The sequence below is a fragment of the Pedobacter africanus genome (genome assembly GCF_040548825.1).
GTDB classification, from domain to species: Bacteria; Bacteroidota; Bacteroidia; order Sphingobacteriales; family Sphingobacteriaceae; genus Pedobacter; species Pedobacter africanus_A.
This window is the reverse complement of the sequence record NZ_JBEPSL010000001.1, coordinates 2,248,388-2,363,730: the sequence shown is the minus strand read 5'-3', so window position 1 is coordinate 2,363,730 and position 115,343 is coordinate 2,248,388. Positions and strand designations below refer to the sequence as shown.

General features: G+C 45.2%; 82 protein-coding genes and 1 tRNA gene (2 of these 83 running past the window's edge). 63 read left to right on the top strand and 20 right to left on the bottom strand.

Features of this window, described 5'->3' with window-relative positions; all coding sequences use genetic code 11:
* The 21 genes from ABIE26_RS09645 to ABIE26_RS09545 all read left to right on the top strand — a co-directional run.
* Positions 1-1,447, top strand: partial view of a TonB-dependent receptor gene (locus ABIE26_RS09645; RefSeq protein WP_310137370.1) — the end only. Its footprint begins 1,928 nt before the window's first position; the window shows 1,447 of its 3,375 coding nt (coding positions 1,929-3,375); the start codon falls outside the window, past its left edge; its stop codon occupies positions 1,445-1,447.
* Positions 1,448-1,458: 11 nt separating this feature from the next.
* Positions 1,459-3,018, top strand: a complete 1,560-nt coding sequence (locus tag ABIE26_RS09640; protein ID WP_310137372.1) for a RagB/SusD family nutrient uptake outer membrane protein — start codon at positions 1,459-1,461, stop codon at positions 3,016-3,018.
* A 4-nt stretch (positions 3,019-3,022) separates the two neighbouring features.
* Positions 3,023-5,050 carry a DUF5696 domain-containing protein gene (locus ABIE26_RS09635; protein WP_310137374.1) on the top strand — a complete coding sequence of 676 codons (2,028 nt, stop codon included), beginning with the start codon at positions 3,023-3,025 and terminating at the stop codon, positions 5,048-5,050.
* Positions 5,047-7,590 carry a glycosyl hydrolase family 95 catalytic domain-containing protein gene (locus ABIE26_RS09630; protein WP_310137377.1) on the top strand — a complete coding sequence of 848 codons (2,544 nt, stop codon included), beginning with the start codon at positions 5,047-5,049 and terminating at the stop codon, positions 7,588-7,590. The genes ABIE26_RS09635 and ABIE26_RS09630 overlap by 4 nt, the downstream gene beginning before the upstream one ends.
* A gap of 9 nt (positions 7,591-7,599) precedes the next feature.
* Complete coding sequence (locus ABIE26_RS09625; protein WP_310137379.1) at positions 7,600-9,900, top strand: glycosyl hydrolase family 95 catalytic domain-containing protein; 2,301 nt, start codon at positions 7,600-7,602, stop codon at positions 9,898-9,900.
* 97 nt (positions 9,901-9,997) lie between these two features.
* The gene (locus tag ABIE26_RS09620; RefSeq protein WP_310137384.1) at positions 9,998-11,533 is read left to right on the top strand and encodes a hypothetical protein; all 1,536 of its coding nucleotides are present in this window, start codon (positions 9,998-10,000) and stop codon (positions 11,531-11,533) included.
* 51 nt (positions 11,534-11,584) lie between these two features.
* Entirely contained in the window at positions 11,585-13,384 is a 1,800-nt protein-coding gene (locus ABIE26_RS09615; RefSeq protein WP_310137387.1) for an alpha-L-fucosidase, read from the top strand.
* Positions 13,385-13,624: 240 nt separating this feature from the next.
* Positions 13,625-14,503, top strand: coding sequence for an AraC family transcriptional regulator (locus ABIE26_RS09610; RefSeq protein WP_310137389.1), 879 nt, complete (start codon positions 13,625-13,627; stop codon positions 14,501-14,503).
* Between the two features lie 176 nt (positions 14,504-14,679).
* Entirely contained in the window at positions 14,680-17,142 is a 2,463-nt protein-coding gene (locus ABIE26_RS09605) for a glycoside hydrolase family 2 TIM barrel-domain containing protein (RefSeq protein ID WP_310137391.1), read from the top strand.
* Between the two features lie 4 nt (positions 17,143-17,146).
* A complete protein-coding gene (locus ABIE26_RS09600; RefSeq protein ID WP_310137392.1) occupies positions 17,147-19,621 on the top strand; it encodes a glycoside hydrolase family 95 protein in 2,475 nt (824 codons plus the stop codon).
* A 1-nt stretch (position 19,622) separates the two neighbouring features.
* Positions 19,623-22,229 carry a glycoside hydrolase family 95 protein gene (locus ABIE26_RS09595; RefSeq protein ID WP_310137394.1) on the top strand — a complete coding sequence of 869 codons (2,607 nt, stop codon included), beginning with the start codon at positions 19,623-19,625 and terminating at the stop codon, positions 22,227-22,229.
* Positions 22,230-22,244: 15 nt separating this feature from the next.
* On the top strand, positions 22,245-24,392 hold the full coding sequence (locus ABIE26_RS09590) for a glycoside hydrolase family 31 protein (RefSeq protein ID WP_310137395.1): 2,148 nt from the start codon (positions 22,245-22,247) through the stop codon (positions 24,390-24,392).
* A gap of 8 nt (positions 24,393-24,400) precedes the next feature.
* The gene (locus tag ABIE26_RS09585) at positions 24,401-25,582 is read left to right on the top strand and encodes an alginate lyase family protein (protein ID WP_310137397.1); all 1,182 of its coding nucleotides are present in this window, start codon (positions 24,401-24,403) and stop codon (positions 25,580-25,582) included.
* Complete coding sequence (locus tag ABIE26_RS09580; protein ID WP_310137398.1) at positions 25,570-27,438, top strand: alpha-L-fucosidase; 1,869 nt, start codon at positions 25,570-25,572, stop codon at positions 27,436-27,438. Before ABIE26_RS09585 ends, ABIE26_RS09580 begins: the two co-directional genes overlap by 13 nt.
* A gap of 13 nt (positions 27,439-27,451) precedes the next feature.
* On the top strand, positions 27,452-28,636 hold the full coding sequence (locus ABIE26_RS09575; RefSeq protein WP_310137399.1) for a glycoside hydrolase family 88 protein: 1,185 nt from the start codon (positions 27,452-27,454) through the stop codon (positions 28,634-28,636).
* A gap of 99 nt (positions 28,637-28,735) precedes the next feature.
* Complete coding sequence (locus ABIE26_RS09570) at positions 28,736-30,175, top strand: alpha-L-fucosidase (protein WP_310137400.1); 1,440 nt, start codon at positions 28,736-28,738, stop codon at positions 30,173-30,175.
* Between the two features lie 229 nt (positions 30,176-30,404).
* Complete coding sequence (locus tag ABIE26_RS09565; RefSeq protein WP_310137403.1) at positions 30,405-31,937, top strand: DUF4955 domain-containing protein; 1,533 nt, start codon at positions 30,405-30,407, stop codon at positions 31,935-31,937.
* A gap of 595 nt (positions 31,938-32,532) precedes the next feature.
* On the top strand, positions 32,533-33,960 hold the full coding sequence (locus tag ABIE26_RS09560; protein ID WP_310137405.1) for a GDSL-type esterase/lipase family protein: 1,428 nt from the start codon (positions 32,533-32,535) through the stop codon (positions 33,958-33,960).
* Positions 33,961-34,019: 59 nt separating this feature from the next.
* The gene (locus tag ABIE26_RS09555) at positions 34,020-34,583 is read left to right on the top strand and encodes an RNA polymerase sigma factor (RefSeq protein WP_310137408.1); all 564 of its coding nucleotides are present in this window, start codon (positions 34,020-34,022) and stop codon (positions 34,581-34,583) included.
* The gene (locus ABIE26_RS09550; protein WP_310137410.1) at positions 34,564-34,833 is read left to right on the top strand and encodes a hypothetical protein; all 270 of its coding nucleotides are present in this window, start codon (positions 34,564-34,566) and stop codon (positions 34,831-34,833) included. Before ABIE26_RS09555 ends, ABIE26_RS09550 begins: the two co-directional genes overlap by 20 nt.
* A gap of 84 nt (positions 34,834-34,917) precedes the next feature.
* The gene (locus ABIE26_RS09545; protein ID WP_310137412.1) at positions 34,918-35,598 is read left to right on the top strand and encodes an ATP-dependent Clp protease proteolytic subunit; all 681 of its coding nucleotides are present in this window, start codon (positions 34,918-34,920) and stop codon (positions 35,596-35,598) included.
* Here ABIE26_RS09545 and ABIE26_RS09540 read toward each other — a convergent pair whose 3' ends face one another.
* The 5 genes from ABIE26_RS09540 to ABIE26_RS09520 form a co-directional block, all read right to left on the bottom strand.
* On the bottom strand, positions 35,599-37,113 hold the full coding sequence (locus ABIE26_RS09540; protein ID WP_310137414.1) for a hypothetical protein: 1,515 nt from the start codon (positions 37,111-37,113) through the stop codon (positions 35,599-35,601).
* 110 nt (positions 37,114-37,223) lie between these two features.
* On the bottom strand, positions 37,224-39,233 hold the full coding sequence (locus ABIE26_RS09535; RefSeq protein WP_310137416.1) for a heavy metal translocating P-type ATPase: 2,010 nt from the start codon (positions 39,231-39,233) through the stop codon (positions 37,224-37,226).
* A 51-nt stretch (positions 39,234-39,284) separates the two neighbouring features.
* Complete coding sequence (locus tag ABIE26_RS09530) at positions 39,285-40,592, bottom strand: efflux RND transporter periplasmic adaptor subunit (RefSeq protein WP_310137419.1); 1,308 nt, start codon at positions 40,590-40,592, stop codon at positions 39,285-39,287.
* 4 nt (positions 40,593-40,596) lie between these two features.
* The gene (locus ABIE26_RS09525) at positions 40,597-44,955 is read right to left on the bottom strand and encodes a CusA/CzcA family heavy metal efflux RND transporter (RefSeq protein WP_310137421.1); all 4,359 of its coding nucleotides are present in this window, start codon (positions 44,953-44,955) and stop codon (positions 40,597-40,599) included.
* 98 nt (positions 44,956-45,053) lie between these two features.
* Positions 45,054-45,380: a hypothetical protein gene (locus ABIE26_RS09520; protein WP_310137424.1), complete on the bottom strand. Its 327-nt coding sequence runs from the start codon at positions 45,378-45,380 to the stop codon at positions 45,054-45,056.
* A 118-nt stretch (positions 45,381-45,498) separates the two neighbouring features.
* Between ABIE26_RS09520 and ABIE26_RS09515 the strand changes: the two genes are divergently transcribed.
* From ABIE26_RS09515 to ABIE26_RS09495, 5 genes are all read left to right on the top strand, one after another.
* A complete protein-coding gene (locus ABIE26_RS09515; protein ID WP_310137427.1) occupies positions 45,499-46,089 on the top strand; it encodes an RNA polymerase sigma-70 factor in 591 nt (196 codons plus the stop codon).
* A 62-nt stretch (positions 46,090-46,151) separates the two neighbouring features.
* A complete protein-coding gene (locus ABIE26_RS09510) occupies positions 46,152-47,111 on the top strand; it encodes a FecR family protein (protein ID WP_310137429.1) in 960 nt (319 codons plus the stop codon).
* A gap of 180 nt (positions 47,112-47,291) precedes the next feature.
* Complete coding sequence (locus ABIE26_RS09505) at positions 47,292-50,609, top strand: SusC/RagA family TonB-linked outer membrane protein (protein WP_310137431.1); 3,318 nt, start codon at positions 47,292-47,294, stop codon at positions 50,607-50,609.
* 11 nt (positions 50,610-50,620) lie between these two features.
* Positions 50,621-52,144 carry a RagB/SusD family nutrient uptake outer membrane protein gene (locus tag ABIE26_RS09500; protein ID WP_310137434.1) on the top strand — a complete coding sequence of 508 codons (1,524 nt, stop codon included), beginning with the start codon at positions 50,621-50,623 and terminating at the stop codon, positions 52,142-52,144.
* Positions 52,145-52,218: 74 nt separating this feature from the next.
* Positions 52,219-54,078, top strand: coding sequence for an alkaline phosphatase (locus ABIE26_RS09495; protein WP_310137436.1), 1,860 nt, complete (start codon positions 52,219-52,221; stop codon positions 54,076-54,078).
* Between the two features lie 75 nt (positions 54,079-54,153).
* Here ABIE26_RS09495 and ABIE26_RS09490 read toward each other — a convergent pair whose 3' ends face one another.
* From ABIE26_RS09490 to ABIE26_RS09465, 6 genes are all read right to left on the bottom strand, one after another.
* A complete protein-coding gene (locus ABIE26_RS09490; RefSeq protein ID WP_310137439.1) occupies positions 54,154-54,792 on the bottom strand; it encodes a nucleotidyl transferase AbiEii/AbiGii toxin family protein in 639 nt (212 codons plus the stop codon).
* Positions 54,793-54,800: 8 nt separating this feature from the next.
* A complete protein-coding gene (locus ABIE26_RS09485) occupies positions 54,801-55,298 on the bottom strand; it encodes a DUF6922 domain-containing protein (protein WP_310137440.1) in 498 nt (165 codons plus the stop codon).
* Between the two features lie 86 nt (positions 55,299-55,384).
* The gene (locus tag ABIE26_RS09480; RefSeq protein WP_310137442.1) at positions 55,385-57,169 is read right to left on the bottom strand and encodes a cytochrome c peroxidase; all 1,785 of its coding nucleotides are present in this window, start codon (positions 57,167-57,169) and stop codon (positions 55,385-55,387) included.
* Positions 57,169-58,659, bottom strand: a complete 1,491-nt coding sequence (locus tag ABIE26_RS09475) for an alkaline phosphatase PhoX (protein WP_310137444.1) — start codon at positions 58,657-58,659, stop codon at positions 57,169-57,171. The genes ABIE26_RS09480 and ABIE26_RS09475 overlap by 1 nt, the downstream gene beginning before the upstream one ends.
* 96 nt (positions 58,660-58,755) lie before the next feature.
* Positions 58,756-59,397: a DUF47 domain-containing protein gene (locus ABIE26_RS09470; RefSeq protein WP_310137446.1), complete on the bottom strand. Its 642-nt coding sequence runs from the start codon at positions 59,395-59,397 to the stop codon at positions 58,756-58,758.
* Positions 59,398-59,442: 45 nt separating this feature from the next.
* On the bottom strand, positions 59,443-61,587 hold the full coding sequence (locus ABIE26_RS09465) for a PAS domain-containing sensor histidine kinase (RefSeq protein WP_310137447.1): 2,145 nt from the start codon (positions 61,585-61,587) through the stop codon (positions 59,443-59,445).
* 235 nt (positions 61,588-61,822) lie between these two features.
* On the opposite strand from ABIE26_RS09465, the gene ABIE26_RS09460 reads away from it, so the two are divergent.
* From ABIE26_RS09460 to ABIE26_RS09420, 9 genes are all read left to right on the top strand, one after another.
* A complete protein-coding gene (locus tag ABIE26_RS09460) occupies positions 61,823-62,332 on the top strand; it encodes an Lrp/AsnC family transcriptional regulator (RefSeq protein WP_310137450.1) in 510 nt (169 codons plus the stop codon).
* A gap of 128 nt (positions 62,333-62,460) precedes the next feature.
* Complete coding sequence (locus ABIE26_RS09455) at positions 62,461-62,631, top strand: hypothetical protein (protein ID WP_310137452.1); 171 nt, start codon at positions 62,461-62,463, stop codon at positions 62,629-62,631.
* On the top strand, positions 62,628-62,795 hold the full coding sequence (locus tag ABIE26_RS09450; protein WP_310137455.1) for a hypothetical protein: 168 nt from the start codon (positions 62,628-62,630) through the stop codon (positions 62,793-62,795). Before ABIE26_RS09455 ends, ABIE26_RS09450 begins: the two co-directional genes overlap by 4 nt.
* The gene (locus ABIE26_RS09445; RefSeq protein WP_310137457.1) at positions 62,792-64,816 is read left to right on the top strand and encodes a helix-hairpin-helix domain-containing protein; all 2,025 of its coding nucleotides are present in this window, start codon (positions 62,792-62,794) and stop codon (positions 64,814-64,816) included. The genes ABIE26_RS09450 and ABIE26_RS09445 overlap by 4 nt, the downstream gene beginning before the upstream one ends.
* Positions 64,817-65,264: 448 nt before the next feature.
* On the top strand, positions 65,265-65,903 hold the full coding sequence (locus tag ABIE26_RS09440) for a DUF6266 family protein (RefSeq protein ID WP_310137459.1): 639 nt from the start codon (positions 65,265-65,267) through the stop codon (positions 65,901-65,903).
* A gap of 33 nt (positions 65,904-65,936) precedes the next feature.
* Positions 65,937-66,581, top strand: coding sequence for a DUF6266 family protein (locus ABIE26_RS09435; RefSeq protein ID WP_310137461.1), 645 nt, complete (start codon positions 65,937-65,939; stop codon positions 66,579-66,581).
* Positions 66,582-66,771: 190 nt separating this feature from the next.
* Positions 66,772-67,986 (top strand): FecR domain-containing protein, encoded by a 1,215-nt coding sequence (locus ABIE26_RS09430; protein ID WP_310137463.1) that lies wholly within the window; start codon positions 66,772-66,774, stop codon positions 67,984-67,986.
* A 29-nt stretch (positions 67,987-68,015) separates the two neighbouring features.
* Positions 68,016-71,306, top strand: coding sequence for a SusC/RagA family TonB-linked outer membrane protein (locus ABIE26_RS09425; protein WP_310137465.1), 3,291 nt, complete (start codon positions 68,016-68,018; stop codon positions 71,304-71,306).
* 15 nt (positions 71,307-71,321) lie between these two features.
* Positions 71,322-72,683: a RagB/SusD family nutrient uptake outer membrane protein gene (locus tag ABIE26_RS09420; protein ID WP_310137467.1), complete on the top strand. Its 1,362-nt coding sequence runs from the start codon at positions 71,322-71,324 to the stop codon at positions 72,681-72,683.
* 33 nt (positions 72,684-72,716) lie between these two features.
* On the opposite strand, the gene ABIE26_RS09415 is transcribed toward ABIE26_RS09420, so the two are convergent.
* From ABIE26_RS09415 to ABIE26_RS09405, 3 genes are all read right to left on the bottom strand, one after another.
* Entirely contained in the window at positions 72,717-73,025 is a 309-nt protein-coding gene (locus tag ABIE26_RS09415; RefSeq protein WP_310137469.1) for a hypothetical protein, read from the bottom strand.
* An 85-nt stretch (positions 73,026-73,110) separates the two neighbouring features.
* Positions 73,111-73,524 (bottom strand): MauE/DoxX family redox-associated membrane protein, encoded by a 414-nt coding sequence (locus ABIE26_RS09410; RefSeq protein WP_354375455.1) that lies wholly within the window; start codon positions 73,522-73,524, stop codon positions 73,111-73,113.
* Positions 73,525-73,813: 289 nt separating this feature from the next.
* Positions 73,814-74,761 carry a helix-turn-helix transcriptional regulator gene (locus ABIE26_RS09405; RefSeq protein WP_310137474.1) on the bottom strand — a complete coding sequence of 316 codons (948 nt, stop codon included), beginning with the start codon at positions 74,759-74,761 and terminating at the stop codon, positions 73,814-73,816.
* A 411-nt stretch (positions 74,762-75,172) separates the two neighbouring features.
* Here ABIE26_RS09405 and ABIE26_RS09400 point away from each other — a divergent pair, with 411 nt between their 5' ends.
* The 3 genes from ABIE26_RS09400 (at position 75,173) to ABIE26_RS09390 (ending at position 76,266) form a co-directional block, all read left to right on the top strand.
* Entirely contained in the window at positions 75,173-75,436 is a 264-nt protein-coding gene (locus ABIE26_RS09400) for a hypothetical protein (RefSeq protein WP_310137477.1), read from the top strand.
* 143 nt (positions 75,437-75,579) lie between these two features.
* Positions 75,580-75,900 carry a hypothetical protein gene (locus ABIE26_RS09395; protein ID WP_310137478.1) on the top strand — a complete coding sequence of 107 codons (321 nt, stop codon included), beginning with the start codon at positions 75,580-75,582 and terminating at the stop codon, positions 75,898-75,900.
* 54 nt (positions 75,901-75,954) lie between these two features.
* Positions 75,955-76,266 (top strand): hypothetical protein, encoded by a 312-nt coding sequence (locus ABIE26_RS09390; protein ID WP_310137480.1) that lies wholly within the window; start codon positions 75,955-75,957, stop codon positions 76,264-76,266.
* On the opposite strand, the gene ABIE26_RS09385 is transcribed toward ABIE26_RS09390, so the two are convergent.
* The 3 genes from ABIE26_RS09385 to ABIE26_RS09375 form a co-directional block, all read right to left on the bottom strand.
* On the bottom strand, positions 76,260-76,553 hold the full coding sequence (locus ABIE26_RS09385) for a chaperone modulator CbpM (RefSeq protein ID WP_310137481.1): 294 nt from the start codon (positions 76,551-76,553) through the stop codon (positions 76,260-76,262). The two genes, ABIE26_RS09390 and ABIE26_RS09385, sit on opposite strands and share 7 nt — an antisense overlap.
* On the bottom strand, positions 76,550-77,479 hold the full coding sequence (locus ABIE26_RS09380; RefSeq protein WP_310137483.1) for a J domain-containing protein: 930 nt from the start codon (positions 77,477-77,479) through the stop codon (positions 76,550-76,552). The genes ABIE26_RS09385 and ABIE26_RS09380 overlap by 4 nt, the downstream gene beginning before the upstream one ends.
* A 77-nt stretch (positions 77,480-77,556) precedes the next feature.
* Positions 77,557-78,702 (bottom strand): ROK family protein, encoded by a 1,146-nt coding sequence (locus tag ABIE26_RS09375; protein WP_310137487.1) that lies wholly within the window; start codon positions 78,700-78,702, stop codon positions 77,557-77,559.
* A 313-nt stretch (positions 78,703-79,015) separates the two neighbouring features.
* Between ABIE26_RS09375 and ABIE26_RS09370 the strand changes: the two genes are divergently transcribed.
* From ABIE26_RS09370 to ABIE26_RS09335, 8 genes are all read left to right on the top strand, one after another.
* Positions 79,016-80,296 carry a Gfo/Idh/MocA family oxidoreductase gene (locus ABIE26_RS09370; protein WP_310137489.1) on the top strand — a complete coding sequence of 427 codons (1,281 nt, stop codon included), beginning with the start codon at positions 79,016-79,018 and terminating at the stop codon, positions 80,294-80,296.
* A 48-nt stretch (positions 80,297-80,344) separates the two neighbouring features.
* Positions 80,345-83,794: a family 16 glycoside hydrolase gene (locus ABIE26_RS09365; protein ID WP_310137492.1), complete on the top strand. Its 3,450-nt coding sequence runs from the start codon at positions 80,345-80,347 to the stop codon at positions 83,792-83,794.
* A gap of 29 nt (positions 83,795-83,823) precedes the next feature.
* Complete coding sequence (locus tag ABIE26_RS09360; RefSeq protein WP_310137495.1) at positions 83,824-85,278, top strand: Gfo/Idh/MocA family protein; 1,455 nt, start codon at positions 83,824-83,826, stop codon at positions 85,276-85,278.
* Positions 85,279-85,292: 14 nt separating this feature from the next.
* Entirely contained in the window at positions 85,293-86,378 is a 1,086-nt protein-coding gene (locus ABIE26_RS09355; protein WP_310137496.1) for a Gfo/Idh/MocA family protein, read from the top strand.
* Between the two features lie 227 nt (positions 86,379-86,605).
* Positions 86,606-87,175, top strand: coding sequence for an RNA polymerase sigma factor (locus tag ABIE26_RS09350; protein WP_310137499.1), 570 nt, complete (start codon positions 86,606-86,608; stop codon positions 87,173-87,175).
* A 90-nt stretch (positions 87,176-87,265) separates the two neighbouring features.
* Positions 87,266-88,345, top strand: coding sequence for a FecR family protein (locus ABIE26_RS09345; RefSeq protein WP_310137502.1), 1,080 nt, complete (start codon positions 87,266-87,268; stop codon positions 88,343-88,345).
* A gap of 152 nt (positions 88,346-88,497) precedes the next feature.
* On the top strand, positions 88,498-91,707 hold the full coding sequence (locus ABIE26_RS09340) for a TonB-dependent receptor (protein WP_310137505.1): 3,210 nt from the start codon (positions 88,498-88,500) through the stop codon (positions 91,705-91,707).
* A gap of 11 nt (positions 91,708-91,718) precedes the next feature.
* A complete protein-coding gene (locus ABIE26_RS09335) occupies positions 91,719-93,311 on the top strand; it encodes a RagB/SusD family nutrient uptake outer membrane protein (RefSeq protein ID WP_310137507.1) in 1,593 nt (530 codons plus the stop codon).
* Between the two features lie 64 nt (positions 93,312-93,375).
* Here the strand turns inward: ABIE26_RS09335 and ABIE26_RS09330 are convergent, their stop codons facing one another.
* Positions 93,376-93,846: an Lrp/AsnC family transcriptional regulator gene (locus tag ABIE26_RS09330; RefSeq protein WP_310137508.1), complete on the bottom strand. Its 471-nt coding sequence runs from the start codon at positions 93,844-93,846 to the stop codon at positions 93,376-93,378.
* 262 nt (positions 93,847-94,108) lie between these two features.
* Between ABIE26_RS09330 and ABIE26_RS09325 the strand changes: the two genes are divergently transcribed.
* The 7 genes from ABIE26_RS09325 (at position 94,109) to ABIE26_RS09295 (ending at position 99,200) form a co-directional block, all read left to right on the top strand.
* On the top strand, positions 94,109-94,966 hold the full coding sequence (locus ABIE26_RS09325) for a sigma-70 family RNA polymerase sigma factor (RefSeq protein WP_310137511.1): 858 nt from the start codon (positions 94,109-94,111) through the stop codon (positions 94,964-94,966).
* A gap of 112 nt (positions 94,967-95,078) precedes the next feature.
* A complete protein-coding gene (locus ABIE26_RS09320) occupies positions 95,079-95,255 on the top strand; it encodes a histone H1 (protein WP_084236237.1) in 177 nt (58 codons plus the stop codon).
* 106 nt (positions 95,256-95,361) lie between these two features.
* The gene (dinB, locus tag ABIE26_RS09315) at positions 95,362-96,414 is read left to right on the top strand and encodes a DNA polymerase IV (protein WP_409035650.1); all 1,053 of its coding nucleotides are present in this window, start codon (positions 95,362-95,364) and stop codon (positions 96,412-96,414) included.
* Positions 96,415-96,521: 107 nt separating this feature from the next.
* A complete protein-coding gene (locus ABIE26_RS09310) occupies positions 96,522-97,088 on the top strand; it encodes a hypothetical protein (protein WP_310137518.1) in 567 nt (188 codons plus the stop codon).
* 113 nt (positions 97,089-97,201) lie between these two features.
* Positions 97,202-97,603, top strand: a complete 402-nt coding sequence (locus tag ABIE26_RS09305; RefSeq protein WP_310137520.1) for an OsmC family protein — start codon at positions 97,202-97,204, stop codon at positions 97,601-97,603.
* A 101-nt stretch (positions 97,604-97,704) separates the two neighbouring features.
* Positions 97,705-99,075 carry an exonuclease domain-containing protein gene (locus ABIE26_RS09300; RefSeq protein WP_310137521.1) on the top strand — a complete coding sequence of 457 codons (1,371 nt, stop codon included), beginning with the start codon at positions 97,705-97,707 and terminating at the stop codon, positions 99,073-99,075.
* A 51-nt stretch (positions 99,076-99,126) separates the two neighbouring features.
* A tRNA-Arg gene (locus ABIE26_RS09295) sits at positions 99,127-99,200 on the top strand.
* Between the two features lie 189 nt (positions 99,201-99,389).
* Here ABIE26_RS09295 and rhuM read toward each other — a convergent pair.
* Both rhuM and ABIE26_RS09285 read right to left on the bottom strand, forming a co-directional pair.
* Complete coding sequence (gene rhuM, locus ABIE26_RS09290; RefSeq protein WP_354375445.1) at positions 99,390-99,509, bottom strand: RhuM family protein; 120 nt, start codon at positions 99,507-99,509, stop codon at positions 99,390-99,392.
* A gap of 379 nt (positions 99,510-99,888) precedes the next feature.
* The gene (locus ABIE26_RS09285) at positions 99,889-100,638 is read right to left on the bottom strand and encodes a DeoR/GlpR family DNA-binding transcription regulator (protein ID WP_354375443.1); all 750 of its coding nucleotides are present in this window, start codon (positions 100,636-100,638) and stop codon (positions 99,889-99,891) included.
* Positions 100,639-101,048: 410 nt separating this feature from the next.
* Between ABIE26_RS09285 and ABIE26_RS09280 the strand changes: the two genes are divergently transcribed.
* The 10 genes in view from ABIE26_RS09280 to ABIE26_RS09235 are tightly spaced (at most 49 nt apart) and all read left to right on the top strand, a layout consistent with a single transcriptional unit that may run on beyond the window.
* On the top strand, positions 101,049-104,159 hold the full coding sequence (locus tag ABIE26_RS09280) for a SusC/RagA family TonB-linked outer membrane protein (protein ID WP_310137525.1): 3,111 nt from the start codon (positions 101,049-101,051) through the stop codon (positions 104,157-104,159).
* Positions 104,160-104,167: 8 nt separating this feature from the next.
* Positions 104,168-105,973 (top strand): RagB/SusD family nutrient uptake outer membrane protein, encoded by a 1,806-nt coding sequence (locus ABIE26_RS09275; RefSeq protein WP_310137528.1) that lies wholly within the window; start codon positions 104,168-104,170, stop codon positions 105,971-105,973.
* A 29-nt stretch (positions 105,974-106,002) separates the two neighbouring features.
* Positions 106,003-107,202, top strand: coding sequence for a BT_3987 domain-containing protein (locus ABIE26_RS09270; protein WP_310137531.1), 1,200 nt, complete (start codon positions 106,003-106,005; stop codon positions 107,200-107,202).
* Positions 107,203-107,238: 36 nt separating this feature from the next.
* Positions 107,239-108,309: a family 43 glycosylhydrolase gene (locus ABIE26_RS09265; protein WP_310137534.1), complete on the top strand. Its 1,071-nt coding sequence runs from the start codon at positions 107,239-107,241 to the stop codon at positions 108,307-108,309.
* 49 nt (positions 108,310-108,358) lie between these two features.
* Positions 108,359-109,177 carry an N-acetylmuramic acid 6-phosphate etherase gene (locus ABIE26_RS09260; RefSeq protein WP_310137536.1) on the top strand — a complete coding sequence of 273 codons (819 nt, stop codon included), beginning with the start codon at positions 108,359-108,361 and terminating at the stop codon, positions 109,175-109,177.
* A gap of 25 nt (positions 109,178-109,202) precedes the next feature.
* Positions 109,203-111,041: a beta-N-acetylhexosaminidase gene (locus ABIE26_RS09255; RefSeq protein WP_310137539.1), complete on the top strand. Its 1,839-nt coding sequence runs from the start codon at positions 109,203-109,205 to the stop codon at positions 111,039-111,041.
* Positions 111,042-111,060: 19 nt separating this feature from the next.
* Entirely contained in the window at positions 111,061-112,731 is a 1,671-nt protein-coding gene (locus ABIE26_RS09250) for a hypothetical protein (RefSeq protein ID WP_310137542.1), read from the top strand.
* 1 nt (position 112,732) lies between these two features.
* The gene (locus tag ABIE26_RS09245) at positions 112,733-114,001 is read left to right on the top strand and encodes a sugar MFS transporter (protein ID WP_310137544.1); all 1,269 of its coding nucleotides are present in this window, start codon (positions 112,733-112,735) and stop codon (positions 113,999-114,001) included.
* Positions 114,002-114,006: 5 nt separating this feature from the next.
* On the top strand, positions 114,007-114,867 hold the full coding sequence (locus ABIE26_RS09240; protein WP_310137547.1) for an N-acetylglucosamine kinase: 861 nt from the start codon (positions 114,007-114,009) through the stop codon (positions 114,865-114,867).
* A 20-nt stretch (positions 114,868-114,887) separates the two neighbouring features.
* Positions 114,888-115,343, top strand: partial view of an alpha-N-acetylglucosaminidase gene (locus tag ABIE26_RS09235; RefSeq protein ID WP_310137550.1) — the 5' end (the start) only. It continues 1,782 nt past the right edge of the window; 456 of the gene's 2,238 nt are visible here — the first part of the coding sequence; it begins with the start codon at positions 114,888-114,890; its stop codon lies off the right edge, out of view.

The following is a 115,343-nucleotide window of genomic DNA, read 5'->3' as shown; positions in this document are numbered from 1 at the left end:
AAGTTTCGACTACGAACAGCAGGCAGGTTTCCGCAGGGATTTCCCTTCCGAGAACCTGCCAGACCTGAACGCAGGGGGCAGTGATGCACAAACCGCCAATGGTTATGCCTATCAATGGGCCCTGCAATCGCTTTTTGGCAGGCTGAATTATGCTTACGATCAGCGTTACCTGTTTGAAGCAACCTTCCGGTACGATGGTTCGTCCAGGTTCCGCAAAGGCAAACGCTGGGGGCTCTTCCCCGCAGTTTCTGCCGGATGGAGGATTTCCCAGGAAAGCTTTCTTAAAGAGCTGGAATGGGTAAATAACCTCAAACTTCGCGGCTCCTGGGGGCAGCTGGGCAATCAGAACATCGCCAATTACCCTTACCAGAACCTGCTCGACTATGGAACGTATATTTTTGATGGCCTTACCACAGGTATCGTTTCGCAGAACCTTTCGGACCCCAACATCACCTGGGAAACCACTACGGCTGCAGGTATAGGACTGGATTTTGACCTGTTCAAGGGTAAACTTAGCGGTACACTCGACTATTTCCATAAAAACACCAAAGACATCCTGCGTGTGGCACAGCTGCCCGATTTCGTGGGTATGGGTGCACCTACCATAAATTCGGGGGCCATGAAAAATACCGGTTTTGAATTTACATTATCGCATAAAAATAAGATCGGCAATGTAGGCTATGAAATTGGCGCCAATTTCTATACCTACAAAAATACAGTTACCAAATTTGGCCCTGAAGAGATCCAGAGCAACAAGATCAGGAGGGAAGGATTGCCATGGAATTCCTGGTATATGCTGGAATCCATTGGGGTTTTCCAGAACCAGGCACAGATTGACGCTGCACCGAAACACCAGAACAATCCGAAACCGGGCGACCTGATCTTTGCCGACCGTAGCGGGCCAAACGGTGTGCCCGATGGCAAGATAGATCCTTTTGACAGGGTAGTGATCGACGGGCAGCACCCCGATTTTAACTATGGCTTCAATGTTGGGCTGGAGTATAAAGGTTTTGACCTCTCGGCCTTCTTTATGGGCGTGGCGGGCAGAAAGGTATTTACCAATGAATGGGGCTATGGAGCTTTCAGGCAATGGTCGCCACCACCAACCTTCTGGCGCGACCGCTGGACGCCGGAAAATCCAGGCAGTACACTGCCGGGGATGTATGTTGACAACTATGCACCCATTACTACAGCATCATCTTTCTGGCTGCAGGATGCGTCTTACCTGAGACTTAAGAACCTTGTAGTAGGCTATACCTTTAAAACAGATTTTATTAAAAAGATAGGCATGCAGAACCTGAGGTTATATTTTTCTGGCGATAACCTGTTCACCCTCACCGATTTTGTAGGAGATCCGGAACGTGTGATCCTGAACAATACCAGCGGTCGTTTTGCAATTTACCCGCAGGCCAATGTATATACCTTCGGAATTAAAACCACCTTTTAATTTTTAAGACGATGAAAGTAAAAAATATAAAATATATAGTGCTGCTGTTATCGGCAATGGCATTTGCAGGATGTACCGACGAACTGCTGGACAGGCAGCCGACAGATAAACTGACCAACGAAGCTTTCTGGACTTCAAAAAAGGATGCTGACCTTGCGCTTGCAGGCTGTTACAGTACGCTGCGCACCCCGGCTTTCTCCATTGATGTCAGTTCTTTTTCTTCCATGCAGTTTGAAAGCCTGACCGACAATGCTTACAGCAATTCCACACTCGACAGCTATACCGATATATCCAGAGGGGTACTTACTTCTGCAACCGGAGGCATACAGTCCAGAATGTGGACAGACGCTTACCGGGGCATAGCCCGCTGTAACTGGTTTTTGGGCAACCTGGATAAGGTGCCTGGCCTTGAGCCATCCGACAAAGCACGCATGACGGGCGAAGCTTATTTTTTAAGGGCTTTTTTCTACAATGAGTTAACCATGTTGTACGGAGATGTTCCTTTGGTTACCGAAGAGCTGGGTTTTGGCCCGGAGGTATTTAAGGTAAAGAAATCCACAAAAGCTGAGGTTGTGGCAAAAATCATTAAAGATCTGGATGCGGCAGCCGCAGGTTTGCCAAATACGGCTTACAGCAATGGCCACGCGGTACGTGGCTCAGCCCTTGCCCTGAAAGCCAGGATTTGCCTGTACAATGAAATGTGGCCGGAAGCAGCGGCTGCAGCAAAGCTGGTCATAGACGAAAAGAAATTCAGCATTGCAAATAGCTACGAGGGGATATTTTTCGGCGCGCAGAACAACAACCCGGAGATCATTTTTTCGATCAAAGCGCTTAGTCCGAATGCAACACATAACCTCGACCTGCTGTATGGCTCGCGCTTTTCGATGGTGCCGCTGCATAGCCTGGCCGATGCCTATGAAATGCGCGATGGCACAAAGCCGGTAGCTCCAATAGTACCTTCTTCCTACAACATCAACGACAGGATGCGAAACGATTTTTACCAGAACAGGGACCCAAGACTAAAACTGACCATTTTTACACCAGGGGCGCAATGGGCCTACAATACCACTATTGGTTTCAATAATGTAGATAAAGGAAAAGCTGAGTCACCCTCTGTAAATAACCTGGGCCTGCGCAAATACATCAATATTAATGTGAATGATGGCAATGCCGGGGCTACAGGAAGCGAGCAGGCCATGGTAAAACTGCGTTATGCAGACGTATTGCTGATGTATGCAGAAGCTGTAACCGAGATGGGCGGAGGAACAACTATGGATGCGGTTGCACTGAAGGCCCTTAACGATGTCAGGGCAAGACCGGGGATCACTATGCCGGCAAAAACGGTGCTGACCCGCGACCTGGTGCGCAATGAAAGAAGGGTGGAACTGGCTTTTGAAGGGCTGCGCTATTACGACATCAAAAGATGGAAGGTTGCCAGGGCGGTAATGAACGGCTTTAAGGATCCGGGAAATGTAACCCGTGTATTTGAAGACAAACATTACCTGTGGCCGGTGCCCCAATCGGAAGTGGATAAAATGGGACCTGATTTTCAAAACATTGCTTATCGTTAATATTATGAAATGGTTTAAGAATAACATATGGATCATCGCTATGGCGATTTGCCCGGCCTTTTTATTTGCGCAGGCAAAAGAAACTCCAAAACTTTCCAGGGCCGACTGGGGCGCGATGGAAACAACGGTCTCTGTAAGCAACGGACAATGGCTGATCAAAGGGAAGAAACAGGAGGTCAGCTTAAACGCCGGTAACCTGGCCCTTGCGGTGAAGGCGGGGCCTGCCAGCTGGACTATGGTACCTTCCGCTGCAGACGACATGACGGTGAAAGCTGAGGGCAAAATGCAGAAGGTAAGACTGGCGGATGCCCGCGACAAAAAGGTCATACCCTATGATGCGGGCTATAAAACCGGTGTACAGCTGATCCTTAAAGGTTGGCCGGGGCTCGATCTTACACTTTATCTTACCGTGTGTCTGGAAGGGGATCAGGAAGATCTGGTTTTTGACCTGGCCGCCGAAGAACATGCCGTAACCGTAAGGGAACTGAACTGGCCCACTGCCCTCGATGCAGGAGAAATTGACCATACCCTGCTGAGCAATGTAAGGGGGGTATTGCTGCCCCGCAACTGGCCTAAGCCTTACCATCCCATCCGTACGTCGGATGCAGATGGTTCCATCTCAAAAAGCGACCGGAGCGAACTGCAAAGTAATGTAATTGAAGACTGGTGCATGTCTTGGTGGGGTTTTCAGAAAGGGAAGTCTGCTATGATGGTGATTGTGGAAACACCAGATGACGCGGCATACCAGTTCAACCATCCGGCCGGAGGACCTACAGTAATAGGTCCGCGCTGGCGCCCGCAACTGGGCAAACTGGGGTATCCAAGGGCAGCCAGAATGTGTTTCTTTAATGAAGGCAATTATGTAGACATGGCCAAACGTTACCGCAGTTATGTCATCAACACTGGTCTTTTTGTTTCACTCAAAGATAAGATTGCCAGAAAGCCCATTGTTGCAGAACTGATTGGCACACCAATCATCCGCTCAGGGATACTGACCAATTACAAACCGGAAAGTGCCCGCTGGAAAAGGGATTCTACGACCCGCTATAAGCTGGTGAGTTTTGACCAGCGTGCTGAGGAATTCCGCCGTTACAAAGCCATGGGAGTGGACAAATTGTGCGTGGTACTTACCGGCTGGCCAAACCTGGGCTACGACAGGCAACACCCCGATGCCATGCCGCCGGCACCAACAGCCGGGGGATGGGAAGGCATGAAAAGACTGGCCGAAACCTGTAAGGAGCTGGGCTACCTGTTTAGCTTGCACGACCAGTACCGCGATTATTACCTCGATGCGCCTTCCTACAATACGAAGTTTGCCATTCATGCCGAAGAAGCAGGTGGCAGGGCCAATATGTTCCCGGGAACGAGATTTGGCGACAGTAAGGAAGGCCGTATCCCTTTCATGGATTACTGGGATGGTGGAAAAATGGCCTATCTGAGCGGACGTTTCATGCTGGGCCACCTCAACAAAAATTATCAATGGATGTTTAAACGGGACATCCGGCCTCAGGGAAATTACCTGGATGTATTCGGATATGTTCCACCGGATGAAGATTTTAATCCGGAGCACCCCTCAACACGTACAGACGGACTGAACGACAGGATCAAATGCTACAACTGGTCCAGAAATAACCTGGGCTTTGTCGGCACAGAGACTGCCTGCGACTGGACCATACCTTATGTTGATTTTTCATCGCCCCTTAAATCTAAAAATGGCATTAGTCTGCCATTATGGGAGCTGGTTTATCATGATGCGATCCTGACTCCTTATCATCCCGACGATCTGCATGGATTGTTGTACGGAGGAACACCCCAGGTTTCTTTCAATAAAGGAATTGATGCTTCGACCGTAAAACTGATCAACCGCATGCGCGAACTGAGCAAGCGGGTGGCCTTGCTGGAAATGACAAAACACGAGTTTCTGGATAAAAATTACAGACAGGAACGCAGTACTTTTTCAGACGGTACCACGGTCACGGTAGACTGGGATAAAAATACAGTAGCTGTTTCACCTGAACTGAAAATAAAATGATGAGCAAACTTACAGCAATCACAATCGGGCTGGCCCTGGGTACAGCTACGGTATATGCACAGGCTCCTCCAGCCGTGCCGGCAAACCCTTCTTCCATGATCAGGGTGGATTATAAAAAGCTGGTCTCGAGGGCAGATCTGAATTACCCCGAGCCGGTAAGCCGGAGCGAGGCCGGAATGCCAATAGGCAATGGTACCATGGGCACCTTGTTATGGACTGGTCCCAGTCAGCTCCACATGCAGATCAACCGTGTAGATGTTTTTGCCTCCAATTCGGCCAGCAATAACTTCTTTCAGCGCAATACCGATTATTGTGGTGGAACAGCCTATGCAGACCTGGATTTTGGGATGCCCCTGTTCAATAAACCCGATTTTAAACAGCAGCTCTCCTGTTACGAAGGATTGTCTACTTTGAAGGGAAAGGAGGTGTCGGTAAAAGCTTTGGCCTGGAACAAGGCCGATGTTATCGCTTTGCAGGTTAGTGATAAGAGGCCTTCAGGCGCCGCTTTTTCTGCCGCACTGCGGATGCTGAGGCTGCCTGTTAGCCGCCGCGGTAACCATACAGCGGTTTCCAGGATAGCTGTCTATGGAAATTATATTGTGCTGACCCAGGAATTTAAGGAGGACGATTATTATTGCGGCTCTGCTGTAGTGATGGGTATAACCGGAGCGGGGAGCAATGCAGAATTGAGTAATGAATCAACAGCCAGGCTGCAGGTTAGCAAAACAGGGCAAAAAGACTTTACGGTTTATATTGCAAGTGCAGCTGGTTTTGATCCTGCCGAAGATCTGGTTAAAACTGCCGTTGCCAGGTTGGAAGAAGCCCGGAAACTGGGGTTTGAGGGGTTATACGCTTCCAATAAACAATGGTGGGCAGATTTCTGGTCCAGGTCCTTTGTTAGCCTGCACAGTAAAGATGCGGAAGCAGATTTTGTAGAAAAAAACTACACTTATTACCTATACGTGATGGGTTCAAGTTCCAGGGGCGCTTATCCAACCAAGTTTAACGGGATGTTATGGACCACCGGTGGCGATCAGCGCAAATGGGGGGCTAACTTCTGGGGTGCCAACCAAAGCTGCTTGTACAATGCACTGTTTCCTACCAATCACCATGAATTGATGGACCCGATGTTTAACATGTATTCAAAGGCATATCCAACCTTCGGTAAAAGCGCTGAACAGCAATGGGGCAGCAAAGGGATTTATATTCCTGAAACGGTAGGTTTTGATGGTGAACCTGTCCTGCCGGATGATATTGCAGCCGAGATGCGGGAGCTTTACCTGAAAAGAAAGGACTGGCAGCAGCGTTCACAACGTTTTATGAATTATGCAGAGACCAAACAGCCCTTTCTGAGCCGCTGGAACTGGAAGAAAGATACCAGCTGGGTAGCAGGGAAATGGCCCCTGGCCGACAGGGGCTCCGGGCCTTACAGCCCGGTAAACCACATCTTTTCAAGGGGGGCTAAAATTGCCTACCAGTACTGGCAAAGGTATGAGTATACCGGCGATATGGATTGGCTCAGGCAAAGTGCCTATCCCATGCTGAAGGGAATTGCAGAGTTCTACCGCAATTTTCCAAACCTGAAGAAAGCGCAAGGTAAATACCACATTTATCATATAAATGACAATGAATCCATCTGGGGCGGGCACAATACCGTAGAGGAAATGGCTTCTATGAAGGGTATTTTTCCGGCCGCTATCAGGGCGGCAGAATTGCTTGGAGCCGATCAGGAACTCCGGAAGCTATGGGCAGATTTTTTAAGGGATCTTGCACCGTTGTCCAGCAGTAAAGCTTATCCTGAAGTGGCTGCGCAACCCGAGTATTGGGTAGGATCATTACCGCCGCTGCTGAAAGGGAACGGACTGCGCAGGCCCGATGGCAATACCATGCCCGTCTGGTTTTTTGATTTGTGCAACCCCGGAGGAGATCCGGAAATGCTGAAAATAGCGCAGCAAACTTACGATGGTTACTTCCGGGAAGGCGGTATCAAAGCCTATCAACCCTATGTGTTATCCAAAATTCCTGCTGCCGGAGCCATACTTGGCCGATCTGACGCTATCAAATACCTGGTGCCCAGTCAGATCAGGAGAAAGCCGGGCGATGAGGTGCTGGCCAACCGCATGGACCTGAGCGAAGGTTTTTACACCACCAACATCCAGCGTTTGGGAAGAGCTGCCGACGCATTGCATCCGGGCTTGCTGCAAACTGCACCCGAAAGTCCGGCAGCTGCTCCGGTAATCCGCCTGTTCCCGGCATGGCCAAAGGAATGGGATGCAGCTTTCAGCCTGCTGGGCAGGGGCAACTTCCTCATTACGTCAGCTATGTTTAATGGAGAAATCCGCTTTGTAGAACTTCATTCCCAATCGGGTTCCGAATGCCGCATCAGAAACCCCTGGCCAAACAGTAAAACAGTGGTCTATAAAAATGGCAAACGGACGGTATACAGCGATGATTTGTTGATCATACAAACCCAAAAGGGCGACAAACTGGTGCTTTTACCGGAGGGCAGGACACCAGAACAGGCAAAACTTCAGATTTAAAAAATGAATATGATCAAGTTCAGAATATTGATAATGTTAATGCTGCTGTTGTATGGAAATTCCAGGATCAGCGCACAACAGATTTATGCCGGTCGTTATAAGGCTATATTTACAGCAACTCCAAAAAAAGTTCCTGCTTCCAAAACACCCGATGGGCCACTGGCCGGCAACGGAGACATTGGCTTAACCCTTGGCGGGAGTCCGGATAACCTGTGCTTTTACCTTGGGAAAAATGATTTCTGGCGTGCTTACCCCGTTTACCCCGGTGGCGGAATTGCATTGCCAGGATGGTTAGAAGTGAAGATCAGCGCCCTTAGTGGCGCTGATTACTATGCCGAGCAGCTGCAGGATAAAGCTTTGATTACGGGACGTTTTACACGGAGTGGATTGGAGGTTGATATGAATGCCTGGGTTTCTGCCACCAGCAATACTGTTGTTGTAGAGTTTAGGGCAACGGAAGCCTGTACATTAAAACCACAATTAAATGCAACACAGGGCAATACCGCCATCAACACAGCAGGCGCTACAACAGGGATAAGCTGGGTAACCCGGGCTTTTGAACAAGGGCCTTTGCTGGAATGGCCCTGCAGGGTGGCCATGGCCATGAAGATACTCGGCACAAAAGCAGCGGCCGATGGCAGCATTCAGCTTAAACCAGGTCAAAGGGTAAAACTGGTTATCACCATGTATACAGATCAGGATGATAAAAACTGGAAGGAAAGAAGCATTAAAGAAGCACAGCAGCTTAACGAGGCTACACTCGCAAAGCTGAAGGAAAAACATGAAGCCTGGTGGAAGGATTTCTGGAGCCGGTCAAACATCCGCATTGGAGATCCCTTTATAGAAAAGTATTACTATGCTTCACAATACCTGTTTGGCGCAACTTCCAGAGGAGGTAAATTTGCTCCGGGTATCTGGGGGCCATTTGTTACCCGGGATTCTTCGGCATGGGGAGGCGATTACCATTTGAATTACAATTACCAGGCCCCATACTGGGCGGCTTATTCTTCCAATTATATCGATCAGACCGATAATTTTGATCAGCCCCTGCTGGATTATATGGACAAAGGCAGGCAGCATGCAAAAGACCTGCTGGGCATAAAAGGCATTTATTATCCTGTAGGGATAGGCCCTAAAGGTCTGGTGACCACCAGGTGGCCCCTTACTCCCGATGAAATGGAAAAACGCTATGCTACACGTGAAAATACCATAGATGGGGGCTATAAGTTCCTTGGACAAAAGATCAACGCTGTATTTAGTGTGGGCAATATGCTGATGCGGTTTTACAGCACTTATGATGCCCGCTATGCGGAACGGATTTATCCCTATATGCTGGCCTGTGCAGATTTTTGGGAGGATTACCTCAAATTTGAGAACGGGCGTTATGTGATTTACATGGACCACTATGGGGAGGTAATGCCTAACCTGCGGAACAAGGGCATCTGGCGCGATATGCTGGGGGACTTCAATTCAACACTCTCTGTCGGACTGGTTAAAATGTTGTTCAAAGGGATGATAGATGTCAGTAATTTTTTAAATAAAGATGCCGGCCGGCAGGAAAAATGGCAGCATATCGTTAAGCATATGAGCGATTTTACAGTGGCCGAGGTAAATGGAAGACTGAGTTTAAAAAGCGTAGAGAAAAGTCCCTCGCCATGGCACAGCGGTATCAATGGATTGGCCAGGGTTTCCATTCATGGCCTTATCTTGCCGGGTGGCGTATGTGGCCCGAAAACGGATTCTGTTTTTAACCAGATATTGCTCGGTGATGTGGCCGCCTGGAAAGAAAAGATGAAAGGGACAGGCGAATGGGCCAATACATTGGGCAATGGCATAGAAACCTGCTTTCCTGCGGCAGTACGGGTAGGTTACGATTCAGACGAGATTTTAAAATACTTAAAAGACAGGATCAATGCCCAGTCGCTGCCCAATTTATGGATCACTGCCGAGGGTGGTGGTACAGAAACCCTGGCCGCTGTTCCGCTAACCATCAATGAAATGCTGTTACAGAGCTATGAGCATGTGCTAAGGATATTTCCCAACTGGAACAGGTCCAAAGACGCAGCTTTTGATCAGCTAAGGGCCTATGGTGCATTTCTGGTCAGCAGTAAACTGGAAAAAGGGCAGATCTTGTACGTGAATATGATAAGTGAGGCGGGACGCAAATGCACTATGGATAATCCATGGCCAGGAAAAAAGGTCCAATTGATAAGAAACAGACGTAAAGCAGAGGTGTTAAGCGGTAAAACCTTTGACTTTGATACCCAGGCAGGTGAAAAGCTGGAGTTAATTGTGGCGCCCGGATCATAGGCAGGGCTAATATCATTTAATAAATAGCTAAACCCGCAGAGTTAATCACGAAATAAAGAGGATACCTTAACAAACGATATCATTTATTCTTAAAGGCATGAAATTAGGTCTTATTTTTTGCATAGCCATTCTTCCTGTGGTGGCCTTTGCACAGCAAACGGGTAGTTCAGTAAAAAGTGAATGGGTATACCTTAAAAACAATGGAAAACTAGCTTATAAAGCACTCCCTGGTGGGGACAGGATCATGGATTTTTCCCATGCGGGATATATGGGCGGTGGGGTTAAAATTCCCAGTCCCCAGGTAAAAATTACGGTAGCCCCCATTGAGGGCGACAATACAAAAAATATACAGCAGGCCATAGATCAGGTTTCTAAAATGGAACTTGTCAATGGTTTTAGGGGAGCGGTTTTGTTGAAGCCAGGCGTTTACAGTTGTGATGCCACTATCATGATCAATGCAAGCGGAGTAGTGTTAAGGGGCAGCGGATCAGCTCAAAATGGCACGGTGATCAATATGACAGGTAAGGCCCATCCCTGCATTGTTGTACGTGGTAATGTGGTTTCGAAAGCAGCGGGCAAACCTGTTGTTTTCTCAGATGCTTACGTGCCTTCAGGGACGTATTCATTTAACCTTACTGATGTGTCTGGACTGAAGACCGGGGATACGATAAGGATCAATCGGCCGGTAACGGCGGCCTGGGTTAAACTGATGGGTATGGATACACTGGTGCGGGATGGTAAAAAACAAACCTGGATTAACGGGGAAATCAGTACCGATAGGGTCATCGCTAAAATAGAGAACAAAAGAGTTACGGTCAATATTCCGCTTACAGATAGCTACGACTCTAAATACCTCGGGAAACAGGGGACAACAGTGCTGAAAGTTTCTTCAGCAGGCGAGCTGTCGCAGGTCGGGATTGAAAACCTGAGAATGGTGTCGCCAGATCAGACAGGTACCATCAACGAATCACACCATAAAGCCTTTAGCATGAGTGGTATTGCCGACGGCTGGGCCCGGAATATCGAGGTGTTTAATACGGTGAACAGTGTAAGTGTAACCGGCAGGCGCATTACGGTTGATAATTTAAGCATTGCACATAACCTGGCAACCACGGGAGCAGCCAAGCCTGCCGATATCAATGGAAGCGGGCAGCAATTGTTGTTTAACCGTTGCCGGATAACAGGCGACAATATGTTCTTTTTTGGCACAGGAGCAAAAGTAACCGGTCCTGTAGTAGTGCTGAATTGTGTTTTTAAAGGCAATGGCTGGATACAGCCGCACCAGAGGTGGGCCACCGGCCTGCTGATCGACAACTGCGAAGTTCCCGAGGGCGGTATAGATTTTATGAACCGGGGTTCCATGGGATCCGGGCATGGTTGGTCTATAGGCTGGGCCGTGGCCTGGAATTCAAAGGCGAAATCCTTCCTTAACCAGCAGCCCCCGGGCGCTGCGAACTGGGTCATCGGCGGACAGGGAGAAAAACAAAGAAAGGCACAGCCCTTCAATAAAGATCCTTTTGTTGCCGAAGGAATATATGATGCTTATGGTACACCGGTTACACCCGGAAGTTTGTACCTCGCCCAGCTAGCTGAGCGACTGGGACCTGCTGCCCTGGTTAACATTGGTTACTAAAAAACTAAACAGGCATATGGCCTGGAATACATTTGAACAACAATTTTTATTATGAAGAAACTCAATTTTAAATCATTCTTACCGGTACTTGCCTTGTTCTTGTTATTTACGGATTTCCTGAAAGCCCAGACCATGGACGAGATGTGGGATAACCGTTCGTCCGGCAAAGAACATCCGAATATCCAATGGTTCAAGGATGCCAAGTTTGGCCTGTTTATCCATTGGGGGCTGTATGCCAAACTGGCTGGTGAATGGAAAGGAAAACGCTATTACGGGAGTGGCGAATGGATCATGAACCAGGCCAGGATCCCGGTTGCGGAGTATAAAGCGGTAGCTAAAACCTTTAATCCGGTTAAATTTAATGCCGATGAATGGGCACAGCTGGCCAGCGATGCCGGGATAAAATACATGGTGATCACCGCAAAACACCATGAAGGTTTTGCAATGTACGACTCTAAAGCCAGCGATTTTAACATTGTTGCTGCAACGCCTTACAAAAAAGACCCCATGAAAGCCCTGGCTGCTGCCACCACCAAACGTGGTATACAGTTTGGGTTTTATTATTCTCAGTTTCAGGATTGGTATGAACCGAACGGCGGGAGGAACACCTGGGATTTTGATGAAAGTAAAAAGGATTACCAGAAATATTATAAAGAAAAGGCGGTTCCGCAGTTGAAGGAGCTGATGAGCAATTATGGGCCGCTGGGAATTGTTTGGTTCGATACCCCGGGGGGTATGACCAAAGTACAAACCCAGGCTTTTGTAGATGACCTGAGAAAATTACAGCCAAAAAGCCTGTTCAGCAGCCGGGTTGGTCAGGGCCTAGGCGATTATAAAGACTTTGGCGATTCTGAAGTGCCCTCGACCCCGATAAAAGGGGCCTGGGAATCCATCTATACCCATAACGATTCCTGGGGCTATATCAAACACGATATGAATTTTAAAACCCCTGCAGAGATTATCCGTCTGCTGGCCAATGTCGCTTCGAAAGGAGGCAACCTGATGCTGAACGTAGGGCCAGATGGCGAAGGCCGGATACCGGAGTATTCCGCTAAATTTCTGCGGGAAACAGGGAAGTGGCTTGATAAAAACGGTGAAAGTATTTATGGCTCCACTTATGGCCTTATTCCGGCCCAGCCATGGGGGGTAAGTACGTCTAAACCTGGTAAACAATACCTTCACGTGATAAACAGACCAGAGAACGGCCGTTTGCTGGTGCCTGGTTTTAATGGTACAGTCAGCAAGGTGTATAGCCTTACCGGTAAGCAGCCGCTTGAATTTAAAACGGAAGGAAAGGATGTCTGGATTAGCCTGCCTGAGTTTGAGAGTGGCAGCGCCAATACTGTTTTTGTAATGGAATATTCGGGTAAAATTTCAGACTATGACCTGAATGTCCCGGTTACCGTGTCGTCCCAATACAAAGAAAACAATGTCGAAGCTGTTTTTGCAAAACTGAAAGGAAATCCAAAAATCCAGAGTTTAACCTACAGCCATTACTATGGCGATTGGAAACACACAGTTTGTGTAACAGAGCTGAAGGATACGACAGATGAAGCCGCTTTCAAGATCAGGGTTACGGAACCCGGAGACTATAAAGTTGCACTCGAATATTCCTGTTCTCCGGAAAGTGCCAGACAGGAAGGCCGTCTGAAAATCAATGATCAGGAATTTTTGTTCCGGACACTGCGTACTTCAGAATTTGACAAGAAAGCACCCTTGCCATTTATCCGGCATGTGATAGCTACAACTACATTCAGCCAGGCAGGTGAATATACACTTCAAATCACACCATTACAAAATGGGAAGGAGTTGTTCAGATTAAAGGCAGTTGTGATGGAACCTGCCCGGTAAGGTTAGCGAAAACTGGCAAAAACAACTCAAATAGGGGGGGATTTAAGATTTTCCCCCTATTCATTTAAGATTTTTACCCCTTTTCTAATTCGTTCCGGTCTAATTTAGCTATACCAAATGTAATGTGAAACAGACATGCAAATGTCTTTTTTTCCTGTAAAGCTGAACGAGCCAACAATAAGAAAGTATGTCTCCTTACATCTGGTAAACTAAACATTAACCAAACCAAATGTATTGATCATGAAAGCACAACTACTTAAAGTATCAATGGAGCCAGCGCAGTCATTCAGTGTTAGGCAGGATCTGGAACCTTCTATCAATAATAAATGGCACTACCACCAGGAAATTGAACTGATCTATTTTAATAAGGGCGATGGTACGCAATTTATCGGCGATAGCATCAAACGTTTTAAATCGGGCGATATTGTATTGCTGGGCGCAAACCTGCCGCATTACTGGAGGTTTGATGAGGCCTATTTTACTACAGATGTAAAGCCGGCCCCTGCAGATGTAAGGGTATGTCATTTCAGCGAGAACCTGTTTGGTGATTGTTTTTTAAACCTTCCCGAAAATAAACTGTTAAAAGACATCCTTGAAAAAGCCAAAAGAGGGGTAAAGGTAACCGGTAAAAACAAAGCCCTGGTTGCCGAGCTGATCACTAAAATGCTGAAAGCAGAAGGCACAGAAAAGATCATCATCCTGATGCAGGCCCTGGTAGAAATCGCCAAATCATCGCAGCTGGAAGTACTTTCTTCAGTAGGCTTTCATAATGATCTGGAAATGGTTGAAAAGGACAGGATCAACGATGTTTACGATTATACCTACGCCAACTTCAAAAACAAGATCTACCTGGAAGAAATTGCCGAGGTAGCCAGGATCAGTCCGAACTCTTTCTGCCGCTATTTTAAATCACGTACACGCAAAACCTACTCCCAGTTTTTAATCGAAGTTAAAGTTGGACAGGCTTGTAAATTACTGATAGAACATAGTCAGAACCTGAAACAGGTATGCTACAACAGTGGCTTCAATAACTTTGCAAGTTTCCACAAGTGCTTCAAGAAGATAACAGGCAAAAGTCCGCTGTGTTATCAGAAAGAATTCATTAGCGCCTGCGCATAAGTTAGAATAATGCCCCTTTTTGAACGGCTGGTGCATACCAGCCTGGGATTGTTTTGCCAAAATAGTTGATGAATAAGCTAAAAGGGCGAAACGATTACAGTAAGCTAATTCGCAATTTAGCAGAGGTCAGAAACGTGCAGCAATCAAGTATATTTTTATTTTACATTAATTAAGAAGTGAAGAGATTTAAGCTGGTATTTTTTTTAGGATTGCTTGTTTGCAGTCAGTACGTTTTTGCGCAGAATAAGCAAAGGTTAACCCAGAATTGGGAATATTTAAAAGGAGATCTTGGGGGGATATGGGAAGCCGTAAGGCCGGTTAAGGAAGGCAATCCGGAAAGCGTTCCGCTATGGGAGAAAGTAAATTTACCCCATTGTTTTAATGCCCTGGATGGGGTAGATCCCGATGTAAATTATTACCAGGGCCCCGGATGGTACCGTACCTTGCTTGACCTGAAAAATCCCTATACCGAGGGACGCAGCTTATTGCATTTTGAGGGGGCCGGACAAAAAACTCAGGTTTACATCTACGATAAAAAGGTAGCAGAACATGTTGGCGGCTACGATGAATGGACTGCCGACATTACCGATGCAGTAAATGCCTTTAAAAAAACTGAGGCCTTTCAAAAACAGTTCAAAGGTAGAGTGCCATTGTCTATACGATGTGATAACTCCCGCGATCTGGAAATGATCCCTTCCAGCTTATCCGACTTTAATGTATATGGCGGTCTGTACCGCTACCTTAACCTTGTCTATACCCCAAAGGTGGCTATCGACAAGATATTTGCTGCTGCAAGTGTAGATGCAAAAGGCAGTCTGGGCAAGCTGAACATCAGCGGCCGCCTGCTGAACCCCGAAGGAATAGATACCGTTAGCCTGAAAATAGAAGTAAAAGACCCTGAAGGCAAAACACTGGGTAGCTGGGAAAACCAGATGAAAGCCTTTAATGGCGACAAAACATTGTGGGAAACCAGCGTAAAGAACCCAAGGTTATGGTCGCCCGAAAACCCTGTGCTTTATACCGTACAAACTACCGTTACGGCCAGAGGCACCACACATGTGCATACAGAAAAGATCGGCTTCAGGAATTTTGAGTTCGTAAAAAAGGGCCCTTTTATGCTGAACGGAAAGCGTTTGCTGCTCAGGGGCACACACCGTCATGAAGACCATGCCGGGGTAGCTGCAGCCATGACCGAAGGGATGATCCGCCAGGAAATGCAGATGATGAAAGATATGGGTGTCAACTTCATCCGTCTTGGCCATTACCAGCAATCCAGGATTGTTCTGGACCTGTGCGACAGCCTGGGCATCCTGGTCTGGGAAGAAATTCCATGGTGCCGTGGTGGTTTGGGCGGAGAGGTATACAAGGAGCAGGGACGCAGAATGCTGACCAATATGATTGAACAGCATTACAACCATGCCTCGGTAATCATATGGGGATTGGGTAATGAGAACGACTGGCCGGGCGACTTCAATGAATTTGATGAGCAGAAGATCCGGACTTTTATGAAAGAACTGAACGACCTTTCGCATAAACTGGATCCCTCACGTAAAACCGCCATCCGCAGATGCGACTTTTGTAAAGACATCGTCGATGTTTATTCACCTTCCATATGGGCAGGCTGGTACCGGGGCATTTATACCGAATATAAGGAAGCTTCGAAAAAAGAATTTGAAAGGGTAGACCACTTCCTGCATGTGGAATGGGGTGGCGACAGTCATGCCGGCCGTCATTCTGAAAGTCCGGATAAGGCTCTAAGTGTTGTTCAGACAGGTGTTGGTACCGATGAACGCGATGGTGATGCTTCCTTGTTTGGTGGCAGTGCACGGGTATCCAAGGATGGCGACTGGAGCGAAAGTTATATTGTAAACCTGATTGACTGGCACCTGAAGGAGCAGGAAAATATGCCATGGCTAACTGGGGCTGCCTACTGGCCTTTCAAAGACTTCTCTACGCCTGTGCGTCCGGATAACCCGGTTCCTTACATGAACCAGAAAGGGGTTGTTGAACGGGACTTTACCAAAAAAGAGGCTTATTATGTATTTCAGTCGTACTGGACCAAAACACCTATGGTACACATTTACGGACATTCATGGCCGGTAAGATGGGGTGATGCAGGGGAGCAGAAAATGGTTAAGGTGTACTCCAACTGTGCCGAGGCCGAACTTTTCCTGAACGGCAAAAGCATGGGTAAAAAGAAAAGGAACAGCCAGAGCTATCCGGCGGCCGGTTTAAAATGGATGGTAAAGTACCAGCCAGGTAAAAATGAAATTAAAGTCGTAGCCACTGCAAAAGACGGTAAAACTGTTAGCGATGAGATCGTGCAGGAGTACCAGACCGCAAAATGGGACAAACCGGCCAGACTGGTGCTGGAAAAGCTTTCTGAAAAGGATAACATTGCTGTGATCCAGGTGAAATTACTTGATAAAAACAATATATTGTGTTTAGACGCACGCAGCTATATTACTTTTGGCCTTACAGGCGACGGTAAACTGATTGATGACCAGGGAACTTCCAGCGGTTCACGTAAAGTCCAGCTATACAATGGCAGGGCAGTGATCAGCGTTGACCTCAACAAAGGCAAAAGCGTAGCGAGTGTAAAAGCGGATGGATTGCCCTCTGCATTTGTAGAACTTTAAAATAATGATGATTAAAAAGCTCCTGGTATTTGTACTGCTAACTGGAAATTCGATAGCATTTGCGCAAACAAAAAAGAACGATGGTACGCTGAAATTGTGGTACAATAGTCCGGCCGAAAACTGGAACGAAGCCCTGCCTATTGGCAATGGCCGGCTTGGAGCCATGGTTTTTGGTAATCCGGCTAAAGAACAACTTCAGTTAAACGAAGAAACTGTGTGGTCCGGAGGCCCCAATAGCAACATTACTTCGGCCTCTGGTGCAGCGATCCCGGCGCTCAGAAAGCTGATCTTCGAAGGGAAGTTTGAAGAAGCACAGGCCCTGGCCGATGTGGAAATGTTCCCCAAAAAGAACAGCGGGATGATCTATCAGCCTGTAGGAAACCTTTTTTTACAGGTAGAGGGAGCAGAAAAAGCAACACATTATTACCGTGATCTAAACATAGAAAAAGCCCTGGCCACAGTTACTTATCAGGCCGGAGGTGTACATTACAAAAGGGAGATCTTCTCTTCTTTTACCGATCAGGTAATGATTGTCCGCTTAACGGCAGACAAGCCGGGCAAGATCAGTTTCCATGCCGGTATGGATACCCAGCAAAAAGGCGGGGTACGTACAGAAAACGGTAAACTGATCTTATCGGGGCTTACTTCAGATCATGAGGGCGAAAAGGGGCAGATCAGGTTTGAATCCCAGGTCAAAGTTCTGGCCGAAGGCGGTAAAGCGTCTCTGCAAAACAATGCCTGGGTAGTAAAAAATGCAAATGCGGCTACCGTTTACATTTCCATAGCCACCAATTTCAAGAATTACCACGATGTAACTGGAAATGAAAGTGCCAAAGCGGCATCTTTTTTAGATCAGGCCATCAAAAAGAAATATGCAGCTGCTTTAGCTGCCCACATTAAATTCTACCAGCAATATTTCAACCGTGTAAAGCTGGACCTCGGTGTTACCGATGCGGTAAATAAACCTACAGATCAGCGTATTGCCGAATTTGCCAAAACAAATGACCCGCACCTGGCGGCTTTGTATTTCCAGTTTGGCCGTTACCTGCTCATTTGCAGTTCACAGCCAGGAAACCAGCCCCCGACTTTGCAGGGCATCTGGAACGATAAAATGCTGGCGCCATGGGACAGTAAGTATACCATCAACATCAATACCGAGATGAATTACTGGCCCGCCGAAGTGACCAACCTCCCGGAACTGCACGACCCTTTGTTTAAAATGCTGAAAGACCTGTCTGTTACCGGTCAGGAAACAGCTAAAGTGATGTATGGTGCAAAAGGCTGGGTAACACACCACAATACCGATTTGTGGCGCATTACCGGTCCGGTAGACCGCCCTTATGCAGGTTTATGGCCTATGGGGGGCAACTGGCTGAGTCAGCATTTGTGGGACCATTACCTGTTTACCGGCGATCAGCAGTTTTTAAAAGAATATTACCCGGTTTTAAAGGGCGCAGCTGAGTTTTACCTGGATGTATTACAGGAAGAGCCTGTACACAAATGGCTGGTGGTAACACCTTCCAATTCTCCTGAGAATACTTATGTGGCCGGCAAGCGTGTTTCGATAGCCGCAGGTACTACAATGGACAACCAGTTGCTGTTCGACCTGTTCACTAAAACGGCTAAAGCTGCAGAAATCCTGAAAACCGATACAGATTTTCAGGCTAAGTTGAAAGCGACATTGACCCGCCTTGCACCCATGCAGATCGGAAAGCACAGTCAGCTGCAGGAATGGATGCACGATTCGGATCGCACAGACGATAAGCACCGTCACGTATCGCATCTCTACGGTTTGTACCCCAGCAACCAGATTTCGCCATACCGCACACCAGAGCTGTTTGATGCAGCAAGAACTTCCCTGACTTACCGGGGCGATCCGGCCACAGGCTGGTCCATGGGCTGGAAAGTAAATTTATGGGCCCGTTTTCTGGATGGCAATCATGCTTATAAACTCATCACCGATCAGCTTAAACTCGTAGGTGGAAGGGTAGATGGTGTGAATACCACAGGTGGCGGAACCTATCCGAATATGTTTGATGCGCATCCGCCTTTCCAGATTGATGGTAATTTTGGTTGTACTGCGGGCATTGCCGAAATGCTGCTGCAATCGCACGATGGCGCCCTGCACATCTTACCAGCATTGCCCGATACCTGGCCTTCGGGAGCCGTTAAAGGCCTGGTGGCACGTGGCGGTTATGTAGTAGACATCAGCTGGAGAGACAAGGTGATTACCCATTTAAAAATAAAATCCCGCCTGGGCGGCAATTGCAGGCTGCGCATCAACAGCAATATGAAATTGAACACTGCAGGTCTTGTTGCTGCATCAGGTCCGAATACCAATCCTTTTTATGAAGTCCCGGAAACTAAAGCGCCATTAATTTCGGCTGCTGCAAAATTAAATCCGGTTGGTATCCCGTCGTCAACAGCATATGATTTGAAAACTCTGGCAGGCAAGGACTATACCTTTAACACGAACTGATATGACGAGGACTAAACTGCTTTCTTTTTTACTGATCTGTACCGCGGGGAGCATTTCTGCCCAGCAAAAACAAGATAATGCCTTAAAGCTATGGTATAGCCAACCCGCTAAAATATGGGAAGAAGCCTTGCCGCTGGGCAATGGAAAAACGGGTACCATGGTATTTGGAAGAGTAAACCGGGAGCGTTTTCAGTTGAACGATGGTACTTTATGGTCGGGTGCCCCCGAGGCCGGAAACAATCCTAAAGGCCCGGCAGCATTACCGCTGGTCAGACAGGCAGTTTTTGAAGGGGCTTATGATAAGGCCGCTGAAATCTGGAAAAAGAACCTGCAGGGACCTTATTCTGCACGCTATTTAACCATGGCAGATTTGTTCCTGGATTTTAACCTCAGGGATTCCGTTCCTACCGCTTATCGCCGCGAACTGGACATCAGCAATGCGGTAAGCACCGTAACGTATACGCTGGCTGGGGTAAGCTACAAACGGGAAACCTTTGTCAGTTACCCAAATCAGATTATGGTAATTCGTCTTACAGCAGATCGTGAAAATGCGCTTAGTTTTACCGCGGGTATCACCAGCAAATTGAAATACACCACTAAAGCGACGGCACCGGGTCACCTGGTGTTATTGGGTAGGGCACCCAAACATGTAGCGCACAGAGCTACTGAGCCTCAACAGATCGTATATGATGATAAGGAAGGTATGACCTTTGGTGTGGAAGTGCAGATTAAGGCAGAAGGAGGATCTACATCAGTAAAAGGTTCAGAAATTGTAGTTAAGAATGCCAGCACGGTAACTATTTATTTGAGTTCTGGAACCAGTTTTAATGGCTTCGATCAATTGCCTGTGCCGAATCCTAAAAAATACTTAAGCAGTGGTTCACCCGGGTCCATGATAAAGTCCCTTTCGAAGCCTTATGCAGAGCTTAAGGCAGCACATATTTCCGACTATAAAAAACTATTTGACAGGGTTTCTTTTCAATTGCAAAATGATCCCGAATTGTCAAAACTGCCTACCAACGTAAGGCTTTCCCGGCAGGGGAAACTGGGGAACGACCAGGGCCTTCAGGTGCTGTATTACCAGTTTGGACGTTATCTCATGATTGCCAGTTCAAGGCCTGGTTCACAGGCCAGCACTTTACAGGGCCTGTGGAACGACCATGTGCAGCCGCCATGGGGCAGCAGTTATACCGTCAACGCCAACACCCAGATGAACTACTGGCTGGCAGAACAGACCAATCTTTCCGAACTGCACCAGCCTTTATTTGATTTAATTGGCCGTATGGCAGTTAACGGGGCCAAAACAGCAAAAGAGAACTACGACATTCAGCAGGGCTGGGTGGTACATCACAATAGCGATATCTGGGTCAAAACATCACCTTCGGGAGGCTACGACTGGGATCCTAAAGCCGCACCACGCTGGTCGGCCTGGCCCATGGGTGGAGCCTGGTTAAGCACACACCTGTTCGACCATTACCTGTTTACAGGCGATAAGGTTTTCCTGAAAGAAAAGGGCTACCCACTCATGAAGGGCGCAGCAGAATTTATGCTGAAATGGCTCGTAAAAGATACCCAGAGCGGTTACCTCGTAACCAATCCATCTACCTCGCCCGAAAATGTCTTTAAAATTGATGGCAGGGAATATGAAGTAAGCAAGGCTACAACTATGGATATGGGCATCATCCGGGAGTTGTTTACAGATTGTATTGCAGCCTCAAAGGCATTGGGCACAGATGCCGCATTTCGTGCAGAACTTGAAGCTGCTAAAGCAAAGCTTTACCCTTTCAATATAGGCCGTTACGGACAGCTGCAGGAATGGTTCAATGATGTAGACGACCCTAAAGATACCCACCGGCATTTGTCGCATTTATTTGCCCTCTACCCGGGCAACCAGATTACCATACAAAATACACCGGAACTGGCAGCCGCGGCCAAACAATCACTCATACACCGTGGTGATGTGAGTACAGGATGGTCTATGGCCTGGAAAATCAACTGGTGGGCCAGGCTGCAGGACGGAAACCATGCTTTAAAAATACTCAAATCCGGACTTACACTGATCGATCCGGCTAAAACGATAGAGCCGGAGAAAGGCCCTTCAAAAACGACAGCACAACTCACCAATGTGCAGATGAGCGGGGGCGGAACTTATCCGAACCTCTTCGATGCACATCCACCTTTCCAGATCGATGGCAATTTCGGGGCTACCGCGGGCATTACAGAGATGCTCCTGCAAAGCAATACCGATGAGTTGCGCCTGTTGCCCGCCTTGCCCGACGAATGGAAAAAAGGTAGCATCAAAGGCATAAAAGCCAGGGGCAATTTCCGGGTAGACCTGGAATGGAATGAAGGAAGGTTAACCACCGCAACCCTGTATTCAGGTTCAGGGGGCAATTGCCGTTTAGCCACCAATATTCCTGTAAAAGTGGAGGGCGTTACCAGCAGACCGGCTGAAGGGCCCAATGAAAATCCTTTAAACGCCACGGCCCAAAGACCGGAATACCATAAAAATAAAGAGGCGAAACTTCAGGACCTGAACCTGAAGCAGAGCTATACCATTGATTTCCCTACCGAAAAAGGTAAAACCTATAAAATAACCGTATTGTAAATTATCATACCTGCTATGAACCGAATTGTAAAATATGCCGCCTGCATCCTCCTTTTATTGCTCAGCACCAGATTGTCCGCACAGGAAATCCAATGGGAAACCGTTGCCCCCGGGGTCTGGAAAGGCACGATAGGGAAACCTGAAAGTTATAACCTGCTGACAGCCGTTGGTGCAAAACCTGCTTTAGAGGGATTGAAAGCGGCGGGAGATGCCGCATTTCCTTTATCCAAAGAAGAAATCACCGCTAAACTTAGGGATGGTAAGACCTATTTAAGGTTTCCGCTCGATAAAAAAGAACAATTGTATGGCTTTGGCCTGAATTTTCAGACCGTGCATCAGCGTGGTAAAATACTGCAATTGCACGTAGACCACTATGGGGGCAAAGACAACGGCCGTACACATGCACCTACACCTTTTTACGTATCCTCCAATGGGTATGGCGTATTTGTCAATTCGGCCCGTTATTTAAACATTTATGCGGGTTCGGCTGTATTGCGCGAGGGAAAGAATGTACCTGAAGCCAAAGACCGTAACACCGATAAATCCTGGTCTTCACGTCCTTATTCGGACGGCGTGGAAATCCTGGTTCCGGCAGAAGGCGTGGAGTTCTACGTATTTGCCGGTCCGAAACCGCTGGATGCGGTGCGCAGGTACAACCTGCTGAACGGCGGGGGCGTATTGCCGCCGCGCTGGGGATTGGGATTTACACAGCGTGTTAAAACCTTATTTACCGCAAGCGATGTGGAAGCAGAAGCAAAGGCTTTTGCCGATAAAGGTTTTCCGCTCGATTTCATCGGACTGGAACCAGGCTGGCAGAGCAAAGCCTACCCATGTACATTTGAGTGGGACAAATCGCGTTATCCTGATCCTTCCGGCTTTGTGAAAACCATGCTGAACAAAGGCATCCGGTTAAACCTCTGGAGCAATCCATACGTTTCGCCACAAGCCGGGATCTACAACAGCATCAAGCCTTTTACGGCCGACCACACGGTATGGCTGGGCGCTGTGCCTGATCTGACCATGCCGCAGGCAAGGGATATCCTTTTCGGACAGCTGAAAAAAAGCCAGGTGGATATAGGCATCAGCGGCTACAAATTCGACGAAGTGGATGGCTACGACCATTACCTCTGGCCGGATGTGACGCTGTTCCCTTCCGGACACAGCGCGGAGCAGATGCGCCAGACCTATGGCCTGCTGATCCAGAAATACAGTGCCGATATGTATCACGAACGCAACCAGCGTACCTACGGGCTGGTGCGTGCTTCCAATGGTGGTGGTACCGCATTGCCTTATGTGATTTATAACGATTATTACAACCACGAAGATTTCATTACAGCGCTGATCAATAGTGGTTTTTCAGGGGTGCTGTGGACTCCCGAGGCCCGTGCTTCCAAAACCGCTGAAGAATGGCTGCGCAGGATGCAGTCGGTCGTGTTCTCGCCAATGGCGATGATCAACGCCTGGTCCAGCGGCACTAAACCATGGTCGTACCCCGAAGTGGAAAAACAGGTAAAAGACATGGCGGTATTGCGCATGCAAATGATGCCTTACTGGTACAGCGAGTTTGCAAAATATCATTTCCAGGGCATTCCGCCATTCCGGGCCATGAACCTGGAGGACGGTTACCAGGCCGAAGTGAAAAAAGAGATAAAAACCACCAACCTGGAAGAAAACCCTTACGTGGAAGCCGTAAGCAAAGAAGTAAAAGATCAGTATATGGCCGGTGAATACCTGCTGGTAGCACCCATGTTTGCCGGAAAACAAACCCGTACGGTAATATTGCCTAAAGGCAAATGGTTCGATTTCTATACCGGTGAATATGCCGGTGACGGACAGGTGATCACCGTAACCCCTGGTCTGGATAAAATACCAGTGTATGTAAAAGATGGAGGCATCATCCCTATGGGGCCTGCACTGATGCATGCGCCAAAACCATCAGAGAAAGTAGACCTGGAGATCAGGTATTATGGCAGTAAGCCAGGTAAATACATGTTGTACGATGATGACGGTGAAACATTCAATTACGAAAAAGGTGCGTATAGCTTCAGGACCATCACGGTTTCAAAAGATGCCGGCGGTAAGCTGAAAACGGCTGTTTCGGCAGCCGAAAAAGGAAAGCCGAATACACTGAACAAAGTAAGCTTCAGGGCTATGACCAAATAAATGCGATCATGAAAGGATTTATTTTAACCGCTTTAACATTGGCGCTGCTGATCGGGAAAGCACCGGCAGGCAGGGCTGCAGAAAAGGAAAAAGGACCCGAAAATCAGGAAGTTGTCAAAACCCTGAAAGCGCTGATCCTTAAAAATGCCGAATGGGCCATGCAGCAGCAGCCGGTTACCGTAACAGCCGAAAGCACTGCCAGAAGCGCAGGCGGCAAACATGATTTTTATTCGGAGGGCGACTACTGGTGGCCTGATCCGCAAAATCCGGATGGACCTTACATCCAGAAGGATGGCATGACCAACCCCCAGAATTTTGTGGCCCACCGCCTGGCCATGATCCGTTTCAGTCAGATCATAGGCGCGCTGGCATCAGCTTATAAACTTACCGGCCAGGAAAAATATGTAAAGCAGGCCATGCTGCACCTGCAGGCCTGGTTCATTAGTCAGGGAACGATGATGAACCCCAATCTGCAGTTTGCACAAGCCATAAAAGGCCGGTTTACGGGGCGTGGTATCGGCATCATCGATACCATCCAGCTGATGGAAGTGGCCCAGGGCGTGATCGTCATGCAAAAGGCGCTGGCCCCGGCGGTGCTGGCAGGGACCAGGAAATGGTTTGCTGCCTACCTGGAATGGCTGATGACCCACCAATACGGTAAAGATGAAATGAACGCTGCAAACAACCACGGCACCTGTTTTACCATGCAGGTGGCCTCATTCGCAAAATTATGCGGCGATGTGAAACTGATGGATTTTTGTCGGGACAGGTATAAAACGGTATTGCTGCCCAACCAGATGGCTACCGACGGCAGTTTTCCAAGGGAACTGGCACGCACCAAACCCTACGGCTATTCTATTTTTAACCTGGATGCCATGACCGCCCTTTGTCAGATCCTCTCTACTAAAAATGATAACCTGTGGACTTACCAGACTGCCGACGGCAAATCCATAGAAAAAGGCATCAAATACCTGTACCCCTTTGTGGCAGATAAAAACAAATGGACTTTAAAACCCGACGTGATGTATTGGGACAACTGGCCTGTGGCCCAGCCCTTCCTGGTATTTGGGGCCAATGCGTATAAAAATAAAGAATGGATGACCACCTGGGCAAAGCTGGATCATGATCCAAAAGTAGAAGAAGTCATCAGAAATTTACCCCTAAGAAACCCTTTAATATGGCTCAATTAAACAGCAGGTCCACTTTTTTACTGTCTGCATTGCTGGCTTTAGGGCTGTCTTCCTATGCCCAGGTAGCCGGAGATGAGGACAAAGAGATGTTTAACCGCGCGCAGCAGCGTGACCAGAAAGCAATAGACGAAGCACGTGGCGGCTGGTGGAAAAACTCTATGAAAACCCATGATGAACGCATCCAATGGTGGCGCGATGCACGTTTTGGTATGTTCATCCACTGGGGAATTTATTCCGTTCCGGCCGGCGAATGGAAGGGGAAAGCCGTAAAAGGCTATTCTGAACACCTGATGCGCAAGGAGAAGATCAGCAGGGCAGATTACCTGGATCTTGCCCATACCTTCAAGCCCGAAAAATTCAATGCCGATGAATGGATCTCCAGGGCAAAAAAAGCCGGTATGCGCTATTTCATCATCACGGCAAAACACCACGACGGTTTTGCCATGTACAATTCAGCGGTGTCCGATTTTAATGTGGTTCAGCAAAGCCCGTTTAAACGTGACCCTATGGCCGAACTGGCCGCGGCAGCAAAAAAGCAGGGCATGAAGTTTGGCTTTTATTATTCGCATGCGTTCGACTGGGAGCATCCCGATGCGCCGGGCAACGACTGGGAATACAACAACCCGGGAGGGGATAAACTGCTGGGCGGTGCAAACTGGTTCGATAACCACCCCGAATGGCTGCCAAAAGCTGTAAAGTATGTAGACGAAAAAGCAATCCCGCAAATCAAAGAGCTGATCAATAAATACCACCCCGATATCCTTTGGTTCGATACACCGCATAAACTGCCTTTGTCGGAAAACATGAAAATTTTAAAGGCCATCAGGGATACAGACCCCAATATTGTGGTAAACGGCCGCCTGGTAAGGAGTGCCACCGGAAACTTTGGTGATTATGTAAATACGGGCGATAGGCCAGCCGAACTGCTTACCGTTAAGGGTGATGCTGAAGCCATTCCTACCACTAATGAATCCTACGGTTATTCCATACACGACAACAGCCATAAATCCGCGAAATTCTTTATCCGGCTGCTGGCCAACTCCGCTTCCCGGGGTGCAAACTTATTGATGAACATAGGTCCGAAAGGGGATGGCAGTTTCGACACCAGGGATACCCGTATACTGGATAGTATTGGTAGCTGGCTAAGTCAGAATGGCCAGTCCATTTATGGTACCGAGCGCGGACAACTGCCCATTCCGGCCTGGGGGGTAACTACGCAAAAAGGAAAGCAGATTTTTCTGCATGTATTCAACTGGCCACAAGACGGTAATTTAGCGCTTGGTGGTTTAAAAACCGAAGTCAGTAAAGCCTGGTTTTTAACCGATAAATCCAAAAAACCGCTGCAGGTAAAGCGCCTGGATGCCACAACCCTCAATATTGGTTTGCCGCCAAAATCTCCTGGCAGCCCGGATGTGGTGATTGTGCTGGAAACCAAAGGCAATATAGAAACCGATGCTGCAAGGCTTGTTGCCGCTAACATTCCGGTAAACAGGTTCCTGGTATTCGATGCCAAAGTACATGGCAAAATGGGCTTTGGCGATGGAAAAACCGATAAGTATTATGTAACCGGATGGAAAAATAAGGCTGATTACCTCTCATGGGATTTAAAGGTATTAAAACCTGCAAAGTATAACGTGGTAGCCATATATAATGCCGAAGAAGGAGGGAGTTCTTTTGAAGTTAAAATTGGTGATTTTACAAAGCGGTCGGAAGTATCGGCTGACAAATACCTGGTCCATGAAATGGGAATTGCCGAACTTAAACCCGGACAGCAGGAACTCACTGTAAAAGCGCTTGACATCAAAGGTCAGGAACTCATGAGGTTACTTGAAATTCAATTGATACCTATCAAATAAAAACAATAAACAGATGAAATCATTATCAATCATATGTACCGCCCTGCTTTTTGCAGGAACAAGCTTTGCCCAGAAAGTAGATGTAAAAAAAGCCTTTCAACATGCCGGCCAGCAAACCCAGGTGATGCTGAAAGAAATTCAGAAAGTTAAAGCCGCAGGGGCCAAAGCGGACCTTGTAGCCCCGCGGACTTTAGAAGACGGAAACCTGAAACTCGTTGCCTCGCGCGACTGGACCAGTGGCTTCTTCTCTGGCGAACTCTGGTTCCTTTACGAATATAGCGGTAAACAAAACTGGATGGCGCAGGCAAAAGCCTTTACCGCAGATATAGAGCAGGAGCAATTCAACGGAAAGACCCACGACATGGGCTTTAAGGTGTATTGCAGTGTAGGTACAGGCTACCGTTTAACCAAAGATCAGCATTATAAGGATGTCATTGTCCAGTCGGCCAAAACCCTGGCTACCCGCTTTAACCCTAAAACAGGCGTAATCCTTTCCTGGGACCACAGTCGTGATAAATGGGTAAACCCGGTGATCATTGACAACATGATGAACCTGGAACTCCTTTTTGAAGCCACAAGGTTAACCGGCGATTCTTCTTTTTACAAGATTGCCGTAAGCCATGCCAATACCACCATCAAAAACCATTTCCGGCCCGACTACAGCTCTTACCATGTGATCGACTATGATCCAAACACAGGTGCGGTGCTGAAGAAAAACACCCACCAGGGCTATAGCCATGAATCGGCCTGGGCAAGGGGACAGGCATGGGCCCTGTACGGTTATACCATGTGTTACCGTTATACCAAAGACCCTGCTTATCTGAAACAGGCCGAAGGTGTTGCAGGCTTTGTCCTTAACCACCCCAATATGCCGGCCGACCTGGTACCTTACTGGGATTTCAATGCACCGGAAATTCCCAAAGAACCGCGCGACGCTTCTGCAGCGGCAGTGATTGCTTCTGGTTTATATGAACTGAGTGGTTACAGTGCAAACAAAAAGCTTTATTTGCAGAAAGCCGATAAAATGCTGTACAGCCTGAGCACCAAATACATTTCGCCGGCAGGCCAGAACAAAGGTTTTATCCTGCTGGAAAGTACGGGCTCAAAACCTTCCAACAGCGAGGTTAATGTGCCTTTGTCTTACGCAGATTATTATTACCTGGAGGCGTTATTGAGGTATAAAGCGCTAAAAAGATAGCGTTTATTGTTTACTGATGAGCCAATTGCGCTGAATATTGGCACATTGTTATTCTTTATTTTAGTATTCAGTATGGAAACCAAATTATAACCTAACATCATGTATAAACGAAAAATACTTGTAGCCCTAACTGCCTTTTTCCTGATCGCACAATCTGCTCACAGTCAGAAAACGCTGAGCAAAGACGAACGCATGGCCTGGTGGCGTGAAGCCAAATTTGGTATGTTCATCCACTGGGGCATCTATGCCCAGTTTGCCGGGGTTTATAAAGGTCACGAGCAGCTTCGCGGGGGGGCAGAATGGATCATGAACCGCTCTAAAATCCCCGTTGCCGAATACCAGGAAATGGCCAAAAGCTTTAACCCCGTAAAATACGATCCGGATGCATGGGTAAAAATGGCAAAAGATGCCGGTATGAAATACCTCATCATTACAGCAAAACACCACGATGGCTTTGCTTTATTCAATTCTAAAGCCAGCAAATGGGATGTTACCGATGCCACTGCCTATGGTAAGGACCTGCTGAAACCTTTGGCTGCGGCCTGTAAAAAATACGGTATCAAACTGGGTTTTTATTATTCACAAGCGCAGGACTGGAACAACCCGGGAGGCTCTGCTGCAAGGAAAGTGATGCGTGAGGGCTGGTTAAACCCAGATTCTGCAAAGGTAGATGCCTATACAGCTGCAAACAATGGCCACTGGGACCCGGCACAAATGACCAGGACCTTCGATCAGTATATCGATGAAGTATCGGTACCGCAGGTTAAAGAACTGATGACAAATTACGGTGATATCGCCGTGCTTTGGTGGGATACCCCAACCAATATGACAGATCAGGCTGCACTCAAATTGCAGGCTGCTTTGAAAACACAACCGCACATCATTACCAACGACCGTTTAAAACGCCCCAATTTCCCGGGCGATACCAAAACACCGGAACAGAAGATCCCTAGTCAGGCCGAGCTGGACGGGATGGATTGGGAAACCTGCATGACCATGAATGGCACCTGGGGTTTCCGGACTTCAGACCAAAAATGGAAATCGGCAGAAACCCTGATCCGCAACCTCTGCGACATTGCCTCAAAAGGCGGGAACTACCTGCTAAATGTAGGGCCTAAACCCGACGGCACTTTTCCTCAGGAAAGTATAGACCGGCTGAAAGTGATTGGCGACTGGATGAAAGTGAACAGCGAGGCGATTTACGCCACGAAATCCAGCCCACTTGCCCCATTAAGCTGGGGGCGCTGCACCCGCAAGGAAACTGCCAAAGGCACAACACTGTATTTCTCTGTGTTCAACTGGCCGGCAGATGGCAAGCTGGTTGTTCCTGGTGTGAAAAATAAGGTGCTTTCTGCTACTTTACTGGCTACAAAAGCAAAGCTTAAGACTGCGTTAAATGGCGAGGATCTCTCTGTTATTTTACCGGCAAAAGCACCTGATGCTATAGCGAGCGTGATTAAGGTAGAGTTTGAAGGCACCGTTGCCCACCAGGCTGATACTGCGCCGAAGAAGGAAATGAAAAGTGGAGCTTTAGACTGAAAAATAACCGTTCTCTTCGGAGTCTGGAAACCTTTGTCCTGAAGAAGGACAAAATTTTCCTAGGTCTCCTCTGAGAAGGTAATTTTTCTTCCAGGCTGGGGGAATAGGATGGAGCGAGAGAAGGTAATTTTTCTTCCAGGCTGGGGGGAATAGGATGGAGTGTTAGAGAAAGTAGTTTTTCTGTTAGCTGGGGGGATAGGATGGAGTTTTTATCATTTATTGAATTGAAATGAGAAGTATAATTAGGCCGGTTTTTGCCTGCTGTTTGTTGTTTTCGGTAGCTGCACAGGCTCAGCAAGTGGCGCCCTTGTGGGAGGATTTTGTAAAGGCCAAAAAAACAGGAAATACACCGGTGTTGCCTGATTTTTCCTATGCAGGGTATAACTTTTCCGAAACGGCCATTCCTGCTGTAAGCGGGAAAAAGGTTTTTAGGGTGGATGATTACGGTGCCAGGCCCAACGATGAGCAGTTTGATGATGCCGCCATCCAGAAAGCCGTTGATGCTGCAGAAGCCAACCCCGGTGGCGGTGTGGTATTTTTCTCTCCCGGAAAATACCTGATTGCAGGCGATGAAGATGCCAAAAAGCAGATCAGGATTGCTAAAAGCGGCATTGTTTTAAAAGGCAGCGGCAGCGGTACGGATGGGGCTAAACCTGTTACAGAAATTTACCAGGCCAATATGCGCATCAACGGTCGCCAGTTTCTTTTTAAGCCTGATGACAGTACTGCCGATAAGTTAACCACCATTGTTCAGGATGCAGGAAGGGAAACTTTTGCTGTGGTGGTAAAAGATGCATCCAAACTTAAAGTAGGGCAGGACATTGTGATCCGGCACCGCAGTGAGGAATATACGCACCTGTATTTTGGAAAGCTGCCACTTAAACCGGAGTGGACCAGGCTGTTTGGCGATAACGGAGGGATGCAGATCTATGAAATTCACACCATTAGTGGTATTGAGGGCAATAAGGTCAGCTTTAAAAATCCTTTGCATTACGACATCAGGATGGTAAAATCTGCCAGCTGGAACATCGAAGCGTATCATGCCCTGGAGGAATGCGGCATCGAGGATATCCTGTTCAGCAGCAACTGGAAAAGTTACCCTGAGGAATTCATCCACCATAAAAATGCCATCCATGATTATGCTTATGAAGCTGTGGGGATGGAATATGTAAAGAACAGCTGGGTGCGAAACTGCGAGTTTCACGACTGGAACGAGGGTGTTTTCATCCGCTCCGGATACAAGGTAACCGTAGAAAATACCCATTTCAGGGGCAAAAAAGGCCATGCCTCTGTTCATGCCCGTACAGGTTATGGGGTACTGATCAGGAATTGCACATTTAACGGTGCACAGCATCATGGTGCAGGAACAGGCTATGCTGCGGTGGGTACTGTGGTTACCAATTGTTCGCTGGGTACAGACCAGAACTTCGACATCCATTCCGGACAGCCCAATGCAACGCTGTACGACAATATTGATGGTGGTGTTTTCTATAACCTCGGCGGCCCCCTTGGCGGGCATCCGCACCATGGGAAATACCTGGTGCTCTGGAATTTTTACCATAAATCGGATAAGGAGCAGCATTACAATTTCTGGGACATGAGCCGGAGAAGGAATTACACCATTGCCGAACCTATTCTGGTGGGCTTCCGCTCCAATAAGCCGGTGACTTTTGAAAATGCAGGAATAAATGAGCTGCAGGGTAAAGAGGTCTTGCCAAAATCGTTGTTTGAGGCACAACTGGAATTAAGAATGAAAAAATAAATGTCGCCCTGTTTTGGCAAAAAATAACCGTTCTCTTCGAAGTCTGGCATCTTTTAGGCTCCCTGAAGGGGGAGCAAAAAGCGCCCAGGCCTTCTCTGAGAAGGTAATTTTTTGCTGAAGCAGGGCGGTTAAAGGGAAGGTTAAAGTTCTCTTCGAAGTCTGGCATCTTTTAGGCTCTCTGAAGGGGGAGCAAAAAGCGCCCAGGCCTTCTCTGAGAAGGTGATTTTTTGCTGAAGCAGGGCGGTTAAAGGGGAAGATTAAATAGTGAGGTTGGACAAGAAGATTGGATTTCGAGGCCAGACTAGAAGATTAGATTGTGAGTTTGGAGAGAAAATAAATATTAAGATTAAACAGGAGAGCGAAACGGAGCAGTTAGATAGTTGACGGGCAGAAAGCTATAAACAATATGGCAGATGAATCGGTGAGATGGATGCGGCTGGCAACTTGCTTACACCCGGTTTTTTTGCAGTAATTTAGTTAAAAAAAATCGACCTTCTCAGAAACGGCCTAGCGTCTTTTTAGTTTTTTCAATAGAAAAAACTGAAATTATGCAACCGTTGAAGAGAACGGTCATTTTTTTATTAAATAAATTAAAATGAAATACATCAAATATTTTATCATCTGCTGCCTGTGTTTTACCACAAACACCAGCTTTGCCCAATCCAAAATCCGCATTGCCTGCATTGGCAACAGCATTACCTTTGGTTCGGGTTTAAAAGACAGGGCAAAAGAATCTTATCCCGCTCAATTGCAAACCTTGCTCGGTCCTGGATATGAAGTGCTCAATTTTGGCGTTAGTGGCGCTACAATGCTCAAAAAAGGCAATAAACCGTACTGGAAAACACCGGAATATGAACAGGCACTTAAAGCAGCTGCAAATGTGTATTTCATTAAGCTGGGCACTAACGACAGTAAACTCATCAACCGGCCCATGATGGGCGATTACCTCAACGATTACCGCGATATGGTCAGCACACTGGCCAAATTGCAAAGCAGGCCCAGGATCATTTTGTTATTGCCCATTAAGGCCTTTTCTGATGAAAAATTCGGTATCTCCGGAACTTATCTCAAAGACTCCATTATCCCTTCTATACAAAAGCTGGCCTATGAGGAAAACCTGGAGGTGATCGACCTGCATTCCGTGTTTGCGGATAAGGAAGCCCTGCTGGCCGATAAAATTCATCCCAATGCAGCAGGAGATAGCTTCATTGCCAAACGCCTGTATGAATTGATGGCACAGCAAACAAAACCCACTGGAGTTGCTGGCAGTATTCCCAAGCTCAACCTGCCGGCAGAAAAAAGCTCCTTTTATGGCTACAACTGCTTTCAGTTTAAGTTTAAGGGACGTAACGCTAAAATCGTAGTACCTAAAAGGGAAGCGGCAGGCAGGCCCTGGATCTGGCGGGCCAGGTTCTGGGGGCATGAACCGCAAACGGATATCGCCCTGCTCGAAAGGGGGTACCATGTGGTGTACTGTGACGTGGCAGAGTTGTTTGGTAATGCGGAAGCCATTGGCATCTGGAACAGTTTTTACGCCAGCCTGCAGCAACTGGGGTTTGCTAAAAAGGCCGTTCTGGAGGGAATGAGCCGGGGTGGGGTATACATTTACAACTGGGCAGCTGCCAACCCCAAAAAGGTAGCCTGCATTTATGCCGATAACCCGGTACTCGATTTAAAAAGCTGGCCCGGAGGGAAAGGCAAAGGGCCGGGCAGCAAAAAAGAATGGGCCACATTTTTAAAAGACTATGGCTATGAAAATGAAGCACAGGCAGTGGCCTTCGCCGGCAGCCCTATCGATAAGATCAGCGCAATTGTTAAAGGCGGCTACCCGATGCTGCATGTTTGCGGTGATCTGGATGAAGTAGTGCCTATGGCTGAAAATACGCTGCCCTTTGCCGAAAAAATAAAGCAGGCAGGAGGCAACATCAGCATTATCCACAAGCCGGAAGGAAAACACCATCCGCACAGTTTGCCCAACCCTCAGGCCATTGTCGACTTCATTTTAAAAGCGACACAAAAATAATTGCCTTTTTTTGGTGATATTTGGTTAAAAATGCACACCTACTATTAAACATAGTAATCATGGATGCAAAACGAAATACCGCAAGCAGCTGCAAAGACCGCGAAGCCTGGCTCAGGGAATTGTATAAAAAGGCATTTCCTTTAGTCGCTGCCTATGTAAGCAAAATGGGCGGCTCACTGGAGGAAGCCCGGGACATTTTTCAGGATGCCCTGATCATTTATTACGAGAAATCCGCAGGACAGGAACTGTGCTTAAAGCATAGCGATAAAGCCTATCTGTTTGGCATAGCCAGGCACCTTTGGAACAGGCGCTACAGGGAAAGCGCCAGACAGCTGTCTATTGATGAACTGCAGGCTGATTTTGACGAGCATGCCGGTCTGGTGGATGCGGCCGATCCTGAAGTATCTTCATCACGGCTCTTCCGGCTCCTGCAAACAGCAGGTCAGAAATGCATGCAGCTGCTCAGTGCTTTTTATTACGAAAAACTCAGTATGGAACAGCTCGCCGAAAGGTTTGGCTTTTCCGGACCCAGATCTGCCACCGCCCAGAAGTTCAAATGCCTGGAAAAAGTAAAGGAAACCGTTAAAGAAAAATCAATAAGCTATGAAGACATCTTTGAATGAACTGCAGCTGATCGAAGATTTTCTTTTAGCTGATCCTTCGGGAGAAGAAAAAACCTTAATGCAGGCACGCCTGGTCCTGCAGCCCGGACTTCAGGAAAGTATCCATTGGCAGCAAAAAACCTACCGCCTGGTGAATACTTATGGCAGGGAACAACTTAAACAGGAGATCAGCCAGGTACACCAAATGCTTTTTACTGCTGCTGAGCACCTTTCTTTCCGGCAAAAGGTCCTGCGCTTTTTCAATAAATAAAATTTAAATCATTCAGCGCCATGTCGTATGCCCCAAACCAGGGCAGGAGCATAGCCATGCCTTATAAATCTTAAAAATTTTCATATGAACACCAACGAATTTCGCAACTATGCGGTAAAGCACCACCGCATCAACAGCCTGTATGTCGATAAATACATCAGCCGTACATCGGCTATGGCCGGGCCTGTAGCCATGACCCCTTACATTACCGAAGAAAGGCAGCTCAATGTTGCCCAGATGGATGTATTCTCCCGTTTGATGATGGACCGTATTATTTTTCTGGGCGAGGCCGTAGATGAAAGAAACGCCAATGTCATCCAGGCACAGCTGCTCTTCCTGCAATCCGCAGATGCGGAGAAGGACATACAGCTTTATGTCAACTCTCCGGGCGGATCGGTTTATGCAGGACTGGGCATTTACGATACCATGCAGTTCATCGCACCCGATGTAGCTACCATTTGTACCGGCATTGCTTTGTCTATGGGGTCTGTACTGCTGTGTGCAGGTGCGCCTGGCAAACGTTCGGCCCTGAAACATTCCCGGGTCATGATCCATCAGACTTCAGGAGGAACGCAGGGAACAGCGATGGACATGGAGATCTCTGTTAAACAGGTGCTCCAGATACAGAAGGAACTCTATCAGATCATCGCCAGCCATAGCGGCCAGCCCTATGAACGCATCAATGAGGCGGCCAGCAGGGATTACTGGATGACCGCAACCGAAGCAAAAGCATTCGGTATGGTAGACGAGGTATTGTTAAAGTAGTTACCTGACAGTCCTGGCCTTCAGCTGCGCCTTATACAAAGAAGCCGGCTGAAGGTCATTTTGGTTTATACCATCCCATTCTCCATCCGGTTTACCTTCCAAACGCCCTTTCAGCTTCTGTCCCTGTACGCCTACGGCATAGTTTTTACCCGATACCCATGGACTTTGAATGGCGGCCCCTTTTACCTTGCAGTTCCATACCACCTGCGTAACCCCGGCCCAGCCGTGGCCGCTGCCCCAGTTGCCCCTGTCCTGCACATTGATTTCCCCATCGGTATCAATATTGTCGTACAGGGTACCGGCCGACCAGCGGTGGTGCGGACCAATATCTGCATGGGTATTTCTCGATTTGCAGTTGTAAAAAACATTGGGCCCGCAGGTTCTTGCACCCGTAACATAATCGTGCCTTCCTTCCGTCGTTTCCAGGTTCATGAACAGGTTCTGCTGTCCGTTGTTGCTAAAAGAATACCTTCTGCTGCCGGTAATTACCGATTTGGCATCCAGGCATTTGGCATCCATTACTGTGATGTTCTTGGCAGCGCCGTTTAAGCTTACACAGGCATAGCCGAAAAAGCGGGATGTCAGGTTTCTTGCCCAGCCATTCTCTATCTGGTCAAACTCTACAGCAGTCCAGCCATGGTCTTCATCCCTGTCACTGGCATATTCTGATTCAAACGATATGTTTTCAACCCCAACTTCCTTTAACCTGCCTTGAAATTCGTATTTAAAGATTTCTCCGCCACCATACCGGCTTTCCATAGCCATTACTATCGGATTGTCGATACTGATCTTATTGCCTTCAATGGCGGTAATTTCCCGCTCAAAATTCAGGTTATATTCTGCCGCCTTCCATTGTTTTGTCCCATCTCTTTCCACAATTCTGTCCATCTGCAGGTCGTGTATCCAGTTTTCCGTACCTGGCCTGAATACCATGATCCTGTCGCCCACTTTAAAACCCTTTGCAGATTTTACCTCAAACGATTTTGCCCCCGCAGGCACATAGGTATCTGTAATTTTAACCCGGCTGCCAGACTCCGTTATTTTTCCCTTACCGGCAATTTTAATCAGCGGGCGCTGGCCTTTGCCTGCAGCAATCAGTTTTGTACCACCGGCTTCGTTCCCTTCACCTCTTAAAACAATGCCATCAGCCTTAATGTTCAGCGTGCCGGCTATCTTATAGTCTCCCTTTTTTATCAGGATGGCACCCCTGAAGCCATCGGCACCGAGGGGCAGGGCAGATACTTCGTCAATGGCCGATTGCAAGGTCTTCCCCGCATCGCCACTCTGCGGCCCAACAGTTTTAATGACCTTCACTTCAGGGACCGGCTTTAAGCCATGATGATAACCCACCAGGCTGAAATCGGGGATAATGTTCCCTTTTTCATCCGGATGATAGGTAATGCTGCCATCTTTATTCAGTGTCAGGAATTTGGAAGACCAGGATTGATGAACAAAGGAAAACAGGGCCCCGCTAATCAGCAGCAGGCTCAGTGCAAGAATGGATTTGATTTTCATTGAATTTAGAGTATGCTATAACCAGGCAAAACGATTGCCTATGCAATTGCGGAATAAATTCCCGCATTTTTATAAATGTTATTAGCACTCTAATCAATTCAATTGGCCTGCTATAATTTCATCTGCTGGATGCGTACCGCATTTAAAATGGCCAGCAGGGCCACACCCACATCTGCAATTACCGCTTCCCATAAAGTGGCTACACCGCCTGCACCCAGAATCAGTACAATGATCTTTACACCCATGGCAAGGATGATGTTCTGCCACACGATATTCCTGGTCAGCTTCCCGATTTTTATGGCCGTCACAATCTTTGAAGGCTGGTCGTTCTGGATCACAATATCTGCCGTTTCTATGGTGGCATCGCTACCTAAACCGCCCATGGCAATCCCTGCATCGGCAAGGGCCACAACAGGTGCATCGTTTACCCCATCGCCAACAAAGGCAATGTGTTTCCCTTCCTTTTTAAGTGCGGCTGTGCGGCTCACCTTATCTTCCGGCAGCAGGTTGCCAAAAGCCTGGTCTATGCCCAGCAAACCGGCTACCTTATCTACCACGCTTTGTTTGTCGCCGCTCAGCATTACGGTAAGGATGTTCAGGCCATGCATATCTGCAATGGCCTGTTTCGCATCTTCCTTTATTTCATCGGCAATGGTGATGTACCCCGCATAGCTGCCTTCAACGGCCAGAGCCACAATAGTATCGGCCTCATTGTCAATCGCGCTATCGTAGGTAATCCCGTGTTTTTGCAGCAATTTGGTATTGCCGGCCAAAACCGTTTTCCCATTGATGATCCCTTTGAGGCCATGCCCCGATACCTCTTCTACATTTTCAATCTTAAGCCCATTCAGCACATCACCGGCATAACGCACGATGGCCAGGGCTATGGGATGGGTAGATTTACTTTCTATGGCTGCGGCCAGTAAAACCAGTTCTTTCTCCTCAAAATTATTGCCCACTACCTTCTGCACTTCAAAAACACCCTTGGTCAATGTACCGGTCTTGTCCATCACAACGGCATTTACCTTCGTCATCACATCTAAAAAGTTGGATCCTTTAAACAGGATACCGTTTTTGGAAGCCAGGCCTATACCACCAAAATAGCCAAGTGGGATTGATACCACCAGGGCACAGGGGCAGCTGATCACCAGGAAAACCAGCCCGCGGTACAGCCAGTCTTTAAAAACATAGTCGGCTACAAAAAAATAGGGCAAAGCCACCAGCAGTACCGCCAGCAGAAAAACAATAGGGGTGTACACTTTGGCAAAGCGCGAAATGAACAGCTGGGTTTGTGATTTCCGGGCCGTGGCGTCCTGCACCATTTCCAGTATCTTGCTCAGCTTACTGTCCTTAAAGGCTGCCCGTACCCGTACTTCCGAAACCTGGTTCAGGTTAATCATGCCTGCAAGCACGGTTTCTCCTTTCGATTTATTGTCCGGTTTGCTTTCGCCGGTCAGGGCTGCCGTATTAAAAGTAGCTCTGTCTGATAACAACTCGCCGTCCAGCGCAACTTTTTCGCCGGGCTTGATCTGTATGGTCTCGCCGATTCCAACCGCTGCCGGAGCAACGGTTTGTATTTTTCCTGCCCTGATCACATCAACGGTATCCGGCCGGATGTCGAGCAAGGCCTTAATGCTCCTTTTCGCATTGTTCACTGCGGAATCCTGGAACCATTCCCCGATAGAATAGAAAACCATTACGGCCACACCTTCACTAAAGGAGCCAATGGCAAAAGCGCCTATGGTGGCCACGCTCATTAAAAAGAACTCGTTAAAGAAGTCCAGCCGCAATGCCTTTCGGAAAGCCATTTCCAGCACATTATACCCGGCAAGCAAATAGGCAGGTACAAAAATCAGGAGCTGTATGCTGGTGTTAAAGGTAGTGTCAAAGCCATATTCCAATACCATCATCACTACAACAATGGCCAGGGCGGTAAGTAGGGGCCAGTGACTTAACCAGCTGCCGCTTTCTTCCGCACCATGGTTATGGCCATCGTCGTCGCTATGCAGTTCCTCTCCGTTCCGGCCATGACGATGCCCCTGGTGCTGGTCTGTTTGAGCTGCTGCAGCACTAACTTTTTCAGTGCTGCAGCAGTCTTTATCTATGTTGGATGCCTTCATTATACTAAATTAAATAAGTTCATCTGTTTTTATGTCGTTCATCGTGTTCTTTTAGTGGCTGTGTTCGGCAGGGCCTGAAGCTTTAGACTGCAAATAAAAGGCCCCTTTGGTTACCACCTTCACATCGGCAGGTAATTTTTGCAGCAGACTGATCTGGACATAGCCCAGTTCGGCAACACCGGTTTTAACCTCTACCTTTTTAAAGTGTACCGATTTTTCTTCTTTTTTGTCTTCTTCCTTGTGTTTTTGATTATGCTCAGCTTCGGTTTCGGCTTTAGCTTCCGCCTCATGCTCTTTGGCATGTGCCGCTTCGGCGTCGGTATCCACAACAAAAATAAATTCCTTGCCTTCCGAACGTACCACAGCATCAACAGGCACAGCAGTACTCATGGCCGTACCCACAGCAATCAGGCCGGTAACATACATTCCCGGGATGAGGTTGGCCCCCGGTTTTTTGATTACCGCATGCACCACAACGCCCTTACTGTCGTTTTCAAAGGATTTATTGATGCCGTAGATCTCGCCTTCAATCTGCTGGTTTTTCTGGTTGGTCAGCTGGAATTCCACACGCTGGCCTACCTTAATTTTCGAGAGGTCTTTTTCAAATACGATCAGATCGGCATGGATCTTCGAATTGTCTACAATGTCCATAATCGATACCCCGGGTTGTGCATAGGAACCCGTTTCGGCAATTATCTTTCCTATTGTTCCGTTAATGGGAGAGCTTACCGGCACCTGTGAAGTGATGTTCCCGCTGCTGATGCGGCCAGGGGAAATCCCATACTGCTGCAGCTGGCGTTCCAGGGCTTTTATCCTGGCCCTTTCTGCATTGTAATTGGCCTCGGCCTGCTGCTGGGCTTTACCTGTGCCGGCATTGGCGGCTTTGAGCTGCTGCTGGCGGTGGTATTCGGCCTCGATAAAGCTGAAACCGCCTTTTGCACTCAGATAGTCCTGCTGCAGCCTGATCAGGTCCTGGTTTTCTATGGTCACCAGTACCTGTCCCTTTTTCACTTTTTGTCCTTCTATGACATTGATCTTCCTGATGATGCCCCCGGTCAGTACATTGATCTGGGCGGCATTCTGCGGAGGTACGGCCAGCTGTCCGCTGGCTTTCACTACGGCAGTCAGGTTTTTCTGTTCTATATTGCCTATAACTATGCCCACAGCATCCAGCTGCTCCTGGCTAAGTTCCATGCTTTCCTCGTGTTCCCCATGTTCGTGGCCTCCGCCGTGTTCATGCGCTTCTTCCTTTTCGCTGTTTGATTTTCCTGCATCACCGCAGGAGCTGATGCTGCCCAGGATAAATGTCGCGCAGATAAGCCCGGTCAGGTTTCTTTTGATATATGCTAGTGTGTTCATTGAATTAGTTCCCTTTTAAAAAATGTAATTGAATAACGGATTGGTTCAGCAGATTAACCGTCTGCAGGTAATTGAGTTTGCTCTGTACGGCGAGCGACATGTTCTGAATGAATTCAATATAACCAATTTCGCCCAGGTCGTAAGATACCTGCGCAATGCGGATCTGTTCGTCGGCCTGTTTTAAGCCGCCCGAGGTAAAATAATCGGCCATGGCCTTGTGCTGTGCATAGTTTTGCAATTCCTGCTGGTACTGCATGGTCAATTGGTTCCTGACGCGTTCATAATCTGTCTCGGCAATCTGGGCTGCGATCTTTTCATTGTTTACCCTGGCCCTTCCGGCGCCGTTAAACAAAGGTACCGCTATCCCCAGCTGAATGCCCGCTATGCGGGTACCGGGCGTATAGGTACGACCGATGTTTGCCGGGTCAAAAGATTTGATCACAAACTGCTGGGCATAACCCAAGGTCAGGTCTGGCATGGCACGGGAGCGTTCCAGGTCTATCCTGGCTTTGGCTACTTCAACCTGCTGCTCGTAAACGGCAGTAAGCGGGTTGCTACCGGTCGCTGCACCCTCATTTAGCGGCAGTACGGGCAGTGTTTTTTCTAGAGGAACAACAGGGGCTTTAAGGTTCAGCAATTGCTGCAGCTGGAGCTGCTGACTGGCCAGATTGGTTTCGGCAGCCTTTTTTAAGGCCTGTACTTCCTGGTATTTGTTCCTTGCGGTGATCAGTTCCAGGTTAGAGGTTTCGCCAACTTTATAGCGCAGCTCCGATTTGCGGATGAAATTGCGGTAAATGCTGTCCTGCAGTTCCAGTACTTTTAAGGTATTGATGCTGTACAGCAGCTGGTAATAGGCCAGGCGTGTGTCCCGGCTCACTTCCGCACGGGTGTAACCGGCATTCCTTTCCATCAGCCCTGTTTCACTCGTCAGCACCTTTTTCTGATTTTTATAGAAGCCTGGCCAGGCGAAGCTCTGCGAAACAGAAACGGAGTTGTCGTTACTGCCGCCGCCGGTAGGGTCCTGGGAAATGGTAAAAGCCGTTTTGCCAGGGTCGAAGGCCGACTTTTGCATGGCTTTAGACTGGCTGACAGCCAATCCGCTGGATTTTACCTGCAGGTTGTGCTTTAAGGCCATCGCCACAGCACTGTCGGCCGATAAGGGCAGCTCCTGTGCTTTTGCAGGGGCCAATCCCAGTCCAGCCAATAAAATAACAATTACTGCTAAAGGTTTCATGGGTGTATTTTTTGTTTTTTTACGATCGCTCACCAGGATGTAAAGACAAGGCAGCACAAATAGTGTCAGCAGTGTGGCCGAGAGCAGTCCGCCGATCACTACCGTTGCCAGCGGCTTTTGCACCTCAGCGCCTGCGCCTCCCGAAAGGGCCATAGGCAGGAAGCCCAGGGAAGCAACAGCGGCTGTCATGATCACCGGCCTTAACCTTACTGCTGTGCCCTGCATCACCCTTTTGTATACATCAGTAATGCCTTCTTCCTTCAGCTGGTTAAAATAGGAGATGAGCACGATCCCGTTCAATACGGCCACACCAAAGAGTGCAATAAAGCCCACACCAGCCGAAATACTGAAAGGCATGCCCCGTAGCAGCAGGGCCAGTACACCGCCGATGGCCGATAGGGGAACGGCAGTAAAAATGAGAATGGTCTGGGTGAAAGACCTGAATGTAAAATATAAAAGCCCTAAAATCAGTAGCATAGCCACAGGTACTGCAACTGATAGTCTGCTTTTGGCTTCTTTAAGATTCTGGAACTGACCGCCATAAGTGATGTAATATCCCGAAGGAAGTTTCAGTTTCGCATCCAGAACCTGCTGTATTTCAGCAACGGTACGTTCCACGTCTCTACCTTTTACATTAAATCCTACGTAGATCCTTCTTTTCCCATCTTCCCGCGAGATCTGGGCGGGCGCCTCTTTCAGTTCTACTCTGGCCACCTGGTTTAAGGGCACTTTATTGCCAGAGGGCAGGGGAACATAGAGGTTCTCTATGCTGGAGATGTTTTCGCGCAGGTCGCGCTGCAGGCGTACCACCATATCAAAACGCTTTTCGCCTTCAAATACCACACCTGCCACATTGCCGGCAAAGGCAGTACTTAAAATGCTGTTGATGTCGCTTATCGTTAATCCATACTGCGCAATTTTGTCCCTGTCGTAGGTCACAATTACCTGCGGCAAGCCGGTAACCTGCTCTACAAAAGGCTCGCTAACCCCTTGTACAGGGGCAATCAGCTGCGATACTTTTTTGGCCTGCTGTGCCAGCACATCCAGGTCCTCCCCATAAATTTTAACGGCAACATCCTGTCGTACACCGGTCATCAACTCGTTGAAACGCATTTGCATAGGTTGTGTTATCTCTACATTTACACCAGGTAAAACAGACAGTGCTTCCTCCATCTTTTCCGACATTTCTTCCTTGGTCTTTGCCGATGTCCATTCTTCTTTAGGCAGCATGGCCACCATCATGTCGCCCCGCTCTACAGGCATCGGGTCTGTAGGTATTTCTGCACTTCCGATCCGGGTAACGATCTGTTTGATTTCCGGGAATTTATCTTTCAGGATCTTTTCGGCCCTGCCAAAAGTTTCTACCACCTGGCTAAGCGAGGTGCCTTGCGACATGGCAATTTCTACTGCCAGGTCGCCCTCTTCCAGCTGGGGCAAGAACTCACCACCCATATTGCTGAACAGCCACAGCGTAAATGCAAAGCATGCCAGGGCAATGGCCACCACCACTTTTTTCATGCGCAGTGCTTTTTCCAGCATGGGCGTATAAACGCGTTTAAAGAAATCCATGATCTTATCGGATATATTCCGCTTGTGTGCTGTCTTTTTGCTCAGGAACAGCGCACTGACCATCGGTACATAGGTAAGCGATAAGATGAATGCCCCAACAATGGCAAACACTACGGTTTCGGCCATAGGCTTAAACATCTTTCCTTCAATACCCACCAGCGAAAGCAGGGGCAGGTATACAATCAGGATGATGATCTCGCCAAAAGTGGCACTTGCCCTGATTTTGGAGGAAGCCGTAAACACTTCCTGGTCCATTTGCTCCTGGTTTAGTTTAGGGACCCCTTTAAACAGTTTGCTTTCGGTAAGCCTGAAAATAATGGCTTCCACAATGATGACGGCCCCATCTACAATGAGTCCAAAGTCTATGGCCCCCAGGCTCATCAGGTTTCCGGAGACACCAAACAGCCGCATCATGGCAAAGGCGAAGAGCATGGACAACGGAATTACCGAAGCCACGATCAGTCCGGCGCGCCAGTTGCCCAATAACAGCAGCAACACAAATATCACAATCAGGGCACCTTCAATCAGGTTTTTCTGTACGGTACTGATAGAACGCCCAACCAGTTCTGTACGGTCAATATAAGGCTCTATAACCACACCTTCGGGCAGCGATTTCTGTATCTGTGCAATCCTTTCCTTTACATTTTTGATCACCTGGTTAAAGTTTTCGCCCTTCAGCATCAGGGTAATCCCGGCCACAACCTCGCCGGTACCATTGCGGGTTACCGCCCCATAACGGGTTGCACTGCCGAACTGCACGGTACCAATGTCCCTGATCAGTACAGGTACACCTCCCGAATTTTTGACCACTATTTTTTCAATATCATCGAGCGACTTCACCTGCCCGATCCCACGGATGGTATAGGCATTGCTTTGCTGCTCAATGTAAGAGCCGCCGGTATTTTCATTGTTGTTTTTCAATGCTGCATAGATCTGCGAGATGGTCACATTGCTGGCATTGAGCTTCTCATTGTCGAGCGCAATTTCATATTGCTTTACAAAGCCGCCCCATCCGCTCACTTCGGCCACACCTTTGGTGCCCGCCAGCTGCGTCCGTACCACCCAATCCTGCAAAGTCCGCAGGTCGGTTGCCGAGTATTTGCCTTCATAGCCCTTTTTGGTATGCAGCACATACTGGTAAATCTCGCCCAGTCCGGTGGTAATGGGCGCCAGCGAAGGCGATACCAGTCCGTCCGGTATCTTGCCCTCGGCTTCTTTCAGCTGCATTTCTACCTGCTGCCGGGCCCAGTAAATATCGGCATCATCTTCAAAAACAATGGTAATCACCGATATACCCGAGCGGGATATGGAACGTTTTTCAATTACATTGGGGATGTTGGCCATGGCCAGTTCAATAGGAGCGGTGATGAACTGCTCCACTTCCTGGGCGCCTAAGCTGGGGGCCTGGGAAATGACCTGTACCTGGTTATTGGTAATGTCGGGTACCGCATCAATGGGTAACCGTGTTAAGGAATAAATCCCCCAGATCACTAAAGCCAGGGTCATTATACCAATTGCTAATTTATTCTTTATGGAGAATAAAATAATCCTGTTGAACATAATAAGTTAGTTGTAAAGCGTCGTGTAGCAGCATTTGCTATTCGGCCGCAATGGTAAATAATAAAGAAACTGAGCGCAGGCTCAGGATATAGATTAGCTTATACCAACTGCGGCGGCTGCCAGATATCGCCCGGGAAAAGAATTACGGGCTGTACGTGATGTTCAGGGAAATTACTTTTTCTTTCCGCAGTAACCAGTGCCGGTGCCCTGTTCACAGCTGGTGCCGCTACAAAAGCATGGTATGTACTGGAATGGAAAAAGGGAGAGCAGGCATGCGGATTTTCCTGATTATCGCTATGCTTTTCAGAAGGAGCACTGTAACAAAGGTCTTCATGCTCTGAAGAAAGATTGCTTTCATTACCACAGCAAGGCCACATGGCAAGGGCCATTACGTAGATAGTGAGTATGAAAGCCAGATACTTCATATTGCAAACTTAATCTTTTTTTAACAAAAACAAATCATTCTGCATTTGTCTCAAGGCTTTTACATCCTTAAACATTTCTTAATACAGGCTGAATATTGCAGTGGTACTTTTGTAAAAAATGCCTGTCAAAACAACTGCTGCACCTTTATGTACCGATCTGCTCACTTCCTTAAAAAAGGGAGAGGCCCGGGCCATGGAGCAGATTTATAAAGACCACTGGGCCGATGTTTTTGACAGTGCCTGCAGGCGTGTGCGCGACGAGGATGTGGCGCAGGACACTACCCAGGAGATCTTTATTTCCCTCTGGGAAAACCGGCAGCGCCTGGCCATCAGCGGAAGCCTGCGCAGTTACCTGCTGGCGGCAGTAAAATACAAGGTGATCAATTATTTTAAGTCGGCCATAGTAAAAGACAAATACCAGGAAGACCTGTTTTTTTTAGCTGAAGGACAAGTGGAACTGTCTGCGGAAAACAAGCTGATGCTCAAAGATCTGAGTAAAGAGATTGATGAAGCCCTGCAGGACCTGCCCGAAAAGATGCGGCAGATTTTCAGGATGAGCCGCATGCAGGAAAAAACCATCCGGGAAATCTCCACAGAACTGGGCCTTTCGGGTCAGACCGTTAAAAATCAGATCTCCGCTGCATTAAAAATGCTGAAGGAAAGATTGTCGTACCTCCCGTTTTTAATCCTCATTTTGTTGTTTACCTAAACTTAACACAAGCTTAACCTTTTTTGCCGGTACCAATCCTCTTTTGAACTGACTTGTATAGGATGACAAAAGAAGAAAAGGCAAAAGCGCTGCTGGAAAAATACGCAGCAGGGGAAGCCACAGCAGCCGAACGGCAGCATGTGGAAACCTGGTATGCCAGCCAGGAATACAGGGAGTTTCCTATCGGGGCAGATAAAAAAGCGGCCATAGGGGCAGCAATTTTTCAGGAGCTCCAGCGGGAAATGCAGCAAACGCAAGCGGCAAGGCTGGTTCGCCTGAAACAATGGTACAAAGTAGCAAAAGCTGCCGCCGTATTGCTGCTGGTTGCCGCTGCAGCTGTACTGCTCTGGCCGGAAGGCGGAAAGCAGACTGCCGGTCCCGCGCTCGCTGCTGTGCGCACCAGCGCTTCGCAAAAGAAAAATATTGTACTGGCAGATGGTTCCAAAATCAACCTGGGCCCTTCTTCCTGCTTAACTTACCCGGTAAAATTTTCGGGCAGAAAGCGTGTTGTTGAACTGAATGAAGGTGATGCTTTCTTTGATATTGCACACGATGCATCCCGGCCCTTTACCGTAAAAACTGTACACGATCTGGAAACCAGGGTACTGGGTACATCCTTCCGCATCCAGGCCCGCGCGGCATCCCCGGTAGTTAAAATTACGGTTGCAACAGGAAAGGTCGCTGTTGGCAATACAAAACAGGTGTTCGGCACGCTGGTAAAAGGGCAGCAGATCACTTACGATAAAAAGCAGGAGCGGGCCCTGATCGATTATACACCGGCCCCGGTGTATGTGAACCTGGTATTTGAAAAGGAAAGCCTGCAGCAGATTTGCAGTAAACTGGAATATGCCTACGGCATAAAGATCAACCTGAAAGACCAGGCCCTGGGCAGGTTAAAATGCACGGCAACATTCAATACCCGGCAGGCGCCGGAAGAGATCATGGACCTGCTTTGCAGTCTGCACCGCATGAAATTCAATCAATCAGACGACCATAAAACCTTTAATGTATATAAAAAATGAGTGTATAAGGAAGGATAAACAAACAACCGGCACTGATCAGATCAGCACCGGTAATTTTTGAAGCCTGGTGTCTAAGGCCAATTGTACTGCCAGGCAAATTTTAAAACAAATTCATGTTAAAAAACAAATAAATATATGAAACAATCCTCATATAAGAGGTCAGCAGCTCTTTATAAAGCCATGAAATATTCACTTTTAACTTTTTCAATCCTCTGTACCTTCTGCGGTGCCATGCTGGCCTCGCCGGGTATGGCCCAAAAACTGGATAGAAGCAGGATCAGCTTAAAGGTAACAAAGGAAAGACCGGTAAGCCAGGTCCTTAAAGAAATCGAAGCCGGTACAGGCCTGCGCTTCATTTACAACCCCGATGCACTTTCGGAGGGTAAAAGACCAATTAACGAAACATTTAAAAACGAAAAGGTAGAAGAAGTACTCCGGAAAATGGGCTACAGCTGTACGGAAAAGGGAAATTACATCATCCTGAAAAATATTCCGCTGCCGCCAAAAAAGGCCGACAGGCTGATCAGTGGTGTGGTTAAAGACTCAACCGGGCTGGCCATGCCCGGTGTATCTGTGAAGGTGCTGGGCACTTCAAAATCGACCACCACCGATGCCAATGGCAGGTACAGTATTACTGTTGAAGCCGATGCGGTATTGTCTTTTTCTATGGTAGGTTATAAAACCAAACAGGTTAAGGTAAGCGAGGGACAGGTATTTAATGTTACGCTGATGGAAGACAAGGCCCTGCTGAGCGAGGTGGTTGTGGTAGGTTACGGAACGCAGAAAAAAGCAACCCTTACCGGTGCAGTAAGTACGGTAGCGCTCGACCAGCTTTCCTCACGTTCTGTAAACAGTGTTGGCGAAGTGCTGGCCGGTAAATCGCCGGGCGTAATTGTAACCAACGAAGGGGGCGACCCAACCTCTGGCCCGCGGGTGAACATCAGGGGTGCTGGGGGGATCAATGGCGAGAGTGTGCTGTATGTGGTAGACGGCTCGATTGTGATCGGCACACCTGTACTGAACCCGAATGACATTGAATCCATATCCGTGCTGAAAGATGGTTCTGCCGCAATTTATGGGGCAAGGGCATCCGGCGGGGTAATCCTGATCACGACAAAGAAAGGCAAAAACGGCGCACTTCAGATCAATTTTGATGGAAAGATAGGCACCCAGAGCGCCTGGAGGAAGCTGCAGCCGCTCAATGCCGAACAGCGTGCCATGGTTGCGGTAACTGCTGCCAAAAATGGTAAGACAGATCTTTTGCCTGCTTTTGACGCTGCAAAATACCCGGAAGGACAGATTACCCGTACCAACTGGATGGATGAGGTCTTCAGGACCGGTAAAACACAGGACTATAACCTGGGCGTATCGGGTGGTACAGAAAAATCAAATGTTTACCTGAGCTTTAATTACCGTCAGGCCGAAGGAATTGTGCTCAATACAAAAGTGCAGCGCTATAATTTCCGCATCAATTCCGATCACCAGCTTACACCCTGGTTAAAGGTTGGGGAAAACCTGTCCTTCAGCAGCACGAACGGACAAGGAGCCAATACCAGCAGTGATTACACTGGTGCCTTATTATCGGCCATTTATTACCCGGCCAATGCCACACCCTATAATCCTGATGGTTCATTTGCAGGCTTGCCGGGCGGACAGTATGCCGGCGATTATGGCGATATCATCAACCCGGTGGCCGAATTGCTGCGCACCGACATCAATAAGCCCGAAAATATTTTAATTGTTAACCCTTACGCCCTGTTCAATTTAGCCAAAGGCTTAACGTTCCGGTCTAACCTGAGCGTAACCAAAGGCTTTTACCACACTAAAATCTTTACACCAAAACGCCCGGAGGTGGGCAAACCTATGCTCTCCAACTCGCTGGAAGAGAAAGACAGGGTTTTAACAGATATCCTTGCCGAGCAGGTGCTGGCCTGGAAAAAAGACCTGGGCGTACATCACCTTGATTTTACCGCTGGCTTTTCTTTCCAGAAAACAAAATACAAAGGTTTTTCTGTAATCGGAAGGGACTTTGATGATGAGGCCCCTTCGAAAAGGTACCTCGTGAATGCCACTGTTTTTGAACCTGCATTGAGCGACCTGGTATCGACCGCCCTGTCATCCACTTTCGTACGTGCAAATTACAACTATGCCGAAAAGTACCTCTTGTCGCTGATCGGCCGCCGCGATGGTTCTTCACTGGTGCCTAAAGCAGAGAACAGGTTCCGTAATTATTATTCCGTATCAGCCGGATGGGTATTGAGCAAAGAGAACTTTTTAAAAGAAAGCACCTGGTTAAATGAACTGAAACTGAGGGGAAGTTACGGATTGCTGGGCAACCTTGCCCAATTGCAGCCTACGGATGTGAGCCCGCTCCTGAGCAAAACAAAGGCTTATTTTGGTCAGGTGCCCACCCTGCAGAACGGACTGGTATCTACTGTGCTGGAAAATCCCGATATGAAATGGGCAGAGTCCAAACAAACCAATGTGGGGATAGATCTGGGCTTCCTGAAAAACAGCCTGACCTTAACAGCCGATTATTTCATTAAGGATATCGATAAGATGATCCTGACCAAGCCCTTACCCGGAACTGCCGGACTGAACTCGCAGACCATTAATGCCGGTCTGGTACGCGATAAAGGGATTGAACTGGGCATCACCTATACGGGTAACAAAAACAAGGCCTTCACCTATTCGGTAAGTGCATCCCTCACCAAGATCAACAATAAAGTGCTGGAACTGGCACCGGGACTGGAAAATATTGCGGTATCCAACAACTTCAGGAACGAGCTTGCCCCTTTGTTCATTAAAGTAGGGCAGCCCCTGTACAGCTATTATGTACGCAAAACCCAGGGTATTTTCCAGACCCAGGCAGAAGTGGACAACCATGTGAACTCCAAAGGCGTAAAGATCCAGCCAAAGGCGAAGCCGGGCGATTTCAGGTTTGCCGATCTGGATGACAGCGGCTCTATTGACGGGGGCGACCGCTATTTTGCCGGCAGTGCCTATCCTGATTTCTCGTACGGACTGAGCTTTAACGCCGCCTATAAAGGTTTTGATATCAATGTTTTTGCACAGGGTGTACAGGGCAATAAACTGTTCAATGCGGTTAAACGTACCACCTACAGCGCCAGCGGCCCATCCTACAATAAACTGGTGGGTATACTTGATGCCTGGTCGCCCGAAAACCCGAATGGAAAGGTGCCGATCATTTCTACAAAAGACGACGATAACGGGAACTTCAACGCCTCCGATTTCTATGTAGAAGATGGTTCTTATTTACGCCTGCGCAACATCACCCTGGGTTATACCCTCCCTAAAAGCCTGAGCAGCAAAATTAAGGCCGGTGCCATCCGTGTGTATGCCACCTCAAATAACCTGTTCACCATTACCAGGTATTCTGGTTTCGACCCGGAAATAGGAATGGACAATTACGGACTGGACACAGGTCGTTATCCGCAGTCCAGAAGTTTTCTTATTGGTCTTAATGTCAATTTATAATCTGTAATACAATGAAAAAAAGCATAAAATACATAGCCCTGGCCGCCTTTGCCCTCTTAAGTTCCTGCAAAGACCAGCTGAACATTACACCCGAAGGTGCCCCATCGGCACAAAACTTCTGGAAAACCAAAGAGGATGCCCTGAAAGCGGAAGCGGGACTCTATGAAAAATACAATGAGGAAGATTACTACGGCAGGGGGATGTTCTGGTTTATCAATGCCAGCGACGACATGGTGACCGGACGTAATAAACCAGAGGCCGATAACATCAAAAATTTTAACAAAAACTACATCGGGGGCGGATATACAGAATCGCAATGGTCGATGCGTTATGCCATCATTAAGCGCGCAAACGACATCATCAAAAACGTTCCGGGTATCGTTATGGATGAAGAACTGAAGAAACAGATCATTGGGGATGCTTATTTCAATGCCGGCCTGGTGTATTTCCAACTGGCGGCCAATTACGGAAATGATAAGGCCGGTGTACCGATCGTTACGCCCGAAACAGATGCCTCGGCTGTCATTCCAAGGGCAAAAAATGTAAATGAAAATTACGATTACATCATTCAGCTGCTGGAGAAAGCCGCAGAAATCCTGCCTTACTTTACAGATATGAAGCCCGGCGACTATGGCAAGGCGCACAAAACGGCCGCTTGGGCTTATATGTCCAAAGTGTACCTGTATAAAAAAGACTATGCCAATGCCAGAAAATATGCTGATATGGTGATCGGATCAGGCAAGCACGAACTGGTGCTCACCGGCTTTGCGGATGTGTTTAAGGCGGCCAGTAACTGGTCTAAAGAATACATCTGGTCGGTGGTCTGCTCGCCAAGCGTGGGTGGTACCGGCTGGGGCAGTAAACTGCCAGGGGTAATGCTGACCAATAAAGGCTGGAACATTTACAATGGCTGGGGCTATTATCTGCCCACCAAAGAACTGTACGATTCTTATGAGGCAGGCGACCAGCGCCGCGAAGCGACCATTCTGAAGACAGGCGACAAGTTCATGTATTTCGGACAGGAACGCAGTTTTACCAAAGACGGCGGGGCCACATCCGATTACCAGTTTAAAAAGTACATGGAGCCTTTCTCTTATCCAAATCCTATTCCTTTGCATGTGAACCCGAATGGAGATAATGGGACTACCGATCTGAACGTACCATTGATGCGTTATGCAGAGGTATTGCTGATCAAGGCCGAGGCCGCCATTATGACCACCGGAGCCGGAGCTGGTGATACCGAACTGAACAAGATCCGCCAGCGCGCCGGGCTGGGCATTAAAACAGGCATGACCATGACCGACCTGAAAAGAGAGCGCCGCAATGAGCTGGCAGGAGAGTGGGCCGACCGCCACCGCGACCTGGTACGCTGGGGCGATGCGGAGGCTACCTATGCCAAACCACTGCACGACTCGCAGGGCAAAGAAATCTGGGCCGCAAGGGCATTTGACCCTCAGGTACACGATGTATGGGCTGTGCCGCAAAGAGAAATTGACAACAGCGGTGGGGTAATCAAACAAAACCCGGGCTGGTAATTTTTTATAAAAGAGGGCGCCTTTAAAAGCACCCTCTTTTTCTGTATTTTAGTAACACCATTGACGAAACGCTGATGAAGCACCTGTTTTATTGTGTCCTGCTTACAGGACTGCTGCTTTCCTTTAACAGCAAAGCACAAACCGGTTTAAGCCCTAACCAGGGGCATAGCCATAACGATTACCACCAGAACATTCCCTTGCTTACGGCTTATTATGCTGGTATGGGTTCCATTGAAGCCGATATTTTCCTGAAAAACGGCGAACTCTATGTGGCCCACGATACCAGCGAAATTAAAGCCAACGCAACCCTTAAACAACTGTACCTGGATCCCCTGGCTGCGCTTTATCATAAAAATGGCAACAGACCTTACCCGGATACGGCCATGAAACTGCAGCTGGTGATCGACATCAAGAAAAACCACCAGCAGGTATTGCCCCAGCTGATCAAAGCTTTAAATGTTTATGGCGATGTTTTTAAATCGGACCAGAACCCGGATGCCATCCGCATCGTACTGAGCGGCGATATGCCCAAAGCCGAAAATTTTAAAAACTATCCCGGCTACATTGCTTTCGATGGCAGGCCTTATACAATCTACACCCCTGAACAGCTGAAACGCGTGGCGATGATCAGCGATGACCTTAAAAAATACACGGCCTGGAATGGAAAAGGTACCCCCACAAAAACTGATGAAGCCAAACTAAGGAGGGTTATTGAACAGGCCAGGCAAAAAAACAAGCCCTTTCGTTTCTGGGCTACGCAGGACAGTCCCAATACCTGGATTGTGCTGGAAAAACTCGGGGTACACTGGCTCAATACCGACCAGCCCGAAAAGCTGCGCAGCTTTTACCTGAACCGGAAGAAACTCAGCTATACCAACCCGGTTGCTTACCCGGTTTATACGCCTGATTATAAAAGCGACGGGCTGAAAAAGCCCGCTAAGAATATCATCCTGCTGATTGGTGATGGAATGGGACTGGCACAGATCCATGCCGCCACCGTTGCCAACCATGGCAGCCTGAACATTGGCCAGATGCGCAACATCGGCTTCTCCCAAACAACAGCTGCCAATGCTGACAATACCGATTCTGCTGCAGGCGGCTCGGCCATTGCCATGGGCGAAAAAACTAATAACCGCTACATTGGCATGGGTACGGACAATAAAAAACGAACCAACCTGGTTGATACCCTGGCTGGCTATGGCATAAAAAGCGGCATCATCAGCGTGGGCGACATTACCGATGCTACACCTGCTGTGTTTTATGCACACCAGACAGACCGCTCCATGAGCCAGGAAATTGCCCGCGACCTGCTCAACAGCAAAACTGAGCTCCTGATCGGTTCCAACCAGAAAAGCTTTCTGCAGAATAAAGATGCACAGCTGATGGAGAATCTGAAAGCGCAGGGCTTTAACCTGAGTACAAGCCTGGATGCTTTTTCAGCTCAGACCTCTGGCAAACAACTGGTATTGCTGCCCGATGAGGCTACCCGTCCGGTAAAAGATGGCAGGGGAGATGTGTTGAAGCAGGCCCTGCTGCACAGCATCCAATTGCTGCGCAGCCCCAAAAAAGGCTTCTTTATCATGGCCGAAGGCGCGCAAATCGACTATGGCGGGCATGCAAACGATTTGCCTTATGTCATTACCGAACTGCATGATTTTGATAAAACAGTAGCGGCTGCACTACGCTTTGCTGATCAGGATGGGGAAACCCTGGTGCTGGTTACTGCCGATCATGAAACAGGGGGCTTAACACTGCTGGATGCCAGTACGGAAAGCGGAACCATAAGCGGCGAATTCAGTACCAACGACCATACCAATATTATGGTGCCGGTATTTGCCTATGGGCCCGGAGCGGAAACCTTCAGGGGTACTTATCCCAACAACCAGCTTTTTCATAAAATATTGCAGGTGCTGGAACTGAGCAAACGCAAATAAAAAAGAGGCCGTCTCACATAAGTCAATTATGAGGCGGCCTCTAATTAATCCAATCCGCATTCCAAACCCAATTAGCTAACCAACAGCCTGCTCCAGATCTTCTTTTATAAATATCCACACTTTATCACGCAAGCAAATTGGATCAAAATCTTGATCAGCGTTATCAAAATTTACGAAGTTCTCAAGGATGAGTTTTGGATCATGCGTCCACTCAAATCGTTGTCGGTGTAAGTCAATCATAGCCGAGACATTATATTGCGGCAAAAGTTCATGTAAATCCCAGAAATCTTTTTTTCGTCCACCACGTTGAACAACATCTATTTTCATAGCTATAATCTCTTCAATTGTAGCCATTCTTATTTCATCTTGCTCAATTGCATCCTGAAAAAATGGGTCCATAGCATAGTAAACATCCACTTTAATTGCTTCATCAGCACTGCCACCAATCAAATATGATTTTCCCATTCCTGGGTTGCCACCAAAATCAGCCGCCACATAATCAAAACTGTTACGTAAATAACTGTCAATTGCGTCAAAATCAATCGATCTATATATTGCATCAGTGAACAAGTCAATATCAACTGAAATTCTATGGCCCAAATGCAGACTTAACGCAGTACCTCCCACAAGTCTGAATTCCTTAAATTCGTTGGCTTGCATCAATTTAAGTAATGCATCCTTTAATTGATCACTAACAGTATTCCAATAAAGCATATAGATATTTATTTGTTCTGATCGAAGATAGCCAAGTTGCCCGAAACGGAGGTAGTACCAATAACTTGTTTTATTCTCTCTTTACCGTAAAAATCGAGGACAGCTTGCTTCTCCCTGGAATCTCCACGTTCAAATATCCTCCTGATAATTGACTTGTATTGTCTAGCCCAGTCAAGTTTATTCGGATCGGTATCCCAAAAAAGAGCTTTACGGAAAAGACTCAAATCCGGACGCTGCTTAATTCGTTCTTTAAGTTGTTCTGCCTTAATTGTGTAATATGCCTGAAGAAGATACATAGTTCCTTCTTCTAACCCAAGTGCACGGTCTATCTTTAAAGATACTTCAGGTGTAAGATTACGCTTACCCTTTGTGATATCATTAATTATTTGCGGGTATTCTGGCAGAGAAAGCGCAAACGGACGTTTCTTAAGTTTTCTTTTCTTAAGCTCACGTTCCAAAATCAATCCGGGATGGATGCCCTTGTATTTTTCTAAAGTCATTTCCATACACAAATATAAACAAATATGTTTACAAATTTGCAAACAATGAAAAGTGCTTAAACGAAAAAAGGGCCGCAATAAGCGGCCCTTTTTTATTCATCATCCAGCGTTTTCAAAAAGGCCACTATATCCTGTATTTCTTTTTTACTGAGGTTTAAAGGATCAGGGGCTAAAGTCTGGTTGTCGAGCACAATACCGATACCGGCCCCACCGCCGCGATTGTAAAAATCGAGCACCTCCTCCAGCGTTTTATAAACACCGTTATGCATGTAAGGTGCAGTTTTGGAAACATTGCGCAGGCTGGTTGTCTTAAATGCATACTTATATTGCGGATAAGGGTTCAGCGTATAGCGACCTTCATCTTTGTCGATACTGGCATTGATGGTATCCGGACGGGAAGGTACGCCCAGCACCTCGGCTTCGCTTTTCTGGAACAACGGCGCCTGGGTACCGTTAAACAAGGGAGCAAAATGACAGCTTCCGCATTTGGCCTTTCCCATGAACAGGTTAAAACCCGATTTTTCTTCCGCGTTTAACTGTTTTTTATCGCCCTGCATGTATTTGTCCAACCGCGATGAAAATGGCGACAGCGAGCGGATGTAAGAGGCCAGGGCATGCTGGATGCGCCATGGGTCTGCCTGGCCGGCTTTATCTTTAAAGGCAGCAGCAAAAGCTTTAACATAAGTTTTATCCTTGTTTAACCGTTCAGCTGCTGATTGCAGTGAACCATCCATTTCATTTTTATGGTGCACCACATCCAGGGCCTGGTCTTCCAGCGATCCGGCCTTCAGGTCGTAGAAAAAGCCGCGTTGCAAGCCTGCATAAGTTAGGGTGGGGGTATTCCTTAAAAGTGTCCCCTTTAAGCCCTCCGCAGTAGCAAGCCCATCGGTAAAAGCTTTGTTTTCGTGGTGACAGCTGGCACAGCTGCGGTTGCCCGCATTGGACAGGATGCTGCTGTTGAACAGGAGCTTGCCCAGGGCAATTTTTGTGTCCGACTGGTATTCGGTATGGTTTCCGACAAATCTATTGACATTAAAGGCATTTTTCTGGAACAGGCTTACCGCGTCGTCCTGCAATGCGGAGCCACTTGCTGCAGTGCCGGTTTTCAATTCCCTGCGCAGCTGATCGGCTTGTTCGCCAATGGGCTGCAGATAGGCCGTAATGAAATTCAGCCGGTCAAAACTATTGAAATCTTTAGCCGCTTCGAGCGCTGCAATTGCAGTTTTTAAAGTGCTATGCAGGTCTTCGCTCGCCCCGTAAAAGTTTAGAACATCCATAATCCCGTTTAAAGCCGCTGCAGCCTCGGGTAAAGATTGTAAGGCTGCAGGGGTATCAAAACCGGTAATGCCCAGGCTGGTAATGCGGAACAGTTCCAGCCGGATGGCATCAAACAGCTGTGCATCCGTAATTTCGTACTGCTGGTTGTAGCGGTCCATGCGTTTTAAATTCAGCTGCATCTTTTTAACTTCGTTCAGCAGGGCTTCCCGGTTCTCTGCGGTAGGGGCTTCATAGATGAGTTCTTCCATAACCTGGAAGCCTGTGGGCTTTTCTACCAGGTTTTCGCCCAGTTCTATCTCGTCAATAGGGGCACCGTTGATCATGGCCGAGCTGGAGGGGAAAAAATACTCAACATAGTATTCTATCTTTTTATACTGTGCCCTTGCAGCGATAAAAGCAGCCTTTATTTTTTGCTCGTCCTTTTGCTGTACCGCACTGAAAAGCTGCTGATCTACCTGCAACTGCAGACCAGCCAGTTCTTTGCTGAAAAGCGCTTTCACTCTTTCTGCGGGAGCTTGTTTTTGGGTACAAAAAATGGCAAGCAGGGTAGTGATGGTCAGGATCAGCAGTAAGGTTGCAGCTTGTTTAATACTGGTCATTATCTGGCTACTCCGCGCACAATTACAACTTGTCCACCTTCGCTGTTGTCTGTTAAACGGGCCGAGCCTCCATCTGCATTTTTGTATTTCGGATCCTGCCAGGTATGCGGGTGCAGGTTTACAACAAAGGCATCAGGGATACCTGTCAACGCTGAAATATCATACATGGCGCCATATTCCCAGCTGCTCAGGAGCTGACTTTTTACAGAATTGTATTTGTCATTAAATGTCGCCTCATTTCTGCGGTGGTTCATTTGCAGCATAGGTTTCAGTGATTTGCTGGCGATGCCAAACTGCCAGATCGTACCATCGTGATCGTTCAGTTTGTAAAATGAATCCCCGTCTTCCTGTATGTAAACATAGTTTTCTGTTACACATAGGTTATCCGGGTTTACAATGCTGCTTCCGGGATTGTCTCCCCCGTCAACCGCTACCTGAAGTTTTCCTTTAAGCGGGTTATCGGCATCTAAAACCAGTTTGTATACACGGCCCCACATGGTTTTTCCGCTTACGGGGGTTAATTTATCGGCCTGACTTACACCAGTAGCTGTAAAATATACTTCACGGTTATTGGTTGAGCTGCCTTTTCTATAGTCAATATCCTCAACACGGGCAAACATGATTGCTTTTTTGTCAACAGTCTGTTGTTGCAATTGGGCACCCGTACTGCTGCTTACATTGTCCAGCTCCACAAATTCCACATCATAGCTCGACCCTTTATACATGCTTGTTTCTACAGGATCGTTATTGCTGCGTTTTAACACGTAGAGTTTGCCATTATCGAGGTTGCCCTTGCCCTGGATGTTAGATACATACATCGCAAGCTGTCCGTCGTTTTCATCTTCACCGATTAAAATGACCGTCTTTCCCGGAAAAGCTCCTTTAGGTAAAGGGACGGCATTTTCGGCACTCCATCTGCCCAGTGCTTTTACGGTACGCTGACTGTTTTTCTTATCCGCAGTTGCCAGTGGGTCAATCGCATGGATCATAGATTCCACACCGCTTTCACCTGCTGTCAGGAATGTTTCCTTCTCAAAACCATGTTCTTCAGGGGTAGCAAGGGTAGCGGAGCACAAACGGGTCATACCACCATCAGAATCTACAATGTATTCGCCTTTTACCGGTTTAAGGTTTTTATCCAGATAAACCCTTGATACCGACTGCAGGATTTCGTGGTTATTGATCATGATAAAACCTTCTCCACTAGGGTTTTTTAACATTCCTGCACCGTCTGGCTGGGCACCAAAAATAAAACCTGGTGATTCAGGTAAGACATCGTCAGAACTGATCAGTGTAGTTATCTTTAAATTTTCAAATCCGGAAAGGGCCTTCACCAACGATTCATTTTTTGAATAGTTTTTAAGGATGTCTTCAGGTTCAGGGCCTTCCTGCTTTTTGTCCCTTTTACAAGCGGTAACCGCTACGGCTGCGGCTACAAAACCTGCCACTGCAAATGCTAATGTTTTTCTTTTGAATAGATTTTTAGTCATAGTTTGCTTTTATTTTGTAACAAACTTAAGACAGGCGTATTGCCTCAAATTTAAGGCTATGTTAAGTGTTATGCAGGGGCTTAATTTAGAATAATTCTAGCCGTTCTTGATCAGGATGGTCTCCAGCACATTGGCGGCATCGTCACATTTATCGCTGGCTGTTTCCATCATCTGCAAAACTTCTTTTTGTTTGATCAGTTCAATGGCATCCCGCTCGTGGTCAAATAAGCTGGCCACTTCGGTATTGCAGATGTAATCGGCACGGCCTTCCCCGGCATTGATCCTTAAGCACACTTCGGCAATCAGCTCTGTATTCCTGAAACTGCGCAGTTCTTTGATGGCATTGTGCAGGTCGGTACACATTTCCAGCAGCAGTTCGGCCAGGCTGATCATGGCCTTGTTAATGGTTTTAACATTGTACAGGTCCAGATTCATTCCTGCGGCATAAATATAATCGGCAATATCGTCTAAAGAACTGGCCAGGGCATGGATATCTTCCCGGTCAAAAGGTGTGATGAAAGTTTTACCGAGACCTAAAAAAATGGCATGTGTAATGTCGTCGCCCGCCTGTTCCAGCTTTTCAATTTCCTTAACATGGGCTTTGCGTTGTTCCTGTCCGGGTGTATTTACGGCACTTACCAGGGCCCCTGCAATAGACACCAGGTTGCTTCCGGCCTGTTCAAACAGAGGCTGGAACAATTTATCTTTAGGGGTAAAGAAATTGAAAATACTGTTCATGATATTTTTGCTTTTGATCAAAAATATCATTGCAATGTTAAGGCATTATAAAGCTGACGTGATCAATGGAAGTGAAAAATAAAAAGTAGAACCTTTGCCAGGCTCGCTTTCTATCCAGAATTTGCCCTCGTGTTTTTTCAGAATATCTGCAGAGATAAATAAGCCCAAACCCAATCCTTCAAACCTCATTTTGGCATTGTCTACCCGGTAGTAGCGCTCAGCAATGTACTGCAGGTCGGTTGCTGCAATGCCAATTCCAAAATCCTGAACAGAAACCAGGATCTCATTGTTGCTTACGACACTATTTATCACCACCCATTCTTTTGTAGGGGAGTATTTGACCGCATTGTTCAGGAAGTTGCTGATCACCTGTTCAAGTCTGATCTTATCGCCATAAAACCTTGCAGGCTCATTCTTTTTAAAAACCAGTTTATGCGATTTTGTGACCAGCTGCATGTTTTCAATCGTCTGTTTCAGCATCTCATCAAAACTGAATTCTTCCATATTGTACTGCATTTTTCCGGAGTTGATCCGGGTCACATCCAGCAGGTCATTGATCAGTTTATTGAGACGCCAGATGCTCTCGGCCGATTTGTGAATGAAGCTGCGGTGTTTGGCCAGGTCATTGGTCTGGTCCATGAGCTGATTAAAAGCCTGGATACTGGTGAGCTGGGTTTTCAGCTCGTGACTGGCGATCGACAGAAACTCGTCTTTCTTCTTTTGCTCCTCTTTCAGGCGTTTTTCTACCCGTACCATGGCGGTAACTTCAAAAGCGAATACCAGGATGCCGTCTATATTGCCTTTGTCGTTATACCTGGCCTGGTAAATGAAATTGAAATAACGCTCTTCGATAAGGTCGTTTTCTGTAAGCACCTGCAGTACATGGTGCCGGTTGCCTTCAAATGGTTTTCCTGTGCGGTAAACATCTTTTAAAATATCTAAGATGGCCTTGTCTTTGAGCTCCGGAAGGGCCTGTACCAACGAATATCCCGTTAAGTGCCGCCCCGGGAAAAGCTGCTGATAGGCCGGGTTCACCATTTCAAAAGTAAACTGAGGACCATCCAGGATACAAATACCTATCGGAGATTGTGTGAAAAACCGGGCCAGTCGCTCGCGCTGGGCCACCCTTACTTTTTTGGCCAGTTCCAGCTCGCGGGTGCGCGCACCTACCTGCTGTTCCAGGTTGGTGTTGAAAACCAGTAATTTTTGACGGACTTCATTCAGTTCCGCAGTAAGTGTAACCAGCTCTTCCATACTGGCTTTGGTCTCTTTATTCGCTCTTTCCAGGGCCTCATTTCCAGCCAGCAGCATTTGTTCCTGCCGTTCTATATCTTTTCGGGCAAATACCAGTTCGGTAACATCATAGGCAAAGCTGATGACGCCATTGATCTCTCCGTGCTCATCCAGTCTGGCCTGGCACAGAAAATTAAAATAATGGTCAACCGGTGGTTGGGCTTCAATGTTTTGCAGAGGTATACAGAGTTCCTTTGCTTCATAGGTTATGCCTGTCTGGTAAACTTTACGCAGCTCGTCTGCTATAGGATGCTCCCTCAGCTCCGGCAAAGCTTCGATTAAAGGTTTGCCAAGCAGATCGCGGTAACCAAAGTGTTCGTGATAGCTGGGGTTAGTGTATTCATAAACCAACCGCGGCCCTGAAAGTACAGCTATCCTTGCCGGCAAATCGGCAAATAATTTCTCCAGCCTTTTGTTCAGTTGGGTAACCTGTAAGGTAGCTGTCTTTTGTTTTTGCAGATGGATACTCAGCTTTTTTTCGGCCATAACCTGCTGGGTTACTTCATTGGTCGAATGGATGATGTAACGGATGTCGCCGGCATCATTCAGTACAGGGGTGTTCAGCGTATGCCAATAGCGTTCTGTTTTTACGCTCTTATTTTCAGGATCGGGTACATCAAAGCGCGCCACAGGAAGCTGAACAGGTTTTTTGCTTTGCACTACATCCAGCAAAGCACTCCTCAGCCTGAATGAGTTTTCTTTTTTTTCATCTATAGGGAAGGCATCGAAAATATACCTGCCGCGAATGGCCTCCAGAGTTTTACCCATGGCCTGCAGGTACAGATCACTGGCCGTAAGTATAACCAGCTCTCTGGAGAGCACAAGATACATTCCCGGTAAGGTTTCAAATACCCTTAGCATCTCGGGGCTTATTCCCCGCCGCTTATTTAAATCCATAGAAACAAAAAAGTTAAGCAATATAGTAAGTTTTTTCTATGATTCTAAGCCCGAACAGGCATAAAAACGCCAGGTTAAATTTCCAAAATATCGAAGCATATTATAAAATGTTGTTAAATATTTCTTTGTAGTGAAATATAATGCAAATTATTGTATAATTTAATTCTTTAAAAATTAAATTATATTTCTTAATGTGAAATATAGTGTTTATGTTTGGCCATCAAACTAAAACACTATGGCTTTAAATCTAGACGAAAAAGACATTCAGATCCTGATGTGGCTCCAGCAGAATTCAAGGATCAGTTTAACGGAACTCTCAGACATTTTACATATGCCGGTAGCAGACATTCATGAGCGCATGAAGAAGCTTGACGTGGATGATTACCTTAAAGGCTATGCAACTGTATTAAGCCGGTCGAAAACTGACAAGAAATTACTGTTTATTGCAGGTATACGCTTGTACAGCAATAAAGACGAGCATGTATGGGCGTTTAAAAAGGAAATAGCCGATATACCCCAGATCGTCAACAGCTACCGTGTAAATGGCTGCTTTGATTTTTTATTCCACGTTTTGCTCAGCGATATGTACGATTTTCACCGTAATGTAGCCAGTAGGCTGATGGACATGGAAAATGTGGTTTCCATGCGAAGCTTTTATATACCGAATGAGGCGCATGGTGTCCAGCGCGACCCGCTGAATGATATTTTTAAAAGTAATAAAACCGACAACGGACTGGTAAATTAAAAATGTCTGGCTGTGGCCATTGGTTTACCGCTTTCCAATCCTGCAGCAGATGTTTTTTGGGATGTACCGGTTATCCCGCCGGACATCCCTTTTTTGAACGCTTAAAAACCCTTCTAAATATGAATAGGATGGAACCACTTTTAATCAGTTATGTCATTACCGAATTCTTTGCTGAAGTATCTGTAACAGATCAGCTTCGGGTAACCGACATCAGGCAAGAACAGGCAATACTTAGCTTCTTTGCTGAAGCCAATGATAACCTGAACTTAATTAACATAAATTACCTAAACAAGCTATGAAGCAACCCATCTGTAAAAACAGGTCTGATGAAGATCTGGTGATGTTCCAGGATATAGCGCAGCGCATGCTACACGACACGCTATCATTAGAGAGAGAACATCTGGAACAGATCAGAAATAAAAGGCTTGACGGGCATAAGTTAAATTTCCACCAGCCAAAATGAAAATTATATGCCTGATACTTTTGATATTGCCTGCCTTTAGTACCCTGGCTCAGGAAGATGAAAAAGTGAGGGATATTGTAGAGAGCCTGGCCGAAAACGCGCCAGACGAGACCGACTTGTCGGAACTAACCGAAAAGCTGGCTTATTTTCGCAAGCATCCCATTCACCTCAATAAAACCACACCAGAGCAACTAAAGAGCCTGGTATTCCTGTCGGCAGCACAAATAGGCAGTTTCTTTAATTACCTCCACAGCAATACCAAATTACTGGATGTACTGGAACTGCAGGCCATACCCGGCTTTGACATCGCAACCATCAACAGGCTTTTGCCTTTTGTAACACTAAACATAGCCGAAGGCTATGACCAGTTAAAAGCTAAAAGCTTGCTAAATAGCGGTAATAATGATCTTATTTTAAGGTATGCCCGTTTATTGCAGCAGCAAAAGGGTTTTAAAGCACTCCCCGGAAGCAGGTATTCAGGCAGCCCGGAAAAGATATTGTTAAGGTACAGGTACCAGTTCTCAAATATCCTGTCGGCCGCGTTGGTGATGGAAAAAGATGCCGGAGAAACACTGTTTAACAAAAAAACAGGTATGGATCACCTGTCTGGCCATCTGGCATTTTTTAAACTGGGCAGGCTTAAAAAACTGGTACTGGGCGATTATAGCCTGCAGTTTGGACAAGGGCTAACCCTATGGTCGGGCTTTGCATTTGGAAAAGGGCCCGATGTAACCAGTGTAGCTGCTAAAGATGCAGGCCTTAAACCCTATACTTCGGCCAACGAAGCCTCTTTTTTTCGCGGTGTGGCCAGTACCATTGACCTCGGCAGGAACATTCATTTTAGCCCTTTTATCTCTTACCGTAAACTGGATGCCAGTTTAAAAGCCCTGCCCGATGGGCGCTTTACGCTATCAAACATCAACATCAGCGGCCTGCACCGTACACAAACAGAACTTAAAAACCAGCGAAGCCTGGGGCAACTGGCTTACGGCGGAGCAGTGCAATATGTAAGCGACAACCTGAATATGGGTATTATTGGCTATCGATCTGCTTACCAGCATCAATTTGTAACCGGAACGGCTTTGTATAACAAATACGCATTTACAGGTAAGCAGTTAAACAATACCGGCCTGCATTACAATTACACTTTCAGGAATGCCTATTTTTATGGCGAACTGGCCCATAGCCTGGGCAGCGGCTGGGCTATGGTTAATGGGGCAGTAGCCACTTTGTCGCGTAAACTATCGGTAGTAGTGCTGCACAGAAACTACAGCAAAAATTACCATAACTTTTTTAGCAGTGCGGTAGGCGAGGGCACGGAAACCAGTAACGAGCAGGGCTTATATGCCGGGCTAAACTACAGCCCCATCAAAAGCTTAACCTGGTCTGTTTATACCGATTACTTTAAATTTTCCTGGTTAAGGTATAGGGTAGATGCGCCATCTTCTGGCTATGAATGCCTAAGCCAGCTCAGCTATACTAAGGCTAAGGTATTTAAGGCGGTATTAAGGTTTAAGCGGGAACAAAAGCCACAAAACCCTGATGCCGGGAGTACTGTTGCAGGGCTGCAGAAAGTGATTAAACAAAGTTACCGCCTGGAGTGGAACTGGAAGCCCACTCCAAAATTCAGCTTTCAGCAAAGAACAGAAATTGCGCAATACCAAAAGGGAAATAAACCAACAGAAACAGGCTTTCTGGTGTATCAGGATATCAGCTATGCCCCGATGTCTTCCCGTATATCTGGGAACATGCGCCTGGCTTATTTTAATACTCCATCCTATAACAGCAGGATTTACGCTTATGAAGACGATGTGTTGTATGGCTCGGGCTCGGGCAATTATTCGGGCAAAGGTATTCGCGCTTACATAAATGTAAGGTGCCGGCCATTCAAAAGAGTAGACATCTGGGCCAGATATGCCATTTACAGCTATAGCGGAGTAGAAACTACAGGCAGTGGTTTAGACGAAATTGAAGGCAATAAGAAAGCAGAAGTTAAGCTGCAGTTAAGGTACCAGTTTTAAATACCCCTTTGTTTTTCAGGTAATTCTTATTAATTTTACTGTTGAACCTACCCCCGGTTTTAGGAGGATATTGAAAAACATATACTCCTTTACGTAAAAAATCCCGCTGAAAAACCTAATGGATTACCTGACAAAAGGAGATGGAGCCTATCTTCTCTCGTAATGATCAGTAGTAAATCACATATAAATCACAAGAAAATAACTGAATTAAATTATCGTTGAGATATCCTTGACTTACCCTTGAGATAGGGTTGATTTACCTATAGGGTATTTCAAGGGTAAATCAAGAGTAAGTCAATGGTATTTTAACTATGTAATTTACTAGTGATTTATATGTCAATATTTTGTCATCATTACGAGGGAAAATGCTGGTCAGTAGGTGTTTATAGGTAACTTTAGGAGAATGCCCGCAGAATTGGGGTGAAGATTTAACCAAATATAAACAAATATGGCGACAACAGAAAATGGCCCGGGAGGGCAACATAATGGTAAGCTGGGTAACGTGGTTTATTATACCCTGAACGGGAAAAGCGTGGCCAGGAGCATAGGTGTAAACCTGAAACCACCTACAGACCTGCAGCTTGCCGCAAGAATGAAAACCAAGATGCGCAGTGAATTGCTGTGCCAATTGATCGACTTTATCAACGCAGGTTTCGCTGTCAGTGCTTTAGAAGCTAAAGAAAATGCCTTTAACCAGGCAGTTAAGTACAATAAAACAAATCTTTTTAAGGGTGTTTACCCCGATCTGGAAATTGCCTACGACCAATTGGTGCTTAGCGCTGGTTCATTGAAACCAGGCCAGGACTGGCATGTGGAGCAGGTAGCGCACGGGCTGCAATACAGCTGGGCTACCGACCCGCAAATGGCCTGGCCAGAGGCTACAGACCAGGTAATGCTATTAGCCTATTTCCCAAAACAGGAAAAAGTCCATTTTACACTTTTTGGCAAGGATAGGCTGGCAGGAACCGATCTGCTTGAAATACCACCAAGCCTGCAGGGCGAACACATGGAAACCTATATGTCGTTTATTGCGGCTGATAGGAAACAGGTGGCAAACAGCACTTACACCGGTAGTTTTAATACGTAAACCACCGAAAACTAATTTCTTAATTTATTTTTTATGGGAATTTTACAATCAGGGCCCTTAGGACCTTTCCGAAAAAAAACAGGCCCGCTTGTTGGCCGTAAACATCGTGGCCTCAATGTCATTACCTCATTGCACCATACCAGCAAAAAAAAGCCTACGGTAAAACAAACCGAAGCCCAGTATAAATTCGGCTTGCTGAATAATTTTTTGAAAATAATCAAGATTCAGGTTAATCCGGGTTTTGCCTTTTACGCCAAGGGCCAGAGCGCGGTGAATGCCGCTTTTACCTATAATTTTGACCATGCTTTTGTGCTGGACGAAGCAACAGGGGAGTACCAGATCAACTATCCAAAGATGGTGTACAGCAGGGGGCGGGTGGTTACACCTGAAGCCCCGGAAGTAAGCGTTGCTACAGGGCAGCTTACGTTTAGCTGGCAGCCTCAAAACCAGTCTGCGTATTGCCAGTATACCGATATGGCAAGTTTTTTGGTTTATAATCCGGTAAGAAAGACTCGAATTTCATTGACACGTGCGGTTAACCGCTATGCGCTTGGTTTTACTATGGAGATGCCATCGCAATATGCAGGTGAGGTAGTACATTGTTACATGAGTTTTTCTTCGGCAGATGGGAAACTACAGGGAAACAGCGTGTATGTTGCTGAGCTGAGGGTGCTGTAACTTATAGGGTTATCCGGTTGTGATATAGCTTTCGTATGATTTATTTTCATTTTTGGAAAAACTCTGATTATATGAAGTTATTTTTAAAATAGAATGATGGTTATGTGGCAGACTTTCCTTAAAATTGTATTAAAGAATTGTTAACGTAACTTATATAACGCTGGAACAGAAAAGACTATATGCGCAACAATTGGTTGCAGATGCATTGACCATAATGCGTAGAGAAGGGGTAGATTCCTATCCTGTGTATGATAATGGAGTAATTGTTGGCAAAATCAGTTATGATGAACTGATGGACTTTCTGGCATATAAAGAAGGCATGGGAGCGATGCAGGCCCATAAACAACATTTTGACCTGAACAGTGCATTGACAGCGATAAGGGATATGCGGGTTGATGAGTATAAAGTGGCTAAGAAAAAAGACATGACCCATAAGCTGATTGCAGGCTTTAGTTCTGTTGCTGCAGTTGCCGCCATATTATTAGGCTTAAGCTGGTTCTTCTTAAAACCGGCACCTGCTTCAACTTCAACCAATGAGGTATTTACAGACCGGATCACATTAACGCTGAATAATGGTAAGAACATTAGCTTAGATCAGGAGAAAGCCGGTGTTGTTTTTGCAAACAACCAATTGAAATATAACGATGGCAGTAAAGTGGAGGCAGCCTATGAAGGTAAGCAGCTGGTTACCCTGAATACCCCAAAGGGTGGCCTGTACCAGGTGGTACTTCCCGACGGGACTAAGGCCTGGCTAAATGCTGCCAGTCACCTGAAATTCCCTTCTACCTTTGCAGGTGCGATGAAACGTAGGGTAGAATTAACCGGTGAAGCCTATTTTGAAGTAGCTAAAGATAAAAAACATCCTTTTATAGTGGCCAGCAAAGGCCAGGAAATAGAAGTATTGGGAACCCATTTTAATGTAACTGCCTACGGCAACGATGGCAATATAAAAACTACTCTGCTTGAAGGAAGCGTACGTGTAACACCTTTCCAGAAAGCAGATAAACGCGTTGAAGGAACAGATCCTGCTACCATTGACCCACTTTGGGCGATAGAAACCCGCCCGGCTTATGTTCAGGCTGGCGATGCGGTGGTGTTAAAACCCAACCAGCAGGCTGTGCTGACAGGAAAAAATATTGCTGTGAAGGCTGTAGAAGCCGAAGATGCCATAGCCTGGAGACAAGGCGAATACATATTCAGGAACATGCCGCTGGAAAGCGTAATGCAGGTAATTGCCCGCTGGTACGATGTGGATGTGATTTACCAGAACAAAACTGTAGGCGATGCCCTGCTGGGAGGTTCGGTATTGAAAGCTGATAGTGTGAGCGAAGTCCTTAAAACTCTCGAATTAACCGCAAACGTACACTTTAAAGTAGAAGGCAGGAGGATTACCGTTACACAATAATGCATTTACAAAGGGGGACTGTTATTTTCATGCTCTTACTGTTTGGAATGGCAGCGCGTGCGCAAAAGTTTAGCTATTCCGGCAAAAACGTATCATTAAACAAACTATTTAAGGAAATAAGAAAACAAACCGGTTTTGGTATAAACTGGAATGAGAAGGAATTGGACGTTGAGCAGCGCCTTGATGTCGGTTTCCAGAATGCCGAGCTGAAAGTAGTATTGGACTATGTTTCGGCAAGGTTTCAATTGAATTATACCATAGTGGGTAAAATGGTGGTCCTAAAGAACGATCCAACGGTTTCGGCCAATGCCCCGCCAAAACCCAAGGCAGGCAATAGGCCAGGCAGCAAGCCAGATGTACCCGATAAGGAACGTGTATATGACTTGCAGCAGGTTGAAATTGTGAGTACTGGTTATCAGAGACTTCCCAAGGAGCGTGCCACGGGAAGTTTTGTGTTGGTAGACAGTACACAACTGAACCGTAGGGTAAGCACCGATATTTTAAGCCGGCTGGAAGGAATTACCAGTGGGCTTTTGTTCAATAAAAATACCGTGAGCAGCAATTCGGGGAGCCTGGATCTTTCTATACGCGGCAGGAGTACGATTTATGCGAACGACCAGCCTTTGATTATTTTAGATAATTTCCCTTTTAGTGGCGATTTCAATTCTATTAACCCCAATGACGTGGCCAGCATTAACGTGTTGAAAGATGCGGCAGCGGCTTCCATTTGGGGTGTTAGGGCTGGTAATGGCGTGATTGTGATTACGACCAAAAAAGGAAAATACGGGCAGCCTTTGAATTTAAGTTTCAACAGTAACTTAACGGTTGCGGGTAAACCGGATCTGTTTTACAACCCGAATTACTTATCGTCTAAAGATTTTATTGAGATCGAGACGTTTTTATTTAACAATGGTAAGTATGATGCGGCGCTGGCAGATAAGGTAAATTATCCGGTGGTTTCGCAGGCAGTACAAATTTTGAACAGACAACGTTCGGGGCAATCAGCGGCAGAAACGCAAAGACAGCTAGATGCTTTAAGGGGCAATGACATCAGGAATGAAGAACTGAAATACTTTTACCGGAAGCCGGTTTCGCAGCAGTATTTTCTAAATGCCAGTAAGGGAACTGATAAATCCAGTCATTATTTTTCTGCCGGATATGACAAAATTTTGTACACTTTGGCAAATAATGAGAACAATCGCTATACTTTTAATACGCAGCATACAGTTAAGTTGCTGAAGAACCTGGAGTTAAGTGCCGGGTTGAATTACATCAGGAATAAGGGAACTGTTGATAGTACGATAGTGGGTATTTCATCAAGTTCAAATTTTACGCCTTATTATAGGTATAAAGATGCAAATGGTAATCCGACTGTTTTTGAGAGACAATATAGAACAGAATTTAATGATATAGCGAAGGGTAATGGTTTCCTGGACTGGACTTATACTCCACTTAATGAATTGGATTTGCCACCTACAACTATCAAAGGGAATGATTTACGCGTTAATACAGGTTTGAAATATACTATTCTTCCTGGATTGAGTGCAGAGCTGAAATATCAATATCAGAAGATCGGTAGCAGTTCAGAATTGGTTAATGGAATGGAAACCTTTTTAACAAGACATTTGATCAATCAGTATTCTGTTTTAACTGCCGGTAAGGTAAGTGGCTATAATATTCCTTTAGGCGCTATTCAATATCAAACCAAGGTAAGTGCGGTAGTTCAAAATTTTAGGGGACAATTGAATTATGAAAGGGAATGGGAAAAACATGCCATTTCAGCTATTGCCGGGTATGAGCTTTCTGAATTTGATACACAAGCCAATAAATATACCAGATATGGTTATGACAGTTCCACAGGAAACTCAGCTGATGTGGACACGGTTACTGCATTCAATTTAAATCCAACTGGCAGGGCAAAGATCAACACTGGTGCAGATCTTTTCGGTAAGCTTGATCGCATTCGTTCTGTTTTTGCAAACGCAGCTTATACTTATGATTATAAATATACCTTGTCGGCCAGCGCAAGAATGGACGGTTCCAATTATTTTGGCGTAAAAACCAATCAGAAAAATGTGCCGTTATGGTCGGTGGGTGCATTGTGGCATTTGGACAGAGAAGCATTTTACAAATTCGAATGGCTCCCTGTATTGAAGTTGAGGGCTACTTATGGCTTCAATGGAAATTTGGATAAGAACAACACAGGTGTTACCACTTTTAAGCACAATGTATTAAATGCAATTTATACGAATCTACCTTTCGCTGATATTATGAGTATCGGTAACCCTGAATTGCGTTGGGAAAAGATTGGTATTGCTAATTTTGGGGTGGATTTTGGTTTTAAAAACCAGATTGTCACTGGTAGAATAGAGTATTTCTTCAAAAATGGATTGGATATGCTAGGCGATAAATCGTTCCCGTCAAGTGCAGGCATACGTGTATTGAGAGGTAATTATTCAGAGATGAAATCTGACGGTTTTGATATTACTTTGAACTCGAAGAACCTAAATGGTAAAGTAAAGTGGCAAACGAACTTATTATTCTCTGCGGTGCAGGATAAAGTTACGCTTTATGATGTGGTTGAACCAAATACTGCTTACTATGTTGGAAATTACAGTGCAAGTCCTGTTGTGGGTAGGCCAGTTTACGGAATTTATAGTTACAAATGGGCAGGGTTGGATGCTCTAAATGGAGATCCAATGGGTTATTTATATAATGAGGTTACTCGAAAGATTGAAATTAGTAAAGATTATGCGAAAATAATTAGCAGTACAAAAACGGAAGACTTGGAATATAATGGTTCAGCGAGACCTACTGTTTTTGGTGCTTTGAACAATACTTTCGCTTATGGCAAATTCACTTTTGGTATTAATATTAGTTATAAAATGGGCTATTATTTTAGAAAGCCTACAGTGAATTATTATAGCATGTTTAACCAGATACTTAGTGTAAACATGCATAAGGATTATGCTTCGCGTTGGAAAAATCCAGGAGACGAGGTTAAAAGCAATATTCCTTCAATGGGCAAATTTGGTGAAGACGATGAAAGGGACAGATTTTATTACGGAACTTCAGCGACTGTCTTGAAGGGAGATCACATTCGATTGCAGGATATCAGTTTGAGTTATGACTTTAATGCCAGTAATTGGAAAAGTGTACCATTGAAACAATTTCAATTGTATTTTTATGTTAGTAACCTTGGAATACTTTGGAAAGCTAATGACGCAGATTTAGATCCAGATCTGATTCCTGGGCCAGGGGAGCGATTGTCTAATCCAATGCCAAAAAGCTTTTCTTTTGGTCTGAAGGCAAGTTTTTAATAAAAAGATAGCAATATGCAAATAGGTTTACGTTATGTTTTAATTTTTGTTTTGCTCTTATTTATTTTACAGTCCTGTAAAAAAGACTGGTTGGAAGCCAAACCCAATAAATCCCTGGTAGTCCCTGAAACTATAAATGATTATCAATCCTTATTGGATAATGCTGGACTGTTCAACGCCAGTCAGGCGTGTGGCTTAGGAGAAATAGGTGCAGGGGATTTTTACATTACTGATGCAAATTGGGCTGCAGTAAATGTAAATCAGGAAAGACCTGCTTATACTTGGGCAAAAACAGAAGAGTTTTATAATGGGGAACCAAGTGTAGATTGGCAAAATGCTTACAAAAGAGTATTGAATGCCAATGTGATATTGAATGGAATAGATAAAATAACCCCGTTAAATTCTGAGCAGCAAGACTGGAATAATGTAAAAGGAAGCGCACTCTTTTTTCGGGCATTTGATTTCTTTAACCTGGCACAAGAATACTGCGTTGTTTATAATTCTGGTTTAGCGAATCAGGATCTGGGTTTACCACTAAAATTGGAGTATGACGTAAACATTAAACCTAAACGCAGTACACTTCAGCAGACTTATACCCAGATTATAAATGATCTGGAAAAGGCTGCTGATTTATTAAGTGTTAAACCACCTGTTAAAACAAGACCTTCAAAGGAAGCAGCCTATTCCTTATTGGCCAGAATTTATCTGACAATGGGAAATTATCAAAAGGCTGGCCAATATGCGAACCTAACTCTGCAGGTTCAGGCCGATTTACTGGATTATAGCAAATTAAACAGTTCAGCCGCTTTCCCTGTAACAAGATTTAATACAGAGGTTATTTTTCACAGCCTCTTTTATTTAAGCATTTTTAATCCTCCCCGCATGAGCGTAGTACCTGAACTGTATAACGAGTATGTTGTAGGTGATTGTAGGAAAACCATATTTTTCGGCCCTACAGGATTAAATTTTAAAGGTAGCTATAATGGGGACAGGAATTTGTTTGGCGGATTGACTACAGGAGAAATGTATCTGATCCGCGCGGAAGCCAAGGCTAGAGCAGGAGAGCTTACCGGTGCTTTGAATGATTTAAATATTTTGAGAAAAAATAGGTGGTCGGGTGTTTATATAGATTTGAGTAGTACAGATCCGAATATGGTGTTAGGCTTTGTGCTGAAAGAACGCCGGAGAGAACTGCCTTTCCGTGGAATTCGTTGGTCTGACTTAAGGAGGTTGAACACTGATAGCAGGTTTGCAGTAACATTAACTAGAACAATTAATGGCAATACTTATACATTGCAGCCAAACAGTAAAAGATATATTTTGCCTTTGGATGAGGAAGAGGTTCAATTGAGCGGAATTCAACAAAACGAGCGTTAAATAAAAAGAGGGTACATTCGTACCCTCTTTTTATTATAAATCGAAATGTCCGCTATATACAGATCCGGTTTGGAAGGTAACGCCCGTTATTGGTAGTGGATCCCCATCTGTAGGTGGCAAATGAGTGCCGATATCCCATTGTGCGGAACAGGTATTGCCGCCGGATGCGCACATGTCTCCAGAATAATACTGATAGCCACGAGGGTCATTCGCATTTGGATAAGACATGTTAGTTTTATAATAAACCAATACTGTTCTTTTTTTAACTGTTGTGAATGCGCTGAAGCCAAATGCCAGGCCAGCTACAAGAATACCGAATGCGAGTCTTTTAATCTTGTTCATAATAGTGCTTTTTTGTTTTGTTTTTTTATCCCTACTGTATTTTCTTGTCAGGCTACAGCTTTTACCCGTTCTATATGTAAAATTTTTATTTTTTGTTGGCTTTAATTCCTGTAATGGCCAGGGCTACAAAGCCCAGGTTAAACCAGATGTGTTGTTGCCAGGTCATGCGGCTGATGACGCCACCGCAATGGCAGGGTAGTTCTACTCCTGAGAAGACCATGTACATCAAATAGCCTGTAAATAAGGTCATCAATGCAAAGGATGCATACAAGCCAATTCTTTTAGCAGAAGGTACAATCAGCAATAAACTGATCAGTACTTCAACTGTTGGAATAGCCCAGGCTACAAACAGGCTGTAACTACCAATTAGTGGCGATTTAGCCAAAGTACTTGCAAATGATTTAACGGTGAGGAATTTACTTGCTGCCGTGTACATGAAAAGTGCAACAAACAGGTAGATCGCGATATCGGTAATGATCTCCCTGTGTTTAGCAGACAAATGGAGGCGGGGTTGTTTGTTTAACGAGATTTGCATATGGATCTTGAATTATTTTCTGATCCAAAGTTGCTACTCATTTTTTACTTAAAAAATGAGTAGGCCTGCCAAAATATTTACGTATTGAATGGCAGGATATTCCCCTTGATTTTTTTTAACCAATTTACTGCCAAATATTTGAAAACTAAAAACGCCCTTTTTTGAGGTTATCGAAGACAAAACTCCGGGATTTTTATGGTAAAAAAAATGGAATAACCTGCCAATCTATTTATAAAATAATTGGCAGGTTATTTTACCCTTGCAATTTACATGCCGATCTTCTGTGCGGGCGCAATATGTATTTAGGAGCTACACCATAGTGCTTTCTGAATGCTTTGCTGAAATAATGTCCCTCTTTATAGCCACTACGTTTGGCTATTTCGTATATGGGGTAATTTGTAGTGACGAGCTGTTCTAAACTGGAGCACATCCTGATGTCAATTACCTTTTCACGTAAGGGGGTGCCAAAGGCTATTTTAGCCAGGCGGGCCATGCTTCTTTCGGATACCATGAAGCGCTGGGCAAGTTTAGGCAGATCGTCTACGAGTTCTGTAGCAAAATTCTCTTCAATGAAGGCTGCTATAGCCTGGGCTTTGTGCTGGTGATAGCAGCTTGTGGCATTCCTGGCACTCAGTTTATGGTAATACTTGTTAAAACATTTGTTGACAAATACATGCACATCGGCATCTATATTGAACTCATTTGTTTTTAAATTCAGGCTTTTAAGCGATTTAAAGATGTTTCTTGCGATGCCAAAAGGAGGGAGATTGACAGCTGCATACCGGGCGGTGCCGAAAATTTCGTTAAAAGGTTTGAACTCTGTTAGTTTATGACATTTTTTGCTTAGCCACTCTGTCTGGAATGAAATGAGCAAGACCTGGTCATTTCCGGCAGGCAGAATTCTGCGGTATTTTCCTGCTGGCTTATAACTCATGCAGCAGGTATTTTTGCCCAATACGATTTGCATAAAAAAAGAGGGTCGTTCTATCACAAAATCGATTTTGCTGTCCCTGATTAAATTGTATTCAAACAATTCAATGTGCGCAATGTAATGATTGATAGACTGGATGAGGAGATACCCATCGTCGGTAATGATTCGTCGGGCTTCTGCCATTTTAAGTGGCAGACTGCTGATTAACAGGAGAGCATCAAGGGTCAGCGGCTCAGCTGGAGCCAAATGAAGTTTGATGTGTGATTGCATAGTTTACCTTATTATGAACATTAAGGTAGATGATGCCACAAAAGAAGTATTTTCACATTAAATTCGGTTATCTCTAACGAAAAATGAAATTTTAATATTGTTGGGCACAATGTTAAAATAGCTAAAAAAGCTGAAATGTTTTAGAGAATTTGTAGTAAAAAAAAATATTCTGATGGAGTTGTCATCCTTGCAGATTTAATATCAAATATTAAATCTGCAAGGATGACATTGTATGAAAAATTAAACTATTGATGCAGCGGTAACATCAATACTTTCATTATGTAGTGTTTTTTTAAGCAAATTGCTCTCGATAAAGTTACTTTTCCGGCATCAGGGAATTCGTATATTGGGCCTTATATTAGATTTGAAACTGGAGCAAACCAACAGTAGTACCTTAAAACAAAATAATTTATGATCAGATATTGGATTAAATTTAATTTTGAGAACTATGCTCCGATACCATCTGGAACAATAATAGGGTGTGGAGTAACAGCGCTCGATTATGAGGATGCATTAAATATAATCAACGACAAGTTGTTTAAAAACAACTCGATGGCTCCAATTGAAAATTTGATAGAAAATGTTGATATATCAACATTAGATGCCGGTCATATTTTACCTAATATGGGATTACCCAATGTACGAGGCATTTGGTTTCCATTAGGCTACAACTAATTAGTTTTATTATCAGGTGTATACCACATTTAAAGAATGTCAAAAAAATATGAATGAGGATTTAACAAAAGAAAACAGAATTAGAGACGCTTCTAACAAATAAAGCAGTCAATACCATTTTAAAATTAAAAAGGAAGAACGGAATGAAAGAACTAATTTTATTAGTAGAAGTTGTTTTTTTGAAAAAAGCAGAAGAAAGTTTCAGTTTTCCAATTACTGCTCCTGTTAGACTGTCTTTTTGGATTACTGATGACAGAGCATCTACTTTTTCTGAACTCCAAATCGAAAATGATGCTATTAACATAGGTAAGGTTGAAATTGTTAAGATTCTTTTATTAGAGAGGGACTTTTTATTAAATAGAATAAAAACTGGTACTGAATTTAGATTGGGAACATTTCCCGAAGAAATTGCAATAGGGAAGGTTATTAAGATACAAAGTAGTTATGATCGGTGTATCATTTGATTTTTACTTATATTATTCTATGGAGAAGAATAGGTAGGTACTCAATAAGCTAAAATGAACAGAGTATTTAAAATAGAGGCGGAAATAAAAATAAAGGCGGAAGGTGGTAGGACCTGGCCAATAAAAACAGGGTATAGGCCAGGTTTTAATTTTGTAGATAAAATGCAAACCTCTGGTTCGATAAATTTGTTAAATAATGACGATTTAAAGCCAGGTGATAAAGGAACGGTAGAGATAAAATTTTTCTCAAATGAACTGTTAGGAGAAATTCAACCTGGAACGCTGTTTAAATTTTATGAAGGGCCGGTCGAAATTGGGAGTGGGATAGTTTTAAAAGTTATTGGTTGGGCCGATAATAACTATTGACTCTCATGCAGCAACAACTGCCTTTTTAATTGACTAATCTCGTCCTGAAGGTCGCTTACCTTGTTCAGCAAATGGCGTATCGCGTCAATGCCTTCTATATTGATGTGCAGGTCGTAATGGAAATGTATGTACCTGTCAATTTCGGCAAACTGGGCGGTATGTATAAATTTTTCAAGGCCTACGTTGGTAAATACAATGATACCGGATTCTTCCAGGGAGTTGATGAATAAAGGATCAATCTCGTATTTCACACAATACTCTGTTATAGTGATAAGTTCGTTGTTCATGATTCCAGTTTTTGTAATTCTTTAAACAATTCCTGTTGTTTTTCAGTGAGCATAGCGGGGATTGTTACCGTATAGGTTACAAAGAGGTTCCCGAAATGCCCTTCTTTTTTGTAAACAGGGAAGCCTTTGCCCTTTAACCTCACTTTTGCTCCGTTTTGGGTACCTGGTGCAACTTTTAATTTCACCACTCCATCGATTGTATTTACTGTAACGTCGCCACCCAGCACCGCAGTATACAGATCGATCTCTTTGTTGAGGTATACATCATCATTTAACCGCTTGAAAACAGGGTGGGCTGCGATGTTGAACGTGATGTACAGATCGCCGTTTGGTCCGCCATTCCTGCCCGGGCCGCCTTGTCCGCCCAGTTTGATCACCTGTCCGTCGGCAATCCCTGCAGGAATGGTAATGCGCAGGTTCTTTCCGTTTACGGTGAGGGTTTGTTTATGGGTTTTATAGGCATCCATCAGCTCAAGCTGCAGCTCGGCCTGGTAGTCCTGGCCTTTGTATTTAACCTGACTGCCGCCTTGGCGTCCTGCACCTTTTCCGAACATGTTTTCAAAGAATTCCGAGAAATCGCCGCCCCCGAAATCTTCGGCAGTATAACTGCCGGAAGTGCTGCCGCCGAAAGGATTTCCCGAACCCTGGTATTGCTGCTGTTGCTGAGCCTGTGCCCGTTTGGCCTGTTCAAATTGCTCTGCATTTTTCCAATGCTCGCCATATTCATCGTACTTCTTCCTTTTTTCCGGATCGCTAAGGGCTTCATTGGCTTCATTAATTTGCTGGAAACGTTTGTTGGCTTCTTTGTCGTTAGGGTTCAGATCGGGATGGTACTTTCTGGCCAGCTTGCGGTAAGCTTTTTTGATATCGTCCTGGGAGGCTGTTTTATCAATTCCAAGTGTCTGGTAGTAATCTATAAATGCCATATATTGTCTTTAGCTATTACAAGTTAACAACAAATGAAAATATAAAATAGTTGTTCAGTATAAAAAGTATTAAATTATTACTGAACCTGAAGCTTCGACTTTGGTTTTCCGGCTTTCTGGATGCAGGTATCCAGGAAATGATCGATTCCGGTTGTGGCATAACCCAGCAGCCTTGAGTTTTCACCTAGTTCGGAAGAGAGGATGGTGGTGCGCTCCCTGATCTGGGTCATACAATAGGTATTGATGGCCTGCTGCATGGGCAGGGTGATGTATTGTTTGGCTTCGGCAATTTTACCGCTTAAAATAATGAGCTCCGGGTTAAAGAGCTGGATGAGCATGGCAATACCTTTGCCCATATAGGTGCCGATATTGGAAAGCAGCTGTATGGCGTACTGATCGCCTTTGTTTGCTGCTTCTATAATTACAGCAGGTTCAATCCTTTGCAGTTCTTCTTTGCTGAGTTTGTTGAGCATGGAATTTTTGCCGGCCATGATGCCTTCTTTTGCCATTTCTGATAAGGCATTGCCCGAGGTAATGGTTTCCAGGCAGCCGTGTTTGCCGCAGTAACACAGGGCCCCGTTCTCTACAAAGGGGATGTGCCCCAGTTCGCCCGAAAACCCGCAGGCACCTTTTCTCAGTTTGCCATCCATGATGATGCCGAGTCCGACACCGAGGTCCATTAACAGGATGAGGACATTCTGTTTACCCTTTGCCATGCCATGTGTAAATTCGGCCATAGACGATCCGTTGACGTCATTCTGGATCACAACGGGGAGTTTCAGCGTTTTCTCAAATTCTGTTGTGAGCGAGATGTCTTCTTCATCACTAAGAAAATAGCTGTAGCTTTTCCCTTTTTCAGAATCGATCAGGCCCGGCATACCTACGCTGCAGCCAATCAAAGCCTCCTGGCTGATGTGATGGTCTTTCAGGATGTCCTGTACCTGGCTGCCTAATATATTGAGGAAATCGGACCGGGTGCTTTTGGAGATGGGCAGGGCGATGGTCTGGGCTTCTACTATATAGTTATAGTTGTTGTCGATAATCGCTATCTTGGTGTGAAACAAGGCAATGTCAATACAAAGGATCAGGATCTTTTTATCTTTTAGGCTATAGAGATCAGGTTTCCTGCCGCCAATAGATACGCCATAACCTTTTTTTTCTATCCAGCCTTCAGCTGTTAAGCTGCTGATCAGTTTTAGAATACTGGGGGTGCTCATGTTCATGGTACGGCATAAGGCGGAGACAGAACATGGCCCCAGATTAAAAAGATGTTTGACGAGCTGGTATTGGTGTATCAGCTGTTTATCCTGCGTTGGTTTTGTTATGTGATTTAATAGACTAAGATTCATGAATTTAATTGCTCTATTTGGTTAAATATAGAGAACTTATGTTAAAATTTTATAAAAGTATTTTTAATACGTAAATAATTAAACGATGTTTTGTGATTTTAACAATTTCTCCCTAATATTAACCATGCAAGTACCGGACTTTTGATGTTTGGAAAAGTATGAACCATGATAACAACACAAAGCTGACATGAAACCCAAAGAACCACAACAAGCAAACTCCAGAAGAGATTTCATTAAAAAGACTGCGGTAGGATTGGCCGCATTTACCATTGTTCCGCGCTATGTATTGGGCGGGCAGGGATTTATTGCACCAAGTGATAAGCTAACCAAGGCCGTTATTGGTGTTGGCGGCATGGGCCGTAACCACTTCCCATATGAAGGCACACAGGTAGTTGCAATCTGCGATGTAGACAAGAGACACATCGCCAAGTCGCTGCCTATGCTGGATAAGGGGGTAAAAACCTTTAGCGACTACCGTGAGATGATCCAGCTTCCCGAAGTAGATATTGTGCACATAGCGACACCACCGCACTGGCATGGCATTATGGCTGTTGATGCGGCCAACGCCGGTAAAGACATTTGGTGCGAAAAACCAATGACACATACCATAGGCGAGGGAAAAAGGGTAATGGAGGCTGTACAGGCCAATGGGAGGATTTTCAGGCTGAATACCTGGTTCCGTTTTAAAGATACTTTTTATGGACTGGGCACTACCGTTAAGCCGGTGAAAAAATTGGTAGACAGTGGTTTGCTGGGCTGGCCTTTAAAGGTTACGGTAAGCAGGCATACAGGGTACGACTGGAAATTTTTCTGGGTGGGCAAGGATAATTTACCTCCTGAGCCGGTACCTGCAGAGCTGGATTACAATTCCTGGCTTGGCCCGGCACCTTATAAACCTTACAGCACACATCGCGTGCACCAGACTTTCAGGGGTTACTGGGACTATGATGGCGGCGGTTTAAGTGATATGGGACAGCATTACCTGGACCCGATCCAGTACTTTTTAGGTAAAGACGATACCAACCCCGTTTCGGTTGAAATTGATGCCCCGCAACAACATACCGATGCGGTAGGCATCTGGCGCAGGATAACTTATACTTATGCTGATGGCTGCCAGATTATTTTAGATGGTGAGGCCAAGGATGCGAATGTACCTTATATTGAAGGACCAAAAGGAAAGCTTTATCCAGGGTTTAAGTCGGACATTCCTGATCTGGAACGCAAGCTTGCTGCATTCCCTGATCCGGCACCGCAACTCACAGATTTCAGCGAAGCGGTAAGAACAAGACAGCAGTTTGCCTTAAATGAGCAGAACGGGCACCGTTCATGTAACATCATTAACATAGGTCTTGCTGCCCTGCGTTTGGGACGCAACCTGAAGTTTGACCCGGTTAAACAGGAATTTATTGATGATGAGGGCGCCAACCGATTGATTAACCCGGTTATGCGTGCTCCTTTTACCATTTAATTTAATCCTTTTTAAAATATTTAGAATTAACCTTTTACCCTTACTATAATGATAAAAAAGATATTCTTTGTTCTGCTCGCTGCCGTAATGCTGCAATATCAGGCCCTTGCGCAGGACAAAACAGACCAACGTACCATCACCACCAGAATTGCAGATTTACTGGCGCAGCTGCCTGCCAGGGATGCCAAACAGCTGAAAGCAAACATGCAGGAAATTGCCAATATGGGCGAGGATGGTTATGTAACCCTGATTAGCGGTTTAACCGCGCCGGGCAAAGGAAACAATGCCCTGCTGGAATATGCTATTGGCGGATTTTCAGGCTATGTGACCCAGCCCGGACAGGAAGCCTGGAGAAAAATGAGCGTAAACGCTTACTGCAAAGCCCTGGCCAAAGTATCGGACAAACAAAACAAATCCTTCCTCATCGCTCAGCTGGAAACTGTAGGCAAAGACGATGCTGTGGCTTGCCTGGAAGGTTATTTAACAGATGCCCAGCTGGCAGATCCTGCGGCAAGGGCCCTGGTTAAGGTGAACTCGGCTGCTGCAAAAACAGCACTGCTGAATAGCCTGGCCAAATCTTCTGGCGCTGCCCGCCTTTCTATTGTTGAGGCTTTGGGAGATAGCAGGAGCAGGGAAGCAGCCAAAGCGATAGCTGGTTTAACTACCGGTGGAGATGACCTGGCTAAAATGGCTTTGTATGCATTGGCTTACATTGCCGATCCGGCTTCAGAGGGCGTAATGTCCACCGCTGCTGAAAAAGCTGGCTTTAAATACGATAAAACAAATGCTGTTGCCGCCTATGGCATTTACGCCACTGAGCTGATGAAAGGCAGTGATAAGGCTTTGGCCAATAAAATAGCCAAACAGCTACTGGAAAAGGCTACTGGCGACAACCAGGTACATACACGTACTGCCGCATTGAAGATCGTTTCTGATTTCAGCACACAGCAGAGCGATGAATACCTGATGGCTGCGATGGACGATAAAAGCTTTGAATACCGCGCTGCAGCATTGAAATTTGCCTTGCCTAAACTTAGCCCTGCAACCGCAGAACAATGGGTTAAAAAGGCCGCAAAAGCTGATCCTGAAACACAGGTTGCCATTTTAAATATGCTGGGCGAGAGTAAAGTGCAATCGATATTGCCTTCGATCAGTAAACTGTTTAAAAGTAATGATGCCGCTGTAAGGGCCGCCGCCTTTGCTGCAACGGGTAATATTGGCGAAGAGGCATCGCTGCCAGCCTTACTTAAAGTAATGGGCAAAGGTGATGCGGCCGATATAACTGCGCTTTCCAATACCATTTTAAGAATGAAAGGCGAGGGCATAGGTGCTAAGGTTGCTGCCTTTATCCCTAAAGCAAAACCGGAAGTACAGGTGGCCCTGATCAATGTATTGGCCGCGAAAGCTGCAAATGCACAATTGGGTACTGTTTCTGCTTTACTGAAAAGTAAAAACCCGGAGGTAAGGCAAGCTGCTTTCTCGGCATTGAAACAAACCGTAACCAGCGATAACCTGCCGCAGTTGTTCACTTTGCTGAATGAAACCAGCAACCAGGATGAACTGGTAAAGGTACAGGAAGCTGTTATTGCAGCTGTAAAAGGTACGCAAAACAGGGACCAGCAGGTAGATGCAGTTTTACAGCAAATGACTGCGGCACCTGATGCCAAAAAAGAATTGTATTATAAAATGCTGGGCAGTTTGGGTGGAGAGAAATCCTTGAAAGCGGTTTCTGAAGCCTTTAACAGCGGTAATGAGCAAACCAAAAAAGCGGCAATTGCAGCTTTGTCGTCATGGACAGATGCTGGTGCAGCCGGAGAACTGATAAAGATCAGCCGTGAGCCGGCCAATGCGGCTTACCTGGACCAGGCTCTTAATGGTTACCTGCGCCTGGTAAGAACTACAAAATACCAGCCGGAGCAAAGGTTGTTGCTGCTTCGCGAGGCCATGGCTGTTGCCAAAACCCCGGCCCAGCAAGGACAGATCTTAAAAGACCTGGAGCAGGCCAAGTGTTTTAATTCCTTATTGTTTGCGGGCAGGTATTTAGACAATGCCGCTTTACAGCAACCTGCCGCCAATGCGGTAATGAACATTGCCCTGGCCGATAAGTCGTACAAAGGAACGATTGTAAAAGACCTGCTCAATAAAACCATTGCTACTATTAAAGGTGGTGATGCCGAATACCAGATTGAGGCCATGCGTAAATACCTTGCCGAAATGCCACAGGGTGAAGGTTTTGTTCAGGCATTCAACGGCACCGATCTTACCGGCTGGAAAGGCCTGGTAGCTGATCCGATAAAACGTTCGAAAATGGATGCCAAAACCCTTGCAGATGCACAGGAAAAAGCAGATGCATCGGCACGTGAAAGCTGGAAGCCCATGAACGGTGAGCTGCATTTTATGAGCCATGGCAACAACCTGGCCACAGTAAAGAAGTATGGCGATTTCGAGATGCTGGTGGACTGGAAGATCATTGACGATAAAAAAGGCGAAGGTGATGCCGGCATTTACCTGCGCGGTACGCCACAGGTTCAGATCTGGGACAACGCCCGTGTGAAGGCTGGTGCCCAGGTAGGTTCTGGTGGTTTGTACAACAATAAAGTTCATGAAAGCAAACCGCTTCAGGTTGCCGATAACAAACTGGATGAATGGAACACCTTCCGCATTTTAATGAAGGGCGATCGTGTTACCGTATACCTGAACGGGGTACTGGTAACCGATAACGTGATCCTGGAAAATTACTGGGACAGAAACCTGCCAATCTTTGCTGAAGAGCAGATCGAACTGCAGGCCCATGGTTCGCCGGTAGCTTACCGAGACATTTACATCCGTGAGATCCCGCGTCCGAAACCATTTGAACTGAGTGCGCAGGAGAAGAAAGAAGGTTACAAGGTATTGTTTGACGGTACCAATATGCACAACTGGACTGGTAACACTACGGAATATATCATTGAAGATGGCAACATCTCTATCCGCCCGAAACCTGGAAAGGGCTCTGGTGGTAACCTGTTTACCAAAGAGGAATTCAGTGATTTCATTTTCCGTTTTGAATTTCAGCTGACCCCGGGCGCAAACAATGGCCTGGGCATCAGGGCACCTTTAACAGGTGATGCAGCTTACCAGGGTATGGAATTGCAGATCCTGGACAACGATGCACCGATCTATAAAAATCTGCACGTTTACCAGTACCATGGCTCTGTATATGGAACCATCCCTGCCAAAAGAGGTTTCCTTAAACCTGTAGGTGAATGGAACTATGAGGAGGTAATTGTAAAAGGCCCTAAAATTAAGGTGATCCTGAACGGCACCGTAATCCTGGATGGCGACATCACTGAAGCACGTAAAAATGGTGCTGCTGATGGAAAACCACACCCTGGCTTGCAGCGTGAAAGTGGCCACATCGGTTTCCTTGGTCACGGTTCGCCGGTGCAGTTCAAAAACATCAGGATCAAAGACCTTAGTGCAAAGAACGTTAAGAGCGTGAAGAGCGTTAAGAAATAGAAAACAGGTTGTATCAGGAAGTGTAAATTATGATGGAAGAGAAAAAGGATTCTGCAGCAATCAATTCAAGGAGAAAATTTATCAAGACTGCAGGATTGGCTGCAGCGGGTTTTATGATTGTGCCGCGCCATGTATTGGGCGGAAGGGGCTTTCTGGCACCGAGTGACCGCCTGATGGTTGCCGGTGTAGGTGTAGGCGGTAAGGGTGAGAGTAACCTGGCCAAAATATATAGCGGCGGTAAATCGGAGATCGCATTTTTATGCGATGTGGATGACCGCAGGGCGGCCAATTCTGTAAAGGCTTTTCCAAAGGCAAAGTATTACAGGGACTACCGCGAAATGCTGGACAAGGATGGTAAAAGTATAGATGCGGTAGTGGTATCGACACCAGATCATAACCATGCCATGATTGCCATGGCGGCCATGCAGCTGGGTAAACACGTATATGTGGAAAAACCATTGACGCACGACATTTATGAGGCACGTAAGCTGAGAGAGGCTGCCGAACGCTATAAGGTGGTGACGCAGATGGGTAACCAGGGTGCATCAGGAGAAGGGGTACGGCAATTGCAGGAATGGCTGGACGACGGACAGATTGGCAAGGTGCATACGGTATATTGCTGGACAAACAGGCCTACCTGGCCGCAGGGCCTTTTATGGCCTTCGACACCAGGGGCGGTGCCTGCTGAACTGGACTGGGACTTATGGCTGGGCTCTGCCCCCTATAAACCTTATGTAGAAAAGCTGGTGCCCTTTAACTGGCGCGGCTGGTGGGATTACGGGACAGGCGCTATAGGTGATATGGGTGCCCATTTGGTTGAGCCTTCGGTAAAGGTATTGGGACTGGATACTCCGCTTGATGTACAATGCAGCGTAGGTACTTTATACCTGGATGAATTTAAAAGAGGTTATTTCCCGGACAGTTGTCCGCCTTCAAGTCATGTGATCATGACTTTCGAAAAAACGAAAAAGACCAAGGGGAACCTGAAAATGCACTGGATGGATGGGGGCATTAAGCCTGAACGTCCGGAAGAATTGCTGCCAAATGAATCGTTTGGCGACAACGGTGTGTTGTTTGAAGGTACCAAAGGAAAGATGATGTGCGGTGTGTACGGTGCCAATCCGAAACTGCTGCCGTTAACCCGCAACAACGAGGTGCGCACCAAAAAGAAACTGGCACGTGTACCTGGTGATGTTGACGGGCATTATACACAATGGGCAGAGGCCGCGATTGCAGGCTATGGAAAGGTGCAGCTAAGTTCGCCTTTTGATGTTGCAGGCCCGCTTACCGAAACGTTGTTGATTGCCAATCTGGCCATAAGGGGTACTGATGTGCCGCGTACAAAAGCAGATGGTAAGGTGTTTTATCCGGGCAGGGACATGAAACTGCTTTGGGATAAAGAGAACATGCGGGTGACGAATTTTGATGAGGTAAACCAATATGTAAAACGCGAGTACCGTAAGGGCTGGAGTTTAGGCGTATAATTTAAATTGAAAGCATGTCTGTAGGACTAAAAAAATTAAGGGTATTGGTAGTGGGCTGTGGCAATATGGGGGCTTCCCATGCCACAGCCTACCATACACTTCCCGGATTTGAGATTTGCGGCCTGGTATCTACCGGGAACAGCAAAGTGGTTTTAAATGAAGCGCTGGGCGGCGGTTACCCCTTATTCAGTGATTATGACCAGGCCCTGGAGCAAACCAAACCTGAGGCGGTATGTATTTCTACCTATCCGGATACGCACGAAGCTTTTGCCATTAAGGCAATGGCGGCGGGGGCACATGTATTTATAGAGAAACCACTGGCCGATTCGGTAGCCGGTGCGGAGCGTGTAGCCGAAGCCGCTAAAAGGTACAATAAAAAATTGCTGGTCGGTTATATTTTACGCTATCATCCTTCCTGGGAGAAATTCATTGAACTTTCCTCGGAAATGGGCAAACCGCTGGTGATGCGGATGAACCTGAACCAGCAGAGCCAGGGTGCGAAATGGACGGTGCACCGCAACCTGATGAAGAGCCTGAGCCCTATTGTGGATTGCGGGGTGCATTATATTGACGTGATGTGCCAGATGACGCGTTCCAAACCTTTGCAGGTAAGCGCCATTGGGGCAAGGCTGACGGAAGAAATCCCGGCAGGCAATTACAATTACGGGCAGCTGCAGATCCGTTTTGAAGATGGCTCTGTGGGCTGGTACGAAGCTGGCTGGGGGCCGATGATGAGCGAGACCGCCTTTTTTGTAAAAGATGTAATCGGCCCGAAAGGTTCGGTATCCATTGTAGCAAAACAAGCAGGCGCATCAGGCAATTCGGACAATATAGATGCGCATACCAAAACCGAATCGATTAAGGTGCATTATGCTGATCTTGATGCAGCAGATAAGTTTGCGAAAGCCGACAGCTGGGTAGACCTTAAGGATGAACCCGGTCACCAGGAACTGTGCAACCGGGAACAGCGCTACTTTTTGAAGGCGATACTGGAAGATATTGATCTGGATGAGCCTACAGCCGATGCCATCAACAGTCTGAAAATTGCTTTTGCCTGTGATGAGTCGGTAAGAACAGGGCAGATTGTACAGCTTAAATAGCAACTTTAATAACAAAATAATATCCCCGGTCTGATAAAAAAGCCGGGGATTTTTAATGTATTATTAATACCAGATGGTGTTTAAATTTATATGACTAAGCTAGCTTGCAGCACTAAAAATCGTTAAGGTTTTAAATTATTTTTTCTTAATATTGATATACCGTTCAGAACTTCATCATAATAACCAAATAATTGAACAGCAGCGAAAAGTTTTATGAAAACTATTGAATGATGTTTAGAGAAACAGATAGAGATTTATGGACTTCATTCATTAACGGGGATACCGATGCCCTGAACTTGCTGTATAAACAATTTGTTGATGTGTTGTATGCTTTTGGCTTAAGGTTTACGGAAGATGGGGAACTGGTGAAGGACGGGATACAGGATTTGTTTGTTGATCTGTTTAAATATCGTAAAACGCTGGCTCCCGAAGTAAATGTAAAATCTTATCTTTTTACTTCGCTTAAGCGCAAGATTTGTCTGGTGTTAAAGAAGCAGGCTGTGGAGGCCAATCACAGCTTTGAAGTGCCTTTTTTACTTTCAGGGAGTGTTGAAGAGCAAATCATTCAGGATGAGCAGGAATCGGCACTTTTGTTAAAGCTGAATAAACAGCTGGAACTGCTGCCAAGCAGACAGAAGGAAGCCCTTTACCTGAGGTTTAATGCCGAACTGGAATATGAGGAGATAGCGCTGGTCATGAATGTTTCACTGGAGACCTGCCGCACCCTGGTTTATCGTGGTGTAAAGCAGTTGAGGGAGCGTATGGTAGTGAACCATCTCTATAAAATACTGGCCTGAGATGCGTCAGGAAGCGATTTTTATTTTTTTTTAAAATAATCGTCTATAAAATCGGAGTTCCTCACTCTGTATACACTATAAAGTGTATAAATGGATTCAAAGAACAATTATAAAGCTGAAGATTTTTTATCGGGCCGTGTTCCGGAGGGAAAGGAGCACCTGGTTTCTGACAGCGAGCGGGAGCTTGGGGAAGAAATTAAGGCTGCTGTAAAAAATGCCGGTCAGGAGAAATTGACAGCGCTGGAGGTTGCGGGCTTGTGGGAACGGATTGAGCAGGAGGCAGTAGCTAAACCTAAACGGTACACCTGGAAATTATACCTGCAGGCAGCGGCAGTTTTGTTTGCGGTACTGGGTATAGGAATGTGGCAGTACCTGCAATATACGCCTACGCATAAGCTGATGGAATTTGCGGCACAAAATGTAACCAGGAAAAGCGCCGCGATGAATAAGACAGCGATAAAAGGACAGGTTCAGGCATCTGATACTGTAAATGAAGAAGAGAACATCATTACGACCAATGATTTTAATACCCTGGTTGTCGGAGCTGCCCAGCGTTCGGTAATTAAACTCCCTGATGGTACCAAAGTATGGCTGAATTCTGGCTCCAGGCTGATTTATCCGGTTGTTTTTTCGGGTGACAGCAGAGAGGTTTATCTGGAAGGTGAAGCTTATTTTGATGTGACCCACGATAAGGCGCATCCATTCTATGTGCGGGCCACCAATATGGACATTAAGGTGTTGGGAACCGAGTTTTACGTGAGTTCGGATGCGAAAAGCGACAAAAATTACGCTGTTCTGGTTAAGGGAAGCATATCTTTTTCGACAGGTAACTGGTTAAATAAAGTGGAAAAGAAACTGGTTCCGGGGCAGCAGATCAGCTATGACCTTAAAGCCAATAAGCTTCAGATAGCGGAAGTAAAGACAGCAGAGTTTGAATCCTGGAAGGAAGGCTTGCTGCATGTTGAACAGGAATCACTCGAAGAAATTGTACAGAAGGTAGCAAGATATTATCGTATTGAGATCGGTACGCAGGGGCTAGACCTGAGTGAAACCTTTTCTGGTACACTCTATCTTCAGCGTGCTGCAGAGGATGTATTAAAGGTTTTATTTTCGGGAACGTCTTATGTATACAATAGTTCAGAAAGGAGGGTGGAACTGAGAAAACGCTAACTATTGATGAAAAAAGGAGATGCGACAACATCTCCTCCAAACAATAACCAATTCAAGCTATTATTTAACTCATTAACAAAAATATGAAAAAACTTCATGTATGTGAACCTCATGCATTCTATTTAAGGCTCAAAACTAAAATAATAAGAACTATGAAAGTAATAATGGTTTTATTATGGATGGGAATGATGACCGCTTATGCCAACACAAAAGCCCAGGTTCGTATGAATATAGACCTGAACCGGGGGAATTTACCGGAATTATTTCAACAGATTCAAAAGCAGAGCGATTACTTAATCATTTATAAAGACGATTTCATTAAACTAAACAAGTACGAAGAGTTAAACCTTAAATTAAACAATAAAACCATAAAAGAAATTTTAGACCGGGCTTTAAAAGATAGTGGCCTGAGTTATGCAATATCAGGAAGGCAGGTTGTTATTTTGCCCGGAGAACCGGAGGGAAGAAAAGCACAGGATAGCTTGCTGACCATAAGGGGACGCGTATATGATACGCATGAGCCGCCCTCTGCATTACCTGGCGTGAGTATCAGAATAAAAGGCTCGACTACAGGAACGACAACAGACGGGGACGGTTATTTTACGATCAAGGCAAAGAAGAGTGATGTGCTTGTGTTTTCGATGATCAGTTACCTGAGCTTTGAATATACGGTGTTAAAAGCTGACAGGAGCCTTAACGTATCGCTTAAGGAAAATGTATCGGCGCTGAATGAGATTATTGTGGTAGGTTTAAACGAACAGCAAAAGAAACACATTGCAAGTTCTGTGGCATCTCTGAACATCAAATCAAATGTAGAAGGGAAACCCATCACCACCCTGTCGCAATCTCTGCAGGGTGGTGTGACGGGTATAAACGTTACCCAGGCATCAGGGCTTCCGGGCGGTGATGCGGCTGCTATTAAGATCCGCGGTATCAGCACTACCGGGAATTCGGACCCTTTGGTTCTGGTAGATGGTATCCCCATGGATATGAACCATATAGATCCGGTAACTGTAGAGAGCGTAACGGTGCTTAAAGATGCGGCCGCTGCGGCCAGTTATGGATCGAGGGGTGCAAACGGCGTAATTGTGGTAACTACCAAACGAGGTGTTGCCGGTAAGGTGTCGGTGGTTTACGATGGTTATTATGGCGTACAACAGGCTTCTGCCTTACCAGCTACCGTAGATGCACCTACGTATATGCGCATGTACAATGAGGCTAGCTACAACAGCAATCCGGGTAATACCTTGCCTTTTACCCAGGAACAGATAGACAATACCCGAAATGGCATGGATCCTGTGGCTAACAATGGTAAGGCTTTTGCCAATAGCAACTGGCTGGATATGTTGATTGATGATGCTGCGCCAATTACAAGTAACTCGATTTCATTGAGTGGCGGAAGCAGTGTGGCCAGATTTGCACTGACCGGAAATTATACTTATCAAAAAGGGATTATTCCTTTAAGTAATATGAAGCGTTTTAACATCAGGGCAAATACTACAATTTCCTTAAGTGATAAATTTCAGGTGAACCTGGATTTGCTGGCCATTAAAAGGAATACACAGCAGCCCAACAGACCGAGTGCTTCGGGAAATTCGGGTAACAGACTTTTAGAGGATATGTATAGGGTTCCGCCCACCATCATCCCAAAATTTCCAGTAAAAGAAGGACGTACCTTTTATGGTCAGCATGTGGACATTGTGAACCCGCTTGCCTATACTGAAGTAGGTGGTACCCGTGCATTCGAATTTGGACAAACCAGCATCAACCTGCAGCCAAAATGGGAAATGTTTAAGAATTTTAACCTTAAGGGGCAATTTAGTTTCAGGTTAAACAGTGATATAAGCAGGGATACGCGCGAAAACTTTAACCATTTTGATTATTTTACAGGAGCGTTACTGAGAACCTGGGGGATACAACGGACTAACTCTATGGCCAGAACTACTTACTATTATGCTGGGCTGGCGGCAGATTATACTTTAAATGTAGGAGATCACAGAGTGTTTGCCCTGGCAGGTTATTCGCAGGAAGAAAATAACAGTGGTTCATGGGACGTGAATTCCATTATATCGGGATATGCCAAATTGAATTATTCCTATAAAGACAAATACTTGCTGGAAGGTACTGTACGTACAGATGGGTCTTCACGTTTCGGGCCTGGTAATAAATTTGGTGTTTTCCCTTCCGTTGCATTGGGCTGGAATATACACCATGAGAATTTTCTTAAGGACAGTCGTTTAATTAACAATTTTAAGCTTCGCGCTTCTTATGGTAAATTAGGTAACGATAATATAGGTCTTTACAGATACCAGACTTTAATTAACAATTCGAGCGGCGTAGAAACTACTTATGGTAATCCTGATATTACCTGGGAGTCGGTAAACATGCTGGATGTCGGTTTTGATCTTGGGTTAATGAAAAATAATAAACTGGAGCTGACTTTCGATTACTATGATAAACAGACGAAAGATATGATCATGCTTCCGGTGTTACCTTTGGTTGGTGGTTTTGAGTCGGATGTTCCTGTAAATGCTGGCGAGGTGTCTAATAAAGGCTGGGAACTTTCTTTAAATTATAACGATAAGATCGGTCAGCATGTAGACATCTCTTTCAGGCCTGGTATTTCCTATAACAAAAACGAAGTGCTTAAGCTCCAGGGGAATGACATAACGACTACAACTGTGGTAACTAAGGTGGGAGGTCCTGTGGGAGGTATTTACGGATACCGTACTGCCGGCTTACTTCAGTCTGCCGACTTTGATGCAAATGGTAACCCTTTAGTGCCGGTTTTACCTAATGCCAAGCCAGGTGATATCAGGTATATGGATTTGGACGGTGATAAAGTAATCGGTCTGGGTGACCAGGGGCTCATTGGCAATCCTGTCCCTCAGGTCAACTATTTTGCCAATTTTCGGCTGGCTTACAAAAACTTTGATCTTGAGACCTTGTTACAAGGTGCGGGGAAATCTGATGCTGTATTGTTTGGTATGTTTGCTTTTCCTCTGGATTTTAGTGCAGATGGCGGTGTTCCTACCACATATTATGCTGACAATTACTGGACTCCGGAGCACACAAACGCCCGCTTCCCCCGTTTAAATGTAACACCGGCCAACAATAAATTATCGTCAGATTTCTGGTTTCAGAATGGGGCTTACCTCAGGGTAAAATATGTACAGTTGGGGTACAACTTTAACAGTCCTTTTGTAAAAAAGTTGGGAGTGAACTCTATCAGGGCCTATTTTAATGCTCAGAACCCTGTGACATTTACTTCGGTGAAAATTACAGACCCTGAAAGCAGGGGTTATCAATGGACATATGGGTTGGTTAAGCTTTATACTTTGGGATTCAGTGTTAAATTTTAATTCTAATTGATATGAAATATATATATTATCTGGTGTTTACCGGTTTATTACTGTCCACCAGCAGTTGTGAAAAATTCCTGACACACGATAACCCTCAGGATGTATATGATGAAATTTGGTGGAATACGGAACCGAATATAACCGCGGCTTTAAATTCTGTTTATGCAGGTATACCGGATGGCTCTTCCGGGCGTCAATTGATGTTTTTGGATGCCATGAGCGACAATGCAGTTGCAAGACAAAATTTACGTGGTGATTATGAATCTTATGTAAAAGGCGTACAGGGGGCCAACTGGGGAGTTGGAAGAATGATATGGGACGACGATTATCGTGACATCAGGAGGGCTAATCGTTTTCTGGAGAACATAGACAGGGCATATCTGCCTGTAGAAGCACTTAAAAGCCAGTACATTTATGAGGCCCGGGCACTGCGTGCCTATTACCACATGGAACTGTCTATGTTTTTTGGAGGAATAACCATTATGAAACAATCGGTAGCTCCAAATGATAGTTATTTACCAAGGAACACTGCTAAAGAGGTTTATGATTTTGTAATAGCAGAACTTACCGAATGTGCTAAAAGTGGTAGTCTGCCGCCAAAATATGTAAATAATGCCGATCTCAAACGTATGTCGGCAGCCACCTGCTGGGGCCTTATTTCCAAATATGCTTTATATAATAAAGATTACCAGCTGGCAAGAGATGCTGCCAAAGCAATTATTGATATGGGTGAATATAGCTTGCGCAAAAGCACTGTTTTACGAAATAGCTACGCTGATTTATTCTTGTATACAGGGGAAATCAATAATGAGCGGATCTTTTTCAGGGAAATCACTTCTGGTGGTAATCAGTGGCTTACTTTTGCACCGCAGGGAACTGGAGGAAAAACAGTGGTTTCCCCAACTGCCTCTATAGTTAATGCTTACGAAACCAGGCAAGGGAAAACACTGGAAGAGCTTGGCCCTGATTCGGCAGCCATTTATGCCAAAGAACCCAATTACAGAAATAACAGGGATCCGAGGATGATTGCTTCCATCATTTTGCCAGGCACCAATTATACCGGAGTAGTGCTTAAACCTTTTGAGGCGGGACTGGATAAACTGGGAGATCAGAATTCAACCTCTACAGGATTTTGGATAAATAAGTACCTTGACCCAAAAGATAAAACAGGAACAAGAACGCTTGATTTTATGATTATGCGTTATGCAGAAGTGCTGTTAAATTATGTAGAATGCCTGGTTGAAACGGGAGATTATGGTAACCCTGACGTTGTTAAATATTTAAACGAGATCAGAAACCGCGCAGGCATGCCGAATGTAAACGTGGCAGTTTACAACACTCAGGATAAACTAAGAGAATTGGTGAGAAGGGAACGCAGGGTTGAACTTGCATTTGAAGGTGTGCGTTATTACGACATCAGAAGATGGGGGATATTTGAACAGGTAATGAACGGGCAGGTATACGGGGCAATTGATCCGGCAACAAACCAGCCTGTGAATGTAGAGGTGAGATCTGCCAAGGCTAACCGGGATATGATCTGGCCAATTCCACAGGCAGAATTGCTTGCTAATCCAAAAATGGACCAAAACCCAAATTACAATTAAGCTTTAACCGGGTTAGGCGAAGAATGTAGCATTAGAGCGTACAGCACCATATTGTACGCTCTCTTTAATTAAATACCGGGTAGCGTACTTCTCTTTTTACCTCATCAATTACTGGTAAGGATTTTACTTCTGCCAGGTTGGATACATGGCCTAGCTTCTCGGTTAGGAAATAGTTGTAGGAGGCCATGTTTTCGACTACCACTTTAATGTAAAAATCGAAATGTCCCGTAATGTGGAGGCATTCGAGAACTTCCTCAAAATCTGATATGGCATTCCTGAAAAGATCGAGCGCCTGGGAAGTATGATCGTTTACCCGCACAAGTACACAGCTGATGAACAAACTGCTCACCTTTTTATGGTCGGCAATTGCGATATAATTTTTAATAATGCCATTCGCTTCCATTCGGTTTATTCTCTCTGAAATGACAGATTTGGAGCGGTTGAGTTTCATGCCGATCTCTTTGGTGTTTAACCTGGCATTGCGAACAAGGATCCTTAATATTTCATAATCAAGTGGGTCGAGGTTAGGTATCATCTGACTGAGGCTGGATATTGGTTTTTTATGGTTAGTTAGTTGGTCCCAAATATAAGGCTATAAAACAGGTAAGCCGATAATTTGTCGGTATTTTTTATATGCGCCAAAATTTTATTTTGTATTTGATGTGGATTTTGTCTTGAAGCCAATAATGTATGGTAAAGACAGGGTAAAACCGGACAGCGACCGGAAATTGACAGAGTTGCTAATTTTTCAGTTTTAGCTTGCGAGTTTTGTAAAAGACAAGAAAAAATAAATTGATATGAGACAGTTAAAGATAGCACAGTCTATTACCAGGAGAGATTCGGATGCTGTTGAAAGGTATTTAAGGGATATTGGTAAAATTGAGTTGCTAAATATGAATGAAGAAGTTCTCCTGAGCAGAAGGGTGCGGAATGGTGATCAGCAGGCCCTGAGCAAATTGGTAGCCGGTAACCTGCGTTTTGTGGTTTCAATTGCGAAGAATTACGAAGGCAGGGGCCTGTTGCTTTGCGATTTGATAAGTGAGGGCAATGTAGGATTGATAACTGCGGCTCAGCGGTTTGACCCCACTATGGGCTTTAAGTTCATTACATTTGCAGTATGGTGGATTCGCCAGTCTATCTTATCGGCGATTGCGAAGCAGAAACGTTTGGTGCGCCTGCCTGCGAACCAACTGGCGGCATTGTCAAAAATCAATCTGGCAGGCTTAAAACTGGAGCAGCAACTGGAAAGGGTACCCGGCATTGAAGAGCTGGCGGAGGCTACAGGATTTACAAAAGACCAGGTAGCGCTATATATGAATACGGGTGTTATACCTTATTCACTGGATCGTGTGGTGGATGGGGAAAGCAAGCTGACCTTGATGGATAAACTGGCCGATAAAAGCATAAAAGATACAGATCATTTGACCAGGGATGAGTCTATATTGATTGATCTGCACCGGGCAATAAGCCGTTTACCTACACGGGAGCAAAAGATTCTGATCCTGCTATATGGAATGAACGGTCAGCCGCCTACGCCACTTGAAGATATGGTAGGTATATTTAGTATAGGGAAGGAACGGCTGCGGCAACTTAGGGACAAAGCGCACAAAACCCTTCAGTTAAAATATGCCAGGGCTTTGTCTGATTATTTTTAACATCTGTTGCTGAAAAAAAATATGTGTATAAATATTCATTTGGTGAAAATCCAATAATTATTAACTTTAGCGCGTTATATCTTATATTTAAAAATCTTAAACGAAGAAAAACATGGAAAAATTTTCAAAACTTAAACAACTAATTGCTGGCGCAGAAGCTGATGCAGACAAATTTTATAATTCAGGCAATGGTGCTGCTGGTACCAGGGTACGTAAAGCTATGCAGGATTTAAAAGGCCTTGCTCAGGAAATTCGTACTGAAATTACTGAGAAAAAAAATGCAAAGTAATTATCTTTGATTTTATGAGAAAGGCCCCGATATTTCGGGGCCTTTCTCGTTTAGGTTAGAATAAATGGAAGGCAGTGCCCAATACCGTAAGATTATCCATGTTGATATGGATTCATTTTATGCTTCGGTAGAACAGAGGGATAATCCTGATCTGCGTGGCAAAGCTATTGCTGTGGGCGGATCGCCTGAAGGCAGGGGTGGAGTGGTTGCCACGGCAAGTTACGAGGCAAGGGCCTATGGGGTACATTCGGCCATGCCCTCTAAGCAGGCTATAAAGTTGTGCCCCCATCTGATATTTGTCTATCCCAGGTTTGCGGTGTATAAAGAAGTGTCAAGGCAGATCAGGGAGATATTTCGTCGCTATACCGATCTGATCCAGCCGCTTTCATTAGATGAGGCTTATCTGGATGTAACCGATGATAAGCTTGGCATAGGTTCTGCAATTGACATTGCAAAGCAAATTAAACAGTCGATAAAAGATGAACTGCACTTGACAGCATCGGCGGGCGTATCTGTCAATAAATTCGTTTCCAAAATAGCTTCGGATATCAATAAACCAGATGGTTTAACTTTTATCGGCCCTTCTAAAGTGGAACGTTTTATTGAGCAATTGCCGGTGGAAAAGTTTCATGGAGTAGGGAAGGTGACAGCAGCAAAGATGAAAATGCGTGGATTGCATACCGGTGCTGATCTGAAAAAATTATCGGAAACTGAACTGGTAAACTTATTTGGCAAAAGCGGAAGGTTTTTTTATAAAATAGTGAGGGGGGTAGACAACCGTCCGGTAGAACCTAACCAGGAAACGAAATCGGTTAGTGCAGAAGATACATTTTCGTATGACCTGACTGAACTCGGGGAAATGCAGATTGAACTGGAGAAGATAGGAAAGGTGGTTTTTAACCGGATTAAACAATACAATTTATCAGGGCGGACCATCACGCTAAAAGTGAAATTCAGTGATTTTAAACAGCTGACCAGGAGCAAGTCCTTTACTGAGGGAGTAGTTGATTTTGACAGGATGATGGATGCAGTACATGCGCTGCTGCGGGCGATAGATTTTACATCGAGAAGTGTGAGGCTCTTGGGGATTTCGCTCTCCAATTTTGAGAACGGAGCTGCGAAAAAAAATGATGTTTACCAGCCGAGGTTGTTTCCTTAGCAGGAGCCTTAAATTTTTTTTCATAAACTCGCAGCAATATCTTAAATTGTATATTATTATCTGCAGGTCAGATAAGCAAACTAGAAATCAACGTATAAAAAAAAACTATGAAAAAATTACTATCGTTAATTGCTATCCTGGGTTTATGTGTAAACCTGAGCATGGCGCAGACAGCTGCGGTATCAACTGCGAAGAAAGAAACTGCAAAAGCCAAGGCTGATGCAAAAAAACAAGCCGCTAAAGTTAAGGCCGATGCAAAAAAGGCTGAGGATAAAACAAAGGAAGCGGGAGTAAAACTTAAAAAGGATGGCACGCCCGATAAACGCTATGCCAATGCCAAAGCGGTTGAGAAGGAAGTAAAAACTACGACTACCAAAGCTGTATCAAAAGAGGCTGCAACTGCACCAGGTTTGAAAAAAGACGGTACGCCAGATAAACGTTTTTCGGCAAATAAGGAAAAAGTTGAGGCTCCTGTAAAGGCCGCGAAAAAAGAAGTTGCTGTAACCAAAAAGCAGGCCACTTCTGCTGTCACTACTGCCAAGGAATACAAACCTACGATTGACAGAAGTTTGCATGGCCCTAACGGAGAACAGATTTTAACCGGTCCGCGTGGTGGAAAATACTATATCAATAAAAACGGCAATAAAACTTATATCAAAAGAGAGGCGGAATAGATTTTCAGGCTGACTGGGAGGAAAGGGTGTGGCAAATTGCTGCACCCTTTCTGCATTTATGGAACATGAGCTTATTTATGTTGGGTAATATGTATTTTTAAAGAAAAAAGAATATGGAGAACAAGCAGATCACCGCCGTTACTGAATTGGATAGGGCGCATTATAAAACCAAGGTATATTCGGGCGGGCATTTTATATATGCCGATGAACCTGAAGATATTGGCGGAACAGATGAGGGCATGTCGCCAGCCGCCTTATTACTGGCCAGTTTAGGCAGCTGCACCGCAATCACCATAAGAATGTATGCTGATAGAAAAGGCTTTAACCTGGAACACATTAAAATTGAACTTGCGATTTGTAAGGAAGAGGAGATGGGGAAGGAGACCACGATTAAACGAAAGATTACGTTTACCGGAGCGTTGACGGACGAGGAGCACGGACGTTTGATGTTAATTGCCGACAAATGTCCTATTCATAAGATACTGAGTAATCCGATAAAAATTGAGACGAGTTGATGGCTGCCCGTCAGATCATGAGTTATAGTTGAAATATTTTGTATATATTACTAATATTATTAGCATATTTGGTCTGTTAAACTGAGTAAAACTGATTGTTGATGTTGTATGCTGTTGTAGATATTGAGACTACCGGAGGATTTGCTTCGGGTAATGCAATTACAGAAATATCGGTGCTGGTGCATGACGGGCAAGAAATCATAAAGCGATTTGAAACGCTGATTAACCCGGAAATGGATATCCCACCGTATATTGAGGCACTTACCGGGATTAGTAATGATATGGTTAAAGATGCGCCACGATTTAAAGAAGTGGCTGATGAACTCTATCAATTGCTGCTGGACAAGGTATTTGTTGCGCATAATGTGAATTTTGATTTTTCATTCATCAAACATCATTTGAGTTTATCGGGCTATGAGTTAAATGCGCAGAAATTATGTACAGTAAGGTTGAGCAGGAAGTTATTGCCGGGACACGGTTCTTACAGTCTGGGCAAGCTTTGCGCTGCTTTAGGTATCCCTGTTCATAACCGACACCGGGCAGGAGGTGATGCAGAAGCAACTGCTATTTTGCTGGGGCTGCTGATTAAGTCCGATTTGGACGGAGTGATTGCGCAGACCTTAAACCGGAAGGCTAAAGAGCAGCTTTTACCGCCAAATCTGTCCAGGGCACAGATTGACAAGCTCCCACGTGTGCCCGGTGTTTATTATTTCAAAGACCAGAAAGGGGGGATTATTTATGTTGGAAAGGCAAAAGATATTCAAAAGCGGGTTTACTCTCATTTTACCGGAAGCAATATCGGAAAACAGCGTCAGGAATTTCTAAAAAACATTCATTCTGTAGATTTTGAGATCTGTGGCACTGAACTCATGGCTTTTATATTGGAAGCAGCCGAGATTAAGCGGCTGTGGCCTGAAAATAACCGGGCACTAAAGCACCACGAGCAAAAATATGCTTTGTATGTTTTTGAAGATCAAAACGGGTATATGAGGTTGGGTATAGACAAATACAAAAAGCAGATGCCGGTATTGCATAGCTTCAATACATTGCTTGAGGGGCATAACTTATTGAGATCCTTAATAAAGGAGCATATTCTTTGTGAAAAGTTGTGTTATGTTCAAACCAAAAGGACTGCCTGTACGGCGCATGGAGAGGGGAAATGCAGTGGGGCCTGTGTGGGAAAGGAATCGGCCGCATCGTATAATGTACGTGTAAAATACGCCATTGAGTATTTGAAAGGGATGCTGCCAACTTTTGCGGTATTGGATAAGGGGAGGAATGAAGAGGAGCAAAGCTGCCTTTTGGTAGAGCAGGGTAAATTTTATGGCATGGGTTATATTTCTTACCACACGGATATAGAGGGGCCGGAAATGCTAAAATCTGTATTACAACCTTATCCTTCTGATAATTACATTTTAAATATGATCAGCAATTATACAACACAGTTCCCACAGAAGAAAATAGTCATTTAAATTTGCGTGTTTACTTCCTAACTTCTATCTTTGCCGCTCTTAATAGGAGATGCCTTGGTAGCTCAGCTGGATAGAGCAACGGTTTTCTAAACCGTGGGTCAGGGGTTCGAGTCCCTTCCAGGGTACTTCACCGGAGTGAAAATTTTCAAAAGTTTTTACTCCGGTTTTTTTATGCCTTATCTTTCTGCTAAGGTTAACCACCACTTTTACCATCATCTCTTTTTCATCAGATTTGCTTTCTGCGAACCATCTGTTCTATAAAGAATGTTGTTTTTCTCTAGAAACCAAACAAAAGGTAGGCGGCTATTCGTTTATTACAGTTCCTTGTTTATAGAATAGCCCTTAATTAAATATTCCTTTAACACTTGGTTTGCCCAAATTCTAAATTGCGTGCCTTTTTGAGATTTAACGCGATAGCCAAGAGATAATGACATCTAAAGAGTAAAGCTTCAGTTTTCTTTTTACTGTTCGGGTTCCTTCTTTTTGAACTGTCAAAGGATTTCTTGATAGTTACAGATTTAGTCAGTTCATTTTCTTTGAAAATATTATTGATATGCAACTTATATTCTGTTTAGTTTGGCTAAATAATTCTTGCATCTGTACTTGCGTAATCCAAAATAGTATCATTTTCTAGCTTAACTTCAATAGAAGTCGTTCGGTCTGTAGTTTGATATATGATTATTTGATCGTTAGCCTCCATAATTTGAAATATGATATATGCTGCCTTATGTAAAAGGGATATATAAAACCCAACTTCAGGATTAAAAAATGTTCTACGGCGAGTTTGGGTACAATAACTGCTGAGGTTACATCCTAAAGCAGTTTTAAATTGTCGTTTCTGTACTTGGCCAGCAACTGGCTTTCGGGAGATAGTTCGGTAATGAGATAATTAATATGGTTGGGTTCGCATATTCTTATCCTTTGTGCGGTATTCAATTTTTCTGAAATACTCAAAACCGCAGTTTTTTTAGACGACCGGATGATTGCCTTTTTCACCTGTACGATATCCCAGTCCATGTCTGTAAGGCCTTCCTCAGAAGAAAAGGCATTTGCACCCAGCAGGCATAAGTCTACTTTGATGTCTACCAACTGATTGATCACACTTGCTCCTACATGGAGGTTTGCGTTTTTATTTAATTTGCCTCCAATGGTGATGACTTCGAGGTTGCTGTGGTCTGATAATGTAATGGCTATCTGCGGACTGATCGTAAAGAATGTAACCTTAAGATTCTCCGGGATCATTTTTGCCAGTTCTAATATGGTGGTTCCACCTTCGGTAAGGATAACCATTTCATTTTTGATGAGTTTTAGCGTTTTTTCAGCTATTTTCTTTTTTTCGTTTAACGCATACACTTCGTTCTGCGTATTAAATGGCAAAACAAACGACTTACTGGCAGCTCCTCCGTGTACTTTTAGCAGCTTACCCGTTTCGGCCAGTTCCTTTAAGTCGCGTCTTACAGTGTCGTCTGAAATGTTTAATAAAGTACTTAAATCGGCAGATAGCACTTTGTTATGAAGGTTTATTTCCCTCATGATCAGTTTGTGTCTTTCTTCTTTACGCATGTTTCTGAGTCGTTATATGTAAATATAAATCTTTTTTAATGAGATTTATTGTTTTGCGGTTATTGATCTATATTGAAATGCTATTTACTGCAAATTTAAGTTGTTTATCTGTATTTTATACTGTTTTATTGAGGGAAATTGCAAAAATGCATTTTTGTTGCGGTTTTGTAGTTGTTGCTTTCTAGTTTACTGTTACCCCTTGTGTTGCGGTGTTTAGCTTCCTAATTCAATGTTATTCGTGTTAATAGGTCGAAATTATTTTTTTTAAAAAAAAGTTGCATGCTATTATAATGCGGTTATATTTGTAATATAAAACGCATAAAAAACGCATATTGGCTATTTTATGTCAAGAGTAGGTGATTTTACTGCTTGTTTGCGTTTTTGAAGACTAAACTAATCAACCAAACCATATGTACAAAATTCTACAATTTATGTTTTTGCTGCTTTTTCTAACAGACGCAAAAGCCAGAGGTCTCGCTGCTTATCCGGACATGGATAATGAAGCGATAAAGAATTATAAATCTGACGTTGCATTTTTTCAGGAGTTGGATCAGGGAATTGTAAAGGGGAAAGTTGTGGATGAAGGAAACAATGCTATGCCCGGTGTTTCAGTGAAGATTAAAGGAAGTTCCATCGGTATGGTTACCGGGTCCGGTGGTGAGTTTTCCTTAAAGGTAAGGAGTGATAAAGATTCTATTCAATTCGTATTTATTGGGTATAAGCAGCAAACAATCAGTGCAAATGTCAAAGGCTTTATCACCATCCGGTTGTTACCTGAAGATAACAGAAGTTTGGACGAAGTTGCTGTGATTGGTTACGGAAGGCAAAAAAAGGTTTCGGTAACTGCTTCCTTGTCTACTATTTCTGTTAAAGAACTGGAACGTGTTTCTACGCCATCCTTATCCAATGCTATTGCAGGAAAGCTGCCCGGTATAATTTCCAGGCAGGCAAGTGGCGAGCCGGGAGGAGATGCAGCGCAGGTATACATCAGGGGTTTATCAACTTTTGGGAACAATGGGCCGCTGGTACTTATTGATGGGGTAGAACGGGATATGAATGTGATCAATGCACAGGAAATTGAAAGCTTCACTATCTTAAAAGATGCCTCTGCAACAGCCATATATGGAGTGCGCGGTGCCAACGGTGTGATACTTATCAATACAAAACGTGGAGAACTCGGAAAGCCATCTGTTACATACAGATCTGAAGCGGCTACATTGAAAGCGCTGAGGCTTCCGGAGTATATTAATGGCGGGCAATATGCTTCGTTAATGAATGAAGCCTTATTATACGCAAACCAATCGCCCCGATGGAGTGAAGAAGAAATCAAAAAATTCTACGATGGTTCTGATCCATATCTATATCCGAATGCCAACTGGACAGATGCGGTTTTAAAGCAGAATACCTGGCAAACCATCAATAACCTCAGTGTAACAGGCGGAACAGAGATTATTAAATACTACACCAATGTTGGCTTTACATTACAGGACGGGTTATACAAGCAGGATGCCAATAATAAGTTTAATACCAATGCGAATATCAAACGCTATAATTTCAGGAGTAATGTAGACCTTAACCTGTCTAAAAGCCTGACCATGCAGTTGAGTCTGGGCGGGATTATTCAGAACGGTAACTATCCGGGATTTCGGGCGGGAGATATATTTCAGTCTTTGAAAGTCATCTCGCCAATTGCTTTTCCTGTTACCAATCCGGACGGAAGTCCGGGGGGAGCCCAGACGTATATTGGATGGAACCCCTGGGGCAGATCAACGCAATCCGGATATTTAACCCAGGACAGAAGCACTTTACAAGGTACATTTGGTGTAAACTGGGACCTGTCCTCTTTTACAACGAAAGGGCTGTCATTAAGAGGCTTGTTCTCGTACGATCGTGTTGCACAAACCGACAACGGAAGGGCTAAAGCATTTGAAGTTAAAAGATATCTCGGGAAAGATCCGCTAACTGGGCAGGATCTGTATAGTGCTAATTTCAGGGAGGAACAACCATTGGCCTATTCTTACACGAATGCGAGTGATCGGGCCATATACAATGAGCTCCAGTTGAATTACAACCGTAGTTTTGGACGCCACAATGTGACTTCTATGTTATTGTTTAACCAGCGTGACTATGTTAACCTTACAGCAGGATCCTCTATTTTAAACATCCCGTATCGCAGACAAGGGCTTGCCGGACGTACCACTTATGGTTTTGACAATCGGTATTTTGCTGAAGTTAATTTTGGTTACAATGGTTCGGAGAATTTTCCGGCAGGAAAAAGGTATGGTTTCTTTCCTTCTTTTTCTGCGGGTTGGGTAGTATCTAATGAACATTTCTGGAAAGTTCCGGCAGTTTCCACCTTGAAATTCAGGGCATCTCATGGAAGGGTGGGGAATGACCAGATCGACCAGCGGTTTTTATTCCTGAGTACCATTAAAACACAGGGACAGTCCTACGCTTTTGGCCCCGGACAGGAAGTCTTATATGGAATGGAAGAAAATGCGATTGGGAACGAAAATGTAACCTGGGAAACTGCGCAGAAAACAAATGTCGGAATTGATCTGGGGTTTTTTAAAGACCAGGTAACACTCCAGGTAGATTTGTTCAGCGAAAAACGCAAAGATATCCTGTTGCAAAGAAGAACTGTTCCTTCGGTAGCTGGTTTTTTCCCCTGGTCAATACCTTATGGTAACCTGGGTAAGGTTAATAATAAAGGAGTTGATGCTTTGCTTGAAGTTAAACATACCACTCAGTCCGGCCTATTTTATGCTTTAAGAGGTAATTTCACATTTGCCAAAAATACGGTCATAGAAAATGACGAAGCCGCGAAACGTTTCCCTTACCTAACTGGAAAAGGTTTGCGTCTGGGCCAGTCGTTCGCGTTTGTGGCCGATGGCTTTTTTCAGAATCAAGCTGAAATTAAGACCAGCCCCCTGCAGAAATTTTCTAACGTGCGGATTGGCGACGTGAAGTATAAAGATATAAATGGAGACGGGGTGATCGATTCTTTTGATCAGATTCCCGTTGGTTATCCGAGACTACCGGAAATGTCGTTCGGCTTTGGAGGAACGGTATCTTTTAAAGGTTTTGATGCCAGTCTTTATTTCACCGGCGCTGCTCATACCAGTGTTTTCTTAAGCGGCTTTTCTATGTGGCCTTTCTACGAAGGGGCAGGGGTTAACAATGTGCTTACTGAATATTATGACAACAGGTGGACACCCTCAACTCCAAATGCACGCTATCCGGCAATAGACGTAGGCAACAACCCCAATAACTACGTCAATTCAACACTATGGATGCGGAACGGTGATTACCTGAGGTTAAGAAATGCCGAAATCGGCTATACCTTGCCAAAGCGATTGACCAACAGGTTTGGGGTGAATAACCTCCGCTTTTTTATAAATGCAGTGAACCTGGTTACCTGGGACCATATTAAGATCATAGATCCTGAATCTAACGACGGTACAGGTGGTTATCCCTTACAACGCTCTCTTAATGCCGGTTTACAGATTGATTTTAAATAAAACTGAACATGAAAAAAATACAATATATCCTCTGCAGCATATTGATCATGCAGTTATTTCTTATTTCTGCATGCCGAAAAGGTTTCCTGGATAAAAGTCCGGATGAAGACATTACCATAGAAGAAGCATTCAAACAGCGTAAATATGCAGAAGCATTTCTGGTAGATATTTATGCAGGGCTACCCAATGAAATATATTTTACGGATATGTCTGATATAAATCCGTTTGTCATCGCATCAGATGAGATGAACATTCCATGGCCGGAGAAATTCCCTAAGCTGATGAATAAGGGGGCATGGAATGCTTTTAATGTAGCCGGACAGATTTATAAGAATATGTATGAGGGGATCAGGAAGGCAAATATATTTCTGGAGCACATAGATATCACACCTTTGTCTGCTGAATTTACACAGACTACAAAAAACCGCTGGATCGGTGAAGCGACTTTTCTCCGTGCGTTCTATCATTTCCAGCTGATGCGGATATATGGGCCGGTACCAATTATGGACTACAGTGCCGGTGTGGCTGATGATTTTACCAAAATCCGCCGTAAACCTATGGATGAATGTGTAAAGTTTGTGGTAGATGAGTGTGATAAGGCAATTGGACTCTTACCTATGAATGTAGTGGAGAGCCGTGATCTTGGACGACCAACGGCAGCTGCAACGCTGGCACTCAAAGCAAGGGTATTATTGTACAATGCCAGCCCTTTATGGAATGGAAATCCAGATTTCAGGTCTTTTACGGATAAGGAAGGGACTAAATTGTTTTCGCAGCAACACGATGAGAATAGATGGGACCTGGCAGCAGCAGCAGCTAAAGACTGTATCGAAAAATGTGAAGCAGCGGGATATCACCTGTTCAGAAATTATACCGATCCGGTTAAAAATTATCAGCAGCTGTTTATTGAAAATAACAACTCTGAAGTACTGTTCGCAAGAAACTCAGGCAGGGACGGCTGGATGGAAAAATGTGCTTTTCCGGGTAGTCTGGGTGGTTGGAATGGATGGAACCCTACCCAGGGCCTGATCGATGCATACGAGATGGATAATGGCATTGCACCAATAACCGGATATAATACCGATGAATCTCCAATTATTAATCCCGCCTCAGGCTATGTAGAAACTGGATATGCCCTGGGTGATGAGCCCAAAGGCAAATGGCTTGATGGAACCAGGAACATGTATGTACACCGCGATCCCAGGTTTTATGCAACAGTTAACTTTAACGGGTCGTTTTTTGTAGACAGAAGGGTACAGTTCTGGCAGTCTGGTGCTGATGGTAAGGGCACTGCAGGACGGGATTTTAATACGACCGGCTACCTGCTTAAAAAGTTTATAGATCCGGGTGTTAGTCTTACTCAACAAAGATATTCTCTTAAAACATGGATCTTTTTTCGCCTTGGAGAAATGTACCTGAATTGCGCAGAGGCATTAAATGAAGCGGACGGACCGGTAAATGACGTATATAAGTATGTTAATGCCATTCGTGACCGTGCAGGGATGCCGTTCTTACCCACTTCATTAACCAAAGAGGAAATGCGTAAAAGGATCAGGAACGAGCGTCGTGTGGAACTCGCATTCGAAACACACCGCTATTTTGATTGCCACAGGTGGAAGATTGCCGAACAGACAGATAAAGCACCGGTTTATGGAATGAATGTTTCTGCAGGAAATGGTCTGAAAGACGACACTTTTTATAAACGTACTTTGATCGAACCCCGGGTTTTTCAGGCACCAAAGCATTATTTATTTCCAATTCCGCAGGATGAAATTGATAAAAATGCCAGTATCGTACAAAACCCGGGGTGGTAACTGATTTTATAATATTAAGCAAAAAGCTCATGAAAAAGATATTACAGGTTTTATCCCTGGTTTTATGTGTCCTGGCGGCAGGATGCAGCAAAGAAGTGGATATTAATTTAAACATTAAAGATGCAGAGTCCTATTCAATGCTCTACATGCCACAGGCAAATGATAACCCGGTGATTAAAAGTCTCAGCATAACACCTTCGGTAATTACATTTAACTATAGCGCTTACCTGGGCGGAAGTCTGGATAACACGACTAATATAAATGTAAGGTTCGGTGTTTCGCAGGCAATGGTCGATGAGTTTAACCTGAAAAACGGAACCAGTTACAAGCTGATGCCCGAAGGAAGCTATACGCTCGATCAGCCCGAGGCCAAAATAAGTTCTGGCAGTAAAAATACAGGTATTTTAAATTTGAGTGTTAAAACTCAAGGCTTTATCCTGCCTTTTCAGTCTTATTTACTACCTGTAAGTATTATAGGGGGTGATGCAAAGGTGAATACTGCATTAAATACCACTTATTTTCTGATTACGGGATCTTATGCCCCGGGAGAAGTACCACGTGAAAAAGCCTATGCGCTTGGCGCGAATGCAGGCCTGATGTATTTCGATTTTAACGGAGATATGATAGGAAAAAGAGCCGACGGCACTTTAGAGCTTTATCCTGCCGGAGCAAATGGAACATTTAATGCCCCGCGTCAGATCGGTGTGGGATGGAATATATTCAATATGATTTTTTACTATGGTGGAGATCGTCTGGTGGTAAGAAATGTTGCCGGCGGTGGAGACATAAGGCAGTATGCGATTGATAAAAACGGAAATTTCGGTGCCAGTAAAACAGTGGGGTTTGGATGGGGGATTTTTACCAAAATCATACCCTATAAAGATTTATTGCTTGGAATTGACGCCAATGGAAACATGGCAATGTATCCTTTGGATGCTGCCGGGAATTTTGATTACGGTCGAATAAAAACCATAGGAAGCGGCTGGGGTGGCTTTACTCAGGTTATCCCTTATGAAAATTCGCTGCTTGCAATTGAAGCCGGTGGAGATATGTACCAGTTCCCTTTAAGTGATGACGGGGTATTTGGTGGCAAGATCAAGGTGGGCAGTGGCTGGGATATGTACAGTTTAGTGTTTTCGGCGGGTAAAGATCTGCTCGCCCTGGATGGTAGCGGAGATCTGTGGAGATATAAATTTAATCCCATTGGTTTTTGGCCTTTAAAAAAATAAGATGCCATTACAGGTATTTCCATTTTAAATCACTTTATGCAGAAAAATACATTACTTTATTTTCTTTTACCACTGCTGTTTACAGCATGTGGTAAAACCAGCGTGTCAGACAAAAAGGACAAGGAAGAACCCCTTCCGATTAAAACAACCCAGTTTATCAATCCGGTTTTTGAGCCGGTATTGGCTGATCCGTCCATTATAAAGGCAGAAGATGGCTGGTTTTACGGGTACGGAACAGAAGACAACTGGGGGGATGGACAGGGCAGCCGGCTCGTACCAGTGGTGAGGTCTCTCGACTTAATCAAATGGACGGTTATTGGAAATGCTTTTACAACGAAACCAATGTGGAAAACAGATGGAGGCATATGGGCGCCGGATGTAGTACTCAGCAATAAAAAGTATTACATGTATTATTCGTATTCTACCTGGGGTGATAACAATCCGGGAATAGGAGTGGCAGTAGCCAGTAACCCTGCCGGGCCATTTGTAGACCAGGGCAAACTTTTTTTAAGCAGTGAGATTGCCGTGCCCAATACCATTGATCCCTTTTATTATGCTGAAAACAATAAAAAATACCTCTTTTTCGGAAGTTACAGCTCAGCAGCAAATCAAGGCACCTATGCCGTTGAACTGGCAGATGACGGTTTTTCTGTAAAGAACTTTAATGACAAAGTGAAAATTGCTGCAGGTGATTTTGAGGCTGTTATGATCCACAAAAGAAAAGATTACTATTATTTCTTCGGCTCTAAAGGAGGTTGCTGCAATGGCGCAGCAAGTACTTATCATGTAAGAGTGGGCCGCTCGGCTTCATTGCTCGGGCCTTATCTGGATAAAGATGGAAAAAACATTGCAGACAGGGGGAACGGCACTTTACTGATTTCCGGCAGTGAGAAATATGCAGGACCGGGGCATAACTCCAGGATCATATCAGATAAGAGCGGTAACGACTGGCTATTGTATCATGCCATTAATAAGGCCAACCCATTGGTTCCGGGCGGGGCCAGCCGGCGTGTGCTCATGCTTGATAAAATAAACTGGGTTAACGATTGGCCGGTTATCGAAAATTCCGTACCCGGTGAAACTCTTGGGAAAGGCCCCGAGTTTTAAACGGAGACGAGAAAAATGACAACATACTTTGATAAATAAAATAACACATATGATACCAATTACAGAACAACCGTCTTTGTACGATCAATTAGAAAATAAATCAGTTGAAGAATTAACAAGGTACATTAACCAGGAGGATGCAAAAGTAGCCAAAACTATAGAAGGGGTCCTTCCTAGTGTGAACAACCTGATTACAGCAATAGTTGATAAATTGAATGCAGGCGGACGTTTGTTTTACCTGGGTGCGGGAAGTGGCGGGCGCCTGTCGGTACTGGACGTGATTGAGCTTCCAACAACTTATGGTTTGCCCAAAGGCATTTTTAATGTAGTGCTTGCTGGTGGGATTGACCGGCTTGCGGATGCGCTTGAAGAAAAAGAAGACGATCGCAGCGAAGGCTGGAATGCTTTGATGGATGCAGGGATTACGCCTGCAGATATTGTAGTCGGAATTTCTGCAAGCGGAACAACACCTTTTGTATTGGAAGGCTTAAAAAAATGTAAATCATTAAACATTACTACCGGCTGTATTGTAAGTAACCCATCAACGCCTATAGCTGCACAGTCCGATTATCCTGTAGAGGTTGTAACAGGGCCTGAGTTTATCACGGGAAGCACAAGGATGAAATGTGGAACGGCCCAGAAAATGTTGTTCGACATGATCTCTACGACTGTAATGATCAGGATAGGCAGGGTTGAAGGCAATAACATGGTAAATGTTAAACTTATCAATGTTAAGATTTTAGACCGGGGCGTAAGAATGCTGATGAAAAAGGCAGAAATTGAAAGTTATGATGAAGCTAAAACCATTCTCCTTACCCATGGATCAGTGAAAGCAGCGATGGAGAACATGATGAAAAAACACAATTAATATTTTTTAACCAAAAAGGGCAATCTTGAAATATATACTTATTTGTTTTTTGTTTTACACAGTTACCGCTTATTCCCAGATTGCAAATGACGTGCTGGGCGTGATACCTGCACCTGCGGAGGTAACCTTAAAAAAAGGTAATTTTTTAATAGGATCTAACACGCAACTTGTTTATTCAGATAGCAAGTCCAAAAAAAAAGCAATTGTTTTGAAGGATTATCTGTTGAAAGCATATGGGCTGAAGCTGCCTCTGCTTGACCGCATCACAAATAAACAGGCTTCAGCAATTGTGTTTCTGCATCAGGAAAAGTCAGACAGGGAAGCTTATAGCCTGAGTGCAGACCCTTTAAACCTGCGAATTTCAGGAGATGAAGCAGGTCTGTTCTATGGACTGCAGACCTTAATGCAGATGATTAAAAAGGAGGGCACAAAATTGCAGCTGCCATGCGTTGAAATTTATGATAAACCGAGGTTTGCCTATCGCGGTATTATGCAGGATGTAGGGTACCACATTTACCCTGTTTCTTTCATAAAAAGCCAGATAGAAATGCTATCCAGATATAAGATGAATATATACCACTGGCACCTTACAGAAGATCACGGGTGGCGTATTGAAATCAAAAAGTATCCCAAACTCACTTCCATAGGTGCATACCGGGCCAGCACACAGATCAGTCATTATGTTGATTCCTTAAACGGACAGGACCATCTCCCGTATGGAGGCTTTTATACCCAGGAAGAAATTAAGGAAGTTGTTGCTTTCGCTGCGGAAAGGCAGGTGACGGTTATTCCAGAAATTGAATTGCCCGGTCACTCTGTTGCCGCACTTGCGGCCTATCCTGAACTGGCATGTGGCGATCATCCGGGACCTTTTAAAGTGGCGGAAAGCTGGGGCATATTTGAGGATGTATATTGTGCAGGCAAGGAAAATACCTTTAAATTCCTGGAAGATGTACTTACAGAAGTAATGGCACTTTTCCCTTCTCCATACATCCACATCGGGGGGGATGAATGCCCTAAAAAACGATGGGAAGCCTGTACGTATTGTCAGCAACGCATTAAAAGTGAAAAGCTTAAAAATGAATATGAGCTCCAAAGCTATTTTGTAAAAAGAATAGAGAAGTTTGTCAATTCAAAGGGTAGGAAAATCATTGGCTGGGACGAGATACTGGAAGGTGGACTGGCCCCGAATGCAACAGTGATGGCCTGGCGTAATATAGACGAAGGTATTAAAGCAGCACAGCAGAACCATGATGTGGTAATGTCGCCGATGTCGCACGTTTATTTTGATTTTATCCAGGGGAAAAGGGAACTCGAACCGCTGGCTATTGGCTGGGGCTATAATACTTTAGCTCGCGTATATGCCTATGACCCTGTTCCTGAAGTGCTGACAGCGACACAAAAAAAACACATTATCGGTGTCGAAGCCGCCATCTGGACAGAGCACATGGATACCCACCGGAAAGTAGAATATATGCTTTATCCACGACTGATGGCACTGGCTGAAGTAGCCTGGTCATTACCTGAGCGAAAAGATTCTGTCAGTTTTTTTGAACACCGGTTGCCCAAACACTTGCTTCAGCTGGATAACACGGATAAAATATACCGGGTACCTGGCCCGATAGGTATTTCTGATACTACATTAACGGGTTCCGTATTTAAAATCGCCTTGAAAGTGCCGGTAGAAGGTGCTAAAATCTACTATAATTTTGAAGGACAGGATGCAAGGGAAACAGATTACCTCTATGAAAGGCCTATTGAAATTATTCTTCGCAAAGGGGAAAAAAGACAGCTCAAGTCTGTTGTGATTACGCCTTCCGGAAAACGTAGTGCAAATACAAGTACCCTATTCATTCACCCTTGAAAATGATTTATAAAGCAATATGAAAATTCAATATCAGCTCACCTTCATCCTGTTGTGTACCATAGATTTTTTTACGCCCCCGGTTAAGGCACAGCAGGTTTATCTTTCGGGAACAGCAAAGGCAAGTATTGAACCACAGCCTTATCCCTTTTCTGTAGCCCTTGCCGGCTATGGTTATCCCAGAGGGGGACGCTTTAGTCTGGATTGGATAAAAAAGGATAAACCTGAAATATCACTGTCGGAATTTGGGCAATCGCTAAACTGGAAAAAGCAGATAAAACTTAAAGGAGGTAACTGGCAGAAGCAGGCGGAACAAGAAAAAATAATCAGCATAACCCGTTACAAGGGGCGCTTATTTGGACTTACCACTAATGATGAACTGATGCGCCTTGAACTCAGACAGGATAATGCAGACTGGGTTAAAATTGCAAAATTCAATGGCCTTTCGTACAACATACATTTAAAAGCGATAGCTATAAGTAAGGGCAGGTTGTACGGACTGGATAATGACAATGTAGTTTTCGAAGCAAGGCACAAAACTGAAGGTGAGCTGTCGGTAAGGGCGGTAGCGGTCTCAACAGAAAGACAAACAGTTGTGATAGTTGGTGCCGATGTTTGCGGGTTCAACCACAATTTCATTACTTCGGTAAAAGCAGCTGTTGCTAAAAAGCACAAAATTCCGGCGTCAGCCATATTGATCAATGCTTCGCATACGCATTTTGCACCTTCAACACAGGACTGGACAACCTGGGGCAGTCATCAGTTGCCGGATTCTGTGTACCTCAATACCGTCCTCAAACCAGCGATGATTGGTGTGATTGAAAATGCTATCAGGAACAGGAAACCTGCGCTGTTGTCTTTTGGAAGAGGTAAGACCGAAATTGGTAAGAACCGCAGCCTGGAAGGGGCAGTGGTACCCTATGATAATGATGTGGATGTGTTGCAGATAGAACGTAAAAAAGATCACCATAAAACTGTTGTCTTTTTAACCGGATGTCATCCGGTATTTAAGAATGAAGGTATAGAGAGTTTTACGATCAGCCCTAATTATCCGGGAGTAACCAAAAGCCTGCTGGAAAAGGAGGCGGGCATAACAGAAGCGATATTTGTTCAGGGCTGCGGCGGCGATATCAACCCGGTGACTTTAGACCATAAAAAGACTGGGAATGACCTTGCAGAAGATATAAAAGATATCTTAAACAGGCCAATGGAACAATTGAGTGGTGAGATCAGCTTTTATCTTGACTCGCTGAACTTTCCGGTAAAGCCATGGACTGAGGAACGTATCCTGGCGTTCAGAAAAGAGAGTGACAACGGCAAGGAAGATGTAAATGCTGAGAAGGATGTACGCTGGGCAGACCTGATGCTGGCGCGATATAAAAATGATAAAATGCCGGTAAAGATGCCGGTCTATATACAAACCATTAACATTGGTAACTGGAAATTGCTGGGGCTTTCGAGGGAAGCCGTTACAGATTACAGCCTGGGTATTAAAAATATATGGCCTGGAAAACTGGTTAGTGTAGCTGGCTACTGTAATGATGTTTCCAGCTATCTGCCTACATCAAGGCATATACAGGCCGGTAGTTACGAAGGACTGGGCTCATTTTTCTGGTATGGGCAGCCCGCTGTATTTCCTATGGATGTTTACGAAAAAATCATTGACCAAATAAAAACTCAAAATAGATAGTATGACCAATAAAGCGGTATTGAACCCTTTGATTATGATAGGGATGTTGTTTTTTGTTTTTGGATTTGTAACCTGGCTGAGTGCGGTATTGATCCCTTATCTGCAACTTGCCTGTGAATTGAATAATTTCCAGTCTTACCTGGTAGCGTTTGCATTTTATATCTCTTATTTTTTAATGGGCATTCCCTCTGGTTGGCTGCTAAAATCAACTGGTTTTAAAAATGGATTGTCGGTAGGCCTGGTCCTTGTAGCCGCCGGTTCTTTATTATTTGTTCCGGCAGCACTCAATAGGTTTTATCCTTTGTTTTTACTGGGTTTATTTGTACAGGGAGCGGGCCTTACTATATTGCAGACGGCATCAAATCCCTATGTCGCTATACTTGGCCCAAAAGAAAGTGCCGCACGCAGGATCAGTTTTATGGGAATATGCAATGGCATTGCAGGTGCCCTGGCCCCGGTTATCCTTGGTGCGGTTATTTTAAATGATGCCGATGCGGTAAAAGATAGACTAAGTTTGCTTAGCCCTGCGCAGAAGATTGTGGAATTGAATGCACTGGCTGCTAAAGTGATTGTACCTTATCTGATCATTACAGCAGTACTGATTATTCTGGCTGTTGTGATCCGTTTCTCTTCATTACCCGAAGTGGACGAAGAGGAGATCGCGGAAGAAACTGAACCCGGCGGGCAACAAGTTAAAACTTCCATTCTGCAATTTCCTCATCTGTTGCTGGGCGTGCTGATCCTGTTTTTATATACTGGTGTTGAGGTCATTGCAGGGAACAGCATCATTGGATATGGTGCATTTCAGGGAATACCGCTAGCTGTTTCCAAGTTCTTCACCTCTTTTACACTCGTCAGTATGCTGGGTGGCTACCTGATCGGAATCATTTGTATACCAAGGTTTTTTAGCCAGGAAACCGCACTTAAAAGCTCAGCGCTGCTGGGTATCTTATTTGGCCTTGCCGCAATTTTTAGTGACGGGATGATTTCTGTGGTATTTGTGGCTTTGCTGGGCCTGGCCAATTCATTAATCTGGCCCTCTATATGGCCATTGGCAATAGCAGGATTAGGCCGCTTTACCAAAATCGGATCGTCCTTGCTGGTTATGGCTATATCCGGCGCGGCATTATTGCCCCTGTTGTACGGCTATATTACGGATCGCAGCAACCCGCAACAGGCCTACTGGATGGTTATCCCGTGTTATGCTGCGATAGGATATTACGCGCTTTCCGGACATAAAATTGGAAAAAATAAAAGCTTAATTAAATAAAGACAATGATTTTAATTGCAGACAGTGGTTCGACCAAAACTGATTGGTGTTTGCTTGATCCTGCCGGAAAAAGGGACTATTTTGTAACTGAAGGTTATAATCCTCATTTTTCTGATGAACAGCACATCATCCAATCCATTAAAAACAACCTTCCGGTTGCAATAGAACGGACCAGAATTAAAGAAGTATATTTTTATGGTGCGGGTTGTCAGGATGATAAGATTGAAGTGATGGAACGCGTCCTCTGGAATGTGTTTCCTGGTTGCGGAAGAATTATTGCCGAAGTAGATCTTTTGGCTGCTGCAAGGGGGTTGCTGGGTAATAGACCCGGCTTTGCAGCCATCCTTGGTACCGGCACCAACACCTGCATTTACGATGGGAACAGAATTACTGACAACATTGATTCACTAGGGTTTATACTGGGGGATGAGGGAAGCGGAGCTGCAATCGGGAAAAAGATACTGAGCGACTATCTGCGTAATAAAATGCCGGAATCTGTAAAAGCACTCTTTTATAACAATTATCAGCTTTCCCCTGCAGAGATCATCGCCCAGGTTTACGGAGCACCAATGGCAAACAGGTTTTGTGCAGGTTTTACCCGGTTTTTAAAACACCCCGAAGTGGATTCTGACTATTGTTATCAGTTGGTGAGAAATTCATTTACAACGTTTTTTAATCAGCTTGTATCGTGCTACCCGGCATATAACCGCTATGCTTTTAACTGTGTCGGATCGGTCGGATACCACTTCAAACCTATTCTGGAAGAGGTTTTAAATGACTTCCGGATGGAACCCGGGCGGATTCTACCATCGCTTATTACAGAACTTGTCGCATATCACTGCAATCCTGAAAATATTTACACCTGAAACACATAAAAGAAAAATATATGAAATCCACACACAAATTACGGAGTTATGCTATGGGGATGTTGTTGTTATTTATGACTGCGGCTATGGCAAAACAAGCAGCAGGGAATACAACTCAGTCATTAAATAAAGAAGCCAGTTATGCTTTGATCAAGCGTGTGCTTCCGAAATTTCACGATCGGTTTTTAGTTGAACCTTTGGCGCAGCAAGATGATAAAGATGTTTTTGAACTGGAAAGCAAAGGGGAAAAGATCATATTAAGGGGGAACCACGGTATTTCCGTGGCAAGTGCATTGAATTATTACCTGAAAAATTATGCACACTGTGATATCAGCTGGAACGGAAACAACCTGAACCTGCTAAAAGAACTTCCGGCAGTCCCTGCAAAAGTACGGAAGGTTACCCCGTATCAATACAGACATTATTTTAATTACTGTACTTTCAGTTATACTGCTGCCTGGTGGGATTGGGAACGC

Bases quoted from the DNA above. Each gene is read 5' to 3' on its own strand.
- ABIE26_RS09510 (WP_310137429.1), top strand. From the start codon at position 46,152: ATGACAAAAGAAGAAAAGGCAAAAGCGCTGCTGGAAAAATACGCAGCA.
- ABIE26_RS09540 (WP_310137414.1), bottom strand. From the start codon at position 37,113: ATGAAAATCAAATCCATTCTTGCACTGAGCCTGCTGCTGATTAGCGGG.
- ABIE26_RS09590 (WP_310137395.1), top strand. From the start codon at position 22,245: ATGAACCGAATTGTAAAATATGCCGCCTGCATCCTCCTTTTATTGCTC.
- ABIE26_RS09270 (WP_310137531.1), top strand. From the start codon at position 106,003: ATGAAAAAGATATTACAGGTTTTATCCCTGGTTTTATGTGTCCTGGCG.
- ABIE26_RS09475 (WP_310137444.1), bottom strand. From the start codon at position 58,659: ATGACTAAAAATCTATTCAAAAGAAAAACATTAGCATTTGCAGTGGCA.
- ABIE26_RS09375 (WP_310137487.1), bottom strand. From the start codon at position 78,702: ATGAACATGAGCACCCCCAGTATTCTAAAACTGATCAGCAGCTTAACA.
- ABIE26_RS09280 (WP_310137525.1), top strand. From the start codon at position 101,049: ATGTACAAAATTCTACAATTTATGTTTTTGCTGCTTTTTCTAACAGAC.
- ABIE26_RS09450 (WP_310137455.1), top strand. From the start codon at position 62,628: ATGAAGCAACCCATCTGTAAAAACAGGTCTGATGAAGATCTGGTGATG.
- ABIE26_RS09600 (WP_310137392.1), top strand. From the start codon at position 17,147: ATGATGATTAAAAAGCTCCTGGTATTTGTACTGCTAACTGGAAATTCG.
- ABIE26_RS09400 (WP_310137477.1), top strand. From the start codon at position 75,173: ATGATCAGATATTGGATTAAATTTAATTTTGAGAACTATGCTCCGATA.
- ABIE26_RS09485 (WP_310137440.1), bottom strand. From the start codon at position 55,298: ATGGAAATGACTTTAGAAAAATACAAGGGCATCCATCCCGGATTGATT.
- ABIE26_RS09390 (WP_310137480.1), top strand. From the start codon at position 75,955: ATGAACAGAGTATTTAAAATAGAGGCGGAAATAAAAATAAAGGCGGAA.
- ABIE26_RS09300 (WP_310137521.1), top strand. From the start codon at position 97,705: ATGTTGTATGCTGTTGTAGATATTGAGACTACCGGAGGATTTGCTTCG.
- ABIE26_RS09630 (WP_310137377.1), top strand. From the start codon at position 5,047: ATGATGAGCAAACTTACAGCAATCACAATCGGGCTGGCCCTGGGTACA.
- ABIE26_RS09500 (WP_310137434.1), top strand. From the start codon at position 50,621: ATGAAAAAAAGCATAAAATACATAGCCCTGGCCGCCTTTGCCCTCTTA.
- ABIE26_RS09470 (WP_310137446.1), bottom strand. From the start codon at position 59,397: ATGAACAGTATTTTCAATTTCTTTACCCCTAAAGATAAATTGTTCCAG.
- ABIE26_RS09370 (WP_310137489.1), top strand. From the start codon at position 79,016: ATGAAACCCAAAGAACCACAACAAGCAAACTCCAGAAGAGATTTCATT.
- ABIE26_RS09545 (WP_310137412.1), top strand. From the start codon at position 34,918: ATGAACACCAACGAATTTCGCAACTATGCGGTAAAGCACCACCGCATC.
- ABIE26_RS09245 (WP_310137544.1), top strand. From the start codon at position 112,733: ATGACCAATAAAGCGGTATTGAACCCTTTGATTATGATAGGGATGTTG.
- ABIE26_RS09530 (WP_310137419.1), bottom strand. From the start codon at position 40,592: ATGAACACACTAGCATATATCAAAAGAAACCTGACCGGGCTTATCTGC.
- ABIE26_RS09265 (WP_310137534.1), top strand. From the start codon at position 107,239: ATGCAGAAAAATACATTACTTTATTTTCTTTTACCACTGCTGTTTACA.
- ABIE26_RS09455 (WP_310137452.1), top strand. From the start codon at position 62,461: ATGGAACCACTTTTAATCAGTTATGTCATTACCGAATTCTTTGCTGAA.
- ABIE26_RS09575 (WP_310137399.1), top strand. From the start codon at position 27,452: ATGAAATCATTATCAATCATATGTACCGCCCTGCTTTTTGCAGGAACA.
- ABIE26_RS09615 (WP_310137387.1), top strand. From the start codon at position 11,585: ATGAAGAAACTCAATTTTAAATCATTCTTACCGGTACTTGCCTTGTTC.
- ABIE26_RS09465 (WP_310137447.1), bottom strand. From the start codon at position 61,587: ATGGATTTAAATAAGCGGCGGGGAATAAGCCCCGAGATGCTAAGGGTA.
- ABIE26_RS09505 (WP_310137431.1), top strand. From the start codon at position 47,292: ATGAAATATTCACTTTTAACTTTTTCAATCCTCTGTACCTTCTGCGGT.
- ABIE26_RS09340 (WP_310137505.1), top strand. From the start codon at position 88,498: ATGAAAGTAATAATGGTTTTATTATGGATGGGAATGATGACCGCTTAT.
- ABIE26_RS09535 (WP_310137416.1), bottom strand. From the start codon at position 39,233: ATGAAGGCATCCAACATAGATAAAGACTGCTGCAGCACTGAAAAAGTT.
- ABIE26_RS09420 (WP_310137467.1), top strand. From the start codon at position 71,322: ATGCAAATAGGTTTACGTTATGTTTTAATTTTTGTTTTGCTCTTATTT.
- ABIE26_RS09350 (WP_310137499.1), top strand. From the start codon at position 86,606: ATGATGTTTAGAGAAACAGATAGAGATTTATGGACTTCATTCATTAAC.
- ABIE26_RS09515 (WP_310137427.1), top strand. From the start codon at position 45,499: ATGCCTGTCAAAACAACTGCTGCACCTTTATGTACCGATCTGCTCACT.
- ABIE26_RS09490 (WP_310137439.1), bottom strand. From the start codon at position 54,792: ATGCTTTATTGGAATACTGTTAGTGATCAATTAAAGGATGCATTACTT.
- ABIE26_RS09415 (WP_310137469.1), bottom strand. From the start codon at position 73,025: ATGAACAAGATTAAAAGACTCGCATTCGGTATTCTTGTAGCTGGCCTG.
- ABIE26_RS09310 (WP_310137518.1), top strand. From the start codon at position 96,522: ATGAAAAAATTACTATCGTTAATTGCTATCCTGGGTTTATGTGTAAAC.
- ABIE26_RS09550 (WP_310137410.1), top strand. From the start codon at position 34,564: ATGAAGACATCTTTGAATGAACTGCAGCTGATCGAAGATTTTCTTTTA.
- ABIE26_RS09355 (WP_310137496.1), top strand. From the start codon at position 85,293: ATGTCTGTAGGACTAAAAAAATTAAGGGTATTGGTAGTGGGCTGTGGC.
- ABIE26_RS09345 (WP_310137502.1), top strand. From the start codon at position 87,266: ATGGATTCAAAGAACAATTATAAAGCTGAAGATTTTTTATCGGGCCGT.
- ABIE26_RS09385 (WP_310137481.1), bottom strand. From the start codon at position 76,553: ATGAACAACGAACTTATCACTATAACAGAGTATTGTGTGAAATACGAG.
- ABIE26_RS09275 (WP_310137528.1), top strand. From the start codon at position 104,168: ATGAAAAAAATACAATATATCCTCTGCAGCATATTGATCATGCAGTTA.
- dinB (WP_409035650.1), top strand. From the start codon at position 95,362: ATGGATTCATTTTATGCTTCGGTAGAACAGAGGGATAATCCTGATCTG.
- ABIE26_RS09380 (WP_310137483.1), bottom strand. From the start codon at position 77,479: ATGGCATTTATAGATTACTACCAGACACTTGGAATTGATAAAACAGCC.
- ABIE26_RS09365 (WP_310137492.1), top strand. From the start codon at position 80,345: ATGATAAAAAAGATATTCTTTGTTCTGCTCGCTGCCGTAATGCTGCAA.
- ABIE26_RS09440 (WP_310137459.1), top strand. From the start codon at position 65,265: ATGGCGACAACAGAAAATGGCCCGGGAGGGCAACATAATGGTAAGCTG.
- ABIE26_RS09360 (WP_310137495.1), top strand. From the start codon at position 83,824: ATGATGGAAGAGAAAAAGGATTCTGCAGCAATCAATTCAAGGAGAAAA.
- rhuM (WP_354375445.1), bottom strand. From the start codon at position 99,509: ATGTCATTATCTCTTGGCTATCGCGTTAAATCTCAAAAAGGCACGCAA.
- ABIE26_RS09585 (WP_310137397.1), top strand. From the start codon at position 24,401: ATGAAAGGATTTATTTTAACCGCTTTAACATTGGCGCTGCTGATCGGG.
- ABIE26_RS09580 (WP_310137398.1), top strand. From the start codon at position 25,570: ATGGCTCAATTAAACAGCAGGTCCACTTTTTTACTGTCTGCATTGCTG.
- ABIE26_RS09335 (WP_310137507.1), top strand. From the start codon at position 91,719: ATGAAATATATATATTATCTGGTGTTTACCGGTTTATTACTGTCCACC.
- ABIE26_RS09525 (WP_310137421.1), bottom strand. From the start codon at position 44,955: ATGTTCAACAGGATTATTTTATTCTCCATAAAGAATAAATTAGCAATT.
- ABIE26_RS09435 (WP_310137461.1), top strand. From the start codon at position 65,937: ATGGGAATTTTACAATCAGGGCCCTTAGGACCTTTCCGAAAAAAAACA.
- ABIE26_RS09495 (WP_310137436.1), top strand. From the start codon at position 52,219: ATGAAGCACCTGTTTTATTGTGTCCTGCTTACAGGACTGCTGCTTTCC.
- ABIE26_RS09565 (WP_310137403.1), top strand. From the start codon at position 30,405: ATGAGAAGTATAATTAGGCCGGTTTTTGCCTGCTGTTTGTTGTTTTCG.
- ABIE26_RS09560 (WP_310137405.1), top strand. From the start codon at position 32,533: ATGAAATACATCAAATATTTTATCATCTGCTGCCTGTGTTTTACCACA.
- ABIE26_RS09445 (WP_310137457.1), top strand. From the start codon at position 62,792: ATGAAAATTATATGCCTGATACTTTTGATATTGCCTGCCTTTAGTACC.
- ABIE26_RS09240 (WP_310137547.1), top strand. From the start codon at position 114,007: ATGATTTTAATTGCAGACAGTGGTTCGACCAAAACTGATTGGTGTTTG.
- ABIE26_RS09285 (WP_354375443.1), bottom strand. From the start codon at position 100,638: ATGCGTAAAGAAGAAAGACACAAACTGATCATGAGGGAAATAAACCTT.
- ABIE26_RS09250 (WP_310137542.1), top strand. From the start codon at position 111,061: ATGAAAATTCAATATCAGCTCACCTTCATCCTGTTGTGTACCATAGAT.
- ABIE26_RS09325 (WP_310137511.1), top strand. From the start codon at position 94,109: ATGAGACAGTTAAAGATAGCACAGTCTATTACCAGGAGAGATTCGGAT.
- ABIE26_RS09555 (WP_310137408.1), top strand. From the start codon at position 34,020: ATGGATGCAAAACGAAATACCGCAAGCAGCTGCAAAGACCGCGAAGCC.
- ABIE26_RS09330 (WP_310137508.1), bottom strand. From the start codon at position 93,846: ATGATACCTAACCTCGACCCACTTGATTATGAAATATTAAGGATCCTT.
- ABIE26_RS09620 (WP_310137384.1), top strand. From the start codon at position 9,998: ATGAAATTAGGTCTTATTTTTTGCATAGCCATTCTTCCTGTGGTGGCC.
- ABIE26_RS09640 (WP_310137372.1), top strand. From the start codon at position 1,459: ATGAAAGTAAAAAATATAAAATATATAGTGCTGCTGTTATCGGCAATG.
- ABIE26_RS09480 (WP_310137442.1), bottom strand. From the start codon at position 57,169: ATGACCAGTATTAAACAAGCTGCAACCTTACTGCTGATCCTGACCATC.
- ABIE26_RS09610 (WP_310137389.1), top strand. From the start codon at position 13,625: ATGAAAGCACAACTACTTAAAGTATCAATGGAGCCAGCGCAGTCATTC.
- ABIE26_RS09625 (WP_310137379.1), top strand. From the start codon at position 7,600: ATGATCAAGTTCAGAATATTGATAATGTTAATGCTGCTGTTGTATGGA.
- ABIE26_RS09595 (WP_310137394.1), top strand. From the start codon at position 19,623: ATGACGAGGACTAAACTGCTTTCTTTTTTACTGATCTGTACCGCGGGG.
- ABIE26_RS09635 (WP_310137374.1), top strand. From the start codon at position 3,023: ATGAAATGGTTTAAGAATAACATATGGATCATCGCTATGGCGATTTGC.
- ABIE26_RS09425 (WP_310137465.1), top strand. From the start codon at position 68,016: ATGCTCTTACTGTTTGGAATGGCAGCGCGTGCGCAAAAGTTTAGCTAT.
- ABIE26_RS09395 (WP_310137478.1), top strand. From the start codon at position 75,580: ATGAAAGAACTAATTTTATTAGTAGAAGTTGTTTTTTTGAAAAAAGCA.
- ABIE26_RS09260 (WP_310137536.1), top strand. From the start codon at position 108,359: ATGATACCAATTACAGAACAACCGTCTTTGTACGATCAATTAGAAAAT.
- ABIE26_RS09520 (WP_310137424.1), bottom strand. From the start codon at position 45,380: ATGAAGTATCTGGCTTTCATACTCACTATCTACGTAATGGCCCTTGCC.
- ABIE26_RS09570 (WP_310137400.1), top strand. From the start codon at position 28,736: ATGTATAAACGAAAAATACTTGTAGCCCTAACTGCCTTTTTCCTGATC.
- ABIE26_RS09320 (WP_084236237.1), top strand. From the start codon at position 95,079: ATGGAAAAATTTTCAAAACTTAAACAACTAATTGCTGGCGCAGAAGCT.
- ABIE26_RS09305 (WP_310137520.1), top strand. From the start codon at position 97,202: ATGGAGAACAAGCAGATCACCGCCGTTACTGAATTGGATAGGGCGCAT.
- ABIE26_RS09405 (WP_310137474.1), bottom strand. From the start codon at position 74,761: ATGCAATCACACATCAAACTTCATTTGGCTCCAGCTGAGCCGCTGACC.
- ABIE26_RS09460 (WP_310137450.1), top strand. From the start codon at position 61,823: ATGGCTTTAAATCTAGACGAAAAAGACATTCAGATCCTGATGTGGCTC.